Genomic DNA, 115,343 nt, shown 5'->3' on the forward strand with positions numbered 1-115,343 from the left:
TCGCGATATCAGCTTATCTGGGTCATTAACCTGCCCACTAGAATCGCCCACGACTGGCGGACGCCCATCAAGGTCGGCGTATCTGAGGCTTACTCCCAATTTATGGGCTTCGTTTACTTGCCAGTTTAATTTCGCAAGACCAGTCAGATTTTCTGATTTGGTACCATAAAGCGTGTCGCCGTTACCTTGCTTCATATCGCCTGAATCACTGTAACTGCCGGCCAGAATCCAGTCTACATCCTCTTTCTTCGCTGCTATTGCAGCAGAATTTGTCCATACATCGCCATTGTCTTGGTAGCCGAGTTTTACTCGTCCACCAAGCCCCTGATCTTCAATCAAATCATCAGCAGTCAGCGTATTTTGAATGACAACACCGCCAATCGCACCTGAACCATATAGCGAGCTTATCGGCCCCTTGACCACTTCTAAACTACCAAGTAGTGCTGGATCTAAAAAGTAGGTTGGACGATGTCCGTATTGAATATTTTGTCGCGTTCCATCAATTACTTGTAGAACTTTATTACCGCTTAAGCCGCGGATATTGATGGACTGGTTCCCAGCCACATTCGCTCCAACGGCAGTTAAGTTAGGTTCATACTTAATGGTTTCGGCAACAGAATTGGGTTGCATTTCTTCAAGCTGTTGACGATCTATGCCACTCAAAGAACGACTTTTATCTTGATTTGTTTTATCAGCTAAAGAAGCTGTAACAACCAATTCATCAAATGTCGTAGTGTCCTGAGCATGGACATTAGTTGCGCTGAGAGCAAGCACCACTGCTGATGCTACAAGGCTGAAGTTGGCTTTCATTATCCGTAATTTCTCATGTTAAGTTATAGTTCTCGCGCACATTATACAAATACAAATGATAATTACTATCACTTTCATTGAGTAAATATACTACCTATGGCGAGAAAGCTATGCGGATAACAAAATTGTTGATAGCGAAGCCAGAAACTAAAAAAGCCCCTATTAAGGAGCTTTTTGAGGTTCATTCAAAAAAGGAAAAGAGAAATTGGTATGAATAAACCGATTATTTTGCGCTTGCCATCTCTTTCTTAACCATTACAGCTGCTGCAACGATGAAAGCAATGATGAGACCTAGCTCCATTGTAAACCCCTAATGTAAAGTTGGAAAAACCGAAACGAAACTGCGGCTATTCTAACACCTTTACAAAACAATGATACCTATTAACGAGATTTTTACGTTTTTTATCGACTCAGATCAAAAGTCGCACTCTCAAGCGTGTTTTAAACAATTATCGCTATTCATGATGGGAGAAAATGCCACAAAAGAATATTCTGACTATTGGTTACTTCATAGTGACTTTTCCGCCAATAATCTTGAATGCTGGCGTGCCTCGAACTAATGTATCCCTCGCGAATTCGATACCACAACTCGGACAAAAACAGGGCTTATCCGTGTGATCTTCAACTATTCGCTCTTTAAAACATTTAACTAGAGCCCCCTTGCCTCCTTTTCGGTATTTAAACAGGTGAGACTTACATTTCGCACACAATACGTCTACGGTCTTAGAGGGCTGTTTTTTATTGGGTTTTGCCAAAATAACTACTCTTCTTTTTGTTCAAAAGTGAGATCAAAGGCTGGTTTTACCCATACTTTACTAAAGTCGAACCAGCCTAAAGCGTTACATTTAGCGTTTTGTAACGCCCCACACTGGTCTTTGCTGACTCCTAACCAACAATGAAACATTGGGATAAGTTGCATCTTTTCAGCCAGAGATTTCCCTAGCTCTTTCGCTGGAAAACTAGCATTTTCTGTTGCTTGCCACTGTTTTACTACTTTGGTCCAATATTCGAAATCTTTACTAATGCTTAAGGCTTCAATATCACTGTAATTGAGCAACCAACCTGCTAGCGCATCATCTCGATTGGTTGCAATTCCCATCGGTTTTATCCAAATATCCACCTCAGTGGTATCGTCAACTGTCAACTCATACTTAATCAGATTCACGCTCAATCCATCGTGCTTGAGTATCGCTTCAATACATTTCACTAACGTAGGAAACATTGGGTGCTGAGCGTGGTAAGCAATCGTAACGGTTCGGTAAGACGGTGGTGAGGTGTAACCCTGTTTTGTATGATGGTACCAGCCTGGCTTTAGCCCATGAGCAGGCAGAACACCTAGCTCAACGATTTTTTCCTGTGGCAGTTGCTGGAACAAGTTGAGTGTACTTAATCGATGGCAAAAATAACTCGCCCATTCATCACTCACCGCCAGCCCATTTTTACGATTGAGCAGTAACAGTGTGCATCCAGGATCAAGTTCGACTTCATCGCCATAGTTTGCAACGTCCGGCTTAATCGGCTTTGATAGACTTGGAAACACCATCGATGAATGCGCTTCGTCAATTACCCACACTTCCACTCTGTCAAGTAACGGTCTAAAGCCGAAATAGCCATCAAATGCTTGCAATACCAAGCGTTTATTATCATTTTGCACCACTTTATAAGGACCGGTTCCGATCGGAAACAGATCGAAATTGTCGGCCCTGCTCTCACTTGGTAGCATGATTTTCGCGCAGGACTCGGAGAGCAGCAGCGGCAGATGGTAATCGTTTTGTGTTAAGTGAATATCGATTATTTGGTGTGCAGGAGATTCTACACGTGAAAAATGGGAATAAAGATTTTTACTTTTTAGAGACGAAAGGCAATCAACAATGTTTTGCATGGTGAGTAGATCACCATTGTGAAAACGCACACTCGGTCGGATATAGAAACGCCAATGCGTTGGAGTGAGCATTTCCCATGTATGGGCAAGATCAGGTTTTAGCTGCTCAGACTCATCAATCTGAGTCAACCCACTGAAGATTTGTTGAGTAATATGAAGTTCGGAACGTCGCATTGGTACGCTTGGATTAAGCGTCGTCAATGGGCGGTAATAAGGGAGACGAACAACCTGTTGACCCTCTTGATGGACGATACCAAGATAACTCTCCACCACTTGGGCAAGTTTAGCACTATCATGATCTAGCACTTTTAGTGCTTGGCCAATTTTTCCCTCTTCCAAGTATCGTCGAGCAAGATTCTCACTAACATCGGCTCGGCTGCGCTTGAATATGAGTTGCGAAAGTTTTCCTCGTCCAGGGGCAGGATGCCACTCTAACCAGCCCTCTTCTTCCATTTTGTTGAGAACGATACGGGCATTTCGTCGGGTGCAGAATAAGATCTCTGTGATTTCTTCGAGCTGTACACCACAGTCTTGACCTTTGTAATGTTCAAACAGGGTTTCAAATTGGACTCTTAGTCTAGGGCTGCTCATAAAGAGGAAAACTCGTTATTGTTAATCTAACAACGAGTTTCCCCATTTAGTCGCAATGGATCAAGCGATAAATCAATTATTGTATCTCACAGCCTATTTGCTGAGACAGCTCGATTAATTGTTGTTCACTATCCAATTTAACCGACCACTTTGTCTCACTACCATTGGCTGAAATTACATTCGCACCTCTACCAATTAAAGTCACAGCATCGTTCTGTGCTTGCAAGCTCACCATGTGGACTCCGTCGAGCCTAATTACCACTTCAAATGCCGTAGCGATGATCTTACCGCCACTAAACGGGATCATCATTTGCTGGCACCTTCAGCATCAACCGATGTCTTACGCTTTGATTTTACCGCGATGGTGAGTCGGCTAGTACAGACCAGTCTTTCTCGTTCGTCGGTAATGTTAATCTGCCATACTTGAGTCGAAACGCCCAAATGAATGGGTTTCGCCGTTCCAATCACGTGCCCGCTTCGCATTGAACGTACATGGTTAGCATTGATATCTAAGCCAACACAATAACTTCCTTTTGGTACACAGAAATTTGCAGCAACAGACCCGAGAGTTTCCGCAAGAACAACCGATGCTCCTCCGTGCAGCATGCCTAAAGGTTGATGGGTAAAGGAACATACCGGCATAGTCGCAGAGATAAAATCATCACCAAAATCGGTGTAAATAATATTGAGGTGCTCTATCAAAGTGTTTTTTGATGTGTGGTTAAGAAGCTCTAAGTTGATCGGCTGTTTCCAAATACTCATGATTAAATCTACTTTTAACTATGGTTAACAAGGATTGTACCCTAATGTTATGATTTACCAATTGTAATATTGCGTTTGAAATGGAGAATTCGATGAGAACGTGGTTAAAAATTTCAACGATTGCTGCGGCATTGACCGCGATTGCCTGTACTTCATCTCCAACAGGACGCAATCAGTTATTGCTGTTTTCTGATCAGGATATGAGCTCATTGGGGGCGCAATCATTTGAACAAATGAAACAACAGCAAACCGTGAGTAAAGACCCTAAGATCAACGCCTATGTGCAGTGTGTAACCAACGCAATCACTCAGCATGTCCCCAAGCAACCGGGGTTTATGAGTTGGGATGTGGTGGTCTTTGATAGTGACCAAGTCAATGCCTTTGCTTTACCAGGGGGCAAAATCGGCGTTTACACTGGATTACTTAATGTCGCAGTTAATCAGGATCAATTGGCAACGGTTATCGGTCACGAAATTGCTCATGTATTGGCGGATCATAGCAATGAACGTCTATCCCAGTCGCAAATAGCCAATGCCGGCTTACAAATCACAAGCATCGCACTTGGTTCATCAGATTACGCACAATATCGACAAGCAACAATGGCCGCTCTGGGGCTAGGCGTTCAGTACGGAGTCCTGATGCCTTATGGTCGTACCCAAGAATCCGAAGCAGATTTGGTTGGTTTGGAATTGATGGCTAAATCTGGTTTTGATCCTAACCAGAGCATCGATCTATGGAAAAATATGGCCAAAGCATCAGGCGGTAGTCAACCACCTGAGCTTCTTTCTACTCACCCTTCACACAGTACGCGTATTCAAGATTTGACGGCCAAGATCAAGAGCTTGCCTAACTATTCAGTTGCTCGCGTTAACTGCTCATAACAATAAGGGAGCCATTGGCTCCCTTTTCTCAACTAAGTACCAAGAATGAGTAACGGTAGTTGAAGCAGTTGGTCACCCGTTGAAGCAAAGAACCAAATAATTCCAATCAAACTCGCCACTAACCCGACATACCAAACTGCGGATACAATCTGACCATAACGATCGAGCGGTAATAAGTGACTATGATGACGACCACGCCATTCAAATACGATCTCTAACATCCCCATGATGAGTAAAAAACCGAATAGCGTTAGACCAAGTGAGTAACTTAGTACCACTCCACCAGCGGCAGCCGCGGTACATAAAACAATTCCCGCAACGCTGTTCATCGAAAAGCTGATGCTTTTTAACACATGCCCGCCATCGAGAGGCAAAATCGGCAACAAGTTAAATAGATTTAGGAATGCATTGAACACCGCTAGACCCGCAAAGAACATTTCGCCTGTGATCAAATAAATCACTAACAGTACGACAGACAAAATCAACCCAAACATGGGGCCCATTATCGAGATAACGACATCCTGCCAACGCGTATTTATTTTCTCGTCACTCAGTGCCAAACCACCGAGAAATGGCACTAGATAGATACCTTTGGTTTTCATACCGAAGTATTTCATCGCTTTAACATGCCCATACTCATGAAAAACCAGGCAAGCAATCAAAGCGAGAGCAAATTGAAAAGAGAACAACCAGGAGTAAGCTGCAAGGCTAGCGGAGGCAAGCACAACCTTAATCAACTTGGCACTCTTGAGCGCTTTCATGCCTAGCGAGACTAATCCTATAAGGCTAAAGCGTCTTTCTTGCGGCGGTGGCGTATGCGGGACTTGTTGCTCTATGTCCTTGGTGTCGCGAGTGCCCTTAGCGATAACTTCCCCATTTGCACTGGCTTGGTATTCCAAAGTGAATGGTTGCCACACCAAGGTTGCATTCAAGCGGCATTCAAGCGTTTGTTCACCATTCATTAGTGTAAACATATGCTCCGTATCGCTTCCACGTTCAGAATCCGCATCGAGCTGAGAGACAAGCTGATTGTTCCAAAACAATTGTTGCCAGCCAGCCATAGAACCTTCAAGACGAAGGGGCTTGCCTAAGAAATCAATGGATAGTAATTCCAACGTCCGTGACCTATTAATTTGAAATAAAGACGCGCTTGATTATGCCTATTGAGACTATAGAGGTAAAGAAAATGCTAACAATGTGACATTGTCACACTGCGTAAGCTATTGACACGATGCATTTTGTTACTTGATTGATTACAAAAGTCAGCATTTGGCAATTTTATAGCGGGAAAACCTTTGCTATTTCCAATAGCCCTTTCATTTCGACGGATAAAGTGCATAATAGCCGCGTTATTAACACCTAATATATGTGAGTCCATTATGTCTTCTGAAGCTACTATGCTAGAACGCTGCCAATCTAAATGTGAACTATGTGCTGCTGATGCACCATTAACGGCATACGCTGTTCCACCGCACAGCCACGTGACAGTAGATTACGGCATCATGGTCTGTGACAAATGTCTGGGTGAAATCGATGAGCCAAAAGACATTAACCACTGGCGTTGTCTAAACGACAGCATGTGGAGCCAGGTACCAGCTGTTCAGGTAACGGCTTGGCGTCAACTAACTCGTTTGAACTCAGAAAGCTGGGCGCAAGACGCGCTAGACATGATGTACATGGAAGAAGATCAAATGAACTGGGCAATGACGGGTATGTCGGCTGATGACAAACCTCTTGATTGTAACGGCGTTGAGCTTAAAAAAGGTGACGACGTAACAGTTATCAAAGACCTGCCAGTTAAAGGCACTAACCAAGTCATCAAGCAAGGCACGGTTATCCGTGGCATCAGCATTGGCGATGATCCTAAGCTTGTTTCTGGTAAAGCGAACGGCGGCCAATCAATGTACGTTATCGCGGAATACTGCCGTAAGAAGTAATTCCCCCAAGTACGAAAAAAGCGTTCAAATGAACGCTTTTTTTATTTCTATGTACGGATAAAAAAATGCCAGCAACATGGCTGGCATTTCTTCTAATATTTCTATTAGCGATATAGACCGATATCTTTTTGCATATGACCAGACAAATCAGTCGCGTACTGCGCACTTGGTTCGCTGTTATCTGCAAATAGAATATCTAGTAAGTGTGCAATCAATCCTTTGAAAGAAACCGAGTAGGTTTTTTTATCCATAGAGATAGGTGCTTCGATAGTACCCATTTGCATTGCTTGTGCCATGATTGCCTCTCTATAAACTGCTTAATTCGTTTTGTTGCGCTAATGATAGGCAATATTTTTTCGAGCAAAAAATGACAATTTTTGGATATTCACATTAGATTTTCTAATAAAACAACTCTTTAACACCTTGCGTTTTACTTAATCCAGATTAAGTAAATAAAAATCCGAAAAACAACATTTTTGATGAATGCTTAGTCAACAATGGTGATATATCCCGTTTTGATATCACAAATATTTTACAATATTTCGCATTTCAAAACGGGACGTCACTCGAAAACCAATTAGTTTATTTATTGGTAGTTGCAATGACTTGTTCTGGATCATTTCTCTGTTTCATGATCGAAGCCACCACAGCTATCGTCATCGTAACCAACAATACGCACAACGAGACCGCTGTTGGTATTTCCCATGCAGAACCCACTAACATCATCTTAATGCCGATAAACACCATGATGAATGATAGTGCAGGCTTGAGATAGATAAACTTATCCATCATGCCTTGCAATACAAAGTAAAGCGAGCGTAAACCAAGTAGTGCAAATACGTTTGCGGCCAATACGAGGAAAGGCTCTTGCGTGACAGCGAAGATGGCTGGGATGGAATCGAGAGCAAACATAACATCCATAAAAGCGATAACCGCAATAACGATAAACATCGGCGTTGCAATGCGCTTGCCCTGCTCTACAACAGTCAAAGCGTTACCAGCAAACTGGTCACTTACTGGGACGAATTTGCGAATAATACGCTCTGGTAATGGGTTGATTTCCTCATCGCCTTTATCACGCGCCAATTGGATACCCGTCCAAATCAAGAATAGAGCAAATACATACAGTATCCAGTGATATTGAGCGAGCAATTGAGCCCCTACTGCGATCATAATTGCACGTAAGATTAACGCACCAATCACACCCCACAGAAGCGCACGTGGACGGAGATGCTCAGGGACCATGTATTGATGGAATATGATTGCAAATACAAACAGATTATCAACACTCAGAGACTTCTCTAACAAGTAACCGGTGATAAATGAGACGGTTGCTTTTTCCGGCGTATATAGACTGCTAGGCGCATAGAGATCCCAGAACAAGTAGATGGACGCAGCAAAAAGAAAAGCGAATGCAAACCAGAATATACTCCAGATTGCGGCTTTTTTGATGGTAATTTTCCCACCACGAGTTTGCCAGATATCAAGGGCAACCAGTGAAAGGGTCAGAATGCCGAAGCAGATGTAAGTAATAGGGGTCATGTGTCCTCCAAATGCGGAGGGATCAACAGAGTCATGAAATGTAACGATCCCAACCGCAAGCAAACAATTCACCTAACTTTTTGTGTTAAGTGCCATTTGATTACGTTGGTCTCGTCGAAATAATCCCGATGGAATCCATCAGAATTACTTATACTTACCGGAAAGATAGAATCTAACGAGATGACGATAAGTAAACCAGAGGCGACTACTCCCCAAACAAGGCGAATTCTATGCCTCAATGAGGCATTCGTCCATAGCTAAATTCAAAAAGGAGCAAATATATTTGCTCCTTTTGTTTGGTGTCCTGCGGTGTTCGTTGTGACGGTTAAACTCCACCCACAGGAATAAAGTAGACTAATGCAGACCATACGCTAATCCAGCTAATGACCACTGCAACGTCTATCCAATCTTTACTCCACATAATACCCCCTTGAGTATTATTGATACATAGCATGAACCCAAGGAGTAACTAGCAACCTTTGTGCCATTGAATAGAACTGATATCGGGTTGTCGACGATTGAGTGTTTGCGGCTTATCTTCCAGCAGCTGGATGAAGCAGTCGGCCATGGAGACTGAGGTTACAACACCTTCATCTTCCATGTTCAAAATCGCGTCGTAACCTTCTTTTCCTTTCATCGTATATGCCGATGAAGAGCCGTGATATATACGCTGGTGGTCAACGGGTTGCCAGTTGCCACTCGAATCTAAAATCATTAAATCCTGTATACGGCTACCCATTTCCTCATCAGACAGGTAAGTAAAGCGTAGATTATGTGTGTAAGGAAACGAGCCATCCCCTGTCCCTTCAACGCCGTTGTTTAGCGCGTTATTAATTGCCCCTTCTAAAATGAGCGGCAAGTATTGACCTTTAATTTTGTAGATACCGATCGGTACGGCAAATGGCAGCAGCTTACCTGCCACATCCGCTACGGATACGTTTCCTGCGTTAAGTGAGTTCCTCACTCCTCCGGCATTATGGAGCGCAAAATCTACTTCATACCCCATCTGAGTCATCTTGTAATGGAATGAGTGTGCCACTAAAGGGGCGAGTTGACTCGGACCTTGTTCATCTGGAACGCGGATGTGACGCAATTTTCTATCGGCTGTCGCAATGATCTTACCTTGTAAAGCCACCACCTGATTCCGATACTTCTCTTGCAACACTGTCTGGAGTGCAGGATCTTTTTTACACACAACAACATTTGGATGTGAGTTAATAAACTCGCGTGCTTGTTGATATGGTGTGTCGTCATGAGTTTCGCTCATGCTTGCATCAATAAACAGTCGTCGACCAAGTAGTAGCTCATTTTGACCGTTGAATGAGATCAGTTCACCATTGGCCGTAAACTCCAAATCGCAATGACCAAGGCTCAAAGCATGATAGCCCGCTTGCACTACGTAGGTTTGATTGACTTTTACGCCATACTCATCATCTTTAGTTAAACCTAAATCACTAAAATCACCCTGCAAGCGATGACTATGTCCGCCAACAATCACACTGATTCCATCGACGTGGTTGGCGAGATCTAAATCGGCTTCGTATCCCATATGACTGAGCAAGATAATCTTGTTGATGCCCGCGTGGTGCATCTCTGCTACCGTATTTTTTGCTGTTTCGATTGCGTTAATAAAGGGCGTGTCCCAGTCTGGATTTGAGATATCGGCCATCTTGTCGAGCGCTAAAGAAAAGATAGCAATTTTATCGTCACCAAGCGGTTTCTCTATCCAACCAGCGCTATGAGTGACGGCGTTATAGCTCACCACCTTCGGATTGATTGACAGTCTATGTGTCTTATTCTGGGATTCGTTACTTAGATCCCAGTTGCCAGCAAGCAGCGGGAAATTAATCTGAGTTGCAAACTGAGCGACTGGTTCATTGCCCATGTCTAATTCATGATTGCCTAACGCCATCGCATCAATATCTAAGCCATTAAGCATGGTGGCATTTGCTTCTCCTTTAAACAAAGAGAAGTACAAGGTCCCTTGGAAGCAATCTCCCGCATGAAGAAAAACAAATTCTTGGTCTTGAGATTGTGCCTCTTGACGCAACTGTTTTACTCGCGTGGCAATACGCGCAAAGCCTCCAGCACTAACATAGGGTGCTAAGGCGTGTCCATCGACATTGATAGATAGCTGAAGGGATGTAGGTTCAAAATAGGAATGTGTATCGTTGATGTGGGCTAGCCGCAGCCGTGTTGTTTTATTTTTTTTATCTGTCATATCTTTTCTCTCTTTTCCGCTACATCCTACCTTATCCAACATGACAGATTCATTATATTTCACATTTATTTTGAGAATGATATTTCATATACATCTGAATGTATGATGACGGTCATAGTTAAAAACCGAGTCGAAGATTGATGTTAGGTTAAGACTTTGTGACCTAAATGTCTGCTGTGTCAGCATTTTTCTATTATGCTTATCATAACAACAGTCATTGAGGTCACTCTATGAAGCTAGAGCGAATTGAGATTTCCGGGTTTCGTGGAATCAAACGTCTTTCAATCGCATTCGATGAACTCACCACCCTAATTGGTGAAAATACTTGGGGTAAATCATCACTCCTAGACGCGCTTTCTGTTTCACTCCCACCAGAGGGCACACCGTATAGTTTCGAAATGACAGACTTCCACGTCGATTATTCCATCGCCCATCCCCAGACTCAGCATCTGCAAATCGTACTAAGTCTGGTTTCTACTGACAAAAATGAAATTCACGCAGGTCGCTATCGTAAGATCAAACCCGTTTGGGTTGAGGACGAACAAGGCGTTAATCGAATTATCTATCGATTGAGTGCATCACGTGTGGCGTATGATATCGAGACTAAGTACAGTTTTCTCGATCTCGAAGGAAATCCATTGCCGTTGCATCACTCCGAAAAGCTGGCACAAGAACTGATGAGTCTCCATCCGGTTATTCGACTCAAGGATTCACGTCGTTTTGAACGCCCTATTCACAACGGCAACAGCGTCAGTTCCCGTGTAGAGAAACGGATAGACAATACTTGCCGCCGTTTAATGGCGATTCCCGGCCACGTCAACAAAGGTGAAATGCGTAGTAGCCTTAATTCTATGAATGCCTTAGTCGAACACTACTTTTCTTTTAAATCCAATTCTCGCAAAAATCTACGCAAACAGCGTGATGGTATTTTCTTTAATGCGCCTCAAGGTACCAAAAGTATTTCTCAGGTGGTTGAGGAAACAAAAGACAAACAGACTCGCTTGCTGTTTATGGGGCTGTTAAATGCTTATCTTCAAGCGAAAGGCCCAACGACACTAAGACGTTGCGCTCGTCCACTTTTGATCATTGAAGATCCAGAAGGCCGTTTGCACCCTACTCACCTCGCGCGCGCATGGGGGTTGCTACAACTTTTACCTATGCAAAAAATATTAACCACGAATAGTGGGGAGTTACTTGGTCAGGTTCCATTATCCAGCATTAGGCGCTTAGTTAGACAGTCGGATCGTACGATTACCACTTACTTATCTGAGCAAGGATTTGGCCGCGACGATTTGCGACGCATTGGATTCCATATTCGCTTCCATCGCTCAGGTGCGCTGTTTGCTCGGTGTTGGCTATTGGTTGAGGGCGAAACTGAGGTATGGCTATTTAACGAGTTGGCTAACCAGTGCGGTTACAACCTCGCTGCGGAAGGGGTGCAAATCATCGAGTTTGCTCAGTCAGGGCTAAAGTCATTAATCAAAGTCGCCAAAGCTTTTGGAATTGACTGGCATGTTGTAACAGATGGTGATGCCGCCGGTAAAAAGTATGCTGCGACCGTTAAAGCTCAGTTGGGTCATGACCAAGAGCGACACAGACTAACCGAACTACCGGATCGAGATATAGAACACTTCTTGTATAACAATGGATTCGAGCCATTTTTTAAAAATATGGTCAAGATTCCACTTGAGCACCCTATTCCCGCCAAAAAGGTTGTCACACGAGTGCTGAAAAAATACGCAAAACCGGATCTCGCGCTCGCCATCGTTTCCCATTGCGAAACCAAAGGCAACGAATGCATTCCAATCTTATTGCGCTGGACATTGAAACGTGTCGTCACAATGGCAAATGGCAACACATAAAAAAGCGGCATCTATAACTAGATGCCGCGTATCAAAAAATACTGATACAAATCAATCGGGGGTGTCCTGAACAGCTTCGGTATAGCAGTCAGGATGGTTATCTAAAGCTAAGGACGCGCTTGTAAACGGCCATTAGCCTGAGATTGGTTCGACTTCTGATAAAGCCACATACCGCTCGCTTTCATTAGGTAACCAAAAATGCCACCTAAAATCAGAGAAGGAATCACTAGCTTCCAGTTACCATCGGCTGCAAATGTTGCGCATGAGCCAATAAAGGTGCCAGGGATATAACCTAGCCAAGCTTGTTTCGCTTGCACACACATAACAAATGCAACAAGGGCTGTTATCACGTAGCCAAGGATTTCTAGTGAAGCGAATTGAGATGCGTAAATGATCACCATCGCCCAAAAAACGCCACTCATATTAGTTATCAAACTAACTGATAACCCTTTTAGTCCATCGTTTGGCGACGCAAAATAGCTAGTACACCCCAAGAAGCCCGCCCAAGAAAGCAGCCCTAGAGAGATAGCTACCCACCCCCAAAGTCCGGATAAAATGCCTGTTGTAAGTGAAATTGCGACTAGAGTGCTCATTACGCCTCGCTCGGTGTGCTTAACCACACATCAAAAGTTCAAGTAAGCATACTAGGCAATTTTACGGCGACAACACACAACATAGATCACACAATCAATAATGAAATTGCATTCCAAATCATCAAACTTGTGACGTAATCGATATTTCAACAGTTTTAGTTAATAAGCTTCATTGCCTTTGACTACAACACTGACGGCTTGCCTTTCATCATTCGCGCACCTTCTCGCTTAATGCACTCGACAAGCGGGTTTTCAATCATATCTGCGCGCCATATAAAAGAGAGAGTCCGCTCCATACTAAGTTCTGGAACATTCAGAGCGACAAGCTGACCACTTTCAATGAATCGCTCAACATCAAGATAGGGTAAACAAGTAAGATATTGTCCATTTTCAACCATACTGCGAAGCACTGGAACGTGTTCGTATTCGCGCCACACATCGAGATCTTGAATCAAATGGTGTATCGAACTGTCAAAAATCATTCGTGTCCCGCTGCCGTGCTCTCGCAATACCCAACGAGCTTGCTCAAGCTGCGCCAAGCTTACAGTTTCATGGCGTGCGAAAGGATGATGAGCAGCAGCAACCACCGTTAGATGATCCCGACACCAAACCTCCTGATGCAAGCGGCAGTCATCACAACGTCCTTCGATAATACCAAGGTCATATTTGTAGTCGAGTACGCCCTCGATAACACTGTCGGTGCTTTTGACGTTAAGTGAAATACGCATTTCAGGAAAAGAGTTATCAATAATACTGATAAGGTCAGGCACCAAATGTTCTGCTGGCGTTTGGCTTGCACCAAGCTTAACGTGGCCACTAAGCAAATGCTGTTCGTAGAAGCCCATTTCAATCTGTTGTGCATCTTGCAAGAGGCGTTTTGCTTTTGGGCGAAGCCACATTCCCCAATGAGTCAGAGCCATCTGCTTTCCTTGGCGTTCAAAGAGCGGACGGCCGAGCATCTTCTCCAATTGAGCCAAAGACATGCTTGTCGCAGACTGAGTTAATGCGAGTTTATCCGCAGCCAAACTGACACTGCCGGTATCGGCAACTGAATCAAATACTGCAAGCTGTTTTAATGAATATCGCATAGCGATCCAATCCTTTGCTATTGAGGGTGTTTTCTACACACATTACTACGATCAAATGTCAGATTGACCCGACATATACGCAAACCGTTTCATTTTACGCTCCTTCCACGCCATATCAATATTTTTGATGTGGTTTTTAAAAATTATCAATTTTACCTCTAGTGCTCCTCACCCTAATCTGGTTGGGCAGTGGTGAGTTACACGCTGCATACACACAGGAGGAGATTTATGCAGTACACGTTGAGGAGCGGTTATGTCATCAACTCAAGTCAATAATCAGTACTTTTCGCCCATCGAAATGATGGCAGAAGCTGAAAAATTTGCGTTAAGTAAAGCCAAAAAGAGCAGCGGCATGACGTTAAGCCTAGCGATTATGGCTGGCGCGTTTATCGGTCTGGCATTTCTGTTTTACATAACAGTGACAACAGGCAGTGCTGACAGTGGTTGGGGATTAAGCCGATTAGCAGGAGGCTTGGCCTTCAGTATGGGGCTCATTCTCATCGTCATATGTGGTGGAGAACTGTTTACCAGTTCGGTGTTATCAAGCATCTCTTGGGCCAATAAACAGATTAGCTTTACCAAGATGATCTCTATCTGGGGAAAGGTCTACTTCGGTAACTTTATTGGTGCAATGCTGCTGTTGATCATCGTCAGTGCAGCTGGCATGTATCAATTGGATCAAGGTCAGTGGGGATTGAATGCGCTCAATATCGCTCAGCATAAACTACACCACACCACCATCCAGGCATTCGCATTAGGTGTGTTATGTAACTTATTGGTTTGTCTCGCAATATGGTTAACGTTTAGTAGTGCAAACGCAATGACAAAGGCAGCAATGACAATTATGCCCGTTGCTATGTTCGTCTCAAGCGGCTTTGAGCACTGCGTTGCCAACATGTTTATGGTGCCACTGGGTATCGTTATCCAGAACTTTGCTCCCGATAGTTTTTGGCAGCAAGTCGGCGTATCAGCGACACACTATGCAGACCTAAACGTTAAGCAATTTGTCTTCGCCAACCTGATTCCAGTGACGCTTGGAAACATTGTTGGAGGAGCAGTTTTGGTGGGACTTGCGAACTGGGGAATTTATCGCAGACCACAGCTAAAAGCAGCCAATGTATCGGCCATTACAACAACTCAGTTAAATACGGTTAAGGAACTAACTATGAACAACAACCTAACGGCTAAAGACATTATGAATAGCGCGCCAGTAGTACTACGCGCAGACATGCCAACTCCAACAGCGATCGACACTCTTTTAGACAACCATCTTGCCAGTGCACCCGTTTGTGATATCGAAGGTCGTTTAGTTGGTTTCTTCTCTGCACATGATGTGATGGTTGACCTATGGTGTCAGGATTACATTCCGACGAGCGATCAAAAAGTGGTCGATTTAATGTCACGCGAAGTTATCGCTATCGACAGCAAAGACAAACTGGTTGATATCGCTGAATTCCTTTGTATCGACAAAGAACAGCTTTACCCAACAACGAGCATGGGAATGGCAACTCGCTTCACCACCCTCTCTTTAGAAGAGCGTGCGAAATCGATGAAAGTAAACCAACCACATGTACTACCTGTTCTTGAACAAGGCAAATTGGTCGGTGTGGTCTCTCGAGAAACTGTGCTTGCCGCACTGCGCCCAATTTACGGTGAGCGAGTGAGCATCGTTGAACAACGCCACCTAGAAACAGCGTAATAGAGAGAATAACAACACGTTGGCTAGAAGTTTTGGTCGGGAAATAAGTCGCTTGACCAAAAAAAGCCCCTTAGCTCATGCTAAGGGGCTTTTTTGTCGCTTCCGCTTGTGACGTTATTTCTTAACGCCTTCAACGTGCAGTTCCATGTCTACATAACTAGATGTACCCATGACTGCGATGTTGAAATCTGCAAGCTCAAGACGCGTTGTGCCGTAGAAGCCCGCACGCTCACTTCCCCAAGGATCTTGACCTGCACCAATGAACTCAGCATCAATTGTAATTGGCTTAGTCACACCGTGAAGATTCAGTTCACCATTTACAGCCAGTTTGCCGTCGCCTTTATCAACAACACTAGTACTGGTAAAGGTTGCTGTAGAGTACTTAGAAGCGTCAATAAAGTCTGAACTGCGAATATGCTTATCACGCTCTGCATGGTTCGAGTCTAAACTTGTCGTATCAACATTTACCATTACTTTTGATGCGGCTACGTTAGCAGGATCATAAGAAAACTCACCATCGAACTTGTTAAAACGACCTTTGATAAAACTGTAACCTAGGTGGCTTACTTTAAAGTTAACTGAAGCGTGTGCACCTTTGGTATCAATCATGTAATCCGCTGCGCTGGCACCTAAAGGCAATGCCATAACCATAGCCAGTCCTGTAGCAAAAATTGTTTTTTTCATTGTGAAGCTCCTATCATCTTACGTAGCGTATTGTCTTTATTAATAAAGTGGTGTTTTAAAGCTGCAATTGCATGAACAGCAGCAAGAATAATGAGTGCCCAAGCCGTGTAGAAATGAATCTGACCAGAGATATCTGCCTGATTTTCAAACAGAGCGCCAAGCGCCGGTACACTAAACCAGTTGAAAACGTCAATCGCCCGACCATCTTCCGTCGAAATCAAATATCCGGAGACAAACAGCACGATAAAAAGAACGTACATCGCCATATGAGCCAACTTAGCGCCAATGATTTCTAGCGCACTACCTTCTGGTCGTGGTGACGGCGTCACTAATTTCCAAATAAATCTAAAGATGGTTAACCCTGCTAGCAATAATCCAACTGATTTGTGCCAGTGTGGTGCGGTCTTATACCACTGACTGTAATACGATAGATCGACCATCCACAGTCCGACACCGAACATGGCGATAACCACAATCGCTGACAACCAATGGATTGCTCTTGCTACTGGGTTGTAATTTTTTACGTCTGATTTCATTCAACAGCCCTATACCTTAGCGTTACTTTTGTAGTCTTTAGCCTACATTTCCCGTCTTTCTTGCAACAGATTATTTACTATTCTTTACTTTCGCGACATCCATTGGTGTTGATGAAGTCGTTCAAAAAATTTGAAGGAACTTAATAGTCACTCATTTGCTCGGCCTGATAGATTTCATCGCCAATATCTAACATTCTTCTTTCCATTATCGCTTGTGCATCAGATAGGCCTTTGTTGTAAAAAGCTCCACCAAAATTCTTGGTAATAAACTCAAGCAGAAACTCACTATCGAACTGTCCGATTTCAATATCGAGTTCGTCTTCTAAGTAGTTCTGCAGCCGCTGCGCCATCGCCTGTTTTTGTTGTGATGTAAATTCAATCTTAGACATAAACCCCTAAAGCTCCTCAAGTTTTAACCGATTAAGTGTAACGAAACTTTATCGCAGCATGTTAGTCTAGTTGCGCTTAGTGCTTATTATGGAGAGATTGATCTTGTTATTGGATGTATTAGTACAGAGCGTCAACGAATTTCAGGCTGACTGTATGGCGTTATGCGAAAAGCACTACCCAACAATTCACAACAAGGGGATGAACGAGCATCATTTGGGCTTAGCCTTTGCGCGTCGTCTTTCACGCACGCTGAATGAGTTTGGTCATGACTACGACTATAAGTCTCTCGATACGGTAAACAACAGTGATCTTCCTCATCACTATCGTGTCAGCTCAGAATTAGGCACGGTGTGGATTTTGACTTCGCACCTTGTTAGCGCTGGGCCTTCATGTCGTAAGAAGCTGTTTAAAACCATAGCCCATTGGCAAGAAGAGTATGGATACGCCGTCCAACCGAACGATCTATTATTATTGCTTACTGACCACTGGATAACTCGTAGCAAACAGAGTCGAGAGTTACTGCATTGGTGGACAGGTCAATTACCAGACGAGATAGATGAATACCGTGTTCAGGGGATCACTCTGTATGAAAGCGAATCTCTACTGGCTCAATCACTAGAACAGCATTTTAGCCTCAGCCCTTATTTCGTAAAGTTTACCCATCCATTAAAGCGCGCTACGGATAAACAGCTGGTACGTAAATATATTCAGCTCTATTCAGTCATACAACTTAGTTAAACACCGTCATGTCATCGTAAGGTCACGTTGCCCACCAATACTACCCCCTCTTTGTCGAGATAAAGAGGTTGAAGTGAAAGCTCTTAAACGCTACCAGTACGAACGATACGCTATTTTATGTAATCTCGCCTATCGCCCTGCCATTAGGCAAACTCAATTTGGTTTTTCGCCAAGAGGACAAAGGGTTATCCACAATCGCTTTGGTCAGCCAATGATTCGTGTACTGTGGAATGAGCAGCACGAAGAAGTCATCGTTGTCATTAAAGGGTCTCACAATCCCTATGACTGGTTACTCAATCTCGCGATTTGGAAAAGATCGGCTCATAACCATACCCTTTTCCCCTACGCAATTCATGCTGGTTACTTCTATTTGCTCAATCAAGAGAGCCATCCGAACAAAAACAGCGACCATTTGGGAACCACAGTTATAGATAAACTGATCGACGTACTCTCCCCACTGATTGAACAAGGTAAACGGGTGACTTTTACGGGGCACTCATCAGGAGGAGCACTGGCTTGTGTTATGGCTGATTGTGTCGAGAGAATGCATCCACACAGTATCAAACGAGTAGTGACATTTGGCCAGCCAGCGATAGGTGGTGGTTCTTTTACCCGTCACTATTTACTCTCTCATAAAACCTATCGTATTTGCTGCGATCTCGATGTTGTCACTTTCTTACCCCCTATCCCGCTAGCCTACTGTCATGTGGGTAAGTTGCTCTGGCTCTACAATGGAAAAATTCACGAAAATACACCGACATTACATCGGCTTGTGCTATCGATCATTTCTTGGGTAATACGCCCTTTTACCTATCATTTGATGTCCAAATATATTCGCAATAAAGACTTTTTTGACGAGCGATAGCATCGACCGTTAATTGCCCCCTACAGTGTGGACAAAAACCCATCAAACCATGGTTGCCATTTAGCCACTAATGACAAAACATTCAGTTAATCTGTTTGCTAGCAAACGATTAATTAGCCAATAGTTGGATATGCCTTCAAAATTCGAGCCTTTAGTCCAAAGTTTGATTGACAGATTTACGGCCGTGTCAATATTATGTCGCAACGTTGAGAACACCCCATTGTGGTTAACTTTGTCGATTATCGAGGTCTATTGTAGGTATGATTCTGTCCACTAAGCAGCAATTTGTGGATTGCCTTTCCATCAATGAAAATTCGCAGTACGTCGGTACTTATAAAGACCTAAAACTCAATAGTGTGTTCCAACCGATTTTCGACCACCAAGATAAAGTTATCGGTGTTGAAGCTTTGGTAAGGATTCAACGTGAAGGTCATGGTTGCGTCCGCCCTGATCTCTTTTTCCATTCTGACCAAACTGACTTTGATGACAAGATCAACGTAGAGCGTTTGAGTCGAGTTATCCACATCCGAAACTTTGCGCGTTCAAAATACCGTCATCTCCAACTCTTCCTTAATGTCCTCCCGTCTGCCGGGGAATATCTCGCCATCGAAAGCATTGATTCTTGCTTACTGAATCAACGTCTCAGAGCACTTGAGTTAAGTAGCTCGCAAATTGTCATGGAAGTTATTGAACTCGTTGCATCGAGTGAAGAGAACCTGCGCCGAGCGATGGGCAAACTTGCTGAGAACAATTTCACAATCGCCGTAGATGACTATGGTATCAATGCCTCAAACCAAAAGCGGGTTGAGGCGTTAAGACCCGGAATAATAAAAATTGATCGCACTTTGATGCTATCGTACATGGACGGCGATAAGAACGGCTTGCTGTCTAGCATTAAGCTTGCAAAAAAACTCAATGCAAAAACGGTAATTGAGGGAATTGAGACCCAAGAGCAGCTTGATGCAATGCGTCAGTTAGAGATCGATATGTTCCAAGGGTATTTTCTCGCAATGCCGGCACCGCTAGAAGTTATCCATCAGCTCGCAACACACGACTTTGAGGCATTGAGTAAGCAAAATGTGACAAACGGCGATTTAAATAAGTTGTCCTAAAACTCTCTCTGAGATCAATACCTCTTCCCTATTTTGTATATGCTTCATCAATCATTGGCTGTAATTTTAACATCCAAGAAACCACATACACACAAAACATATCTCTAATTGAAAAAGCTTTATCGAATTATTGTTCCAGATCATTAGAACGGCAAATTGCCCTCGTGCCACAAGATAGAATTCTGTACATTCTTTGACATAGTTTGAAACAGTTTCTTTATATTTTTCATATCTTGAGGAGATTTCTATGCTGGAACTCTTGATTGGCCTCGTTGTGACGATCACCGTTGGCTATTTCATTGTCAAAGGCTACAAACCCGCTGGTGTCCTACTCACTGCCGGTGTTTTTCTGTTGATTGTTACGGGGATTATCGGCCACACCGTATTGCCTGCAAAGGTTACATCAACAGGGAACATGGTCACTGACGCACTAGAGTACGTCAAATACATGCTTCAGTACCGTGGTGGCGGTTTAGGTATGCAGATCATGCTGTTGTGTGGCTTTGCCGCTTATATGACCCATATTGGTGCTAACAATGTTGTAGTAAAACAGTTTTCAAAACCACTCTCTGTCATTAAGTCTCCATATGTACTGCTCGTCGCGGCCTATATTGTCGCATGTCTCATGTCATTAGCCGTGAGTTCTGCAACCGGTCTTGGTGTTCTATTGATGGCAACACTGTTCCCGATGATGACGGCGATGGGCATTTCTCGTCCAGCTGCGGTTGCTGTTTGTGCGTCCCCTGCTGCGATCATTCTTTCACCAACATCTGGAGATGTGGTCATTGCAGCTGAGAAGTCAGGATTAGATTTGGATGTATTCGCCGTCCAAACCGTACTTCCTGTCTCAATCTGTGCGATCATCGTAATGGCAGTAGCCGCTTTCTTTTGGAACAAATACCTCGATCAAAAGCAAAACTCTCCAATGGAGCGAGTCGACGTTTCTGAGATTGAAGTAAACGCGCCAGCGTTTTATGCCGTATTACCATTCTTACCGATTATTGGCGTGTTCCTGTTTAACGGTCGTACTATCCCAGGACTCAAACTAGATATCTACACCATTGTGGTACTTTCCATTTTCATCGGCGCTTTGGTTGATTATGTTGTTAAGCGTTTTGACGGACAAAAAACCCTTGAAGACCTAGAGTCTTGTTACCAAGGTATGGCTGACGCATTTAAAGGTGTTGTGATGCTATTGGTCGCAGCAGGTGTGTTTGCTCAAGGTCTTATGTCTGTCGGCGCAATTGATAATCTACTGCACTTAGCGGAAACAGCGGGCGCTGGTGGTGTTGCATTGATGCTGATCTTGACTGGTCTAACCGTTGCCGCGGCCATTGCGACGGGTTCAGGTAATGCGCCTTTCTACGCATTCGTAGAGCTTGCTCCTTCATTAGCCGCTAAAATGGGCCTTAACCCAGCGTTCCTAATTATCCCGATGCTACAAGCATCTAACTTAGGTCGTACTATTTCGCCAGTATCAGGTGTTATCGTGGCGACTTCAGGTATGGCAAACATCAGTCCATTCGAAGTCGTGAAACGTACTTCGGTTCCTGTACTGTGTGGTTTGGCAACGGTCATCATTGGTACGATGGTACTGGTACCAATGAACGCGTAATCCGCCGACTAGGCACTAAAAAGGGCGCTATTTAGCGCCCTTTTTGTTGTTATTCGCGACCGTTACTTATTGTCACCGTATCGTTCTAGGTATAACACGGTTGCTGCTGTGCGAGACGGAACCTTGAGTTTCTTAAGTAGGCTCTTCATGTGCACTTTCACCGTCGATTCAGAGATAAAAAGTGTGTCTGCAATCTGTTTGTTACGAAAGCCTTTTGCAACTTCTTTTAAGATTTGCAACTCACGATCTGTCAGTTCATCAAAGACGTCCGTGCTGTTCTCACGTTCGCTCAGATATTTGGCTACTTCTCGGCTGTATGCTTTGTTACCGCGTAACGATGAACGCAGTAGCTCGACCAGCTCGTCAGGTTCCGTATCTTTAAGTAGATAGCCGTCAGCACCTGCTTTGACGATCGCTTCGATATCAGCCGGGCTGTCTGATACTGTTAGGATAACAATGGCTGCATCGCAACCATCTGCACGAAGTGCTCCAAGCGTATCAAGTCCAGACATCCCCTTCATATTGAGGTCGAGTAACACGAGATCAGGTTTATGCTCATGGTTTTTGGCAACGGCATCAGCGCCATTGCTTGCTTCCGCTACCACATCAAAATCGTCTTCAAAGCTCAAGAGCTGCTGAATACCACGTCTCATCAGTGGATGATCATCCACTAGTAATACTCTACATTCGGTCAATGTTTGTTTCCTTAATCTTGGGATACTCTAATAGTACTTCACAACCTTTATTGGCACGACTGTTAACGACAAGATTTCCACTTAATCGAGACGCGCGCTCTTTCATAATGCTTAATCCGTAATGGTTGAGCTTTTCAATTGATTGATCAAAGCCTACACCATCATCACTGACCGAAACTAGGACGTGTGTATCGGTTTCATGACATTGAATACAAATGTGTTGTGCATTTGCGTGCTTTATAGCATTTATGGTTGCTTCTCTTATCAATTGAAGTAGATGTACTTGTTGATTTGCATCTAGTTCAATGGATGATAATTCGTTATTTAAACTGATTTCTGCATCAGTCTGCTCTGCCAACTGAGACGTCATTTCACTCAGTGCGTTTCCAAAACTGCCCTCTTTGATCGTTAATCTAAAGGTCGTCAAAAGTTCTCTTAGCTGGGTGTAAGCCGCCGATAACCCGGTATCAAGTTCAGCAAGAATTGGTGTCGTTTTATCAAGCTCTTTGCTATCCGGCAGTTTAGCAATTCCTCTTTTAAGCAAAGAGACTTGAATCTTGAGGTACGATAACGACTGCGCTAATGAGTCATGTAACTCTCGGGCAATCGTCGCACGCTCTTCCATCAGAAGCAGTTGCTCAGCCTGTCTTTGCGCCTGATTGTAATAAACTGCTCGCGAGAGTATTTGGACAAAGTTATCGATCAGAGCTTGGTCCGGACACGGCAATGATACTTTCCAATAAAGCGTCCCTAATTCCACGCCATCCAATGACAATGGTTGGCTCTGGCAATTCGAGTCGCATCCGGCACATTCGTCACCTTGTGTCAGTATCAGTGGGCGTTCACCCTCAGCAGTGATTTCCAATTTAACCGCCGCGATGCCTTCTAAGCTCGCAATGTGAGCTAAGATGGCTTCAAAGTTATCCTGACCAATCCTCGAAGCAGTGAGTTCCTGAGATGATTTATATAATACTTTCAGTGAGTTGTTGGCATGCTGAAGCTTTTGTGTTTTCTCGTTTACCGCTTTTTCAAGCCCTCGATACAACTTACCGAGCTCCGCGGTCATATTGTTGAAAGTACGGGTTAAGATTCCCATCTCATTGTCGCTCGAAACATTGAGCTCAACATCAAATGAACGCGATTGAATTTGTTCACTGGCATAAACCAATGCGTTTAAAGGCCTTACGATTTCACGTCGAGTGTAATGAACCACAAAGATGCCGACGATAAGAATCCCACCAAGACCTAATCCCCCAACCCATGCGAGCTTGATCAGTTTCTGCTCAGAGAAGTTTTGTAATTTGAACACAAAGGCATCGATTTGATTTACAAATCCAGCAACGAGGATCAAATAACGATCCCTATCATGACTCTTTAACACCTGCTTGAGTTCGTGCCAACGCACTATCAGGCGGTAGTAATCGTGGGTAATGTCGTCAGGTACCGTCCAGCCTTGCAGCGCCTTCATCGACGGCGCATAAACAGAACGTTCAAACATGGTAATGTGCGCTTCATAATCGACAGATTCAGACTGTATATCATGAGCAAGTCGATAGCTCTGCATACGCATCGATCCTGCGACGTTGACTGCCTCAGCATCATTCAGACTGGAAGCCAAAGTGATGATGGCAAAACTCGTTGTCGCTACCGAGAGTGCAAGGATAAGACCCATGGCTTTGGCAATGGTTCTCGTAACGGAGTTTTTCACACTTTTTAACACTGTCTCACCACTTGTTCAATCTATCGCCTATATTTGTTCTATCGAGTTTGTGCGACGCGCACAATATGTGATCAAAGCCGTCGGAATTTATTGATCTAAAACAAGAACCCCTGTTAATTAACCCCTAAGGGGTATTTATACAAATATGTCAAAAACTACAATTTGTATGAACTTAAATGACAGTTTATTAATGGCAATTGTGAACTATGCTTAGTTCAGAATAATTGTGATATTAAGGATTTCAGTGGTCGATCTAGCAAAGCGCAGCTTTTTTTCTCGGAACAAAATCGATGATACCGCAATCAGGCTCCCTTGGTTGGCAAATTCTGGTGTTTTTACAGATTTATGTACCCGTTGCGGAAAATGTGCCGAGAATTGCGAAACGAACATCATTGTAAAAGGTGACGGTGGTTTTCCAACTGTTGATTTTTCGATTGATGAATGCACATTTTGTTACCAGTGTGCCGAAGCGTGCCCTGAACCTTTATTTTTGCCTCAATCACAACAACCTTGGAATGCAAAAGCGTCAATCAGCGAAAGCTGTTTGGCGATTAATAATGTCGAATGCCGAAGCTGTGGCGATATGTGCGAAACCATGGCAATCAAATTCAAATTACAAATCGGCAAAGTCGCACAACCGAAAATAGAGTTTGATGAATGTAGCGGATGTGGCGCATGTGTCTCTGTATGCCCTACTTCGTCAATCAATGTGAGCAATTTAGTTTAAACGGAATCAATCAATGTCACTTAATGAAGTGCATATTTCTAGCTTAGTCGTCCACTGCTCTCCTGAACATCTTAACGAAGTTAAGCAACAGATTGAGCAAAACGATAATGCAGAGATTTATGGTGATAGCCCTGAAGGCAAAATAGTCGTGGTTTTAGAAACGGAAAACCAAGGCTTTATCACCGACACAATCGAAGCAATAAACAATTTACCGAATGTATTGAGCACTGCGTTGGTTTACCACCAAATTGAAAGCAGTCTCGATGACAACGAATTAAACGACAATAACACTGGAACTCAACATTCCCAAATCGAGGGTGAAGTATGAAGATGACAAGACGAGCGTTTGTGAAAGCAAACGCAGCAGCATCAGCAGCGGCAGTCGCAGGTATCACTCTACCAGCGTCTGCGACCAACCTGATCGCTAGCTCAGACCAAACAAAAATTACCTGGGACAAAGCGCCTTGTCGTTTCTGTGGTACTGGCTGTTCTGTTCTTGTAGGGACACAAAACGGCAAAGTAGTGGCTACCCAAGGTGACCCAGAAGCGCCTGTTAACAAGGGCCTAAACTGTATCAAAGGCTACTTCCTTTCAAAGATCATGTATGGTCAAGACCGTCTTACACAGCCTTTGCTACGTATGAAAAATGGCCAATATGACAAAGAGGGTGAATTCACTCCTGTCTCTTGGGATGTTGCATTTGACACCATGGCTGAGAAGTGGAAAGAAGCACTTAAAAAGCAAGGTCCTTCTGGCGTAGGTATGTTTGGTTCAGGCCAATGGACTGTTATGGAAGGTTACGCAGCCGCTAAAATGATGAAAGCTGGCTTCCGCTCTAACAACATCGACCCTAACGCTCGTCACTGTATGGCTTCTGCTGTAGGCGCATTCATGCGTACCTTCGGTATCGATGAACCAATGGGATGTTACGATGACTTTGAGAACGCGGACTCTTTCGTTCTTTGGGGTTCAAACATGGCAGAGATGCACCCAGTTCTTTGGACTCGTATCACTGACCGTCGTCTAAGTCACCCACACGTTAAAGTCAACGTACTATCAACCTACTACCACCGTTCATTCGAATTGGCTGACCAAGGTTACATCTTTGAACCTCAGTCTGACCTAGCAATTGCAAACTTCATTGCCAACTACATCATTCAAAATGACGCGGTAAACTGGGATTTTGTAAACAAACACACCAACTTTAAGCAAGCAGATACTGATATCGGTTACGGCCTACGTGACGATGACCCACTGCAAAAAGCAGCGGCGAATCCTAACTCCGGCAAGATGTCTGCGATTTCGTTTGAAGAGTACAAAAAGTCTGTCGCACCATACACAGTTGAAAAAGCGTCTGAAATGTCAGGCTTGTCTCAAGAACAACTGATTGAACTGGCTAAACAGTACGCGGATCCAAACACTAAAGTGATGTCTCTATGGACAATGGGTATGAACCAACATACTCGCGGTGTATGGATGAACAGCCTAATCTACAACATCCACCTATTGACAGGTAAGATTGCGACTCCGGGTAACAGCCCATTCTCACTAACAGGTCAGCCATCAGCATGTGGTACTGCGCGTGAAGTTGGTACATTTGCTCACCGTCTACCAGCAGATATGGTCGTAGCAAATCCGAAACACCGTAAGATCGCAGAAGGTATTTGGAACATTCCAGATGGCGTTATCCCACCTAAACCGGGTTACCACGCTGTACTGCAAGACCGTATGCTTAAAGATGGTAAGTTGAATGCTTACTGGGTTATGTGTAACAACAATATGCAAGCGGGCCCGAACATCAACGGCGAACGTCTTCCAGGTTACCGCAATCCAGAAAACTTTATCGTATGTTCTGATCCATACCCAACAGCAACAGCACAAGCAGCGGACCTTGTTCTACCTACAGCAATGTGGATCGAAAAAGAAGGCGCTTATGGTAACGCAGAACGTCGTACGCAAGCTTGGTACCAACAAGTTGGTACGGTTGGCGAAGCTAAATCTGACTTATGGCAGGTGATGGAGTTCTCTAAACGCTTCAAGATGGAAGAAGTTTGGACAGAAGAACAACTTGCTAAAGCACCTCAATACCGCGGTAAGACTATGTATGACATGTTGTTCGCCAACGGTGTTATCAACAAGTTCCCAATTGAAGAAGCACGTGAGCTAAATGATGATGCTCACCACTTCGGTTACTACGTACAAAAAGGTCTGTTCGAAGAGTATGCGGCATTTGGTCGCGGTCATGGTCATGACCTAGCACCTTATGATGTTTACCACCAAGTTCGTGGTCTACGTTGGCCTGTTGTAGATGGAAAAGAAACACTATGGCGTTACAAAGAAGGCTCAGATCCATATGCGAAAGCAGGTTCTGGCTGGGACTTCTACGGTAAGCCAGATGGTAAAGCACTGATTATTTCAGCGCCTTACGAAGCGCCACCAGAGTCGCCGGATGCTGAATACGACATGTGGCTATGTACTGGCCGTGTTCTAGAACACTGGCACACAGGTACTATGACACGTCGTGTACCAGAACTTTATAAAGCCGTTCCAGATGCAGTTTGTTACATGCACCCTGCTGATGCGAAGGCGCGTGGTGTCCGTCGCGGCGATGAAGTTCTGATTGCGAACAAACGTGGTGAAGTACGTGTACGTGTTGAAACTCGCGGCCGTAACCGTCCACCAGAAGGCTTGGTCTTTGTACCGTTCTTTGATGCACGCATTCTGATTAACAAACTGATCCTAGACGCGACTGATCCTCTGTCTAAACAGACTGACTTCAAGAAGTGTCCAGTCAAGATCACTAAGATTGCGTAAGTTTGCATGCCCTGACTGATTCGTCAGTCAGGGATAAGAATTTAGCCGATAGGCGGAGAATGAATAATGAAAAAATTCCTAATTGCACTGTTATCTGTTGGTGCTTTAATGAGTGGTGCGGCTGTAGCTGAGCTTGAGAATCCTGGTGGTATCGGTGGCTTAGAATCATTACGTGGCGTGAGTGAATTAGAAGCAACTCGCCCTGCTGATGAATTTAAAAAATATCCACGTGAACAAGTGCTCGACAGTAGCTTTGTTTATCAGCCACCGTTGATCCCTCATAACATTCGTAGCTATGAGGTATCTCTCAATGCGAACAAATGTCTCGCATGTCACAGCTGGAAGAATGCAAAAGAGATGGGCGCAACTAAGATCAGTGTAACGCACTACGTTAACCGCGAAGACGCAGTACTGGCTGACGTATCACCTCGCCGTTACTTCTGTCTTCAATGTCACGTTCCTCAAGCCAATGCAAAACCGCTTGTTGAAAATGAGTTCAAGAGTGTCGATGCGCTTAAATAAGCAGCACGTGAGTAAATAAGAGGTTATCTATGAAATTATTGAAAGCGTTTTGGAAGCGATTGGCAACCCCAAGTAAAGCTGCGGTAGGTGTAGTTCTATTTATGGGTTTCGCTGGTGGTCTTCTATTCTGGGGCGCATTTAACACGGGAATGGAGGCGACCAATACAGAAGAATTCTGTTCTGGCTGTCACGCTCCTATCGTTGCTGAGATTCAGGAAACCATTCACTATTCAAACCGTTCTGGTGTACGTGCAATCTGTTCTGATTGTCACGTTCCGCATGAATGGACTGATAAAATTGTCCGTAAAGTTCAGGCTTCAAAAGAGTTGTTCGCTCATTTCGTCACCAAAACGATCGACACACCTGAGAAGTTCCAAGAGCGTCGTGCTCACCTAGCTGAACGTGAATGGGCCCGTTTGAAGAAGAATGACTCACTGGAATGTCGTAACTGTCACGAGTTTGAATATATGGATTTCTCTGAGCAAGGTCAGCGTAGTGCAAAACAGCACTCTACTGCCCTAGCCTCTGGTGAGAAAACGTGTGTAGACTGTCACAAAGGTATTGCACACAAACTGCCTGACATGCACGGTGTTGAAGGCTGGCAATAAGGAGCACAGAAAATGAGTACTTTAGAATCCGTTATCTGGCATATCCTAGGCTATGGTGCCATGCCTTTTATCATTTTATCTGGCTTTGCGGTAGTCGCTGCAATCTCTCTATGGATACTATCGCTAGGTAAAGATAAAGAGGTGGAATAACGCTTCCCCTCTGCGCTGACACAATTTTGCCTATTTTGTATCAAGCGTAAAAAAACCACCGCATTTGCGGTGGTTTTTTTTGCTATTTATTTGGGTAACCCTGTGGATTGTTCGACTGCCATCGCCATGTGTCACTCGTCATCTCGTCAAGAGTTCGCTTCGCCTGCCAACCAAGCTCGTTGATGGCTTTACTTGGATCGGCCCAACACTCTGCAATATCACCGGGGCGACGCGCGACAATCTGGTAAGGCACATTTTTGCCAGATGCTAGTTCAAAAGCTTTTACCATTTCAAGCACACTGTAGCCGTTGCCAGTCCCCAAGTTATAGATATGTAGACCTGATTTTTGACCGACTTTTTCTAACGCGGCAACGTGACCATCTGATAGATCCATCACATGAATGTAGTCTCGAACACCCGTACCATCTTTAGTTGGATAATCATTGCCAAATACAGACAAGAATTCTCGACGACCAACAGCAACTTGAGAGACGAAAGGCATAAGATTGTTTGGGATGCCTTGCGGATCTTCACCGAGTTCGCCTGATGGATGAGAGCCAACAGGATTGAAGTAGCGCAAAAGCGTAATACTCCACTCAGGGTTTGCTTTTTGGAAATCGGATAAACACTCTTCAACCATCAATTTACTGCGACCATAAGGGTTCGTCGCACTGGTTGGAAAATCTTCAGTAATTGGCACACTCGCTGGATCGCCATACACGGTTGCAGAAGATGAAAAAACGAGTGTTTTAACGTTAGCCTCGCGCATCGCAGCAACCAAGACCAGACTACCATTGACGTTATTGTCATAGTATTCCAGCGGCATAGCGACCGACTCACCGACCGCTTTAAGCCCAGCGAAATGAATAACCGCCTGAATGTCATTGCTCTTTAGTACATCAACGAGCAGCGCTTTATCGCGGATGTCTCCCTCGATAAACATCGGTCGAACGCCCGTTACACCTTGGATACGATCCAGTACGGATGCTTTACTGTTGTACAAATTGTCAAAGATGACTGGCGTCATACCCGCTTCAATCATCTGTATACAGGTATGGCTGCCAATGTAACCCATGCCGCCGGTAACCAAAATATTCATATCACTAACCTTCTGAATTATTAAGGCAAATATTAACCAAAAGTTGGGGGGAAATACAGAATAGGGATACACTAAGTAGAACAATCAATCCTGATTGATGACAAATCGACCTTTTCCACTCGCCTTGGCTTGGTACATTGCCGTGTCCGCTGCTTTAAGCATTTCGTCCATACTCTCGTCGTAGTCCTCTACAAAGTGTACGCCAATACTAGCACCTACGTTCAAAACACGGCCTTTGTAAACAATGTCTTTATGGATCAATGCAATTAGACGCTCGGCCAAGACAGATATAGATTGCTTGGTCGTATTGTTGATTAACACCACAAATTCATCACCGGAAAGCCTTGCGACTAAGTCATTGGTTCTCACCTGTGACAAAAGGCGTTCTGATACCTGTTTTAGTACCTCATCCCCCGCGTCGTGGCCATAGGTGTCATTCACACCTTTGAATCCATCCAAATCGAGATAGAGTAACGCGAGGCCAGCTCTGTTTTCTTGTTCACTTTTGAGTACTTCCGTCAGTACCCGATAAAGCTTAGCGCGATTCGCTAGACCGGTAAGCGAATCATGGTGCGCCAGATGTTCTAGCCTTTCCATCTCTTTAAGGTTCGACAAATCCGTTAAGATATAGACATAGTCAAATGCGCTCTCATCGTCATTGTTTACGATACGCGAAACCTTTACGAACATAGGAACTTGATGTCCGTAGATGTGTTTTTCCCATACCTCACCTTGCCATTGCCCATAACTTATCACCGCCTCTTTGATTGTTGGCATAAGCGAGCGGAATTGCTGCCATTCGAAGATATCGTCGGTGTTTTTCCCCAATAATGACTCTTGAGGGTAGCCAAGCAACAATGTCAATGCAGGGTTGACCATAGTAATCACGTCATTTTCATCAGTGACGATCAACGCGTCCTGACTGTGTTCAAACACGCCCGCAGCGAGTCGCTGCCTCTGTAGCGCTAGTTCGACTTCCGTAACATCCTGAATCGCAAAAAGAAGCTGACCTAGCTTGGTCAGTTTGGCGCAACTGACTTGCAGTAACTGGCGCTGCTCAAACACATCCGTGACCCAAAACTGTTGGTCGATAAATTCATGCTGCTGTTTGAGTGCCTGCTTAATGCTCTCCGAGTTTCGCCCGCCAATAAAGTCGAGAATATTAGCACCTTTAAGAAACGCACTCGTACAGCGGAACACTTGGCAAGCTGAAGCATTAAAATGAATAATTTCACCGGTTGAATTGACCACCACAAGCGCATGTTTTACCGCCTCGACCACTTCGTTGGCGAACGATTTCTCTTCTTCCAACTTATCTAATGTGTATTCAACTTGTTGGTCTCTTTGCTTCAATCTATCCAGCATGGTGTTAAAGGCACGAACCAGCGCGCCAATTTCGTCATTCGCCGTCGGGTGTACATTTAGAGTATTTTGCTTTCTGTCGATAAACGAACGCATACCAACATTTAACTGATAGACTGGTTCGACAATGTATTTCTGCACTGTCATGTACAATACAACGCCGGCTAACACCATCAAGAGCAAGAACATCAGACTATTGAACAACGCGCTATCATAGAGTTCTTGGAAGGAGGATTTCGATATAATCACCCTCAGTTTGGCGATCACTTCTTGTTCTAGCTCGACAGGAACCAGCAAGAAAATATGATCTTTACCGATCGAATACCCTTGTCGATTGATCTCATTCCGTTGCCCTTCTGTTGGAACTGGTGCGACAGGACCTTCTCTCTCATACATAGCGAACAATTGGCCGTCAGGAGTGTAGAGTTTAACCCTAGCCACTTCTTTATCCGCAGAGAAAGCATCCAACACTTCCGTCGCGGCTAAACTGTCATCAAATAGAATAGCCGCTTGTAAGTTATACGCCACTCCTTTGGCCAGCACACTGACTCGGTTTATTAGATTATCTCTCTGTGTATCCACAGCGTGGTAAAACGCGTACCCCTGGGACAACAGGAAAACAAGTCCAGTAAACACGATAATCGGTATGATCAATTTACTTTTGAGTGACAGATTGGTGAGTGATTTCATCGTAGCTCTCCCTCAACATCTGAAACACGTAACAAATTTGAAGATATTCGATAGCTGCCAAGGTTGCCGAGGTTAACTTTGGGTTTTATTCGTCCAGCTTTAGTCGCCAATTCCACGGCGCCGCCGTAGTTAGTAAAACGCGTAACGTCACTGACAGTAACCGTGCTTTTGGGATAAGAGTTGAGCAGCGACAAACTGCTTCTTTGCGTTAAATAAACAAGATTGCAATTATCGCTAGTGATTCGAATAGGCTTATCTCGTACCATTTTTCCTTGGGTAATCTCGGAGAGTAAACTTCGGATGTTTTGACTGTCGGGAAGACAAATATTGATGCTATCCATCTGCTCCTCCGCTTCCCAATAGATAAAGCTCACGATGCGATAGAGGTAGACGGCCTTAATTTGATCTTCACTATATGTCGCTGCACAGGCTTGCTTACTACCCAGCAGTAATCCAATAACAATAAGCCACAACGAGCGAAAATGCCTAGTATTCATAACTCAGCCTCAACGCGACGAGTTCCTCACGCAAATAGAAACTGTTTATGTCTTCATAGAACCCCTGATTCTCAGCGAGGTTTTGTACCAATAATTCAACTAACGGCGCACTAGGGTTAGCTTGCCACGCCAACCTCACATCGAGCGCGAGGTAATTGTCCAAATGGGCATTACTCACGTAATTCACCTCTTGCCCTTTGAGCAAAAGATCAAACTGAATTTGTTGAGTGACCTGCCATAACATTTGCAAAGACGCCAAATGTTGAGAATCTATAGATAGGCTTCCTTCTGCACTTCCGTTACTGGTAGACGAAGGCTCCCAGTCATGATCTAGGGTGAGATAGCTATAACTACCATACAAGGACAGAGACTCGTTGATCATCCAACGAGTGGCAATTTCTACTCCATAAGAGTCGACAAGATAGCTATAAGTTAACTGGTAGATGTCAATTTGGTCATAACCCGGATAACGCCCTTGATATTCGACGCCAACAATATTGTCGTAATGGCTGTAAAACACTGACGCATCCAGCTCGACGTCCTCCGTCATAAAGCGATAGCCTATATCGTAGGTAATGACACTTTCTAGAGCTCGCTCTGGGGAAGGAAGGGTGAGTTGATAGAAGTATTCAAGATTACGGAAATCGCTTGAACAATCTCTTCCCGCAGGACAATACAAATGATTGGCAATGAAAATGGAGTTGGTGTCCATATAAGAAGGCGCAACGATACCCCGGCCTACTCCAGCCCATACGCTGCTAATGAAATCAATATCGTAAATGGCTCTTAATTGCGGAGAAAGTTCTAAGCTATCTCCCTGTTCAAAATACTCAGCTTTAACACCCACAACCGTTTTGAGCTTGTTAGTCCATTGCCCTTCATGCTGGATATAACTATTCACAATACTGTCGGCAGCAGAGTCGATATTGTACAAGCGTACATAGTAATCCACTGAGTTGAGATCATAGCCTGAGATTTGATGCATTAGATCGAGGGCAACGTAGCGATAACCACCGCCATAGATAACCTGCTGGCGAGGAGTCAGTTGCGTCGAGAAGTTGAACTCGGCGTCAAAAGTTGAATATTTTCCGGGGGCATCATAAGCAGAGTCTTCGTTTTGTTGAAGCCAAAACCGATAATTGCTTTCTGTGTTGTCTGAGAGAGTTTGGCGAGTATCGAGTTGTACGTAATAGGAATGACTAGCAATGGTTTCATTGGTATAGCTTGTCCCTGTGGCAAATCCATTGGCGTAGTCAATCGTGTACATATCTTGAATGACGCTACTTTTCTCTCCTCCTAGACGTAATATCCACTCATGAGGCCGCTCTACAACAATGCCTGCACTGTGCATGTTCCAGCGCGTATCTGGCGTGATGGGCTGGTAGACTTCAGACTTATGCTTATAGTAGGCACGAGCATATATGTTTGGTGATAGCGCTAAACCCTGACGTACTGAGAGATCATAACTGCCATACTTTTGATAACTGGAGGAGACTTGCCCGCCTAACGTTTCCGTCGCTGACTTCGTCACAATGTTGATCACACCGTTTTCGGCATTCCCGCCCCAAATACTACCAGCAGGCCCACGAAGCACTTCAATTCGGTCAATGTCTTCGATCGGATAATCAACATCCGCCCAATAGACACCACCATATATCGGACTATAAAGGCTACGTCCGTCTTGAAGCACCAACATTTTGTTAAATAGGCCGCTGTGAAAACCACGTGAAGATACGATCGGCTCCGCCGCGGAATAGTGACTAACTCTAAGCCCCGGAACGAGATTAAGAGCGTCAGCCAACGATCTCGCGCCACTTCGCTTAATCCGCTCTCCATCCAGTACATAGACCGCAGAAGGAATGTCAGCGAGGTCTTGAGAAAACTTCGACGCAGAATCGACAGTGACATGCAGTAGGGAAAGTTCTTCTAAACTCATAGATACCAGTTCATCGAGATCGCTTTCGCTATGAGCAACCGTCGACGCTGTGATGAGAACTATCGAGAATAGAGATCTTTTATACATTCAGGAACCTGACAATATTAGCAAATTATATTATTCCACTTATCAATATTTAATTACACAAATAACAAATTAGTTTTTTTAGTTTGTTGGCTAAAAAATGAAACCGATCACTGTTTAATTTAGTCAATTGAAACATGTTACTAGGTGATTTGATTAGGGAATTCTTTCATTGATGATAAAACGTTCGATCAGTCTCAACTGTGATATGGGTGAGAGCTTCGGTTCTTGGACAATGGGTAATGACCGCGCAGCCATGCCACACATTGACATGGCCAACATCGCATGCGGATTTCATGCCTCCGACCCTAAGATCATGAGTGATACCATTAAGCTTGCGATCAAACATAACGTTAAGGTCGGCGCGCATCCTAGCTACCCCGATCTGCAAGGGTTCGGCAGACGCAGTATTCCAATGCCCGCAGAAGAAATTACTGCAATGCTTATCTACCAAATTGGAGCGATTAAAGGGTTATGTGAGAGCCACAACTGCGAGCTCAGTTACGTAAAGCCCCACGGGGCACTGTATAACGACATGCAAAAAGATATGGTTATCTTTGAGGCCGTGGTTGATGCCGTCTCCAGCTTTAACTTACCTTTAATGACTCTAGCTATCACAGATAATCAACGGCTCCTCGACATCGCCGATCGATATGATGTGCCTCTATTATTTGAAGCTTTTTCTGATCGACGCTATCAAGCCAATGGACAACTTGCGCCCCGCAGTATGCCGAACGCCGTCATTAGCAGTGAAGACGATATTCTCAATCAAGTTCAACAAATTGTTCAATATGGGAAAGTACGGACGATAGACGGATTCTCTATCGCTCTCGATGCAGACACGATTTGCGTGCATGGTGATAACGAACAGGGAATCAAGATCATCGAGAAAATCAGATCGTTAATCCAACAAGAGAGGTCGGGCTAATGAACATTGAAACGTCCATCGATCCCGTTGCGGAATGTTCAATTTTAATCCGTTTTCACAGTGATCCTAACGACCACCTTTCTTGGGTCATTGGAGAAATCAGTCATTATCTTAGCAACCAACTTGGGGTCTGGGTGATGAATGTCACTCCCTCATTCGATTCAATCCTTATCGACTACCTACCTCATCGCATTTCCATTTTTGAGTTCGTCCCCTATTTGGAAAAACTCGTGACCGAAGCGTTGCATCACATGCCAGATTACCATCAGCCAGATATCTTAGAGCTGCCTATCTATTATGATGTTTCTGTGGGTCCAGACCTTGAACTCTATACAGACAAAGGAATGGCCATTGAGGATGTGATTTCACGCCACTGCGATACTGAGTACACGGTAGGTGCAATTGGATTTTCAGCAGGATTTGCCTTTCTGAGCCACGTTGACCCCGCTATTCAACTGCCACGAAAACGCACGCCTAGGGTATCTTTACCAAAGGGCAGCGTCGGTATCGCGAACAACCAAACCGCGATTTATCCAAGCGATAGCCCTGGAGGGTGGAACATCATAGGCAATTGTCCTATCGACCTTTACCATCCCAATAGCCATCCTGTCCTCCCTTTTACTATCGGTACACGTGTACGTTTCAAACGTATTGAATTAGATGAATTTATTGGTTTAGGCGGGCAAATAACTGAGGGATGGCAATGATAAACGAGAGCTACGTTGAAGTCATTAAACCGGGTCAACAGACTTTGATCCAGGACTTTGGGAGATTTGGCCTTGCGCATTTTGGCATAACACAAGGTGGACCTGTCGATGACTACGCCTATAGCTGGGCGAACCATTTACTGGGCAACACCGTCAATATGCCCACACTTGAAATAACCTTAGGTCAGGCAGAGTTTCTTATTCATTCAAGCTGTGAAATGGCCATCGCTGGTGGTGATCTTACTGCACGACTGGATGGGCAACCACTTGAAATCTGGTCAACGTTTACAGCGAGCAAAGGTCAACGTCTTACATTTGGACTACCTAAAAATGGCTTACGCAGTTACCTAGCGATTAAAGGCGGATTCATAGTTCCACCTCAGTTAGGCAGTGCCGCGACCGTTACACGAGATCAGCTGGGTGGATTAGCATCTGGCTGCCCACTATCACTTGGAGATGTACTCAAATTTGCGCCGCATGTCCCCCGTCGTCGACCAGTACAAATGACGTTCCGCTATAAACCGGATTACAACCTACCCATCGAACTGCGTTTAATCGAAGGTTATCAGGTAGGCGATTTTTCACGTGATGCTATTAATGGGTTGTACAATCTTGAATTTGATGTCAGCCAACTGATCAATCGCATGGGCTATCGACTCTCTGGTAATAAGATTGCAGCGCCGGAAAAAGAATATTTAAGTGAAGGAATTGCACTAGGCTCAGTTCAGATCCCGCCCAGTGGTGAACCCATAGTGCTTCTCAATGATAGGCAGACTATCGGCGGATATCCAAAAATCGGTTGTGTCGCAAGGATTGACTTGCCTCGTCTTGCTCAAGCAAAACCCGGACAAAAAGTTCGCTTTGTACGGGGGGATTTATTGGGTCTGCAGGATGTGTGGTGTCAATGGGCACGATTCTTCGGCTATTAGGGCCACGCGGCCCTAATCACTGCTATTGACCGTAATATTGAGCGAGTTGCTGTGGATATGTTCTCTGTTGCGCCAGTTCCTTCGCTTTGCTCTCAATCTCTGCCTCACTAAGAGCCAGCGTGACCGGATGAAGCTGTTCAATCGTCAGGTCTTGGTAATGAAACAGTTGCCACTGCTGGACGAGTTTTACCGCCGCTTCGTAGGCTGATGAACCTTTCACCACCTCTACCCGCGCATAATGCTTGCCTTCAAACGTCACATCAGCCGCACGCAATGTGTCATCCTTGCCGGGTATTTGCTGTGCACCAAACAATGGCGTACCGAACTCATGAGCCACGGAGTAATCAGGGATAAATCGCGCCATATGTTCTATTGCACGTCGACTTCGTTGAATAATAACGTCGTCATCCCAGCCTTTCTGTATTTTAGTTTTCAACCGCAGTGGTAAGCTTGGCTGTGATGAGTCGGCGCTTGAAGCAACCAAACCATCTTCAAACAATGTGATGTCTTTCGTCATCCCATGCAATTGAAAAATACCATCAGGATAAGGTGTAAGCTGTGCCATTCCGTTTGGTGTGCCACGTGGTCCGTGGAAAATCACTTCAGGCCAAAGTTCTTCGCATTGTGGCCAATGTGTCACATAGGCCGCCTTAAACTCGACGAGACGCTCACGTGGTTTCTGCGCCAAGTCATCGATTGAACCTGTCTCATAGCCACAAGCGTTGACCAAGTAATCTACCTGAAGAAACTCAATGTTCCCTTCTCTGTCTACGCATTCCACTGTCCAACCTTGGTCTGACTCTTCAACACCTATCACTTGAGTTTCTGCCTTAAGTTGGCAGTTAGGCATTTTTTCTAGAGCCAACGTCGCTGATGCAGCAATTCGAAAAACACTCCACCCATATTCTTGAACAGCAACAACCGGAAATTTTAAGACATCCAAATCAGCATGCTTGGCAAAAGGAATCAGCCATTCATCAATGGTAGTAGGATTTTGGGGTTGCTCTAAGCATGCTAAGGCTTCAATTTCATCACGACTATAAAACTTGTAATAGTCTGCTGGTTCACCAAGCACTTTGTTGGCTATGTCTTGCTTTACGAGTTGAGCATAGCAGTCTTGAATCGTAATAAGGCGCTCGTACAGCTCTTCAGGCGAGCCTCCATCACTGTATGGCACCGCGATTACCGTTGGACGTTTATTGACGGTTTGCGGATACAATCGAATGGTGTCGATGGATTGTTTCAGTAGCTCGATACATTGCTCAGTAGAGATCTCTCTGTACAAATTTCCACCAGCATGAAGATGGCATATCGGCGGACCACTGACCAGCCCAGATCCTTTCTCGATCAGGTGTACGTTTAGGCCCAACTCCGCCATGTGGACGGCGGCCGTTGCTCCTGCGATACCGCCGCCAATAATTGCGACGCTAGGGGTGCGAATTTGTTGCGATTCAGATTGCATTAATGTGGCTAATTCGTTCATTCTCAGGATATTTTACTGCCATTAACGAGTGAATAAAATCACAATTTTTGCATGGTGAATTAATGACATTTTGACGAAAAAAAAATGAAAAAAATGCTTGACTCAAAAATGGTGAAACCAGAAATAATTGCTTCTGTGAATAACAAATCGTTGACGGGCTTTTGCTATACAGGCTTGTGGCAAATTATAACTTATCTACAGGCCAAGTTATCCCAAACTTTATCCACCGTTTTTGTGGATAACTGAACAACTTGGCCGAATAGATTTAGCTAACTGCCTTATTTATAGGGGTTAGTAGGCCTTTTATTAGGCTGTTAACCACCAGCGCCAATGTGAAAAAAGTACCTAAAGGCAATGTAATCCACAGCACGAGATGTAGGTTGGGCTTAAGATCAAATCCGTACACCATCAGAGCCCCAACGACAGCTTCTGATCCTATTGATGCGATTAAGGCCGCAATCAAAGACATCAATCCATATTCAGCCCATATGGTTTGTTCTACACGCTTTTTACTCGCTCCTAGCGTGCGGTAGAGTTGAATTTCATCCTGTCGCTGGCCTAAACTCAACCGCAACAAGGTGAAAATTAACAATAAACCAGACAATACACCGATTGCTGCCAACAATGTTATCGACCAAACAATCTGTTCAAGCAGTTGCTGAATCTTAGCGCCCATCACGCGTATATCCATCAGACTGACTGTGGGGTATTGACGAGATAGACCATTGAGCAATTCGTTGTGGCTATCTTCAACCCGAAAACTCACTAAGTAAGTAGCGGGTATGTTGGCTAACACGTCTTTGGTAAAGATAAAGTAAAAGTTAGGCTTCATATCCCGCCATTCGACAGAACGGATCGAGTTAACTTTTGCCGTCACGGGTTGGCTATTAATGACAAAACCCAACTCATCGCCAATAGATAGATTAAGTTCATCGGCCACATCCTGTTCGACGGACACACCATTGGTTTCAGTCCATTGACCTGTGATCAATTCATTGTGTGCCGGTATGCCATCTGCAAACGTAAAGTTTATCTCTCTTCTTAACGCGTCACTGGACTCAGGGCCATTGGCCAGAGACTTAGCGTCAACCCCGTTAATGTCAAGCAAACGACCGCGAATGATTGGATAGTCTTGGGAACGCTCAATACCGTTATCATCAAGAACTTTCAAGTAGCCCTCTTTTTCATAAGGCGCGATGTTGAGGGCAAACGCGTTGGGGGCATCTTTGGGTATGGTTCTACTCCAATCGGATAGCAGATCGGTTCGTACTAGCCACATCGTTGACAGCAACATCAAAGAGAGTGCTAAAGCACCGAACTGAATTCCTGTCGCTGACATAGAACGATTTATTCTGCTCAACGCTAACTTGAGCGGTGGAGACAAAGGCATCTTAGCGAGTGATTTAGTAATCACCACACTCAGTAGTCCTAACACAATGAACAATACACCCATTCCTGCTAACACAATCCATACCAATAAATTGTCGTAGTACGCGACTAACATGGGGATTAACGGGAATAAAAGTAGCAGATATCTTTGCTTGCTTTGCTGAGAATGTTGCTCGGCCTGCATCACATTTACCGCACTGACGTTAATCAAATTGAGCAGCGGAATTCCTAACGCAGGAATGGCAATCAGAATACTGGTGGTTATTGCTATTATTGCTGGCTTGATTCCATAACTAGGCAGTGGATTAGGTAATAAATCGACCAACGGTATTCTCAGCAAAAACTCAAGCAGTATGCCTAAAGACGTGCCTAGTACAACAGCAGAAATAAGAAGAATGGATACCTGAGTCAGCAACCAGCGAGTTAACCAACGTTTGCTCGCCCCTAAACTCTTGAGCATTGCAATGGTTCTTTTCCTCGTTGCAACGTAGTGCTGGCAAGTTAACACCAAAGTCGTGGCTGCCATGATGATCACGATAGCCACCGTTAGGGAAAGGTATTGTTCCGTTCTCTGAAATACTTCATTGGTTCGACTAGCACTGTTTTGATCACGCCAACGGTCACTGGGTGTCAATGTGACGTTCGCTTTGAGCTGTTCAATCTCCGACTGCTTCCCGTCAATAAACAGGCTATAACGAACTCTACTGCCGATTTGCACCGCACCCGTTTTACTCAGATCGTCACTATGAATAAACGCAGACGGCATTTGTTGGAATGGGTTAAAACTCAGTCCGGGTTCTTCGACGATTCGCCCGCTGACGGTAAAATCTGCGTCACCAACTGTGACGGCGTCACCAATTTCAACTTGTAGCTGCGCGAATAGCCGCTCGTCTAGCCAAAGCTGCCCTGGTTCAACCCTTGAATATTCATGCTTGTCATCACTCAGTCGCATCTCTCCTTGTAACGGGTAGCGACTATCAACAGACTTCACCGTGATAAGTTTCATCGCATTGTCACTAAATGCCATGGTTGCAAAACGTGTCTGTTGTGAAGCAGTTAGACCACTTTGTTCTACAAGCTTTGTGAGCGTCGGAGGCAAGGGGTTTGAGGAGGTAAATACTGTATCTGCGGTCAAAGCTTGCTTACCCTGCTTGACCACCACTTGCTCCATTCTCTCTGCAAGCGCGGTGAGGGCAAATATACACGCGATGATCATCACCAAAGCAATTGAGACTGGCCATAATTGACCTTGTCTGATCTCGCTAATGCTCCAGCGTATCATCTGATTGTTAAATGCTCCGTGATTTGATTTTCCCATCACTAAGCCTCCAGCTTGCCTGCTTTCATGGTCAACACCCTATCGCAACGTTGCGCGAGTTTCTGATCATGCGTCACCAAAACCAGTGTCGTACCATGCTTTTTATTCAGTTCAAACAGTAGCTCAATGATCGTACTCGCCGTTTGTTCATCTAGATTACCCGTCGGCTCGTCGGCAAACAGTACTTTAGGCTGAATCATAAAGGCACGTGCCAACGCGACGCGCTGCTGCTCCCCACCCGATAACTGCGTTGGAGAGTGATGGATACGATTGCCAAGCCCTACAGACTCAAGTAACGTCGTCGCCCTTTGCTTATCTTCGCTTTCACCTTTCAGCAAACAAGGAAGAGTGACGTTGTCTAACGCGCTAAGACTGGGGATAAGTAAAAAGCTCTGAAACACAAAGCCAACCGATTCACTGCGAATAGCCGCCCTCGCTTCATCATCAAGCGTGTGTAACGATTGTCCTAGAAGGTTCACTTCACCACTGGTTGGGATGTCCAAACCTGCCAGTAATGTCATTAGTGTCGATTTGCCAGCACCAGATGTACCTACAATAGCGACGCTTTCTCCTTCCTTGATGTCGAGATTGACACCTTCAAGGATTGTTAATTGCTCTTGTTTAGTAGAGACTATCTTAGACAATGAGTGTGCTTTAATTACGGATGTTTGCATGTTTCGACTACTTTCCTTTGTACTTTTACTGACTTTTATTAATCCTGCGTATAGCAAAACCCTGATGATTCTCGGTGATAGCCTTAGCGCTGGCTACCAAATGCCGATCGAGCAAGCATGGCCATCTCTTCTTACGCAAGATCTCGCCAATAAGGATCAACATGTTACCGTAATCAATGCTAGCATTTCTGGTGACACTACGGGCAATGGTTTAGCACGTCTTCCTAAACTGTTAGAGCAGCACAAACCTGACTACGTCTTAATAGAACTTGGAGCCAATGATGGACTGCGCGGCTTTCCACCGGGTCTGATTGGAAACAACTTATCACAAATGGTGACGTTGATTAGGCAAACAAATGCCAAACCACTCATTATGCAAATCCACGTACTGCCAAACTATGGCAAGCGTTACACTGAAGCCTTTTCAGCCGTTTATCCTTCATTAGCCACAAAGCTCGATGTCCCCTTACTGCCCTTTTTCCTTGAAGGTGTGATTATCAAACCTGAGTGGATGATGGACGATGGCCTTCACCCTAAGCCGGAAGCGCAAGCTTGGATTTCAAGTTTTGTTGCCAATCAGTTAATTAATCACTTCTAGTTGCCCTAGCTCAATGAAGTTTACATAGCTTTACGTTAATTTGCTCCGAATACCCTCAGTAGGTGAAGGACAAAAAATGATTATAAAACCTGTAATAGATGGCGTTGTTGCTCGTAGCGCACATCCATTAGGATGTGAGCAAGCCGTGCTTAACCAAATTGAATATGTAAAGTCTTCACAACCCATTACCAACGGCCCCAAACGCGTATTAATCATCGGTGGTTCATCTGGCTTTGGCCTAGCCTCCCGAATTGCTCTAACATTCGGAGCTCAGGCAGACACCATTAGCGTATCGTTTGAAAAAGCACCTTCTGAAAAAGGTACAGGGTCTGCTGGTTTCTACAACGATTACTATTTTAAACGCCACGCAAAACGCGCGGGACGAATCGCTGTAAATATCCATGGCGATGCTTTTTCTAAACAGATAAAAGATGACGTCATTGAAGCAATCGAAACCTATTTTGAAGGGGAAGTTGACCTGATTATTTACAGCATTGCATCTGGCGTGAGACCAAAAGAACATCCAGGAGAGTTCTGGCGCTCTGCTATTAAACCGATTGGTCAACCTGTATCAGGGACTACACTGCTGCTTGAAAATGATCAGTGGTATAACTCAACGCTAGAAGCTGCGAGCGAAGAAGAGGCAGAAGCGACACGCAAGGTCATGGGTGGCGAAGACTGGGAAGCCTGGATCGATGCTCTCATCAATTCAGAGTCGCTTGCTCATGGGTGTAAAACGATCGCGTTTTCTTATATCGGCCCAGAACTGACTCACCCAATCTACCTTGATGGTACACTAGGCCGAGCGAAAATAGACCTGCATCAAACCAGCCATTCCTTGAATCTGAAAATGGCAAACTTTGATGGCGGCGCATACGCTACCGTCTGTAAAGCGTTGGTGACCAAAGCGAGTGTCTTTATACCGGGTCTAAGCCCATACATTATCGCTCTGTATAAAGTGATGAAAGAGAAAGGCACCCATGAGGGATGTATCGAGCAAATGCTACGTCTGTTTAGTAGTAAACTTTACGGCTCTGAGCGTGTCCCTGTTGATGGTGAAAGGCTAATTAGAATGGATGACTGGGAACTTGATGCAGACACACAATCACAAGTTACGCAGTTAATCAGTGAAATGGATTGCGGTAACTTCATGCAGTTAGGTGATTACTCTGGCTTCAAGCGAGAGTTCCTCAATTTAAACGGATTCGATTTGCAAGGTGTAGATTATTCCACCGATATCAATATTGATAAGTTTATAAAATGAAGTTATTGTTTTAAAACTACGTCTCATTAGTAAGACAAAGTATATTGATTGCCCCAAAGCTGAGCCTTGGGGCTTTTTTTTGTCTATTTCATCATGCATCCTTAACTCCTGTGCCATCCACCGTTTAATTATTAAACATTTCTTTACCCGTATGTGCATCGTAACGACTATCCTTAAAACAGAGAGCAAGGACTGCCCTTATAAAAACTTAACGACAGGGAGTTTGTATGTCTAAGTTAAATACAGACAACATGGTAATTCCTGATGAAATGAGCTCGGGATGGCAAGTTATCGTTAACCTTTTAGCTGAGATTATTTCCGTACCAGCTGCTTTAATCATGCGCGTACACAAAGAGCACATTGAAGTGTTTAGCGCTAACGATAACTACGCTCATCCCTATCACATTGGGGACAAAGAGGGTTTGGGCCAAGGTCTTTACTGTGAAACGGTGATCAACGAAAATCGGCTGCTCTTGGTGCCTAATGCATCCAAGGATAGCCATTGGCAAAATAATCCTGACATGAAATTCGGCATGTTAGCGTATTGCGGCTTACCCTTACGTTGGCCTAACGGTAAAATGTTCGGAACCATCTGCGCGCTCGATAATAGTGAAAACCCGTTTAATCAAACCTATCAACAATTGTTGATGTCATTTCGTGACTCCATTGAGGCACAGCTAAAAACCGTTTTTCAAAACTATCACCTACAGCAACTCAACAGTGAGTTGGAATCGCGCGTTCAAACTCGAACACAAGATCTGGTCGAACTCAACTTTTCTCTAAACCAAGAGATCGACAAGCGCCGCGCCGCTGAGCGTCAAGTTCGCTATCAGCAGCTGCATGATTTGGGGACAGGTTTTTTAAATCGTTCAGCACTCGAGTCAGAGGCAAGCCGTTTGATCCAAAATGTCTCAGACACTCAATTCCGAAAAGTCGGAGTACTGCATGTCGGCTTTACCAACGGACGACGTATTCAATCTAAGTATGGCTACTCAACTTGGGAACATATTCTTATTGAATTTCGTCAGCGACTTCATCAACACTCAGCATTGAATGTGATAACGGCACGTCCAAGTTCCACTGATTTAGTGTTTATTTTTGAAACCAACAGTTACGACAGCGATATATATCTGCTATGTCAGGAGTTGGTCGATGTCAGCCAGTCAAAGTTTACTGTCGAAGGGGAAAGCCTACACCTACATAGCTATATTGGTGTCGCCAGTTCAGACGAGAGCCAGTGTGCAAAAAGTCTACTTAAATACGCCTCTGAAGCGATGCAATCTTGTAAAGATTCCGGTCATAAGTTCAGTTTTTACTCTCAGGACATCTCCGATACACAGAAAAGCGTCAGCCAACTTGAAAGTTACCTGCTTCAGGCTGTTCGTAACGACGACCTGCTACTCTATTTCCAGCCTAAAGTGTCACCCGAAACCCATCGTTGGGTAGGAGCGGAAGCACTTCTTCGTTGGCGACACCCTATTCTCGGTGATATTTCCAATGAAACACTCATCCACTTAGCGGAACAAAACGGCCTCATCTTTGAGGTGGGTAGCTTTGTGCTTCGTTCTGCGATTCAAAAAGCCGCGGAATGGTCTGCCAAGGTAGATAACTTTCGCGTCAGTGTGAATGTTTCTGCGGTACAGTTGCAAAGTCCACAATTTGTCAATCAAATTGAAGATCTGCTCAATGCCTACGAACTACCTGCACGCTACTTAGAGCTTGAGATTACTGAAAGTGGTCTGATTGCGGATGAAGTCGTTGCACGTAACACGCTTCAGTCGCTGAACAAACTAGGAGTGACACTGTCACTGGATGATTTTGGTACGGGCTACGCATCATTCAATTACCTGAAAAAATTTCCGTTTGACGCGATTAAAATCGATAAAAGCTTTGTCCATCAGCTTGATGAAAGTGAAGAAGACAAAGAGATCGTTCGTTCGATTATCAGTATTGCACAGAAGCTGAGCTTACAAGTTACCGTTGAGGGGATAGAAAACGAACAGCACGAGGCGTTCATCATCACCGAAGGCTGTGATATCGGTCAGGGCTACCTCTATGGCAAACCGATGCCCTATGATGAATTTGAAAACAATCTTTACAATCAAATATCTTCGTCGATGAAATATAGTTACTCATCACAACCACACTAGTCCTTTACTCTCAGGCGAGCGATTCCTATAATCCTCGCCTTTCGTGTTCCCAACCGACGATATCAATATGGATCAGTTAACTGCAAAGCTAAAGAAAATTGAAAAACAGAACTACCGTGCGTACCAGCAAATCAAAGGCGATTACGACTTCGGTGACTACACATTCCATATTGAATACGTACAGGGTGACCCATACGCTTCAGCTTCACGTGTGCGTGCCGTTCGCCCTTGGTCATTAACAGGACTCGCTTGGCTACTCAAGAAATCTGCACACTACCAAATTGCAGCGCGCGATTTTATTGCTCGTAGTTTCGCACAACTTGCCAAACAAGACTCTTTACTTAGTATCAGTTTAACAGGACAAGCGGTACTCGACAGCACGGCGGTTCTATTCACTGATGAAGGCATAGAATTGCGTTTTCGCGTCAATCTGCCAGCAGAGGGACGCTCTGTGTTGGGGAAAAAAGCGGATAACCTTCTGACTTTTCATTTGCCTAAGTACATACGTCGAGCCACGCTTGAGCGTGAACTAGACTTAGAAGCCTTGAAACACCATTGTGAGATCGTTGAAGACCAGTACGCTTTGCGTAGCCAACTTGATAAATTAGGGCTTATCGCGTTTGTTGGGAACGGTTCGATTCTGCCTCGAGTTGCTGGCAACTGCGACTTACCAATGAAAGATGCCATCCCATTTGTTGCCCCGCACTCACTTGAGGTGACAATAGAGACCCCAAACCAAGGCGCGATCACAGGCCTAGGTATCAAGAAAGGCATTACTCTGATTGTTGGCGGTGGATTCCACGGTAAGTCGACTCTGCTAACAGCAATTGAACGCTCTATCTACAATCACATTCCTGGCGACGGTCGCGAAACAATTGTCACCAACGAAGGATCAATGAAGATCCGCGCTGAAGATGGTCGTTGCGTCCATAATCTCAATCTGTCTAACTACATTAACCACCTGCCAATGGGCAAAGATACTCGAGATTTCTCGACTCAGGATGCCTCTGGGTCAACGTCTCAAGCCGCATGGCTTCAAGAGTCTATTGAAGCGGGCGCCTGTGGTTTACTCATTGATGAAGACACCTCTGCGACCAACTTTATGATTCGTGATGAACGAATGCAGGCTTTGGTAAGTAAAGGCGATGAACCTATCACTCCGCTCGTTGATCGCATCGGTCAGCTAAGGGATGAAATGGATGTATCGACGATTATCGTTATGGGTGGTTCAGGTGATTATCTAGATGTAGCTGATACTGTTATTCAGATGCATGACTATCAACCTGTCGATGTGACCGCGAAAGCCAAACAAGTTGTTCTCCAGCATCCAACGGAACGTCACAACGAAAGCGAAGCGGTGTTAGAAACCTTTCCTCCACGAGCACTGAACTGTTCAGCGCTACAAAAGATCTTAGTTGATGGAAAATTTCGAGTCGCTGCCAAAGGCATCGATTCACTTCGCTTTGGCAAAGAGTTCACCGATTTGACTGCGCTCGAACAACTAGAGTCTAGCGCTGAAGTTAACGCCATTGGCTGGCTGTGGTTCCAACTTGCTCAGCGTCCTGGTTGGGTAAACAATCCTGCGAAAGAAATTAAGGAAATGCTGTATGGTGATTGGTCTGCGCTCATGCCAAACCAAGGCGATCTCGCGAAACCACGCCCGTTAGATGTGATGGCAGCGTTAAATAGAATGCGTAGCTCTCAATTTAAACCATCGAAATGATGTTTTAACTGTAACTGATGTATAAAGCGCCTTAACTGGCGCTTTTTAGATCATGAATCATGAGTTTTATACTGGAAACCGAACATCTTATTTTGCGAGATTTTACTCAAGAGGACATTCAGCACTACGTTAAGCAGTGCCAAGATCCTAAGTATCAACGTTTTTACAATGAACAAGATTGCTCACAAACCAAGAGTGAGCAACTGGTTAAGATGTTCATTACGCAAGCTGAACAAAAACCTCGCCAACAATTCCATTTGGCTATTACAGATAAGATGACCGGTAGCTACTTAGGCATTGCCGCTCTGCGCATCGAAGACGAACAACAAGCTTCCATCGGCTGTGGTTTGGTGCGCGGAACACAAGGAAAAGGAGCCAGTGAAGAAGCGATGAGAGCCCTATTGCAATACGGCTTTGACCAATTGTCTGTTCATCGAGCCTATGCGGAAACCATCTCTGAGAATCGAGCAGCAATCAGACTATGCTCACGACTTGGAATGCGGGTTGAAGCGACTCTGGTTGAAAATCGCTATTTTAAACAACGTTGGTGGAACACGACGATCCTTGCAATACTCAAAGAAGAATTTAACCGCTTATGAGAACGTTAATGGCGCAGTACGTTCCATGCTTCGCAGAGAATTCGAAAACGTTCACTGTCTCCTTTCTCACGATCTGGGTGCCATTTGAGTGCCAGTTTTCGCCAAGTTTTTCTAATTTCTGTTTGGCTCGCATCATGATGAAGTTCAAATAGACTCAGCGCCTTCGCTCTGTCCATATCTTTTCCATTGGTGCTTCCAACAGAATGACGGTAGCGCGTCCAGAACTCATTGAGTAAACGTTTCACTTCGCCCTCTTCCGCTTCATAGTTCTTCCAGTGGATGTAGTAATCACGCAGTGGGTCGTTTAGGTCGACTTCATGACCTGCGACTTGATGTGCAGGCATCAGAATAATATTCATTGCTTCAACTTGCAGCCATTTCTCCGGATAGAGCGTTTCCTGAAGTTGGTAGAGCGCATTCATGATAAGAAAGTTACGCTTAAAGAGATCTTTTTCTGGAGAAGGGTCTAGTACGGGAATAAAACCAAGATCGCCCAAATGAGAAGCCAAGGTGTGGACTTTCCAGCCACTCGGCTGTTTTCTAAGTACCTCTAACACCGGCCAAAGCAACGGGTTTTCCATATACTGCTGAAACTGGGCAGTGAGTTGTTGTTTATCGTACATAAGCCTTTCTCTTTTTTTATTCAATAAATGACATAATCACTTATTTGTCGAGTCTCGCTTGTTACATTTGTCGCCTGAGCCATAAAAAAAGAGCCAGCTTTGCTGACTCTTAATTGGAGAACTTATACAGACTAAATGACACCAAGCTCTCTTAGGCGTTCCATCAAGTAGCTATCTGCGGTATGGCGTTCAGATAAGACGACTTCTGGTTTCGGATGAAGGAACAGCGGTAAAGATATACGTGAATGTTCCTGACGTGAGCCATCAGGATTGATCACACGGTGTGTGGTCGATGGGAAGTATCCACCCGATGCTTCTTGCAGCATATCGCCAATGTTGATGATCAAGTTACCGAAATCACATGGTACATCGATCCATGAACCGTCTTTCGCTTTAACCTGAAGACCTGGCTCATTTGCCGCTGGCAACACAGTAAGTAAGTTAATATCTTCGTGGGCAGCGGCACGAATTGCACCCGGTTCTTCATCACCCGTCATTGGTGGGTAGTGAAGTACGCGTAGAAGCGTCTTATCACTGCCGTTAATCATTTCTGACAGTGCAATAGAGAATTTTTCTTGCACGTCTTGAGGAGCGTGCGCTTCAACCCAGCTTAGTAGCTCCGCGGCGAACGCGTTAGCACGCTGGTAGTAATCCATGATTTGCTCTTTTAGCTCTTCTGGAATCTGTCCCCATGGATAGATATGGAAGTACTCTTTGATGTCTTTGACAGTGTGACCTTTTGCCACTTCTGATACTGAAGGTGGGAAGTAACCATCTTGAGTCGCGACATTATAGGTAAACTCATTTTTGCGCTCAGACATAAAGAACTGATACCAGTTCTCATAGATCGACTCAACAAGTTCTTTAGGAATTGGGTGATTTTTCAATACACCAAAGCCCGTCTCACGCAGTGAGTTAACAAATTGCTCTGCAGCATCGTCAGCAAGATAATCAACAGTTTCCAGTTTCATGACTTTTACTTCTAATTGTTATTAATTTCGAGCAGAGATTCTAAGTGTGACATTTAGGTAAATCAAACATTGATGAAATGAAACAGAGAGTTTGACGTTTAAATGTGCTGTGAAATACGCTTTCAACACATTCCGTTATTTCCAACGGTTTGCTAAGCGTACAATTACAATTGAACGGCGTTTTATTATGTGCCAGTATGCTATAAAACTGCCTTTAAGGATGCTGGTATGCGATCTCATTTCCCTTTATTACTAAAGTGGCTCAGCGCTGCGTATATTGCTCTGTTTGTTTTTTCTGCTATTACCCCTTACTCTCGCGCGGTTTGGTTTGCAGAGATTATCCCCGCTTTTGCGATATTTGTCGGTATATGGGGGGTGTCTCGGCACTTCCAATTTTCATCAACAGCCTACCTATTAATGTTTGTTTGGTTGGCTCTGCACACTATAGGAGCCAAGTACTCTTTTGCTCTGGTGCCGTTCGACTGGTTCAATCAATTGCTTGATTCTACGAGAAATAATTTTGATCGCGTCGCGCATTTTTCGATAGGACTATACGCTTATCCAATAGCGGAGTACCTGATTCGTCGAAACAAAATGGCATTTGGTTTTGCGTTGTCCTTCGCTCTGTTTGCAATCATGTCGCTAGCCGCTGGGTACGAAATCATCGAGTGGTGGTATGCTGCCCTCGCTGGAGGAGACGAAGGTATCGCATTCTTAGGCTCTCAAGGGGATATTTGGGATGCTCAAAAAGATATGTTAATGGACACGCTCGGCGCACTTAGTGCATTAACATTGCTGACGGCTCAACAGCGTGTGTTCTCTTCTAACCAAGCCAAATAAGGGTTATAGCCCTCTACAAATGGAATTTGGACGATTTGCGGAACGTCATAATTGTGCAGTTTAACGATCGTCTGTTCCAACTCTGCATAGCATGCTTTTTTGGTCTTCATGATCATTAATATCTCATTGTCGGAGCAGACTTCCCCTTTCCAAACATAATGACTGTGGATTGGCATCGTTTGAATACACGCTGCCAATCCCTTATTCAACACAGAATTAATGATCAATTGCGCACTTTCATCACTATCTGTTGTTGTTAACGTAATGCAATACTGACCGCTCATTGCTGATTTCCTTATTTCTGTACGATGACTGGATAATCTTGCTCACAGAGTTCTTTGACGAAACAAGAACCTGAACCTGTATATGCTACCCAGACTTTCTTTTTCGCTCGAGTTAAGGCGACATAAAACAGACGTCGCTCTTCGGCATAAGGGAAGCTATCTTCAGACTGGGTCAAGGCTCCGTTAATATGCAGCGCTTTGACACGGGCAGGAAACTGTCCTTCATCGACACCAACAACAATAACAAAGTCCGCCTCTTTGCCTTTACTGGCATGACAAGTCATAAACTCAATTGAGAGTAATCCAAAGTTTCTCTGCCAATCACGCAATAGCTCAGGTTTGTGGTAATGGTTACGACCCAGTATCAATACACTCTGAATCGATTTCGCATTCCTGTTCAATTGATCGAGCACTTTTTCCACGTTCCCGGCAGGAATTAGCGTCACCGCTTTCGATTTTTGCTCTTTATGACTATTGAGCGCCTTAGGAATCTGGATTGGGTTTTGCTGCACAAATCGATTCGCCACTTCGCCGATCTTGTCATTAAAGCGATAAGTGGTATCAAGATGATGAATCGTTGAGTTTGGAAAGCGCTTCGCGAATCCAGTAGTAAGATCAACATCTGAACCTGCAAATTGATAAATGGATTGCCAGTCGTCGCCGACAGCAAACAGTATGCAGTTACTATGCTCTTCTTGTTGGCATAGCGCCTCAATCAGTGCTAAACGCTGAGGAGAAATATCCTGATACTCATCAATCATGATGTAACGCCACGGCGATCGAAACTTACCTTTGACGACATATTGGGTCGCTTTGGAGATCATAAGGTTAAAATCGATATGTCCCTGCTCTTTAAGCTGTTGATTCCAGGCTTGGTAGCATGGCCATACCAAAGATAACTCACTGTTTAAACGTGTGTATTCTGGGTGCTCAACCAATAACTGTTGAAGTTCTTTCTTTCCACACTCCATCGATGCGAGCTGGGACAACTGCTGTTCTAGCCACGCGATGAGTTTCGGATTCTCAACATGGCTTCCCAGTTCATCGTCACCAGCTAAGTATGCGATTGGCCACTTCGAGAGATGTTTTTGCCAACGTTTAAAGTTGGTTGGTGTCATCCAGTGTTTTTTGAGCCAATCAATACACCAGCTCTTACGTTGATTATCATCGATCGCCAACGGAGAAATCGTGACAGGTTCGCTCTCGATTTGATTGAGTATATGCAAGCCTAGTTGATGGAAAGTACTGACCTTGACACTTTCTGCACTTAGGCCAACTTTATCACTGAGGCGTTGGCTCATTTCATCAGCGGCATCACGCCCAAACGCGAGCAAGAGAATTTCTTCCGGACGAGCAATGTGACTTTGCAACAGATAGGCAACACGTGCTGTCAATACGCTGGTTTTACCTGAACCCGCCCCTGCAAGAACTAGGTTATTGTTATCGTTAAGCAAAACCGCACGCTTTTGACTTAGATTCAGTGGTGAGGACTCAATTTGCGAAAAGAGCACTTGCCAATTTTCTAGTTCATTCTCCATCCAAAGCTCATTACGTTGTTTTAGCTTCTGATCGGAATCACTAATCCAAGGCTCAATCTTGCCCATGCGCTCAGGCATTCTCAGTAATGCATCTTCAAGATTCATATTCATCTGAGCGAAATCCGCACTAACGGAATCCTGCCATTGTTTTACTGACGAATGGGTAAGAAAAGCAGGTTGACGATGAAACTGCTCAATGGCCTGTTCCCATTTGGGTAAGTGTATAAATAGCTGTTGGCACTGATTTTGGTGCCATTTTTGGTAACGTGCGACGGCAAGGCGCGCGAAGTCTCGGCACTTATCAAGCGGCAGCCCCTGGACTAGCCAAGCTTGCCTTTCGCCTTCATTACTATACGCGAAGAAAAGTAGCCCTCCCCAAAACAGCCCATTTTTGACTTGAACCTGGCCACTCCATACATTAAACGGAATGTGTTCTTCGCTGGTTTCTGAACTGAGGATCAACGCATCGGATTCTAATTCTACTTGATAGTATTCGCGTTGGATAAAAAACTGTGCAGTCTTGTTAGCGGTTAGCTGCATTTCGATGTAAGCCTTCTGATTCCATTGCAATCATCATAACTGAATTGATTTCTCTTTTGACAGATTTACGCTAAAAATAGTGAGTAACACCACTGGTTTTACTCTGGTACAGCGTTCGTTTTCGAACATCCAGAGTTAGTCAAGATCGACAATGGACAAAAGTTAGCCAAAGTATCTAGTATCTTTATTTGGATCAGCTCGTTACCATACAGATCTTGTTATTCTAAACGCACTTATGACCTACAGATTTCTGCAAGTGAATTTATTTAGTCAGCTACGCCACTATTGGGCAAATAAAACCATCAATTATAGCCTGCTCATTCTCGTCACTCTTCTTGGCGTGGTCGTGCCCGCCTGGTACTTGCAGCTCAATGAACAGATCATCCCATTGATACTGGGGGTGATTGCCGCAGCACTAGCCGAAAGTGACGATAGTTTCACCGGACGTCTCAAATCACAGAGTTTGACACTGGTTTGTTTTGCCGTCGCCGCGTTTTCCATAGAGTTGCTGTTTAACACACCGTGGTTGTTTGCCATTGGTTTATTTACCTCAACTTTTGGCTTTATTATGTTGGGCGCTATCGGCCCACGTTACGCCAGTATCGCGTTTGGCTCTTTACTGATTGCTATTTACGCCATGCTAGGTGCTCATCAAAGTACAAATATTTGGTTCCAGCCACTTATGTTGCTCTCAGGTGCGGCTTGGTACTATCTGATGTCTATGATTTGGCACGCACTATGGCCGCTTCAGCCCGTTCAACAAAATTTGGCCAATGTGTTTATTCAGCTCGCCAATTACCTTGACTCAAAAAGTCAGCTCTTTCATCCGGTATCAAATCTAACGCCACAACCGTATCGGTTAGAAGAAGCGCGTTTGAATGCCGCTACGGTCAATGCGCTTAACTCTTGCAAAGCGACTTTTTTAAGTCGTTCAAAGCGTGGTCACGTGGATGCAACTAGCGATAGATTTCTCAACATTTACTTCTTAGCTCAAGACATCCATGAGCGAATCAGTTCAACACACTACCGCTATCAAGAATTGGCTGTCCATTTTGAACGTTCTGACGTTTTATTTCGGTTTAAACATTTGTTAGAGACCCAAGCTAAATCATGTCGAGAAATTGCCAACGCAATACGTTTAGGGAAGGAATATCAACATGATAACCAATCCGTCATGGCACTTGATGAGTTGCAAAACTCCCTTAGCTATTTGCAGTCGCATCAAAACCCACAATGGCGTTCTTTACTCTCACAGCTTGGCTACCTATTTAACAACCTTGCCACGGTAGAGAAACAGCTTAGTAATGTGAACAACCCTGATGCGAACAGGCTTGAAGAAGATGTTCTTGATGACACAGAAGCACATACACTTAAAGCAATGTGGCAGCGGATCAGTGCCAATTTTACTAAGGACTCAATGCTATTTCGCCATGCGGTGCGGATGTCGATTTCATTGACTATTGGTTATGGCATCATTCAATTATTCGATATTGAACGGGGTTACTGGATTTTGTTAACTACCCTGTTCGTTTGTCAGCCAAACTACAGCGCAACACGACAAAAGCTTGTCGCAAGGGTATTAGGTACATTTGCAGGTCTATTCATTGGTGTACCGCTACTGACCTTTTTCCCTTCACAAGAAAGTCAGTTGGTCTTCGTAGTGATATCCGGCGTGGCATTCTTCGCATTTCGTCTGGCTAACTATGGCTACGCAACCGGCTTTATCACCGTGCTTGTCTTATTCTGCTTTAATCAGCTTGGCGAAGGATACGCGGTAGTATTGCCACGTCTTGCCGATACGTTAATTGGATGTGCTCTCGCCGTTGCTGCTGTGGCATTAATCTTACCCGACTGGCAATCGAAACGGCTGCATAAAGTGATGGCAGAGGCGATAGCGGCGAATAAAAATTATCTGGCGCAAATTATCGGCCAGTATCGGATTGGTAAAAAAGACAGTCTCAACTATCGCATTTCTCGCCGTCACGCACACAATCAAGATGCGACATTAACTACCGCTATCAGCACTATGTTAGCTGAGCCTGGTCGCTATCTTTCTGCGGTGGATGAGAGCTACCGCTTCTTAACTCTAAACCACGCCCTACTCAGCTATATCTCTGCATTAGGTGCTCATCGAACCCAAATTGCCGATGATCAAACGCATAAGCTGATCCTTGATGCTCACAGAGTCATTCACCAGCATTTGGAGGTGCTGTTCACCCAGCTTAATCAGCATTGTGATAACTGTGATACCAGCGATATCGATGACCCTGCCTTAGAACAACGCTTATCCGAATGGCGCGAAGAAGACGATGGTTCAGTGCGTATGGTTTTGCAACAGCTCCATCTCATCTACCGAATGTTGCCAGAGCTTCATTCACTCGCGAGTAAATTTGCAGTCCGTGTGGCACAACCTGCTCATTCTGCATAAAACCTTATCTTAGTGAAGAGCCCATGCTCTTCACTAATTCTTAACACTGCCTGACATTACTCGGACAAAATTTCGACACCGTCAAATAAAATACTATTCAATTCCTATTGTAAGGAGTGAGCGATGAAAGGAAACATCTCTTACCGATATGGATTAGAGCCTTATTTGATTGTCAGGTGCAACAATATGACCCCACAACAATTTGAATTAATGAGAGCCCAGCTAAAATCACTGACACCTCAGCAATTACGTACATTACGAGGTGAGATCAATAGCAAACTGGATTCGAGTGACGAGACCTTAGTTACTGACGAAGAACTGTCACTGATTTCGAGCCTTTTTTCTTAGCACAACTTGCTGAAATTTCAATCACCCCTTAAGCTTTAATTAAGCGGAGGTGTTTATGCCAGTATCTTCTGTACAATCCGGTTATCAAATCATTGATATGTCGTCGAAGATGGCCGAAGACGCTGCGCTTGAAATCCAACAAAACCAGCAATTACAATCCATCTCAAACAAAGACGGCTACGAGTTCAACAAAGTCGAATTCAAAGCACCTCCTTCTGATTTTGAACCTCTCACCAAACTCACTAGTGCCGAACGATACAGCAGAATAGGCACCAATGTATTGCAGCGTGACCAAGAGATGATTGGTACTCTGCTTGATATTCACGTCTGACGAAATGAAGTAAATTGTAGCAATACATTAAGCAAACATTGAGTTCCCGAGTCTATCGGGTAGAATGCAGACAAATTTTCCGTTTTAATTTGCAATGCCCAAACTGAATTTATCTCGACTAAAAGACCACCATTTCCTCCAGCCAGAGCAACATAACCTCACATTAGAACAAAAACTCAGCCCCCATTTTGAACGTCCTAAAACAAGACTGACACCCAGTCCTTATATTTCGGATAAAACGCTCGAAAAAAGATGGAGCAAACTCGCTAACCTTACTGATCAATCAGTGTTACTTGACGAGCAGACCGAAACTAATGCTGAGCTATACAATAAAAACATTGAGCACTTTATTGGTACCGTTAAAGTACCTGTGGGTATTGCTGGACCACTTCGTGTCAACGGCCTTTATGCGAATGACGATTTCCTGATCCCACTTGCGACCACGGAAGCTGCTTTAGTGGCGTCCTACAATAGAGGCGCTCAATTGATCACAGCTGCTGGTGGTGCAAGTGCAATGCTACTCAATGAAGGGGTCACTCGCACGCCTGTATTTTGTTTTGATTCACTTGCCAATGCCGGCCAGTTTGTCGCATGGGTTGTGACACAATACGATCAATTTAAACGCGTCGCGGAGTCCACGACCTCGCACGGTAAGCTTCACGATATCAATGTCAATATCGAAGCAAGCCAAGTCTATCTGGTTTTTGAATTTCATACTGGCGATGCTTCTGGCCAAAACATGGTCACGATTGCAACAAACGAAGTGTATCACTACATTTTGACCCACTCCCCAGTTCCGCCGACGGAAGCATTTTTGGATGGTAATCTCTCCGGAGACAAGAAGCCTAACGCCAATACGCTACGCCATGTTCGTGGTAAAAAGGTGACCGCCGAGGTTCATTTAGATAAAGCGTTGGTAGAAAAGTACCTTCATACTACCCCAGAAAAAATGGTGCGCTTCGGACAAGTCACCACCACTGGTGCAGCATTGAGTGGTGGGATTGGCGTCAATGCTCACTATGCAAATGCCCTCGCCGCACTCTACATTGCGTGCGGGCAAGACGCCGCGTGCGTCGCCGAATCGGCGATTGGCATTACTCGTATGGTACTCAATAAGGATGGAGGACTTCACGCTAGCGTTACGCTACCTAATCTGATGGTAGGTACTGTTGGCGGTGGTACTGGCTTACCAACACAGAAAGCATGCCTTGATATAATGGGGCTTTATGGCGCAGGGAAAGCAAAGTCCTTGGCGGAGGTCGCGGCCTGTCTTTGCTTAGCGGGAGAACTCTCGATTGTTGGCGCTTTTTGTGCCGATCATTTTTCTCGTGCGCACCAAAAACTGGCGCGATGAACAACTGGGCAGCGTTTTATCCGCTGCCCACGACTATTTCACTAGCGCGTAGTAGTTCTCTTTAAAGTGAATGAATGCTTTGTTTAGCGCGATTTCTTTAATCGGTTTAACTATCACGTAGTTTGCCCCCGCCGTTAGAAAGGCTTGCTTGGTTTCCTGCATGCCATCAGCCGTACATGCGTAAATAGGCACAGTGAGCTTTAAGTCATTACGAATGATTTCCGTCGCTTCGATGCCGCCAAGATTGGGGAGCTGATTGTCCATTAGGACCAAAGCCACACTTGGATCTGAACGCAAGAATTCTATTGCATGAACACCATCTTTAACCCATGAAACCGTCATTCCATATTTTTCACAAAACGCTTTCGCGATAAATGCGTTGGTGTTGTTGTCTTCCACCAGCAAAACATGCAGTGACTCAGGGAATAAGGTCGAGGGTTCTTCAGGAAGGGCGCTTTTCTCTACATTGATCAGCTCATTGCTACCGACTTTCAGCGGTATTTTAACGATGAACTTCGTCCCAACATCGACTTCACTCTCTAGCTGAATCTCTCCGTTCATAATGGTGACAAGACTTTGAACAATCGCCAAACCAAGGCCGCTGCCGCCATACTCACGCGTCGTGTTTGATTCTGCTTGTACAAAAGGTTCGAATATATGCGCTATCCGCAGTTGATCAATCCCGATCCCCGTATCCGATACCTCCAATTTGAGTAAACACCCAGAGTCCGTCTGCTCACACTCTAATTCGACTCGGACACTGCCGTGATGGGTAAACTTGACTGCGTTGCTAACCAGATTAAAAATAATCTGATTGAGACGCACCTGATCACTGTGCGCCCATCGGTCTTGAGGGATCTTATTTACAACGTCGAATGCGACATCTTTTTTATCCAGTAACGGCTTGAAGATTCTCTCCACCGTTGTTGTCAGCTCAGCCAAGCGGAAAGGCGCGCTTTCGATATGAAATTGCCCCTGCTCTATCTTTGAAAAATCGAGTATGTCGTTCAACACCGCCAATAGATGCTCACCACTGTTACACAGAACTTCGATGTGCTCTATGTCTCTTTGGTCAACCATTTTGTCTTTGAGTAACTGGGAGACACCAAGAATACCGTTGAGCGGTGTCCGCAACTCATGGCTCATTTTAGCTAGGAAGTCCGCCCTCATGCGCGCTGACTCTTCTGCTTCTTCACGTGCAGCTTGACTCTGCTTTTCTGCTTCAATGAAGCTGGTGATATCCTGACCTTGCGCCATGATCTGCGAGACGCTGTTGTCTCTCATAATGGGAGATAAGTTCCAACGAAAGGTTTTGTTGGCAATAGTTGTGTTGATGCCGGTCAGGGTTGCCCCTTGAGCACACATCATAATGTGCGGCTTTAAGCTGGAAATCAGTTGATCTTGGGCGCCGTGGGTACGAAAACACCTTTCAGCCGACGGGTTAAAGCGCTCTAACTCACCTTCAACGTTCCATAACGTCACTGGCGACAAAGAGAAGTTAAACAAATCAGCAAACTGCTTTTCTTGATCATTAAGTCGTTTAAATGAACGTTGAAATGACTGACCAATTTTATGAAACTCTTGAATTGAAGACCCTTCAAATTCGATAAGTTTTTGCTCCTGAATCGAAGCATCTGTATAGGTCATCAAAGAACGTAACTCTTTGGAGACTCTTTTACCGAGCCAGATTCGAGTGTAGATGGCAATACAGATGATCAATCCAGCCGTGATCGCCAACCAAACATAATAACTCCGGACGAAGTGGACAATGTGCTCGTTATCCTGAACCGTATAAATTGAGAGAAAAGTCGGCACGTTATTAATGGTGAGATCCGTTCTAGAAACAGTAAAACCGCTCGAATCAAGCTCGTCAGTCGATTGGGCTAACCATCGATTTTGTTCATCGTCGCCATCCTTATCACTCGCCGCAATCACCTCAGAACCTACCGCTAAAAGCACCTGATCCGCATTACTTCCTTGAGCGAGCGCGTTAACAATCGAGAAATTGTTGTTAAGAACAATACCAACGAAAAGATTCCCGACCACTTCCCCGGACTCTAAATCGACAATAGAGGAACGCCTTAACATAAGGTATCTCGTTCCCATAACTGAAGGGGTTTGTGAAATATGCCAGTCAAAGCCGGTCGTAATATCTTGTGTAATATGCAGCAACTGCTGCGGTGAAATTCCATAGAACTCAAAATTTGAGTCATCCCAAATCAGTTGGTCATGACTCATGATGTATCGGAAGTCAGGTGTGATATCTGGTGAAAGCTGATCCATACTGTTGAAGAAGAGATCGAGAGATTGAGCGTCTTTACTTACCAAACCTTCTAGCAAGACCGGATTTCGACCATAACTATCTTGTTGGATCTCAATTGACTTGACTCGAAAGTTAAAAATTTCCTGAACCAAGCTCTGCGTTTGCTGCTTAGTACGAGCAACTTCTTGCGATACAACATCTCGGTTAACTTGGTAGTTTTGCAAAACCATAACCACAATTAGTCCACCAATAACAAGAAAGATCGAATTGGTTAATAACGTAGCTAATCGGCTCTTACCAGCCTGTCCGAATAATCTTCCCATTATTGATCAGAATACCTAAATGCTCGCTGCTTGAGCTTCTCGATCTTGCTCGGACTATCATTGCTCGTCACAAGCTCAAAATCACCGGAATATGCATGTGGTACACTTCTTCCTTCGAGGTCCCACTTAATCGCTTCTGCCATCGCGATTCCGGTGTCATCATTCATACGCATTGCCGTCACTTGCAGTTGCCCGTTGGCAATGGCTTCCAATTCAGCGGTTCCCCCACCCCAACCATTTAGCATGACATCATTGCGGTTTAACTCTTTAAGTGCATCGGCGGCGCCCAAAGCGACATCTGTCGAGCATGCATAGATGAACTCTAGATCTTTATCCTTCTCTAACGCTGATTTCGCAGCAAGGTACCCAGACTCTCGTGTCGCCTTAGTATAGAAAGAAGAGGACAATTGGTAGCTGTCATGATGGCTCATCTCTTCGATGAAAGTATCTCCGCGCGCATCACTCACATAACCTTCCGAGAAATAGAGCACGGAATAACGACTCTCTTTCGGGATGACTGACTTGTAGTATTCTTGTATCACACGAGTCCCTTTTATATGGTCAAATCCCACATACATAAAGGGCTGTTGCTGATCCCAAGCTCTTACCGGCGTGGTAATGTTTTGTAGAATCAATTTTGTATCTGTTGAACTCAGCACATGCTCAATAAACTTTCTATGTCGTGTGGTATCCAGAGTAAAAATCAGGTAGTCGGATTTGTTTTGGATTGCTTCAAGCAGTGACAAGCTCTGCTGTCTGACATCGACATTTGGCCGAGTAAAGACTTGATTAATACTGTATCTGATGCCCAGCTTTTCTAAGCGCATTTCAAACGCTTTGATGTTTCGAATCCAGTAATCTGAAATCTGCTGTCCGGGATAAACCACAGAAATTGAAATTGGCTTTACTTGTTTGGCTGCGAGAGGCGTGGGATAACGGCGAACTTCTTCGCTCAATGCGTCCGTCAACTGTCGTTGCTGAGGATGTGCATCGAGATATTCATCGTATTGCCAATAGCCGTTGAGAACCTGCGTCGTGTGAGCCATTGAAGTTGCTGAATACAAAGCGAATAAAGAAAGAAGTTTATACTTACACATGCCATTTTCTCTTTTGACTAGCTAGCTGAGCATAATAATTTGAATCGTTTTATTTCAATTATAATTCATTATTATCAATGAAGCCGAGTTCAATTATTAGCCTTCAAGCCATTAATTTTACTCGGCTTTTTATTATGCCGTATAGTGTCTAGAACGTAAAAGACAAATTGCCCGACAGACCAAATTGGTTGTCTCCAGCATAGCTACCAGCAAAGTCGAGACTGACAAGATCTCCTGGACTGATACCAATCCCCGCGGTAAAGGAGTTATCCAAGGTATCTTGAATATCCATCTGGTAACCCGCGCGGAGCTGTGCCCAGCCAAATGCATTTCCTTCAACACCAAAACGTAAAAATTGGGTGTCGTCGTTAAGATCGGTGAAACGTTTCTGTTTGGTCAGATCCCAGTCTACCGTCGCAACAAAATAGTCCATGCTATAAGACCCTGAAACCGTCACCTGTGTATTAAGCTTATAAGTGCTGACACCACTAACATCTAGCGTATTGATCTCTTTAGAAAATAGGTCTTTCACCGCCACACCAAATCGGTACTGGTCATAAAACCAAACCCCACCTAAATCTAAGTTGAAATAGTTCTCGTTGGTTTCACTTTTGTCATAGTCGCTGATATCGAAACTCTCGACTGAAAGACTTTGCTTGTAGGTACGCAGTTGTTGATACTTTGGCGTGATACCCAAAGCAACATCCTGACCTTGGATGGTCATACGTTTCGCCAGAGCAACACCAAACTCAGTGTAACCAAAGGCAATCATATCGACGTTGGAGTTATTGTAACGCGCTTCTACCGCTGCTGGAGTATCACCACCATTGGCCGCAATTTCGGGTGTCGCAACAATCTCTGCGTAGCCGCGCGTAAAGATGTTAGCTGAAAGCGTGCTGATTGGAAGCGCGACGGCGATACCCACCCCCGCGCTAACCGCAAGCGGTTTATCATCCGCTAGCTGTGTAAGATAGCTATTTAACTGTGCTGATGTTGTCGCATCTGGACTACCCGATGCCTCAAACGCTTTAATCGTATCTTGAAGACTATCTATCGTATCTAATGATTCGTCAGTGTCTCTTACTGTCGCACCTATCGCGGGCACCAGTAAACCAAAGTCATCACTATCGCGGTAAACGGCGGCTAAAGCCGGGTTATAAAACGGTGCCAACACATAATCAGCACTGGTCACCCCTGCATTCCCCATACCATTGCCTCTGCCATCAGGAGAGACCGTCGCCGCTTGAGCGGTACAAGCCAAAATGATTGAGCCCACTGCCAAAGATAATTTACTTAATTGATTCATATCCATATCAACCTTTTTTATTAGTCATAAACAAGATTAATACATCTGGGGGATTTTGTAGGAATAACGAATGATTTATGTGTTATCAATACATCGTTCTATCACATATTCACCTGAAACAATTTGTTCTTTTTTCGCTTTAGATAGTTGCTTGATTCGGTATTCTATTTTCGACGCTTCGCTTCTCGAAGTGCCTATGTATTGGTGCCATTCTAGCTTGAGAGGACCTTTACCTTTAAGCGCTTTTGCTCCGGTTCCATTGCAATGTTGCCGAAACCTACGCTCAAGGTCGGTTGTGATACCACAATAAAGGGCATTGTTAGACATTCGGATTAAGTAAACATACCAATCCGAATGTAATTTTAGGGAGGGGGTGAGCAACGAGCTCATTAGGCAGAAAGCTGTTCAACCAGAGCCTTCAACTCTGCAACTTCTGATCTCAGTTCTTGAACTTCCAACTCTAGCTGGCTGAGTCGATCATTATTCACGGCGGGTGACTGAGCGGTTGCGGCTAATGACTCAACGTCAACTTCTCCACTAAATAGGTGCATATAGCGTGATTCACGCTTGCCTGCCTCACGCGGAAGCTTAACCACTAACGCCCCATCTTCGCGCGCAGCCATACTATCCAAAACGGCCTCAACCTCTTTAACATCAGAAAAGTCTGCAAGACGGTTAGTACGGGTTCTTATCTCACCTGGCGTCTGTGCACCGCGTAGAAGCATACAGCATACAATCCCTTTTTCCTGTTTGGTCAGTTTAAGGTCACCAAATTCTGTATTGCAAAAACGGTGTTGAAACTTACTCGCACGACTATTGAAGCCACTTTCATCACTGACTAAACGGCGTGCGATAAGGCCATCCACAGCTTGTTGAACTTCAACATCAGTCAGTGACATAACAGGCTCGCGATTGCTTTTCTGGTTACAAGCAGTCGTCAGGCTGTTCAACGTCAATGGGTAGTAGTCCGGTGTTGTGACCTCTTTTTCGATCAGACATCCGATCACACGGGCTTCTACTGGGGATAGCTCTATATTCATACCTTTTCCTTACTATGTTGTTGCAAACGCTCTTCTAGTGCTCAGCGAGGATAGGAACTTTTCTAATTTTTCCGTTCTCATCGATCATCACTATTTTACTTCGGTTCAGCTCGATCTCTGTCACCTCTTGCCGAGTGCGTTCATGCTTATATGCTTTGACTAGTCGACTAGCCCGTCCTGGCGATGGCTCTATTGTCTCACTAGGCATAATAATTTCGGACGTGCGCATTTATTACATCGTACCTTGCCACAGAATATGGAAATCATATATCGAACCACAGGCAGGCTCAATCGTCTGCCGATAGATTGGCGATAAAACCGTCAACACACTGTAATGATTGATCTTAGGACTGTTAACCCACTAGATGTTATGATTTAATCGTTGACAGTTTTTCAAAATATTAGGAAAGGGACCTATGAGTGGTGTATTTGAAATCGTAGCTCAAGCACGTCGAAAAAATAAGCTAAAACGCGAGCTTATTGATAACGAAAAGAAAGTTCGTGACAACCGTAAGCGTGTAGATCTTCTAGAAAACCTACTTGACTACATCAAGGCAGATATGAGCAACGAAGAAATCGTTGGTATCATTAAGAACATGAAAGCGGACTACGAAGATCGCGTTGATGACCATATCATCAAGAGCGCTGAAATCTCGAAAGAGCGTCGTGACATTAGCCGCCGTATCCGCGAACTGACTGAAGAAGACAAAGTCATTCAAGGGAAGAAAAAGTAGCCAGCGGCTACTCGCCAAATTAGCCAAGCCTGCACACCCTGTGCAGGCTTTTTCTTTGTAAGGTATTTCCCATTATCAGCCAACAATTTTGGTTATCACTTTTGCCGAAAATGCGTAAAACGTTTGCGTAATCGCTAACCTTCTCCGTTCCCTTTTTTGGGGCTTCCATCACACATTTAGCCCTGTTATATTTCATCTCAGTTAATCATTTAGACCATTCGAGGCACGGAGCTTCCTCACTTATCTCAAGAAGAGAAGAATTGGTACCGACAACGTTCGGCAAAAATTAAGAGGGTCAAATTATGGATATGGTTGAAATTTTAGGTTACGCAGCGTCTATCATGGTTGCTATTTCACTAACAATGAAAGACATCGTGCGCCTACGTGTCCTTAATTTCATCGGCTGTGCGCTGTTCACTGCATACGGTTTGATGATTGATGCATGGCCAGTAGTAGTAACAAACGGTTTCATTGCCTGCGTTAACGTCTACTTCCTAGCTAAGATGCAAAGCGAAAAAAAAAGCGACGCTGTTAAAAGCGCAGCCTAACCGACTGTAGAAAGATTTGAAAAAGCCCTTGATGTCTTATCATCAAGGGCTTTTTATTTACTTACGTTTCACCGCTCTAAGTGTCAATGATCATCAGCTTGCAATCAGCTCTCTACTCTCAATTTTATCCAAATACTTAGAACGGATTTCCATAAACTGATCCAAATTGGCAAGCAATACATCGACGCACATCGGATCAAACATCTGCCCTTTTTGAAACTTAATGTATTCAATGACTTCGCTAAGTTCCCACGCTGGCTTGTAAGCTCGTTTACTCAGAAGTGCATCAAACACATCCGCCAAAGTAACAATACGTGCTTCAAGCGGTATGCTGTCAGACCTCAACGCGTCAGGTAACCCCTTACCGTTAAAGCACTCATGGTGATGTCTGACGATGTTTTTGATGAATTGAATTTCAGCGTCAGAAACCGTCTTAGTTCCTGACAATTGAATCACTTCATCGATGATCTCTTCACCGTAGATAGTGTGATTATTCATGACCGCCCGCTCTTCCGGCGTGAAGCGTCTATCGCTGTAGAGAATATCGTCTGGAATCATATACTTCCCGATATCATGAAAAGGCGCGTAGAGACGAATACGGTGAATAAATTGGTGGCTAATTTCACTCAAGCTTTTTGATAAAAAGCGCGCAAGTAACTCACTATACATACCCATACGAGTTAAATGCTCTTTGGTTTCGGGATCTCTGGCATGACCCATTTTCAGCGCAATTTCCAGCGAAGCTTGAAAATGTCGCTGGCTCTCGAATAATTGTATAAATTGGTTTGCCACGACTTGAGCAAGGTAGGCAAAATCTCGTTCGACATCGCATCGGGTGAAGAAGCCCGTATCCTTGGCATTAACAAAGATAAAACCGATCGTTTTCCCTTGATACGAAATTGGGTAAGTGTAGCTGCTTCTATGACCTAAGCGGATCAATTCGCGAATACGATCAGTCTGAAGCATTTTACGTAAGTCACTGACTATCCTTACATTTGCAGTATAAGCAATGCTGGTTAAGGAGGAGTTATCACGAAGCTCATGCTGCTCAAAGTCATAACGACCCACATCGGCCATAGTGTCTTTAACATAGTAGTTTGAGACGCTGTTTTCACCCATTAGCGCAACGGAAAAACGGGACATTTGCGGATATGAATCGAGGACATGTTCATAGATGCTGTCAAGCTTGGGGATGAGGGAAAGATCTTGAGCAGCAATGTGATTTAAAAACGAATAGTTGAACATACAGCAACGTAGCCTTTATTTTTCTGATAATTTCTTGGAACAACATCTCATATTTGAGAGCCAACCTATCAGACATTTAACACTACGATAACCTTAAACTACGCAAAGTTAGAAATTCATCATAAAGTTTATGGTTATTACACCGTTACATTGCAAAATAGTTGATACAGAACAACATTCATCACCATCAAGCACGTAGAAAACGCGCTTCAAGTCATTGATAAATTAACAAGTTTAATCAGTTAGTTGAAACAATAAACAGCACTTCAACACGGCGATTACAGGCTTTACCTTCTTTAGTTCTGTTGCTGCATGCAGGCACATATTCACCATAGCCACGTGTGTAAATGGAGTCCATCGCGACCCTGTTGCTAACAAGCTGCTGTTTGACTGCATTTGCTCGCTTCATTGACAAGCTGTCATTAAAGCTTGGCGCGCCTGTGCTATCAGCATGCCCGTCAATAACAATGTCGATACTCGGTTGTGTTGCCAAGTAGCTTCCCATCATATCCAGCCAATATTTTGAATCAGAAGCCACTCGAGACGAGCCCGTATTGAATTTTATCGTGTCTTTGAGGCGTACCATGACATGATTACCCGGCAATATTTCGTAATCGATACCATTGCTGACAAGGAAGTTCTGTAAGTCACTATAGCTCTGAGTACGTTGTTGCCCCATTGGACCGCGAACTCCAGAAGTTGACATAACAGGCTGTGAGCCCCACTCAGGGTAGCGAACATCAAAATCCGACTTTGGCGCGCTGTCCAACAAGTTATCATCCCAAAATGCCATCTCGTCAGTCATGCTGCTACAGCCTGACACTAGGAGAATAAGGGGTAATATAATTTGCTTCATGAGTCCACCGTGAGTTCCGTTACGCTACATAATCTGTATCGGCAAAAATGAATAATCTTTAGTCCTTTTCAGACAATTTTTATCTCGATATTTACAATTATATAAACAGCTGAATTCAAGCACCGCATTATTCATCGTTAGAAATACTTTATTCACCCAATTCTGTCATCGAATGGTTTCGCTTCTCGATTTGAATCAGTAAAATCATCCTACTTTTAACTCACACAGATATCGCGCTGGTGTCACTCATCAAATTCGACACAGTCACGATTCGAGATATCATCATGAAAAAACTCGCAACCTTTGCTTTTATTGCTCTTTCTGCACTTCTAGTTGGCTGCAGCGAAAACTCTGGTCCCGTGGAAGGAAAGCAGTATGAACAACTTCCAGTCAACTTAGCGACGTTTCGTTTACCACCTGTTACCGAGGTATTTTCACTCAACTGCGGTCATTGCCGCCAGATGGAAAATGAGATGCCAACCATTGAGAAACTCACTGGTCAGTCGATTGGTAAAGTTCACGTAACGTTTAACGAAAGCGCGCAAATTGGTGCAATGATCTACTACGCGGCTGAAATGCAATTAGGCAAAAAGCCCGATCATGAGATGATGAACGAGATGTTTGCTGCAACTCAAATGGGAGACGGTGCAACACTTACAGATAAGAAGAACGCACTCGATCAAGTCTTCCATAGCCGTGGCTTAACCAGTCCTTATGACTTTGATGAACAGCAACAAAAACAATTGTTTGCTGCAATGCAAGTCGCTGACGACATCACAACCCAAGGTCAGATCAACGCCGTCCCTACTTTCATTGTTAATGGTAAATATCAGGTTATAACCAGCGGTCACCAAGATGTGGCAAGCATTGCTGAAACCATTAACTTCTTGCTTCAACAACCTTAATTCTACGGAAAGAAACTATGTCTAAAATTATCTTCCCAATCGTTGTTTTCATTCTTGCGGCATTTTTCATCTACCGCACTTGGACAAACCACAAAGCGAGTGAAGAAAACTTTGCTGCTGGACAAGCATTTCTCCTCGAGAACGCGAAGCGCGATAATATCATCACGACTGAAAGTGGGTTGCAATACGAGGTTTTGCATAAAGGTGAAGGCACTGAGCACCCAACAGTAACCAACACGGTAAAGGTTCATTACCATGGTACGCTTATCGATGGTACGGTGTTCGACAGCTCAGTTGACCGCGGTGAACCAATCAGCTTTAAATTGAATCAAGTGATCAAAGGCTGGCAGGAAGGTCTAACTTACATGACGGTGGGCGATAAATTCCGCTTATACATCCCTAGCCCACTTGCTTACGGCAAAAATGGCACTGGTCCTATCCCGCCTGCGGCGAGTCTGATTTTCGATGTCGAGCTGCTAGAAATTCAATAAAATCGTCAAAATACGAAAAGCCAACGGACATCCGTTGGCTTTTTGCTATCCGCACAAAATACGTCTGATAATGCAGGCAATTTAAGCGTAATTAACGAGATGACGCTGAATAAAGTCAACATCAGCAGAATAGAAGTCAGAGAGAGGCAATTCACTTGGCGATAACCAGTGAAAAGTCTGTTGGCGTTCGCTGCCCACAGCCGTCGGCTCATGCTCATCCGAGGCACTAAAAATGGCATAGTAAATACGTCCACCAAAATCATTTATGCCGCTGAAAGTTGCCGTGTGAGTCACACCATCAATCTTTGTCTCTTCGTAAAGTTCACGGGCCGCAGCGTCAGTGCCTGATTCATTTTTATTGACTGCACCACCTGGAAACTCGAAAACCATGCCTTTTGATGTTCTAAATCTTTCCTGAACCAACACTTTGCCATTTTTCATAACGATAGCCATAGACAAGTGCTTCATATGCCAACTCCTTTCCAATGTTTGTTTAATGCCTCGCTCTATCGTTCAGAGATGTTGTTCTTTTGAGGGTTCAATAGTAGCGAGCACACTGCCGACTTTTCGGCCAGATATTAACTCAATGTTAATTATGATGCTGATTCATTAAACAAAAACATGATCTAGAGAGACAAAAAAACCAGCACATAATCTTGGTGCTGGTCTTAATTTTGGTCAATTAGACAAATTATTTGTGCTTATCTTGAATGTATTTTTTGCTGACATCGACAACGGCGACATCTTTAAAAAAGCTACGTCCGAGTAATAGTGGGAACGTTAAGTGGGTGCGATCGGCCAGAGTAAATTCTGTTTTCTCTTTCAACTCGCCCACTTGAATCCATGCTTCCACAACCGCACGCTCGTGGCTACCATCGGCACTTGATTGGCGGATCTTAACCCAGCGTTGAACAGGCAGAGCAATTTCTTTGCTCTTAATACCTTCATGTTCGATCTTGAATTTGACCCAGTCTTTACCATCGCGCTCAAAAGGAACAATATCGATTGCACTGATAGAAGAGGTTGTCGCTCCAGTATCTACGCGCGCTTTGAAATTCGCATCTAAGCCCGGAACATAGACCCACTCTTCTTCGCCTAGCAGTAATTTACCATCAGAGGTTTTTTTCGGTTTTAATTCAACGACAGGTTCTTGAGGTTTTACGACTGGCGCAACTGGCTTTTCAATTTCTTGTTTTGGCTCTTCAATTTGCGGTTTTTCAACGTTGGGTTCTTCAATCTGTGGTTTTTGCTCGGGTTCTACAGGAGGTTGTCCCGTTGTCGAACAAGCGATTAAACCGCCACTTAGCATAAATGGAATTAGTGCTTTCCACGTATTATTCATTCGGTCACCTAATTTTGACAAACTGCAGTGCTAAAAGGGGCGAAAACTCGCCCCAAAACACTTATGAAACGTTCACTATCGCTTCGGCTACGTAAGGAATGTCCTTCTCAGTTAAACCTGCGATGTTGATACGACCATCGCCCACTCCATAAATTCCATATTGTTCACGGAGTTGCATCATTTGGTCTTGGCTAAAGCCTAGCACAGTAAACATGCCTTTGTGGCTCTCAATAAAATCGAATTGTGAAGTATTGTGGCTATTTCTCAATTCATGACACAAAGTCTGACGAAGGTTTAACAATCGTTGCTGCATTTCACTTAACTCTTGCTTCCAAACTGCGGTTAGCTCTTGATTTTGCAAGATAGTTTTGACTAATGCTGCACCGTGATCGGGTGGCATGGTATAAGTTGCACGAGCCAGAGTGAGAAGCTTACCTTTCGCATTACTCACATCTTCGACCGACTTACCAACCACGATTGCAGCACCGGTACGTTCACGGTAAAGACCGAAATTCTTCGAACATGATGTGGTAATCAGCATTTCTTCAACGTTGTTTGCCATGTGGCGAAGACCTTGTGCGTCTTGCTCTAGACCATCACCAAATCCTTGGTAGGCAATATCGACAAAGGGAATAAAGCCATTTTTCTGTGACAGTTCTGTAATCGCTTTCCATGCATCGAAATTGATGTCTGCACCTGTTGGGTTATGGCAACAACCATGAAGTAAAACCACATCTTCAGGACCCGCTTGTGCAAGATCATCCATCATACGAGCAACGTCAACTTGCTTAGTTTCAGGACTAAAATAGCTATAGTGCTTCACTTTCAGACCCGCCGCTTCCATGACTGGTCGGTGGTTGACATAGCTAGGATTAGAAATCCAAACCGTCGTATTTGGCTGTGCTACCCTCATCAGGTCACCCAACATACGTAGTGCACCGCTTGCACCCGGAGTCTGGATTGCAGCAACACGATCCATCGCTGAAGTGCCTTTAAGTAACAAGTCAATCATTGACTGGTTAAACTCTTCACACCCCGCCAAACCAACGTAAGATTTTGTTTTTTGTGTGGCGACAACAATGTCTTGTGCCTGAGAAATCGCTTTCATTACTGGCGTTTCACCAGCACTGTTTTTGTACACGCCAATGCCAAGATCAACTTTTTCGGCGCGTGGATCGTTGCGGTAAGCAACTGATAAAGAAAGAATAGGATCCAATGTAGGAGTCGGTAAATGAGAGAACATGAAAGTCACAACCCTTTGAAATTCAAGTAACGGCCTTCAAGTTAACATCTAATTTATAAATCTAGAAATAAAATTTCAGCGCTAAAGTGCAAAACAGGATAAAAACCCGAATCGATTAACATTTTTTTAACTTTCGGTCTTTTTGCAGCAAATTCTACTAGTCGATTTTAAAGCGATGAATAATCTGATTCGAACTTCCACGCCACTCAAGGTTTAGATCGCGTTTGTCCTGTTCAAACTTGCCATCAATCAGAGTATCAATATATTGGACCACTTCACGTTGCGCATCATCAAGCTCTGCCAATGTGTAACCCGTCCATACCCAGATATCTTTATCTGGACACTCCTCTCGTACTCGTTTAACCAGTTTGAGTATATGAGGTACATTGGCCGGATGAAGCGGATCTCCCCCCGACAACGATAACCCACGGCGTTTAATACGAGTATCGTTGAGATCAGCAATGATTTGATCTTCTGCCTGCTGAGTAAACAGGATGCCCGAATCCAAACGTTGAGTAGACTGATTGTAGCAACCGCGGCACTGATGCACACAGCCAGACACAAAGAGTGTACAACGTGTGCCTGGACCATTTACAACGTCTATGGGGTAATATTGGTGGTAATTCATACTTTACTCATTCAAACAAATTGAGCCCAATTTTGGGCTCAATGTGACTTGTTAGTGTTGCAATTCAACGACTCGATTTACAGGTGCTTGACGCGACGTTTAACTTCTTCTTGTTTACCGAAGTTAAACGGACGTGCATCTGGACTGCCTAGATAGCCGCACACACGACGTGTCACAGATACCTTAGTCGAGTCATGGTTTCCGCAGCTTGGGCAAGTAAAACCTTTACTGGTACAGTCGAACTCACCATTGTAGCCACACTCATAACACTCATCGATTGGCGTATTTGTTCCGTAATAAGGTACACGGCTGTAGCTGTAATCCCAGACGTTTTCTAACGCTTCAATATTGCGTTGCATGTTCGGGAATTCGCCATAGCAAATGAAACCACCACTCGAGATTTGTGGGTAAGGCATTTCAAAATCGATCTTGTCGTAAGGGTTAACCTTTTTCTCTACATCGAGGTGGAAACTATTGGTGTAATAACCTTTATCTGTCACACCTTTGATAACACCAAACTCTTTAGTATCAATACGACAGAAACGGCTACAAAGGTTCTCACTTGGTGTACCGTATAGGCTGTAGCCATAACCAGACTCATCTGCCCACTGATTCACTTTGTCTTTTAGATACTTGACGATATCCACCGCTTTCTGACGCAGTTCCGCATCGTCATAGACGTGTGTTTCATCACCAAACAACGCATTGATCGTTTCGTGAATACCGATGTAACCAAGAGAAATTGATGCACGGCCGTTTTTGAAGATGTTGGCAATAGGTTCGTCAGCTTTTAGTCGCACGCCACAAGCCCCTTCCATGTAAAGAATCGGTGCAACCCGTGCTTTGACATTTTCTAGACGTGAGATTCGAGTCTCTAGCGCACGACGTGCCAGATCCAGTCTCTCATCCAATAGCTTGTAGAACTGACGCTCATCACGGTTGGCAGCAATCGCAATTCGTGGCAAGTTAAGGCTTACCACGCCTAAGTTATTGCGCCCTTCATGGACTAACTCGCCATTCTCTTCGTAGGTACCCAAGAAACTACGACAACCCATAGGCGTCTTAAATGACCCCGTAATCTCGACCACTTTGTCGTAGTTAAGAATATCTGGATACATGCGTTTCGATGCGCACTCTAGAGCCAACTGCTTGATATCGTAGTTTGGATCTTCAGACTTGTGGTTTAACCCGTCTTTAATGCCAAACACTAGCTTTGGAAACACAGCCGTTTTACGATTTTTACCTAGACCCGCAATACGATTTTTCAAAATTGACTGCTGAATTAATCGTGATGCCCAACTTGTACCCAGACCGAAGCCGAAGGTAACAAATGGCGTTTGGCCGTTTGCTGTGTGGAGTGTGTTTACTTCATACTCTAGTGATTGGAACGCGTCGTAACACTCTTTCTCTGTACGAGCGGAGGCAAACGCTTCAGGATTAGGAATATCCCACTCTTTCGCGATCTCCAAATGCTTGTGATAACTCGTCATCACATAAGGTTCTAGCACTTCATCAATGCGGTTGATGGTTGTCCCACCATAGATATGGCTGGCGACCTGAGCAATGATCTGCGCCGTTACCGCAGTTGCAGTCGAAATGGATTTCGGTGTGTCTATCTCAGCATTACCCATTTTGAAACCGTGTGTCAGCATGCCTTGTAAATCAATGAGCATGCAGTTAAACATCGGGAAAAACGGTGCGTAATCTAAGTCATGGTAGTGAATATCGCCCATCTCATGAGCCTGAACAATATCACGTGGTAAAATGTGCGTTTTGGCATAATGCTTCGCAACAATACCAGCGAGTAGATCTCGCTGAGTTGGAATGACCTTACCGTCTTTATTAGCGTTTTCGTTGATTAGATCAACGTTACTCTCTTCAATAAGACCTTCAATTTCACGTGTCAACGTGCTCTGCTTCTCACGAGCAATATCACGATCATGACGATACTCGATGTATGAACGTGCCAAAGACTTATAAGGTCCTTGCATCAACTCGTTTTCTACTCGGGTCTGGATTTCGTGGATGTGGACTTCATCGTGATCTTTTAGCTGAAGCTCTACCGCTAACGCAACATTCAGTGCGTATAGTGCGATTTCTTGGTCTACGTGCTCGGCTGCTGATTCCACTGCAGCTTGAATGCGATCCCTGCTAAACGGAGCTCTTGAGCCATCACGCTTGATTACGATTGGTTTCACCTTTTCTCCTTACCCCAGCATACCCACAGACTTATCCACAAATACACTATATAGGGCGATTTCTTGTTCGACTGACACTATATATTGTGGCGTATTTAACGAGATGAGGGAGGCAAAAGTATTGATTTTGATCAACAAAAGGAGAGCCTCGCTCAAGATCAAATCGATCTTAGTGGTGTTGATCTCAGATGAGAATTAAATGATGAAAATTGCAAAAATGCTACTAAATCTACTTGCAATTTTATGACCTCTTATAGGATAAAGGCTGCAACTCTGTTCATGAATTAAATCCTATGATAGCCCCTAAAACGTGGTCAAATTTTGCGTCGCTCCTGTTGGTCTTTTCATTTCCTGCTGCGTCAGCACCACAGATGACGTTTTCAACGTGGAATTTCGAATGGCTAAGCAGCCAACCATCACCAGAGTTTTCTGCATCGCAGAGAAGCAGCGCAGACTTTCAGGTACTAAACCGGCACTTTCTCAACATCAATAGTGATGTCGTTGCGTTTCAGGAAGTGAACGATGCGCAAGTGCTGACCAAGGTCATTGGCACGAAATATCAAATGTTTTTTTCTGAGCGAAGTGAACGCAGCAACCAGCGTCACCAGTTCGATAGCATCAATCAATACACTGGCTTTGCGGTTAGAAAAGGAATTGAAGTGACTAACGCCAAAGACCTTCGTCTTGATAACGCTAACAACAGTAAACTGCGTTTCGCTAGTTACATCATCATTGACCCAACTAGCAATCAACCGCTTCATGCGCTTTCTGTTCATCTGAAAGCAGGATGTTCCGGTCGATTTAACAACAGCCAAGAGTGCCAAACACTCAAGGGACAAGGGCAAGCTCTCAATGACTGGATAAGGCTTCGTGAATCCAAACAAGAAGCCTATATCATTCTTGGGGATTTTAACCACAATATGGGTTATCAAAATGATTGGTTATGGAAAGGTATCTCAGATCAGACTCGCGCATCACTGGCATCAAAATCCAGTCGGGCGGATTGTAAAGTGAAATCACGTAACAACCCGAATAAGACTCACCAATTTCGCTCACTCATCGATCATATCATTGTCAGTGACACGCTAACCGCATCGACACCCAAACAAGATGTCTTTGCGATCAGCGATGTGATTAAGCATCAACTCAGCGACCATTGCCCTCTGAGCACTGAAATTCAATAGCTACAAATCACCGGGATTAAGTAGTACAACATCCCCTTCAACAAGCCCTTTTCGCACTCGGAAGTCATCCCCCAATTGGACAAGTCGAGTGTGAACAGTACCCTCTTCGACCACTTTAACGTAGTCCAATTGACCGACTTGATAGATAGCAGCAACTGGGACTTTAAGTACTTTTTCACTGCCGAGTTCAACAGATACTCGGGCAAAATTGCCTGGATAGAGTGTATGTTCGGTGTCGAAACCCAATCTGATTAGGTAGCTGCGCGACCCACTATCCGCCGCCGGCGCAATTTCATTGATGTTTGCATCGAGAACCAACTGGTAAGTTGGGATCTCAACCGCCAACGTCGCGCCTATCGACAAAGCGGGCATGACTGATTCGGCAACATCCGCTTCAACAATGAGTGAGTCTGGATTGTACATCGACAGCAACGCCATACCTGGTGTTGCTGTGTCACCTGAGTTAATCGGTTTGTGGGTAATAACACCATCAAAAGGTGCCGTAATTACGCTGAAACCAAACGTTGTTTCTGCTTCCGAAACCGCCGCTCGCGCCTGCTCCAAATTCGCTATCGCTGTCTTTAATGTACTCTCAGCCTGATCAAATTGCGCTTGCGGTACCAATTTTTTGTTCAGGAGCTCTTTGATTCGCGCATACTCTTTACGCGCTGCATTTAGCTGCGCTTGTGAAGATGACAAACTCTGCTCAGTCTGCCTGACTCGCGCATTAAGATCGTCACTTTCTAATCTCAGCAACACGTCTCCTTTACGGACTGGCTGACCCACTTCAACCAACACTTCGACGACCGTTGCCGTTAATCTCGCGGCTATCGTCGCTTTTTGATCCGCGACGACCGTTCCCGGAAACTGTCGCACTACACGCTCTTCGGTAGCAACCAGAGTGACAACTGTCTGTGTTTGAGTGACCGCATCACGTGCTTGCATTTGGGTCGAGACTTTAGGAGTAAACACGCCTGCCATGTAGAGGAAGACCAATGCAAGTCCGGCGAAGAGAACGGTTCCTAATAAAAGTTTACGATTGATCATTGTTCATCCTCCAATACAGGAAGTCCATGGCCCTGTTTATTCTGATAAGCGAGGTTATAGACCACTGGAATAACCAGTAGAGTAAATATGGTTGAAGCGGTAATACCAAAAATAATTGCCCATGCTAATCCATTGAATATTGGATCGAGAGTAATAACGATGTTACCCAGTAACGTAGTACCCGCGGTGAGTAATATCGGCCTCATCCTAACTGCGCCCGATTGAAGTAAAGCATTATTTAACGATTCGCCGCGAGCCAAGGATTGCTGGATGAACTCAATGAGAACAAGAGAGTTACGCACCACAATACCCGCCAATGCAATCATTCCGATCATCGCGGTTGCCGTAAATAGTGCTGGGTCTGGATAACCATTTATGTCACTCGACAAGCTATTTAATAGCCAGAATCCCGGCATGATACCAATCACGGTGAGCGGTATAGCAAGCATAATAATGCCAGAAACAGCAGGCAGCCCAGTCTGAATTAACATTACAACAAACACGCCTAGCAAAGCCGCACCATATGCGATTCCGAGGTCACGAAAAACATCAACCGTGATTTTCCATTCCCCTTCTCCGCTCCATACCACGTGGATATTATCGTCCAACTGCCAATTCTGTCCTGAACCGTTACTCAAGTAAGTACGATTGCTCCAGTCAGTAAATTCACGCTCACTGTGCCTATTTTGGTCGGCAATGACGTCAGCAACGATTTCACCAGGAACACGACCTACTGACTCTGCATAGACATACACAACAGGTTTGAGGTTCTTATGATAGATCGGACTATCCACAGCTCTTTTGACAAACTCGCCCAGCTCCGATAACTGAACTAACGGTTGCGGTGCATCACTGAACGTACCTTGACTTGCCACTTTCACTACCCCCGCTTGCCCACGAACATAGAGTTGCAACAGGCTGTCTAAAGAATCACGCTCTCCTCTCGGTAGACGAATTTCTATCGGCAGCGCCGCTACTTCCTGGGCACTGGCCAAATAACCGAGTACTTGCCCTTTATTGGCCGCGGTAATGGTGGCATTGATATCTTGGACTGAAATGCCTGAAAGCGCTGCTTTTTCCTGATCAACAATAAACTGCCAAGTCTCCAGTTGCTTCTGAACACTGGTGTCGACCTCTGATACAAAGGCTTCGCTTCTCAGTCTCTTTGCAACAATGTCTGCCTGCGCAATCAATTCTTGGTAGCTGGTCTGCTCATTGCCATACACTTCCGCTGTGATCGTCGCTATCACCGGAGGGCCTGGCGGCACTTCGACTAACTGTATATCTGCGTCTTGTTTTCGTGCAATGGACTCCAAATCCTCTCTGAGTCGCGTAACAATTTGGTGTGATTGCATTGAGCGGCTATGCTTGTCTACTAGTACCACTCTCAACTCACCTTGATACGGTTCACTACGCATAAAGTAATGACGAACCATGCCATTAAAGTCCATTGGAGACGCTAACCCCGCAAATCCCGAGACTGATTCGACTTCTGGTACTTGTAGCAAATAATCTGCGAATACGCGCAATGCATTTGAAGTGTCAGCAAAACTGGCGGACTCAGGCATGTTCAACACCAGCTGAAACTCATTCTTATTGTCATAAGGCAAAAGTTTAAGCGGAACGAGACGCAAAGCAGGTAAGGTTGCCGCCGCAAAAAACAACATCGCAACTAAGCCTAAGAACAGCCACGCCTTCTTACGACTCGCAAGCAGAGGCGTCAAAACTCTCGAGTAAAGTTTGTATAGCGCGGAATTTTCTATTTGGTAATGGTCTTGTTGTTTGGTCGCTTTAAGAAGTTTTTTGGCCAACCAAGGCGTAATAAAGAACGCGACGATAGTACTGAATATAACACTGATAGGAACATTGAATGCCAACGGTGCCATGTAAGGTCCCATCATTCCGGTAATAAAGAACATCGGAGTAAAGACAATCACAATCGCGACCGTGGACATTAAAAGTGCACTGCGAATCTCTACCATCGCCGCCACAATGGCCTTGGTACGAGACAAGTCTTTTCGTTTTAGAAAACGTTCAATATTATCAATACTCGCGATCGGGTCGTCGACAATCAAACCCAGCGCCAAAATCAGTGCAAACAGGGTAACGCGGTTGATCGAGTAGCCAAACAGCAAGTCCATTCCCAACGCCGCCCCGTAGCTAATAGGGATAGCAATACCCACCACAAGTGCACTACGCCAGTTAAGGAACAGACCGACAAATACCACCACGGTAACGATTGAAATTCCTAAGCTAGAGACCAGGTTAGACACCTTATCGTCAGCGGTCTGACCATAGTTCCTAATAATGTCGACCTTAACTTCGCTGGGAAATTGCTCGTCTTGAAGTAAGTCAAATCTATCAACTATTGATTGAGCCACATCGACCGCATTCGATCCTTTTTGCTTCGCGACAGAGATAAACACCGCTGGATACTCAGTTGCGGTTTCTGAAGAGATATACCAAGTGTCGGTTGCTGCTTCAGAAGCCCCATCAACAACAGAGGCAATATCGCGCAAGTAGACAGGTTTATTGTTGACGACTGCAATGACAAGATCCTGAATATCTTGCGCAGATTTAAACAGCTGACCGGATTCGAGTTGGAACTGCTGCCCTGCTATTTGCACCGCGCCAGCTTGGGATTTGGTATGACTTACGCTCAGTGCATAGTTCAAATCGCTCACTGTGACGCCAAAGTTTGCCATGGCAAGTGAATCAAGCTCGATGTGAATCTTTCTCGATTCACCACCAATAACTGCAACGCTGTTGGTCAAAGGCAGGGCTTTAATACCGAGAGTCGCTTGGTCAGCAATACGACGCAGTTGATAGCGGTCAACCTTGTCTGCATCAGTCGAATAGATCGCCGCAACGACGATAGGCACATCATCAATTTCAATGGGTTTGACTAACCAACGGCTTACCGACGGTGGAATACGATCTTGGTTTGAATAGAGCTTATTATACAGTTTGACTAGCGCCGCTTCACGTGGCTCACCGACGTAAAACCTGACGATGACCTGTGCTGCCCCCTCCATTGATGAAGAGTAAACATATTCAACACCATCAATCTGACTTAGGAGTTTTTCCAGTGGCTCAGTAACTTGATTTTCAACCTGCTGGGCGCTGAGTCCTGGTGCTGAAATCAATACATCCGCCATCGGAACAACAATTTGCGGATCTTCCTCTTTAGGCGTCAGCCATAATGCCGCAGCTCCAACTGCCAATAGCATAAAAATCAATATTGCTGGGAAGAAGCTATTCATTACAGAATGAATCACACCATCCTTGGTTGCCGCACGTTCCATGTCCCCTCCAATGGATCCTAGCTGGATCTCACAATACGTGGCTGGTTATTGCTCTTGCCGAATATGACTTTCGCCAGCAGCGAGCCAACGACCATAGCACAGAAGAAAATCACAATAGATAGATTTCCTAAACCGAGACTTGCAACCGCAGGACCTGGGCAGATACCTGCGATTCCCCAGCCAAGGCCAAACAGTGCCGAACCAGAAATCAATTTTGAATCAACGTTTTTTGCTTTAGGCAAACTATATTCACATCCAATAACAGATGCTTTACGAGGTTTGATCACTAGAAAATAGCACGGCATAAAAACAAGCAATGCTCCGCCCATCACAAATGCCAAACTTGGGTCCCATTGTCCTGCAACATCCAGAAAACCAATAACCTTTTGCGGTTCAATCATTCCCGACAGCGCCATACCAACGCCAAACAATAGACCGCTAATCAATGCAGATAAACGAAATAACAAAGTGTTCATCAAACCGCCTTTATTGGAAAACATGTAAACGGAAATACACGGTCACACCAGCAACCAACATAAAAACACAGGTGGCAATGATTGAACGCTTCGATAAGCGTCCAATGCCACAGATACCGTGCCCACTAGTACAGCCATTCGCCATACGTGTACCTAACCCCACTAATAAACCTGCAGAAATCAGTAGAGAGAGAGAAATACCTTCGGTTACTGGGACTTCAACACCAAGCAGGGCTACACTTAGTAGTCCACCTAGCACCATGCCGGTGAAAAACAGCAGACGCCATGAAAATTCACCGCTTCGTGGGCTGATCAAACCGTTTATCACACCACTAATTCCGGCCACTTTACCGTTAAAAAGCATCAACAGAGTCGCAGAGACTCCGAGCAACATTCCACCAAATAACGAGTGCCAAGGAACAACTTCTAACATCGAAATGATTACCTTCTTATTTACAAAAAACGCTATGTAAGCTCAGGATTAACGGTTCCACACGTGGATCCGCTAGTGAATAAAAAACCTGTTGTGAGGATTTGCGTGCCTGAATCAAGTCATGCTTACGCAATACAGTCAGGTGCTGAGAAAACGCAGATTGACTTAGAGCAGAACTTTGTTGCAACTGACCTACGCCCACCTCACCTTGAATCAATTGGCAAAGCACCATTAAACGCTCAGGATGCGCCATCACTTTAAGTAGATCAGCAGCCTGCGTTGCGTTGTCCTGCATGTCTTCGATGTTCATTGCTTGTGTCGCCATGATTTGCCTCTTTATTGATTACATCTCTAGATATTACGCAAATACACAAATTAGTCAATTCTAATTTAGCGATTATAAAATTAGACAAATTAACATTAGACTTTTCTAATTAAAGAATCTATATTGAACCTAATTCGATTTAATCGGTAACAAGGAAACTCGATTATGACAATGGAAAACGCGATTCGCGTACTAGCAGGAAGTATGGTTTTATTGTCGGTGCTACTTACTTTCACAGTCAGTAGCCACTTTGTATGGATAACCGTTTTTGTCGGCGTAAATTTGATTCAAAGTGCCTTTACTGGTATCTGCCCAGCGGTTTTCATTTTGAAAAAGTTTGGCTTTCGTTAACTGAGGTTTATTAATGACTAAGATTTTAATTGTCGGCGGTGTGGCTGGCGGCGCATCTGCGGCAGCTCGTGCTCGCCGATTAAGTGAAGAGGCCGAAATCATCATGTTTGAACGCGGCCCGTTTGTTTCATTTGCAAATTGCGGTCTTCCCTACCATATTGGCGGCGATATTAAAGAGCGCAGCAAGCTTCTATTGCAAACTCCAGAAAGCTTCTTAGCTCGATTTAACGTTGATGTTCGTGTTATGAACGAAGTCGTTTCTATCGACCGACACAACAAGCAGGTTACGGTTAAGAACCTACTGGATGGTAGTGAGTATATCGAAAGCTACGATTTCCTCTTGCTGAGCCCTGGTGCTGGCCCTGTGGTTCCGCCAATCCCAGGCATTGAGAACCCGCTGACCCACTCGCTGCGCAACATTCCAGACATGGATCGCATTATTCAAACCATCCAGATGAACAAGCCAGAGCACGCAACGGTTGTGGGTGGCGGATTCATCGGTCTAGAAATGATGGAAGCTTTCCACCAGTTGGGGATTAAAACCACGCTGATTGAAATGGCTGACCAAGTGATGACACCGGTTGATCGTGAAATGGCGGGCTTTGCTCATGCTGAAATTCGTCAAAAAGGCATCGATCTTAAACTAGGCGTAGCGCTTGAAGCGGTTGAGTATATACCAAACCAACATATTGCGAGCTTTAGTTCTGGCGAAGACACTGAGCACCAACATGTCGAAGGTGAGCTAAATCTTACGCTCAACAATGGCGAGTCGTTAACCACCGACATCTTAATTATGGCTATCGGTGTGCGCCCTGAAACTAAGTTGGCAAGAGAAGCAGGACTGCAAATTGGTGGTCTGGGTGGAATCTACACCAATGAAATGATGCAGACTAGCGATCCTAGCATCTACGCTGTCGGTGATGCAGTTGAAGAAAAAGACTTTGTTACAGGTGCACAAACTCTGGTTCCTCTTGCAGGGCCAGCTAACCGTCAAGGTCGTATGGCTGCCGACAACATGCTCGGACGCAATGAAACTTATCAAGGTACACAAGGCACGGCTATCTGTAAGATCTTTGACCTTGCCGTAGCTTCCACTGGGAAAAACGAGAAGCAGTTGAAGCGCGAAGGTGTCGACTATGAAAAAGTCTATGTGCATACCGCCAGCCATGCGAGTTACTACCCTGGCGCTGAGATTGTATCGTTCAAGATGTTGTTCGATCCAAAAACAGGCAAAATCTTCGGTGCTCAAGCGGTGGGTAAAGATGGTGTCGATAAACGAATTGATGTGATGGCGGTTGCCCAACGTGCGGGTATGACTGTTGAGCAACTTCAACACTTAGAACTCACTTACGCGCCACCATATGGCAGTGCCAAGGACGTGATCAACCAAGCGGCATTTGTTGCCAACAACATCATCAAAGGTGACGCTACACCGATTCATTTTGATGAGATGGATTCACTCACTGACGATCAAGTACTGCTTGACGTACGTAACCCTGGTGAGCTTGAAAACGTTGGCTTCATTAAGGATGCGATAAACATCCCTGTAGACCAATTGCGCCAGCGTATGCACGAGTTACCGAAAGACAAAGAGATTGTAATCTACTGCCAAGTTGGTTTACGCGGTAACGTCGCTTATCGTCAATTAGTCAACAATGGCTACAAGGCTCGCAACTTAATCGGCGGCTATAGAACTTACAAGTTCGCCCGAGCATAACGTGATTCTATAACAATAACTGCACTTCTATTTGGGAACCTTGGGTTCCCTTTTTTTATAGAATAACTTGCTGCCAATCACTACAACCTTTGTCTAGTTCTCATCTTGAATTGATTTAGATCATTTTTTATTCAATCAATTGAGGTTATTTTGACATTGCGTTAACAGGAAAGTAACAAGGAAGATGCCAATGGAACTGAAACAAGACCCACGCTGCTACACAGATGTTTGCGTTAATGGAAAATGGTTTCACCATGACCACTGCACAACAACCGCATATATGCTCAAAGGCGGCGCTTCGTGTTCAATAGAACTCGACAAAATGCCAGAAACCGAAAATGAACTTGTGGAACTTATTTCATCACAATTCTAATACTCAGAATCACTTTTTTATTCTCCCTTTCTTCTGAGTAACGAACAAAAATTCACGATATAAAAAAGGCAGGTATCCCCCTGCCTTTCTTATTTAATGCCATATTAAGCCGTTAATTTACTTGTTTTGTAGGTATTAACGCCAAACACAACAATTACAGCTAACACAAATGGCAATACGTAGACATTCATCGTCTGCCAACCTACGGATGCCTCTAACCACCCTGACATTAAGGCCGTGATCGTTACGCAGCTAAAGACAAAAAATTCGTTAAAGGCCTGAGCTTTGGACTTATTGTGACTTTGGTAAGATTGACTAAACAATCCGGTTGCCGCAATAAACATAAAGTTCCAGCCGACACCTAAAAGAACCAGAGCCAAGCTGAAGTGCCAAATCGACTGGCCATGTATATTGATGGCAATACATAGAATAAACAGTAAGCCGCCCGCCAATATCATTCTTCTGGCACCAAAGCGTTCAATCAGACGCCCCGTAAAGAATGCAGGAACGAACATCCCCAGAACATGCCATTCGATTACGCCCGCCGCTTTATTAAAATCGAAGCCGCACCCAATCATAGCGAGCGGTGTCGCCGTCATCAGTATATTCATGACCGCATATGCCACCATTGCAGCGAATACGGACACCATAAAGTTGGGCGCTCTGATGATCGTCGCTAATGAATCGACTTTGGCTACTTGCGTCGCTGACTGTGGCTTAGGGAACTGAATCGTTTGCAATAAGCACAGCGCACAGATATTAAGAACAATCAGTGCCATAAATGCCCCAACATAAAGCCCATCGGCGGACCATTGCTGAGAGTAAATGGCTAAGTTTGGTCCCAGCATGGCGGCCAAAACGCCACCAGCCATTGAGATCGATATCGCACGATGCCTTGCACTTTCATCACACACTTCAATGGCTGCAAATCGGTACAAGGTGCCAAAGCCGATGCCAATCCCCAGCAAGAAAGTACCTGCACAAAATAGATAGAAGGCCTGTATAGACAAAGCATATGTCGCTAAGCTTGCTCCGCTAATACCGATGATATTACCAATGCTAAACCCTTTTCTACGCCCCAGCTTGCCCATTATCAGTGAAGCCGGAATCGTCGCGCTCATCAAACCTAGAAATTGTACTGCGACAGGTAACGTAATCAGACTGCTATTGGGAGCCAGTGTTTTTCCTACCAATCCAATGACAGAAATCAAAAGGATATTGCCAGTCATTAATAGCGCTTGGCACAGCGATAAAAGCCAAACGTTACGATTCATCGCAGTGCCTCTTTTACCGCAGCCTCAACGTGAATCATTACGGTGTCGTACAAGGGCACTCGCGTATCTGCCTGTTCAACCAGCAAACCAATCTCAGTACAGCCAAGGATCACCCCTTGTGCTCCATCGGCATAGAGGTCGTCAATAATGGTGAGAAAATCATCCTTGGAACGTTGACTGATCTGCCCTTGACAGAGTTCATCGTATATCACGGTATGAACGAGTTGACGCTGAACGCCATTTGGAACCACAACTTCAATACCATACTTATCGGTTAGACGCTGCTTATAGAAGTCCTGCTCCATCGTAAATGCTGTGCCTAATAAGCCAATTTTTGTGATTCCCTGCTCTATTAACGTCTCACCAGTGGCATCCGCAATATGGAGAAGCGGGATGGAGATCGACTCTTCAACCTGCTGCGCCACTTTGTGCATGGTGTTGGTCGCGATAAGAACAAATTCTGCGCCCGCACGTTCTAAAGACTGCGCCGCCTGACAGAGAATATCAGCATTGGATTGCCAGTCCCCTGAGCGTTGCAGTGCTTCAACTTCAGCAAAGTCGACACTGTTGAGTACCACTTTCGCTGAATGCAAACCGCCTAACGCACTTTTTATACCTTGGTTAAGCTGTTTGTAATACGTCACTGTCGACTCCCAGCTCATTCCGCCAATAATACCGATGGTTTTCATTCCGTTCCCTCTCCTAACCAATTAAACCCACTAGAACAGATTGATGCAGAGAATACAAACAAAAAGCCTCTGGTGGTTAACCAGAGGCTTTAATCTTGCACTGAACAGACTAGTTATCCGAGGTTATCGGTAAGGTCTGTTTGACGTATTGTCCAGGCGCAACTTCAAGTGCAGGGAACTGTTCACTTCCTACCGTAAATGGCGCTACCTGTTCATCTGGATTGAACGACAACAGCCACTGGTGCCAATGCGTCCACCATGACCCTTCACTGTGAGAAGCGTTTGACAACCATTCATCGGCACTATCGTCGAGAGAATCGTTCGTCCAGTAACCATACTTCCCTTTGGCTGGATGGTTAACAATACCGGCAATATGCCCTGATTCACCAAGCACAAAGGTTTTGTTGCCGCCAACGTTGAGCGCACCACGATAGGTGCCCTGCCACAACGCGATGTGGTCTTCTTTGGTTGAAACGAAGTAACTTGGAATTTTGATTTTATTCAGGTCGATCCATACACCGCCAATTTTAACGCCTTTGTCCGCCACTAACTTATTATTGAGATATAGCTCTCTTAACATAAAGTTATGCGTATCCGCCGCTACGTTCGTGCTGTCACTGTTCCAATACAATAGATCAAAATCTACTGGGCTGTTCCCTTTGAGATAATTATCTACGTAGTAATTCCAGTACAGGCTGTTTTCACGCAACAGGCTGAAAGTGACACTCAAAGAGCGTCCATCCATATAACCTTTGGCGTTATTCTGCACTTCGATTGCATTGATGATGGTATCGTTAATGTACGCCCCCACCTCACCAGGCTGCGAGAAATCGAGCAAAGTAGTGAAGAAGGATGCACTCTTAATACGTTTCTTCATTCGCTTCGCGGCGTAGTAGGCAACGGTGCTTGCCAAAACCGTCCCGCCAATACAATAGCCTGCGGCGTTAATCTGTTCCTGACCGGTGATATCTTCAATGGCACTAACCGCTTTCACGACGCCTTCAGTGACATAGTCGCCAAACTCGACATGCTGCTGAGACTTCCCTGGGTTACGCCATGAGATCATAAATACCGCGTGTCCCTGTTCCAATAACCAGCGGACCATAGAGTTCTTTTCTCGCAGATCAAGGATGTAGTATTTATTGATAAAAGGCGGAACAATCAATAACGGGGTCGCGTTAACCGTTTCCGTCAACGGGCGGTACTGAATCAGTTCAAACAACTCATTGCGAAACACGATGTCACCTTGGGTGTTGGCAATATCCTCACCCAATCGGAAAGCATTATTGTTGGTCATACGAATCTTGAGAATATCCGCACTCGACTCAACATCTTCCTTCAATTGTTCCAAACCCGCTAATAAGTTCTCACCGTTTTGTTCTAGTGTGAGCTTAAGTAATTCTGGATTAGTCGCAATGTAATTGCTCGGCGACAGCGCATTGATGGCTTGTCTAGAAAAAAAGCTAATGCGCTCTTTGCTTTTCTCATCCAGTCCTTCAATGCTGTTGATTGTCTCAAGATAGGTTTTGCTAAACAGTAGATAAGACTGTTTGATGAAATTGAAAAAGATGTCTTTTTGCCACTCTTCGTTAGAGAAGCGCTTGTCACCTTTCTCTGCGCTGACGACGTCCTCAGTGTTGGCCGTAAGCGCGACATTTTGCCAAATCTGCAACTGCTGTTGCCACCACTCAGCCTGAATTTTAAGCAATGCCGCAGGTTGATTCGCCGCACTTTCAAATAACTTGGCGGTATCTTCGAGGTTAACCTCTTGCATTGCTTTATTGAGTGGGGAGTTTGCGGCTGCCCTGCTCAACTCTAGATCTTCCCACCACTTTTGATTGGTTTCTTGGAGCTTAACAAGGTAGTCCGAAAAGAAGTTTTGTAACATATAACGACTCCTAAGATCGGAAAATAGCCGCCTTTCGGCGGCAAAAAAGTCAGTGTTATGCAGGAGTCACTGTCTTAAGGTTTTCCGATGTCATTTGCTCAACATCGTCTTTGAACTCTTTAGCAATCGCCTGAAGCTTGTTGCTGTCATCCATCATCTGTTGAGAAAGTTTGGTTAGTGCCGCTAGCTGTTGACCACTGAAAGCGGTAAGTGATGTCGCATCTTTGATTTCACTTGCTGCTTTCATCTGAGCGAGACCCATATCGCTGTATGTGCGAATAGCGTTAAGCTGAAGCTCTGTGAGTACTTCAACATTCTTTGTCACTAGCTTGTTGAATTTTACGTATGGTTCCATTGTCTTTTCTGTTTGATCTGCAAACGTTTTGAAAAAATCTGTGTACATGGTTGGTACTCCTAAGTTAAGTCCATTTAATTGGGTTAGTTAATTGATTTGATAACAACAGCAGTACCCATACCGCCGCCAACACAAAGTGAAGCGACACCGTATTGATTTCCACTGCGATTAAGTTCATGAATGAGTGAAACTAGAATTCGGTTTCCAGAGGCCCCAAGTGGATGACCAAGTGCTATTGCACCGCCATTAACATTGGCTTTCTCAAGAATTGAGGAGACTGACACACCATGCTTTTCAGCCAGTTGGTGAATCACACCCAGTGCCTGAGCAGCAAATGCCTCATTGAGCTCATAGACACCAATATCATCTGTAGTCAGTTGCGCTTTTTGCAATGCGAGGCTGACAGCTTCAACAGGGCCTAGTCCCATGATTTCGGGTTCAAGTCCAGACTGAGCATAGCTCACGACTTCAGCGATTGGCGTAAGCCCGTGCTCCTTCACTGCCGATTCACTGGCTACGATGATGGCGCTAGCACCATCATTGATTCCTGACGCATTGCCCGCAGTAACGGTCCCTTCTTTATCAAACGCTGGACGCAGGTTTGACAAGCCAGTCAGGGTCACGTCAGGCTTTGGATATTCATCCGTATCGAACACAACGGTCTCACGACGTTTTTTAACATCAACCGAGACGATCTCTTGCTTAAACTTACCCGCCTCAATTGCAGACACCGCTTTTAACTGACTCGCCAACGCATATTCATCTTGCTGCTGACGGCTAATGCCCACCAATTTGGCCACGTTTTCAGCCGTAACACCCATATGGTATTGGTTATAAACATCCGTCAGTCCGTCGTTAATCAGTAGGTCAGTCAGATTCATGTTGCCCATTTTGTGTCCATCACGAATACTTGATGGCGCTGTGAATGGGATTTGAGACATCACTTCTACACCTGCTGCTACCACGATATTTGCATCACCAGCTTTGATGTGGCTTGCGGCATCCATCACCGTCTTCATACCACTGCCACACACCATGTTGAGTGAATAAGCAGGCACTTGATGCGGAATACCAGCGTAAATCGCAGCTTGTCGACCAACGCCCATACCTTGTCCGGCACTGACCACATTGCCCACAATGACTTCATCAATCGCGTCAACCTTAACGCCACTGTCAGCAATCGCTGCTTTGATGGCAATTGAAGCTAGATTTCCCGCAGAAATGTCTTTCAACGAGCCACCGAAAGCACCGATCGGTGTACGCTTCGCCGCTACAATAAATACTTTTTCCATCTGCTCGTCCCTTTAATTCATGTATAAGCCGCCATTTACAGAGAGTGTTTCCCCTGTAATGTAGGCTCCGGCATCACTGACCAAATAAGAGACGGATTGTGCAATTTCGTGCGGAGTTGCAAGACGTCGCATCGGGATCTGTTCTTTAATTGATTCGAGCACTTCTGGACGCATGTCTTCGACCATAGGAGTGCCGGTATAACCTGGTGCGACAACGTTAACCGTCACACCACTTCGAGCACCTTCTGCGGCAAGTGCTTTTGAAAAACCGATCATTCCGGCTTTGGCTGCAGAGTAATTAGTTTGACCAAACTGTCCTTTCAGACCGTTGACTGATGAGATGTTGATTACGCGACCATTTCCCTTTTCACACATCGCAGAAAATAGAGGCTGAGTAACATTGAAAACACTATTAAGGTTAGTTTCGATAACATCTCGCCACGCAGAAGGAGACATTTTTTTAAACAGACCATCTCGAGTGATCCCAGCATTATTGACGATCACGTCAATCGTGCCCTCTTCCTCAAGCAATTTAGCTAGTCGCTCAGCACATTGTTCGGTGTCTGTTACATCAAGCTCAAACAATCGAACTTGATCTTGGTTAAATCCTTTTTCATTAAACCATTCCAACGCACACTCATAATTACCGGTATAGTAAGTGGCGATGACTCGGTAGCCATCCTCGACAAGTTGTGAGGAAATAGCAGAACCAATTCCGCCTTTCGACCCAGTGATCAAAGCGATTTTCTTCATTAAGAGACTCCATTCTTTACAGAAATTAATAACCCAAACAAATATTGAAAAACTCTTGTCATATATTTGTCATTGCGACAAACATAGAATAAATAATCTAAGGCTTTTTGCTTGCCTCTTATTAAACTAAGCTAATACCTAATTATTACACTTCAAATATTTTTTCACTTTTTATGCATAAAGGTGAACAAAGTCTCATATGGAATGAAATGTTATATCCTTGTTAACGATCGCTATCTAATTGATTGGAATAGACTTTATTTAAATTCTCATTCTATCAATAACATCTATCTTGCTGTTTTTTCACGGTATATTAGGATTTTCACTTATTTCATTAGTCTTCATCACTTGTTTAATGACAATGATTATCACGCAGTATAATTTGAAAATGAGTAGTTAATTAGCAGACTATCAATATAGTCCTTAGTATTAACAATAAGAATAATAATTGAGATATAGATGACTCACTTAATGTAAGTTAATGATTAATTTAACAATCAAAAAGAACAATGTAGTCATACTTTAGTATAGTGAGGAATGATATTTTGTTTAATGATGTGATGATATTAATTTAATTCTATTCAATATCAATTTATGTCATTTATCGACTAAAGAAAGATAAAAAAGCCCGAAATTTCTTTCGGGCTGGCTTAAATCGAATCGAGGTTCAATCCATGAATTATCCGGCAGTGGATGGTTTGATTCGGTAAAGAATGGCAAACAAAACCGGTACGACAATAAGGGTCAGTACAGTCGCGAATCCAAGACCCGCCATAATTGTAATTGCCATTGAGCCAAAAAATGCGTCAAACACCAAAGGAATCATTCCGAGTATGGTGGTTAAAGCTGCCATGCTTACAGGTCTAACACGTGATATCGCGCTATCAAATACCGCTTGGTAAGGATCCTTACCTGACGAGAGCTCAATATTGATTTGATCCAACAATACGATACCGTTTTTCAAAATCATTCCGCTCAGACTAAGTAAACCAAGAAACGCCGTGAAACTAAAAGGCATATCCATGGCTAATAAGCCGATTGAAACACCGATGATAGATAGTGGAACGGTAAACCAGATCACCAGTGGTTTTCTCAATGAGTTGAACAACAACATTGTGATGATAAACATCAGCAAGTAACCCATAGGTAACGAGCCAAACAGAGCCTCTTGTGCGTCTTTTGATGATTCATACTCTCCCCCCCAAGTAATCTCATAGCCATCGGGTAACGAGATTGCCTCAACAGCAGGTCTCACTCGGTTGAATAAACTAGCAGGTGTTTCATGACCAAGCACATCATGGTCTGCCAGCACCGTTAGCGTGCGTTTTCTATCACGTCGTTGAATGAGTGGTTCTTGCCAGTCTAAGGTCACACCATCAATCACCTGCTCAACCGGAACGTAACTTTGCAGTGTTGGGCTCCAGATTTTCACATTGGCTAGTGATTCAAAATCAACACGTTCTTGCTCTGGTAGCCGTGCAATAATCGGCAGTCTATGTGTGCCATCACGCAATAAGCCGATTGGTGTTCCGCCAAACGCCATCTGTAAGGTTTCAGAGACCTCTTGCTTAGAGATACCAAGACGACGCGCCTTCGATTCATTGAACTGTGGAACTAACTCTTTAGTACGTTCACGCCAATCGTGACGCACATTACGTGCTCCCGGGTCTTGCAGTAATACATCTTCTACCTGAACAGCGATATCACGCAGTACTTGTGGATCAGGGCCAGTGATTCTCGCTTCAATCTTCGACGCTGGTGAAGGACCAAACTCCATCAGCTTAAATTGAAACGTCGGCTGATTGAATCGTGTCGATAAATGGGCATCTAGCTCCTCAAGCAGACCAAACATCGCCTCACGATCATGGGTACGCACCTGCAATTGTGAATAGGCTTCATAGCTCTTTTCTGGTTGATAGGTCAAAGCAAAACGTTGTAGTCCCTGCCCGGTCGTCGTTGAGACAAACTCAACGCTGTCATACTGACGAATGTAGCTTTCTACCTTTTTGGTTTCCTTGATGGTCTCTCGAATGTCGGTCCCTTCAGGCATCCACATATCGACGTAGAACATAGGTGTGTTAGACGGCGGGAAGAACTGCTGTTTCACCATGCCAAAACCCACTACCGCGGCCGCTAACAATGCAACCATGCTAATCACAGTAAGCCATCGGAAACGCAGTGCAAACCTCAAACTCGCACCAAACAGAACAAACAGAATACCTTTGTAAGGATCCGCATCTTGTTCATCCGAGTCACCCTCTTGCTCCTTTAGTAGCAAGTCTGCTAGGAATGGCGTGAGTGTCAGCGCGGTAATCCAGCTCAAGAACAATGAATAGCAAAGCACCCAAAACAACGAGCCCATAAATTCGCCCGTCGCGTCTTGCGACAATCCAATCGGTGCAAACGCTGTAATCGCTATAATGGTCGCGCCAAGTAGAGGCCACTGGGTCTGTTTGGTAATATCGATTGCTGCCTGTAATTTGCTCTTACCACGCTTTAAGCCAACCAAAATACCTTCAACCACGACGATGGCATTGTCCACCAGCATACCTAGCGCAATAATCAGCGCACCAAGCGATATACGGTGAAGCTCGACATCATTCTGCTTCATCAAGATGAACGTCCCCATCACGGTGAGCAGCAGTACCGCGCCAATGATCAGACCGCTACGTAACCCCATCGCAAACAGTAGTACGATAATAACAATCGCCACCGCTTGACCGAGACTGATCAAAAAGTCGTCAACCGACTTTTCAACTTCTGCTGATTGGTTGTAGAAATAGTTAATTTCTACACCTGCTGGGCGAATGCTTTCTAAGGCGGCTAGTTCCGTTTCGAGTTTTTTCCCCACCTCGACCACGTTGACACCAGCACCAAAAGAGATTGCAAGGTTAATTGCTGGTTTACCGTTAAAAGTCAGTACGTTAGAAGGTTTTTCTTGTATACCACGACTGATGGTCGCCACATCTTTAAGACGAATAAGATTACCGGTATCGCGGCCATGAATAATCAGCTCTTCAAGTGCTTGTTCCGAGTTCATTGTCCCGTTTGGTCTAATGGTTAGCGTCTGACCGTTCACCGTCACTTCACCGGCAGCCTGTACGCTGTTTTGTTGATTAAGCAGCCCAACGACGGTGTTCATATCGAGGTTGAGCGCCGCAAGACGTTCCAGTGATACCTCTACAAACAACTGTTCTTGTTGGTCGCCCGCAATGGCAACCTTGCCAACGCCTTTTACCAGTTCGAGCTCTCGACTGAGGTAATCTGCATATCGCTTCAGTTCGACATAATCGTATCCATCACCCGTCAACATGATCATGACTCCGTACACATCACCAAAGTCATCGATTATCTGAATAGAGTTGACACCACTAGGAAGCTCTGGACTCAAATCATTGATCTTGCGGCGCATTTCATCCCAAATCTGCGGCAACTCGTCTGGGCCATACTCCATTTCCATACTGACCATTATTTGTGACATACCCTGTGACGACGTCGAGGTAATCTTATCGATATAGGGTAATTTGCGTATCTCCTTTTCCAATGGATACGTCAGCTCTTCTTCAACTTCTTGAGAAGTCGCCCCAGGATAGGTTGAGATGATCATGGCATCTTTAATGGTAAACGCAGGATCTTCTAAGCGGCCCAAATCCTCAAATGACGTGTACCCACCGATGGCTAGAATAATTAGGAATAGCCAGCTAATAACTTTGTTCTTGATTGAATACTCAGCGATGCTCACAGCTCTGCTCCCTTAATTGGCATTCCTTCACGTAGCTTTCTTAGATTCGAGTTGATTAACACATCACCTTGCTCAATACCGTCTGATACCAAAGCGCCATTGCCGGTGATTTGGTCAATATTAATGGCGACACGATGGGCGCTACCTTCAACGAGCTTCCAAATGTAAAAATCTTGGCTCTCTCTACCTGAATCGATTGATGTCATTGGGATCTGGTATGCCTGATAACCCGTTAGCCCAGCTTTAGCTAGATCAACAGACACTTTAGCGCTGGTACCAGGCAAAACGTTGGGCTCGACCTGAGGCATACTCAACCATAATTCGTAAGTCTGGCTATTGGGATGCAGTTCACTGGTATGCTCTAGATACGTGACCTTGTAACTTGAGTCATGTCCTGCGTAAGTCACCGTAGGTTGGTATTTTTGAGCCTGAGCTTGAGGATCAAGTAACGCCAGCACCGAGTCAGAAACTTCGATTTTTACGTAAACCTGTGCGCTTTGGTACACCGACGCAACTTGTTCTCCTGGCGAAACATTTTCATGTCGTTTCTTATCTACCGATGACACAACCGCATCGAAAGGCGCTTTCAAACGCATATATTCCATACTCGCTTGTGCCGCACCCAAGTTCGCTTTCGCCAATTGGAAGTTTGCACTCAGTTCATCGAGTTCAGCGGCAGAGATCATCTTATTGATACGTAATTCCTGACCACGCTTAACCTGCTTAAACGCCAGTTCATAGCGCGCCTGCGCATCAGACAACTTTTGCCTTGGTATCATTGAGGACAGCGATTACCTGACCTTTACTCACCCTGTCCCCTTCTTTTACCAACATGGTCTGGATTTCTCCATCAAGTCGAAAAGCGAGTGGCGTAAGCTCTGCGGGCATGACTTGACCATTGAAGGTACGAAACTGACTCTCTGTGGCTTGAGCGACAGTGAATGTATCAACAACAAGTGGATTCAGTGGGCGATGTTCCGTGTCCGGCATACACGCGGTGAGTAAACTCAGAGATAAGCCAGCGGCAATCCAATTAATTCGATTCATCTTAAATGCCACCCTCTTTAGTCCATGCTTTTACTTGTTGACCTGAGACCAGATTCTCGACACCCGCCTGCACAATCAGATCGCCCTGCTGAAGACCCGCGATAACATTGCCGTTCACATCAAGCGTGACATCAACGGGAGTAATGACTTGCTGTTGAGGATCGAACTTGAAGAGTTGACCATGTTGGCCGCTCTTACTAATCCAAGCACTTGGTGAGATATCGACTTTAGCAAACCGTTTTTCATTCAGCAGGCGAACCTGTGCCGTCATTCCAGGTAATAAATTCAGGTTTTCTGGGCGTTCAAAAGTCAGGCTAGCCCTGTAACTATTGGTGTCTGAATCAGGCTGAGTAGAAATCTCTTTAAACCTTGCTGGAATCGATAGATGGGGATGGCTATCCATCACAACATTAAATGCAGAGTTTTCAATATGACCTAGTCCATATTGCTCTGCATAACTAACCGGAATAGCAAAAACCACATCCACAACACGATTATTGATCACATTCAAAATCGCTTGGTTGGCTGCGACCACCTGATGTTCTTTGCTAAAAATAAGTGAAACAACACCATCAAAAGGGGCAGTAATCTTAGTGTATTCTAAGTCTGTCTTGGCTTGGTCAAATGCCGCTTTCGCAGCCGTATACGCCACTTCACTTTGATCAAATTTGTCCACACTAATCAGGCTTTTTTCATGAAGTGCGACCGCCCGTTGATAGGCGGTTTTCGCCAGATCATACTCTGCATTCTTCGCATCGTATGCCAGTTGGTAGTCGGTAGGATCGAGCCACGCAAGAACCTGTCCTTTCTTCACGACACTGCCCATTCTGACGTCCACTACCTCAACCTCACCGCTGACTTGAAACGACATTGATGCACGATCAGTCGCATCAATATTAGCGATAAAGCGATCGTAACGACTGTTTTGTAGATCGGGGATCTCAACGAGTTTTACCGGAGTAACAATAGATTGGTTTATTTCAGAGTTAGCCTTGTTACAGCCAGTGACGGCAATAGCCATCGCAGCGATCGTGACCCATCTTGCAACAGGTATCATTCCTTTCATTGATATGCTCACTGTATGTTATCGAGTTTTATTACACGCATGTGCAGTATATAAAGATTGTGTGGCAGATCAATATTTATTTTCCACGTGTACAATAAAATTCAGAAATGTACTATGCTATTTATGCGCTTGATTGATGAAATCCCCACGCTTTTCTGGTAGAAAGAGAGCGTTTTTAGAAATTGACGGTAACTATGACTGAACGAAAGCAAGGCCGAAGAAGTGCCCAAGACGCAGAAAAAACCAAGTGTGAGATAATGCGTGTCGCTACAGACCTATTTTGCGAACTGGGTTACGAGCGAGTATCACTGAGAAATATTAGTGATAAGGCAGGTGTATCTCATAGTCTCATCCGTCACCATTTCGGCAGCAAAGAACAGATATGGTATTCGATTAGTGATGGGCTACATCGCTATATGGAAAGCTATATGCAAACCATCATTGGCAACATGCCCAGCGATGTAAGTTCAAACATTAAGTTGTACCTGTTCTCTGTGCGCTTGTTAGCGCATATGCTCGAATGCAAACAACCTATCCAGTTTATTGCTGACGCGGTTCGTCAAGAAGACGCGCTATTTGACTACTTTATTGATAGTTCAGGCGAAATAGAAAATCTCGTCAATCGTTTAGCTGAGCAATACAACCAAGAGCACCCGCAAAATCAGGTTAAAATCTGGGAAATCAAATGGCAGATGATTATGTTTGCACACAGTGCGGCGAGTTTGACGCCATTTATGAAAGAAACATGGTCCGACGAGACCAATGAACTGCAAGTCTGTCTGCTCAACCACTGGCAGATATTCAACCGAATGATGGCATGTCGCTTTGAAGTACCTCAAGAAATAGTACTCAATCCGCAAACTCTGTCTGAACTGGTTTACGAGCTTGAGTGCTCCGATACCAGCCAATGTACCGACGAAGATTTTACTGAAGAAGAGTAAACTGCGTCGATAGAAGGCACAACATAAGCCCTCATGCCAATATAGCTCAGAGGGCTTATGCGAATCAGTTTTTGGCTAAAACGAACATGTGGTAGCCAAACTCATCTGCCAGTTCAGTACACAGTTTAACTTCACGCTTAATGTCTTTTAGCGCCTGCGACTCTCCCATTTCCGCTTCCAACTCTGCGACTCGACGCTTCAACGGAGCATAGTAATTCAGCCATGCTTGTTCGCTTTGTGGGAAATGGTTGACCACCTTATAACCCGCCTTTTCAATTTGAACCAAGCGCGTCTCTATAGATTGAATGTCAGGATACTCTTGGCTCCAGAATTCCAATGCCTCATCACTAGGTTCAGCAGCACGCCAAACCATATCACTGATGACTAAGAACCCATGTTCAGAAAGCAAAGGTCGCCAAGATTTGAGAGCCTTTTCTACTCCCATAATGTATGCGCTACCTTCTGACCAAATAAGATCAAAGCTTAGGTCATCAAAAGGCAAGTCAGTCATACTTGCACATACTGTTTCGAGGCGATGACTGATCCCTTGCTGCGAAAAACGTTCGGTGAGTCGCGTTAAGGCTGATTGCTCATTGTCGACCGCTACAATTTCCGCAGTACAAGAGTCCGCTAATACCTGAGTAGCTAAGCCCTTGCCACAACCGACCTCCAAGATCCGCTCAGGTGCAGAGGTCACTAACGTAAATGCTTTGGCTGTATCGACTTCACTACCAGGCCCCCAACGCTCAAGCGTCTCGAAAACTTTCATAAAGTCTGCCATATATACATCGTGTTCGTTCATATCTTTTGATAACCATTTAAGTCGCAACGCTTCTTTCTCGCTGAAACCTTGCTTAATTAACCATTCCAAATGAGCATCTGGAGCCAGTTTGTCTAACCCCGTATGCCAGCTTTTGCTCTCTTCTTCTCCGAGCAGTGCTGCGAGAAGACGGCGCGATTTCTGCTTCTGCTCAATTTCTATATCAAGAGCTTCAAGTCGATTTCGTAACAATTGCCTGTCTACCTTGGCTTCAAGGCATACTTTGCACTCTTTTAGTGTCAGTCCCCCAGCCAACAATTGCTGGACCAAACGCACGCGTTGTAGCTCCCTATCACCATACACACGGTAACCGTTAGATAGGCGATGGCTAGAGATCAGTTTTTGCTTTTCGTAATAAAGCAAGGCTGTGCGCGACAATCCAACAAGTGCTGCTAACTCAGAAATTTTGTACACAAACGCTCTCCGCTCCTTCAATGGTCATGGAATATAAACTATAAAGTTATAGACAGGTCAATAAAGAATAACTCGTTAGCTTTACTTGCTGAGAGCCTCAAATTTACAGGCTGATATGAGATTTGTGGTTTGGAGGATAAAAAAAGACCCTGATTTGTATCTCAGGGTCTTTGATTTATTACTGAACTTTTAGTGTTGCTAGTTGTTGGTTAAGGTTCGCAACGACAGACTGCAATCGCTCGCTGACATGGTCCACTTCGCTTGCAAGGCTTAGCAAATTGTCAGCGGAACTGCCGATACCATTGAGTTTATTACTGATTTCCAGACTCACGGCGCTCTGCTCCTCAGCGGCCGTTGCCACCTGAGTCACATTTTCATTGATCGTATTGATACGTTCAGTAGCCATATTCAACTGTTCATTGCTCTTTTGACTACCTTCTACGCTCCTATTTACCCGTTGCTGGCTAAGTTCCATTTGTTTCACCGCATCGGTTACATCAATTTGTAAACGTTGGATGAGGTGATCAATTTCGACGGTAGAGTCTTGGGTACGCGCAGCAAGATTACGCACCTCATCCGCAACCACTGCAAAGCCTCTGCCCTGTTCTCCCGCCCTAGCGGCCTCAATCGCCGCATTGAGCGCCAACAAATTGGTTTGATCCGCAATTCCACGGATGGTTTCCAAAATACTATTGATGTTCTCACTCTGTTTGGACACCTGAACAATTTGCTGCGATGTTTTCTCCATGTCTTGAGCCAGTGCCATGATTTCCTGAACCGAGCTATCAACGATATCTCTGGTACTCTGAAGAAAATTAAAGGCTTCTTGCGCGTCATTAGAAACATTAGACGCCAACCCTGCCACTTCATTACTCGTTGCAGACATTTCTTCCACGGCCGCTGCCACGCTATCAATATCGCTCTTCTGAGTGTCCGTCGCATGGCGAGTTGACGCCGCTGTGTGGTTTAACTCTTGGGCATCTTGGGTCAGGCTATCTGACTGTTGCATGATGGCGAGGATCATCTGTTTCAGTTTGTTGGTAAATCCGTTAAAGCCACGCGCCATGTCTATTAGCTCTCGGTGTTGCTCAACATGAAGCGACTGAGTGAGATCACCATCCGCACTCGCTAATGAGTTGAATTTGTTAGCCATTTGAGTCATCGGATTAATAAAACTATTGACCATAAGTAGCATCACAAAGATGGCGAAAACCAACACAGCCAAGGCAGCAACGAGCATTGTGTTTAAACTGCTGGAGCCCGCTTTTTCTAACTGACCATCTAGCTGTATGTAGGATTTCATTGCAACTTGGTAGGGCTGACGAATAACAATCGTCCATTCCGTCTGGGCTTGTGGAATGGATACGGTGGCTGAAGCAATCAGGTAGTCACTATCTCGGCCACTGTTGAACATATCGAAAAATTTCGGGTCTGCTTCGGCGAGTGGTCGAGTTAGCTTATCTTCTACTTGTGTTGCTGCGACCAAACGATTCTGACTACTTAAAAGAACAACTTCAGAGCCTTCCACCGCGTTGGCAATATCCGTCACCACGCGTTGCAACTGTGGCAAGTTGATATCGACCCCAACCAGCCCGCGAAATTGCCCGCCCGCCATCACTGGAGCAGCAAGTGTCGTCATCAATACTTCGTTGCCTTCGCTGACCTCATACCAATAAGGTTCAATGATACATGGTCGTCCGCTATCTCGACTGCACAGGTACCATTCTGCTTCACGTTGGCCAAACTCATCCTTTTCAGAGAGGTATTTCTCTTGTGGATCTTCCGTGGAGTAGAACACTAACTCTCCATCCTCCACAACCCAATAGATTTCTAATGTACCGCTTGATGAGCTGTGGGTTTCATCACCAATGTATTCGCTATCTTGGCCATCGTATCCGTCGGGTTCAAATTGGCTATATACGGCATTCACATTGGGATTAGCGATCAGCATATCTTTGTTTAAAGACTTCACCTGTTGGCGTGAAAACGGTGTGCCACCCTGATGAATAGAGCTCGACTTGAAGCTCTCTGCCAATGTTAACGGAACAACAAACGCCTGATTCAGGTAACCACTGACTTGCTCTGCCGCTTCTTGTGCTCGAAGCTGTAGCTGAGCGTTAGCGCTCTGCTCAACCTGTTGCGAAACCAACTGTTTGGTTTGTTGCGATGTTTCCAACATAGAGTTGGTACTAATGTATGTTCCAATCGCTTGTGTGAATAACAAGATGGAGATGGTAACGAACAATAGCTTTGCTTTAAGAGATATCTGCTTCATATATTTCCCCCAGTAACATCTCCACTATAATGAATGAAATACCATAAAGCACAGTAATAATAAGAGACCAGTCTCTCAATTGATAAATATATGATTTACAGCCCAAAGAACTTAGCAACTTTGTAACCTTGCATGATCTAGCGTAGTTTATGTTGCCGTTTAAATCTGCCCCACAAAAAAAAGCGAGCTTACCGCTCACTTTGTTGCCTTAAGATAATTTCACTTGCTTATTGATCTAACTCGATAGGTTTCGCTGTTTTGGATCATCACTTAGATATTCAACAAACTCAATTTCAAAACCGGCCGGATCAATAAAATAGACGTTCTTCCGATACGGTTCATCAGCCCCCGGTTTCGCAATTGGAAATCCTGCAGAAGTCAGCCTTTCGATGACCGCATCGATATTGTTGGTTACATAGGCGAAGTGCGCTAATCCCACTTGATACCCTGATAAATCACGGTTCTCTCCTTCCCCATGATCACTCAATGCAATATATTGATATTCATCACCAAAGTGTAGCCAATTACGCGCCTTGCCATACCATTCTCCCTTCCCTTGATCACGAATAGACCAGTGAGGGAATGCCACTTGATAAAAACTCAACATTTCTGGGATGTTTTTTACCACCAAATTAACGTGTTCAAGCTGAATCATTGTGATCTCCTTTAAGCGAATTTTCCGTCAACAGAGATGATGCTAATTCCTCAACTTAACTTGAGGTAAAGCTTTTTTTTAAAATTATTCATCCACCTATAAAAGGTACGCAATATTTAGTGAAATAGCTTAGCAACCAACCTCATTTTAAATGAACCACTTTCGTGTTTATTGCTGTATGCTGGTCTGAAGCACGAGAATTACCGCATTAAAGCCTAGATTAGTAACTCTCTTGATTGCCAAACCTTCTCTAAATAATAGGGCTTAACATGGACTTAAAAAGCTTATTGGGCGTCATCTTGGTGGTTGTAATTTGGGGACTCAACTTTTCCGTCATCAAGTTTGGTCTCGAAGAAATACCTCCGATTCTTTTCTCAGGATTGCGGTTTCTCGTGGTCGCCATACCCGCCGTGTTCTTCGTGCCATTTCCGAAAACTCAGGTACAAAATGTAATTGGTGTTGGTCTGTTCTTGGGTGTGCTGAAATTTAGCTTTCTTTTTGTCGCGATGAAATCCGACGTATCCGCAGGTCTCTCATCACTACTGCTGCAAGCACAAGTGGTATTCACCATCTTACTCAGTGTTGTCCTATGGAAAGAGTCCCTTAATCGATATCAGATACTGGGCATGACTTTAGCGTGTGTTGGATTTAGTTTGTTTTTCTATACGGCTGGAGGCAATGCGACGGCCATCGGCATCACATTGATCTTATGTGCAGCCGGATTTTGGTCTATATCCAATATAATCATGAAACGGATGGGCCACGTCAATTTGGTCCATTTTATGGTATGGGTAAGCTTGATTCCACCTTTGCCACTTTTTGTTGTTTCTTGGTATGTAGAGACTAATAACCCATTGTCCGTGTTGCTTGCGACGACCGGACAATCATGGTTGTCGTTACTTTATGTTAGCTATATCTCGACGCTTGTCGCATTCGCGTTATGGGGATGGTTGCTCAAAAATCATCCTGCCGCTGTGGTGACTCCATTTGCGCTTCTTATACCCATAGTGGGTATTGTGGGCTCTAGTCTCCTCCTTGGTGAACGTTTTACAGAACTTGAGATTCTTGGCGGTATCCTTATTTTGGCGGGGCTGTCCGTTTCCGTGCTTGGGCTAAGAATATACACGTGGCTGGTGCGACGTCGCGATTGGGTCGAAGCAGAAAAGTAGCGTAAGAATGAGGCACTATCACTCAAAGTCACATTCCGTCAGCAATCAGGTTAAAGTCCTTGCTTCGCTGTGGTCACTTAGATAAATATGTATGTTTATTCAAAGTCTTGAAATGGATAACTATGGATCTTAATCTGCTTAAAACATTTGATGTGGTAATGAAAACACGCAGTGTCAATGACGCAGCAGAAAGCCTTGGAATCACTGCACCGGCCGTCAGTCATGCACTTAATCGGCTGCGCGAACAATACCAAGATCCATTATTCGTGCGTAAGGGACGTGGCATCGCGCCGACCAACTTTGCGATTGAACTACACGAAGAGATTCAAGAACCACTCACGTTTTTGATCAATGGTGCAAAATCTCGCCAACAGTTTAATGCTAACGCTAGTCAACGTACGTTTCGTATTTCGAGCCACAAAGACATCGACCTTATTCTCGTGCCACCGCTGATTTCCTACCGTGACCAGTTTGCGCCCAATGTTAAGCTATCTGCGGACGTTGAACATATGGACGAGAGCAACCGCCAAGATGATCTGCGTATGCGCAAAGTCGATATGATTATAACGACGACGCCATTGGACGAGCACGGTTATCACAACGAGTTTCTGTTTGACCTCCCACTCGTGGTCGTTTGCAACAACAATCACCCTCGCATTCAAGGGGCGTTAGACCATCAAGCGTTCTTTGCCGAGCGACACCTATTATGGGGAACTCAACGCCGTAACCAAGATATTCTCGATTCCTTGGTTCGTGAACCTCAACCCTCAAGAAACATCGTTTACAAAACTGATTCTATCTGTAACGCCGTCATGATGGCGGCTCAGACCGATTGGTTATGTGTCACCAGTCAATGGCATGCAGACTTACTCGCTCCCACTCATCAGTTGCAGGTATTTGCTCTTCCTTTCGATTTAGAACCATTGCCTGTTTACATGACTTGGCACCATTCACAGCAACAAGATACCGGCCACCAATGGCTAAAAGAGGCGTTGCTTCGTGTTACGGATCACTATCGGCAATAGATGTGGATTAAATAAAACTAAATCCACATTTAACCTTTAAACTATCGATTGGTAAATTCATACTGCCTATTATCTCTTCATCGACGAACGCTTCTCCGTTCGTACCTTAAGAGAGAGATGACTTATGAACTTTCAAAAATCCATTGTATCTTTAGCTATCGTTGCCACTCTTGCTCCTGCATTAAGTTTCGCTGCCCCTACCACAAGCGACCCCAAGCAAGCCTCAAAGTTTACAATTGAAAAAAATGAACAGCTTAAACAGTATTTGAACTTTGATAACCAAAGTGATTTTGAAGACGCATCACGTGGTTACATCGCGACCTGGCCTGAAAAAACCATCAAGGATTCAAATGGCAAAGTTATTTGGGACTTCACTAAATACGATTTTATCGAGCAAGATAAAAACACGGACACGATTAACCCATCATTACTGCGCCAAGCAAAACTCAATAACATAGATGGTCTATTTAAAGTTAAAGATGGTGTATATCAAGTTCGTGGTTTTGATCTTTCGGTGATGTCTTTCATCCGTGGTGATAAAGGATGGGTCGTGATCGATCCATTAATTTCACCAGAAACCGCAGCCGCAGGCCTAAAACTACTTCGTGACAAGGTTGAAGATTTGCCAGTAACCGGTGTTATTTTCACACACTCGCACGTAGACCATTTCGGCGGTATCTTAGGTGTCACTAGCCAAGAAGAGATAGATGCGGGCAAGGTTGATATCCTCGCTCCAGAAGGCTTTTTCTCTCACTCAATTGCAGAGAACTTGATGGCGGGTAATACCATGTCTCGCCGCGCTTCATATATGTATGGAAACTTGCTGGAAGCAAGCAGCAAAGGTCAAGTCGATGGTGGCTTAGGCAAAACCACTTCTTCAGGCGCACCTGGTATCGTCAAGCCAACACATATTGCCACTATCACTGGTCAACAAATGAAAGTGGATGGTGTTGAACTAGAAGTCGTCATGGCACAAGAGTCAGAAGCGCCTTCCGAGTTCATGTTCTACTTCCCGCAGTACAAAACCATGATGGCGGCAGAAGTCATGACACACACGATTCATAATATCTCAACGCTACGCGGCGCAAAGACTCGCGATGCTTCATCGTGGGCAGAATATATTGATCAAGCACTTGATACGTATGGCGATAAAGCAGACACGATGATTGCGTCACACCACTGGCCAACATTTGGTCAGGAAAAAATCCAAAATCAGTTGGAGAAAACACGTGATATGTACAAGTTTGTCCACGACCAAACTTTACGCCTTGCCAATAAAGGCTACACGCCTAACGAAATCTCTGCGTCGATCACATTGCCAGATTCACTAGGTAAAGAGTGGTATAACCGCGGCTACTACGGCACGGTATCTCACAATGCCCGCGCTACTTACGATTTCTATTTTGGTGCATGGTGGGACGGCAACCCAGCAAATCTAAATCCTTTGACACCAACTGAGCAAGGAACGAAGTACGTCGAAGCCATGGGGGGTGAAGATAAAGTGATCGACTTAGCGCAAACCGCTATCAAAAATGGCGAGTATCGTTGGGCGGTGACTCTACTGAATAATGTGACTTTCGCTAACCCAGAAAACATGGACGCTCGTTACCTTGAAGCAGACGCAATGGAACAGCTGGGTTATCAAGCCGAATCTGGACCATGGCGCAACTACTACCTCGGCGGTGCTAAAGAGCTGCGTCAAGGTATAAAACCGGTCGCGACGCCGAATACGGCCGCCATCGCGAAGAATATGCCATTTGATCAGTTCATGAAGTACCTAGGTGTAACGGTGAAACCTGCTGCTGCAACAGGGCTAGATATTAAAGTGAATATCGATGTGAAAGGTGATGGCAAATATTCGATGGATTTAAGCAACTCGGTACTTAAGTCCTACTCTGACAAGCAATTTAGTCAGCCAGATTTGACCATTTCAATGACCCGTCAGGCGTTTGAGAACATGATGACCAAACAATCAACGCTAAAACAGGAAATCAAAGCAGGCAACTTTAGCGTGTCAGATCAAGAAGAGTTTAATAAGCTTATGGGCGTATTTGACCAATTTGACATGTGGTTTGGGGTGGTCACGCCTTAATCTAAAAGCGACATAACATAATTAGTTGTTTACGTTAAAGCCCGTCTAGTCCACGGGCTTTTTTCACTTGTTCTGGCGGATCAGCGGTCATTATATCCAAGACAAGAGACGCTGATTAAAGCCACTTTTTCCACGACAGAAACGCTCCTAGTAACGCTGTACCACCAAAACAGATCGCCACAACAATCCAAAAGCCCATGCTATTTTCGACACCAGGCATCCCGCCGACATTGATCCCCATTAGTCCGGTAAAAAATCCCAGTGGCAAGAAAATAGCGGCAATCACCGTCAGGACATAGCTGCGATTGTTTAGCTGCTCAGAAATCCGACTGAGCAATTCCTCTTGCGCCATAGAAGCACGCTCTTTTATCGTATCGATATCTTCTACATAGCGAATTTGTCGGTCGGCGATACTACGCAACGCGAGCCGGTCAACATCACTCAGCCATTCCAGCTGTTCAACCGCAAGTCGGTTTAAAGCCTCTCTTTGCGGGGCAATATAACGTCGAATGCCGATACTTTGCTGTCTTAGACGAAGTAGCTGAGAACGAAGCTGCTTCGCATCACCATCTAATATGTTTTCCTCAACGCCTAACACGCTATCTTCTATGACGTTGATGGTATCGTTCATTCTCGCAACGATGCGGTCAGTCCATTCAATCAGCAACTCAGGGATGGTTGCAGGGCCTGCATTCTCATTAAGGTTGGCGACAATATCTTGTGTCGAAAGCAGCATTCTTTTTCTGCTACTGATTAAGATTTTGCCGTTCGTCCACAGCCTTACCGAGACCATATCTTCTGGATTGGAGCCAGGGTTGAGATTCACACCTCTCAGGATGAGCAAGAGGTTATTTACCCGAGTCAGCACATGCGGTCTGTTTTCACTGTTCAGCAAACCATCTACAGCTATCTCATTGAGTCCACTGCATCTTTTTATCCAGTCGTGCGCTTCTTGGTGACTGTAATCAAAATGCAGCCATAAGCCACTTTCTGATTCATCCCACTGATTGACTTCTTGCCATGACAATTTTCGACTACCGCCATTGCCATCAAGTAACAGCGCGTGAATTAAGCCTTCAGGTTCTTTGTCCGTCGTAACAAATCTCGACATTTTCCATTCCATTAATATCTATCATCGATAGCGAGTGAAACCACTAAGATTAACGCCATCTGTCGCGTTATTTACCGAAGTATATGTTTGCCTTGTACATCGATCCAACAGGAGATTTAACAAAACGCGAGAGTTGAGTCATTTGGCTAAGTTTAGTCTATTGTTTATTTGTTAATCGGGTAATTATGAAGGCGATCAAACAATGCAATTTAATCACAATACATTGTTATAACGACAAAAATAATTTGTTGTTAACTTTACCAAACTGCGAATATCTTTCGCATACCAATAACCCTACTTAATCGAGACGATTGCAATGTCTTTTCAAGAAATTCGACAAGGTAAAACGCACTTCTATGACAATGTCCATTTCTCACGTGGATTTTCTAAATCTGGAGACTTCACTCTGGCTGAAGATGAGCTACTCACGTTTTATGGAAAAACGTTACTCGGACTCGAAAGTGGTGAGTTAACTCCAGAGAATCAAGCTGAATCTGATTTCCTAGACGTTATTCAAGGAAAGAAAGAACCAACCACCAAGTTAGAGCGTACTTGGATGAAATACATAAAGCTTGCTCGTGGAAAAAAACGCTTCCATACATTAAACAGTAAACCAACAGTCTCTGATGATGACTATAACAACTATGACCTAGTAGAGGACGACTAATGCACATTTGTTTCCTTATGTACCCGTGGGAACGCGTGTGCCCAGAAACCGATACCACTCTTCGCCTTGTTCACGAATGCGCAGCACGCGGACATACCGTGGCGATCACAACGACCAGTGGACTGACTATTCGAGACAGCACTGTTTATGGTTTCTGCAACGTAATTAAGAAAGGTCAGAAGATCACGGACAAAATTCCGTCCTTCTACCGTCAAGTCGAGTTTTCCAAAGCGCGTCTGCCAATGGCCGGTTTTGACGTTATCTTTATGCGTGCCAATCCACCTTTGGACAACTTAGCGCTGAACTTTTTGGACTCGATTAAAGACGACACCTTGATCATCAATGACCTAGAAGGTCTGCGTCTAGCAAACAACAAACTGTACACCGCGAGTATGGGTGGCGCGGCTAGCGAATTCATTCCAGCCACTCACGTATCCAAAAATCGCGAATACCTACAGCGTGTTCTAGAAGAGAGCGACAGTGAAAAAATGATCCTCAAGCCACTTAACGGCTTTGGCGGTCATGGTGTTATCGTTATCGAAAAGAACGCCCGACAAAACTTCCGCTCTTTGCTCGACTTCTACATTGGTGAAGGCGATCAAAGCAACTATGTGATTCTTCAGGATTACATTGAAGGTGCCGAACTCGGTGACAAACGCATTTTAATGCTTAACGGTGAGCCAATAGGCGCAATGCGTCGTGTTCCAGCAAGTGGGGAGTTCCGCTCAAATGTACACGCAGGTGGTAAAGTGGTGAAGCACAGCATCACCAAAGAAGAAAAACGCCTCTGTGCCGCGATTGGTCCTAAACTGGTACGCGATGGTCTCTACTTCACAGGTCTGGATGTCATCGGTAATAAACTCGTTGAAGTTAACGTACTCAGCCCTGGCGGTATTATGCGCATCAACAAGTTAAATCGCGTACGTCTTCAGCGTCAGGTGATCGATTTTGTAGAAAACATTGTTAACTCAAAACACCTTCTGCAACAAAGAAAGAGCACCTTCCGCACAGCAGTTGAGAATGCTCACATTGAACCATAAGCAATACACTCTTAAAGAGATGCTCTCGCTGATCCAGCGAGGGCAACCTTTTTCAGGCGAACTTATTGATGCTGGATGCTTAGTCAAAATTGATGAGTATCTGCCAGTGGTTTGTACCGCGATTCACGCAGGCTCTCGTCTACGCGATGAACTGACCCACCGCTGCGTGCTCAATGAAACAGAACGTTTATTTGAGGAAGACCCTTTTACCGACGACATGATCGCGTCTCAGCCGATCACACTTGTTGGTCTAGATTCTCGCTTTGAGTACGATCTGAACCGTGCATTGACGTTAAGTACCTACTATAAGTCAGCGTGGAATCGTTTGGTGTGGAAGAAGCCGCTTAGTGATCGTCACCGTGCTGAAAGCCATCGCAAACACACGGCGTTTTACACTATCTATGAAGCCATCATTTCTAAGCTAGAATCGATGCACGATAGTGTTGTCGTGTTTGATATGCACTCTTACAACTACAAACGCCAGAAAAGTGATGCTCCGGTATTTAACATCGGAACCTCACAAATCGATATGGAGCGTTGGGGAACGGTCGTTCAACGTTTTTGTACTGAGCTCTCTAAAGTTACTTTGCCTAATTTGACCACCACCGCTGAAATTGACTCGGTATTTGAAGGTCGTGGGTATCTAATCTCACATACCAACGCACATTTTGACCGAACCTTGGTTCTTCCAACCGAAGTTAAAAAGGTCTTTATGGAAGAAGAGTCAGGGACACCTTTCCCCCTAGTACTTGAAGCTCTTCAGTCAGGTTTAAAGGAAGCGTTTAGCCAGACCAGTGCTTTTGTTCAGCGTAAGTTCAATAAAAAGCGTCGCACTAGCAAGGCAGACATGTTGAGTTCGAACATCGAACCTAACCTGCTAGCCCTCGACAAACAGTTGTATCAACTTGCGAGTAAAGTCGAAACACTGAAATATGTGAACCCGACGAACTTGCAAGCAGAGTTTAAACGTTTCGAAGCAGCGCCGAGTCGTTATAAGCCTAATTATCGCTATCGACAGTTGCCGATAAACGTCAACGAGTTTAAACAAAAACTCTACCGTTTGCCGATTGAGACCATTTCCGACCCGGATATGCGACATCTATACGGTGATATGGTGCAGAAGCTTAATGACAAAATGGACTTGCTGACGTCTGTTGGCAACGAAGCATTTTTGTATAACGCACTAAGATATCATGGTCGCCCAGACAATAAGGATTTGGATAACGCGCGCTTCCTGCTCTACGCAAAACTGCTCGAGGAAGACGTTAACGAGCATGTTGATTCGTCAGTCGCATTACAAAGACTCTCTCAGGCTGCCACTGAGATGGGAATGAGATGTAAGGTTACGGGTTCCAACACGCTTGCAGCGAAAGCGATGGTAACGGCAAACCCGCCTACTCTCTACGTAAATAGCAAAGCCAACTTTACCGATCGTGAGTTAGAGCGTTTAGCGCAGCATGAGCTGGGTGTGCATATGGCAACCAACTACAATGCGCGTATTCAACCGTTAAAAATCTTTCGCTTAGGGTTGCCCGGTTCGACGGTCTCGCAGGAAGGTTTGGCTATCTTGGCCGAATACAAGTCTGGTTACTTGTCTCATGAACGCCTTAATATGCTCGCTAAGCGCGTTCTCGCCGTGGATTCTATGCTAACAGAGCAGAACTTCTATCATACGTACAGCTATATTGTCGATGAGTTAAAACTCGATCGAGAGAGCGCGTTTTCATTAACGACTCGTGTTTATCGTGGTGGTGGTTTAACCAAAGATTATCTCTATCTGAAAGGCTTTTTACAGGCGTTACAAACCGAGAAATCTCGTCATATCGACAACTTGTATGTCGGCAAGTGTAGTTTCCGCTATCACGATTTGCTTGATGAGCTTATGAATCGCGGTTGGTTAAAGAAACCTATTTTCTTACCTACTGTCATCAATCAAGATGATAGCAATACCACGCTAGACTATCTGATTGAGTCTCTGGCGATCTAAGGTCATCGACAACCGACTATTTAACAGATAAAGCGAGCGTAATGCTCGCTTTTTGTTGCCTTCAAACCTGTCGTTACGAGCAGCGGACAAACATTCGTGCTCAGAAATAATTTGCGCGTTAAACGTCCGCTGTTCACTAACACTCAACGCACAGATGAGAGTTAAAACGACTTTAGAATCTCTGCGTGGTAGTTAGCAATATCCACCTCTACGCCAAACTCCTGCGCCCATTGTTCAAGCTCTCTTTGCGCCGACTCTAGGCTATTGATCGTTATGGTATTGTCATCCAACTGCCATAACTGACGTGAACCATCATAGCTGAACTGCAGTGCAAGCATTGCCTGTGGATTGCCCTCCTTTGCCGCAGCTTTCAGTGCTCTACTCTTGCGATAGATATGATTTAACGCCTGTTTAAGCTCCCACACATAAACGACTTCATGCATTTTGGGATGAGTTTTAAACTTGAGTAAAATAGTGACGACGAGTAACGCACTAACCACAACGCCAAGCAGATTCCAATGGAAGTGAGAGCCTGATTCGGCCGGAAAAAGATAAATTAATGTCTGTGATACAGCTAGGCTCGATAAGGCTAAAAAGGCGATGCATGAGACAATAACCACATTCAAACGTGAACGGTATAACTGCTTGTCGATTTGTTGTAGTTTCATCAATAGTCCATTGTGTTGAGTTTATTTACATGACGTCGAGAGACTTACGATTATACATTCTGAGGAGAATCAAATAAGCGATATTTTGTTGCAAATGGTGTGCTAATCCGTCATCTCTGGTAACAAACGACGTTCGGCACTTTATGAACAGAAAGTGCCGACCCAATTCGCCATCAACCACAGTCAGACAAGGTGAAGGCAGCCTGAGTGATATTCCAGACCATTGTCTATGTCTTTGCCAAGTAAGACAGGACCATCCAAGTCGACGATTTCAGCCCGCGTCGCAATGGGAAGCGCGGCTTTCATTGCCAATGATGTCCCCAACATACAACCGGTCATGATACTAAAACCGAGTTCTCTAGCCTGCTGCTCAAGTAACAAGGCTTCGGTCAAACCACCCGTTTTATCTAACTTAATATTGATCATTTCATAACGATCAACCAGATTGTCTAAGTCCACACGAGTATGGCAACTTTCATCAGCACACAAAGGGATAGGATGGGCAATCTGTGCCAATCGATCGTCATCGTCTGCAGGAAGGGGTTGCTCAATCATAGCGATGTTATAGGGAACTAGCTGTTCAAACAGTAACCCAAGATCAAGTGAGTGCCAGGCTTCATTTGCATCCAGAATCAAACGACACTCAGGTGCGACCTCTCTAATCGCCGCGACACGTTCGACGACACGTTCACTGTCTAGCTTCACTTTCAACAGTGATGCACCCTGATCGATGTACTCTTTCGCTTGCTTAGCCATTGTTCCCACATCCCCAATTGAGACCGTCATCGCTGTCTCGATCACGTCATTAACGGGGAAATATGGCGTCGGGAAACGCTGTCCTTCCAGTTGGCTAATAAGATCCCATAAGGCACAGTCGATGGCATTTCTTGCTGCCCCCGCGGGCCTAGTTTGTAATAGCACCTTAGCCATCTGTGGCGCTAACCCATTCAAGCTCTCTCGCCACCGCTCAATTTGTTCAATGACGGACTCTACACTCTCCTCGTATCTTGGATAAGGCGTACACTCACCTACCCCTTCAAGGCCTTGGTAACTGATGGTTACTCTCACCATGTGGCAATGCGTTCTGGCCCCTCTAGAAATAACAAATGGTGTGGCGAGCGCAACAGTGTAAGGTTCAGCATGTATCCTCATGAAATCACCCAGCGCTAAAAGCTTCTAATAATGTAGTGGGCAATAGACTCAATACCAAAGCGAATCGGATCGGTCACGGGTAAATTAAACTGCTCTTGCCAGTTGGCACAAAGTGCCCTCGCGTCATCTTCATCCAGAGCAGATGTGTTAAGGCTAATACCTGCCATTCTTGCGTTTGGATTGGTTAAGCGTGCGGCCGCTAGATTGGCTTCTATCGTTGCTGCAATCGAAGGCATTTGGCAGTGTGGCAAATGGCGAATGTGAGGACGATTAACCTCATGGCACAGCACTAACGCATCGGCTTGAGCGCCATGCAGCAACCCAAGGCTAACTCCAGCAAAGGATGGATTAAAGAGTGAACCTTGCCCTTCGATAATGTCCCACTCATGGTCATCAAACGCCGGACTGATCGCTTCTACCGCACCAGAAATAAAATCTGCCACCACAGCATCAATAGAGATGCCCGCTCCGGCAACTAAAATGCCGGTTTGGCCTGTGGCTTTAAAACGCGCGTCAACATCTTGCTCCTTCAGCGCTTTTTCTAACGCCAACGCTGTAAACATTTTTCCGACCGAGCAATCAGTCCCAACCGTGAGCAGGCGTTTTCCTTGGCGATCGATGGCATTACCTACGCTCAGAGGTGCGTCATAATGGCGTACATCGTGAAGTTTTGTTTTGCCCTCACGTTCGAGTTGTGCAAGTTGGGGAATATCTTTAAGCCTTGAGTGCATCCCAGAGGCAATATCAAACCCCATTTCAGCGGCTTCAACCAAGGTTTCTAACCAAGCTGGCGGAATAATGCCACCGGCGTTGGCTGTACCTATAACAAGAGATTTCGCACCAAGTTGTTTTGCTTGGTCTAAGGTTAGGTCGTCCAGTGATAAAGAGACGGTTTCAGGCGTTAACCTCAATTGCCCAATGCATAACTCCGGTCGCCAAAGAGCGATTCCTCGTGCAGTTTTAGCGGAAATAGGATCGGAAACATCACCGAGAAACAGTAAGTATGGTTGAGCGATAGACATGGCAAGTCCTTTGGTTGCTGAAGTATTGGCAACTAAAGTAAACGCTCAGAAATCCCTTTTCGAATACTGATTTGTCTGCTCCCTATAACCTTGAGTTATAGGCTCTGTTTTAACTGCTCAACAAACCACTTCGCGGCGATGCTCATTGGCGAATGTTCTGCATACAACAAGGATACGGATATCTCGATGGTAGGATTGAGCGACACGGAGTGAACACGATGCTGATACTGGCGTGCGGTCCATGGGTCAACGACAGCACAGCCTAAACCTTGTGCGACTAATTCAGCCGCGGCACTGTAATTTCGAACCGTGACTTGAGGGTGATACTCAGGGACCAGAGCGTGAATCGCTTGACTGAGCTGCAAGCCTAAAGGGTCACGGCTATAGAGCGCGATTAGAGGCATGCTTTCACCCAATAGATAATCGAGGCTTACGCTCTCCTGCTTGGGTTGTTGCAAAGGCATTATCGCAACCATTTCCGTAGTCAACAGAGTCTGTTGTATTAACGAAGCAGGCGTATCGTTGCCAAAGCAAACCGCCAAATCGAGTTGATGCTTGAGCAATGCATCACAAAGTTCATCTTGGTTTCCCGTCGACATCTCGATGCTGTAATCACTGCACTTGCAGATATCAGCAATAATTGGCGCCAACATCGCTGAAGAAAGAATCGGTGTCGCACCAATAGACAGGTGCTTGTCTCCGGCCTTAATCCGTTTAGTTAGGTTCCTGAACTGTCCCAGTTGCTGGTAAATCTTCTCTGCTTCAGGGAGCAACAGTTGTGCTTCACGGGTTGGCACTAAGCGTCCCTTAACTCGTTCAAACAAGGCGAATCCCTGCTGCTGTTCAGTATGCGCCAAAACCCGTGTCACGTTAGGCTGTGAGACGTGAAGTTGTTTGGCAGCCGCCGATATAGTGCCGCATTTCATTACGGCGTAGAAGATTTCAAGCTGTCTTAGATTCACTTTCTGCTCTGCTTATTATTACTATTTGGCCTGCTCCCCCTCCGTCAACATGGGCGAGTCAAACTCTGGAGAGACTGAGTTAAACATTTTGCGCCATCACTATGCCATGATACGCGCTATCTCGCACCAGAATCCGTTTCTCCTACACTAACGTGTATCTAATCGCCCGCGTTTATAACGTCAGTTTCCCAATCGACATTTTTTTCACATCACGCTTGAGACACTCATCACCAATAACTACCAAGAATTCCAAAACTCGAAATCAGGTTTATTGTTTATGATAAGTTCAAGAGCATTACCTTTCCGCCGTATAGAGATGAACATGACGACGCTTATTGTCTTGTGCGCACTCTACTTTGGCACAGTAATGAACTATCCCGTTCTAAAAACGATTTTCAATCTTAGCGCCAATGTTTCTAACCCTTTGTTTGCCTATACCGCGCCGGTATTGCTTACCTGTGCATTTATCATCATTTTTTCAATGTTCGCTTGGCCCTATTTTTTCAAACCATTCATGATGTTCGTCATACTCACCTCGGCTGGCGCTCTTTATGCCGAAGTCAACTTCCAGACACTGTTTGACTACACCATGATGGAGAGTGTGTTTGAAACAAACTCAACTGAGATCTCTTTCTACTTAAATATGACCACCGTGCTTTATTTGTTGGGCTTTGGCGTCTTCCCATGTCTCTTTTTGGCGTTGGTTCGTATTACTCCGCACCGTAATTGGAAGAGTGCGTTTGTCGCCAGAGTTGGCATTTTGCTAATTGCTGTTGTCGGTATCGGACTCATCGCAGAGACCTGTTATAAAGATTATGCATCGGTAGGAAGAAACAACCACTACCTAAGTAAGATGATCATTCCTGCTCATATTTTTAATGGCGCCAAGTACATCAACAGAACGTACTTTGAAACAAAGCTGGCGTATCAACCATTAGGTACAGATGCACAAGTAGAGGCAACACCTAATGGAAAACCAACGCTCATGGTGGTTGTGCTCGGAGAGACTGCCCGAGCGATGAACTTTGCTTACAATGGTTACAGTAGAAATACCAACCCCTACACGAAAGAAAAAGGACTGATCGCCTTTCAGGATGTGTCGTCATGCGGCACATATACCGCACTCTCTGTGCCTTGTATGTTCTCTAACATGACCCGAGACTCTTACAACAAACCTCGTGCGTCCGCGCAAGATAATGTCCTCAATGTTCTGCAACATGCAGGTGTAGATGTACTGTGGATCGATAATGATGGCGGCGACAAAGGGGTTGCAAAGAACCTAGCCTATACCGCTATCAATGCTTCTTTAAAGAACGAGGACTGCAACGGTTCGACCTGCTTTGACGTTGCCATGCTCAAAGATGCTCAGGACTTTATCGATAACGGTCTGCGCAACAAACTGCTGGTATTACATACGATTGGTAGCCACGGCCCGACATACTGGCAGCGATACCCAGATGCGCAAGCACCATTCCAACCCGCTTGTAACCGCAGCGATATCGAGAATTGTAATGACCAGCAAATTGTGAATGTCTATGACAACACCCTAGTCTATACAGATTACGTGCTCGCTCAGGTTATCGACGAGTTACAAAGCGTCTCTGACCAATACAACGTCATGATGACATACATTTCAGATCATGGTGAATCACTTGGCGAGAACGGGTTATATCTGCACGGTACGCCTTATGCTATTGCACCCAAAGAGCAGACTCATGTTCCATGGTTTATGTGGATGCCAGATCAATATGCCCAGCAAAAAGGGATAAACAAAACGTGTTTGGAGCGTAAAGCCAAAGATAGCATCCTGTCGCATGACAACTTTTTTCATAGCTTACTGGGCTTATATGGTGTTCGTTCCCAAGTCCATGATGCAGAACTGGATATTACCCAAACATGTCAAACAATTTCATAATGTTAGCCTAAGAGTGATTAAGATATGGAACAACAATTAGTCATCCGACGCACAGGTATCCTACGCATTATCTATACCCTTGTTCATAGCTATAATGGCTTCAAATGGTTATGTAAAAATGAAGCGGCATTCCAACAGGAACTCGCGCTATTTGTTCCCCT

The 115,343-nt window shown here is 44.7% G+C and carries 105 protein-coding genes and 1 pseudogene (2 of these 106 cut by a window edge); 44 read left to right on the forward strand and 62 right to left on the reverse strand.

Annotation, left to right across the window (positions count from 1 at the left end; translation table 11 throughout):
* From ACQEXP_RS07385 to ACQEXP_RS07405, 5 genes are all read right to left on the reverse strand, one after another.
* Positions 1-810, reverse strand: the 5' end (the start) of a protein-coding gene (locus ACQEXP_RS07385) for a TonB-dependent hemoglobin/transferrin/lactoferrin family receptor (RefSeq protein ID WP_426969126.1). 1,224 nt of this gene lie to the left of the window's left edge; only the first 810 of its 2,034 coding nucleotides appear in the window; it begins with the start codon at positions 808-810; its stop codon lies off the left edge, out of view.
* 503 nt (positions 811-1,313) lie between these two features.
* Complete coding sequence (locus ACQEXP_RS07390) at positions 1,314-1,565, reverse strand: hypothetical protein (RefSeq protein ID WP_426969128.1); 252 nt, start codon at positions 1,563-1,565, stop codon at positions 1,314-1,316.
* Positions 1,566-1,570: 5 nt separating this feature from the next.
* Positions 1,571-3,283, reverse strand: a complete 1,713-nt coding sequence (locus tag ACQEXP_RS07395) for an SgrR family transcriptional regulator (protein WP_426969130.1) — start codon at positions 3,281-3,283, stop codon at positions 1,571-1,573.
* 76 nt (positions 3,284-3,359) lie between these two features.
* Positions 3,360-3,593: a DUF3389 domain-containing protein gene (locus ACQEXP_RS07400; RefSeq protein WP_138971484.1), complete on the reverse strand. Its 234-nt coding sequence runs from the start codon at positions 3,591-3,593 to the stop codon at positions 3,360-3,362.
* Positions 3,590-4,045 (reverse strand): hotdog fold thioesterase, encoded by a 456-nt coding sequence (locus ACQEXP_RS07405; protein ID WP_426969132.1) that lies wholly within the window; start codon positions 4,043-4,045, stop codon positions 3,590-3,592. Before ACQEXP_RS07405 ends, ACQEXP_RS07400 begins: the two co-directional genes overlap by 4 nt.
* A 92-nt stretch (positions 4,046-4,137) precedes the next feature.
* Between ACQEXP_RS07405 and ACQEXP_RS07410 the strand changes: the two genes are divergently transcribed.
* Positions 4,138-4,926: a M48 family metallopeptidase gene (locus tag ACQEXP_RS07410; RefSeq protein WP_426969134.1), complete on the forward strand. Its 789-nt coding sequence runs from the start codon at positions 4,138-4,140 to the stop codon at positions 4,924-4,926.
* A gap of 32 nt (positions 4,927-4,958) precedes the next feature.
* On the opposite strand, the gene ACQEXP_RS07415 is transcribed toward ACQEXP_RS07410, so the two are convergent.
* The gene (locus tag ACQEXP_RS07415) at positions 4,959-6,041 is read right to left on the reverse strand and encodes a site-2 protease family protein (protein ID WP_426969136.1); all 1,083 of its coding nucleotides are present in this window, start codon (positions 6,039-6,041) and stop codon (positions 4,959-4,961) included.
* Positions 6,042-6,305: 264 nt separating this feature from the next.
* Here ACQEXP_RS07415 and ACQEXP_RS07420 point away from each other — a divergent pair, with 264 nt between their 5' ends.
* Complete coding sequence (locus ACQEXP_RS07420; protein ID WP_138973568.1) at positions 6,306-6,863, forward strand: PhnA domain-containing protein; 558 nt, start codon at positions 6,306-6,308, stop codon at positions 6,861-6,863.
* A gap of 104 nt (positions 6,864-6,967) precedes the next feature.
* On the opposite strand, the gene ACQEXP_RS07425 is transcribed toward ACQEXP_RS07420, so the two are convergent.
* The 3 genes from ACQEXP_RS07425 to ACQEXP_RS07435 form a co-directional block, all read right to left on the reverse strand.
* Complete coding sequence (locus ACQEXP_RS07425; protein WP_426969138.1) at positions 6,968-7,159, reverse strand: hypothetical protein; 192 nt, start codon at positions 7,157-7,159, stop codon at positions 6,968-6,970.
* A gap of 286 nt (positions 7,160-7,445) precedes the next feature.
* Positions 7,446-8,405, reverse strand: coding sequence for a TerC/Alx family metal homeostasis membrane protein (locus tag ACQEXP_RS07430; RefSeq protein WP_426969140.1), 960 nt, complete (start codon positions 8,403-8,405; stop codon positions 7,446-7,448).
* Between the two features lie 469 nt (positions 8,406-8,874).
* Entirely contained in the window at positions 8,875-10,626 is a 1,752-nt protein-coding gene (locus ACQEXP_RS07435; protein ID WP_426969142.1) for a bifunctional metallophosphatase/5'-nucleotidase, read from the reverse strand.
* A 230-nt stretch (positions 10,627-10,856) separates the two neighbouring features.
* Between ACQEXP_RS07435 and ACQEXP_RS07440 the strand changes: the two genes are divergently transcribed.
* Positions 10,857-12,488: an ATP-dependent endonuclease gene (locus ACQEXP_RS07440; protein ID WP_269374789.1), complete on the forward strand. Its 1,632-nt coding sequence runs from the start codon at positions 10,857-10,859 to the stop codon at positions 12,486-12,488.
* 107 nt (positions 12,489-12,595) lie between these two features.
* Here the strand turns inward: ACQEXP_RS07440 and ACQEXP_RS07445 are convergent, their stop codons facing one another.
* On the reverse strand, positions 12,596-13,081 hold the full coding sequence (locus ACQEXP_RS07445) for a DUF1097 domain-containing protein (protein ID WP_269374790.1): 486 nt from the start codon (positions 13,079-13,081) through the stop codon (positions 12,596-12,598).
* Positions 13,082-13,263: 182 nt separating this feature from the next.
* Entirely contained in the window at positions 13,264-14,169 is a 906-nt protein-coding gene (locus ACQEXP_RS07450) for a LysR substrate-binding domain-containing protein (RefSeq protein ID WP_426969144.1), read from the reverse strand.
* A gap of 253 nt (positions 14,170-14,422) precedes the next feature.
* Between ACQEXP_RS07450 and focA the strand changes: the two genes are divergently transcribed.
* Entirely contained in the window at positions 14,423-15,868 is a 1,446-nt protein-coding gene (focA, locus tag ACQEXP_RS07455; protein ID WP_426969146.1) for a formate transporter FocA, read from the forward strand.
* A gap of 114 nt (positions 15,869-15,982) precedes the next feature.
* On the opposite strand, the gene ACQEXP_RS07460 is transcribed toward focA, so the two are convergent.
* The 3 genes from ACQEXP_RS07460 to ACQEXP_RS07470 form a co-directional block, all read right to left on the reverse strand.
* Positions 15,983-16,552: a YceI family protein gene (locus ACQEXP_RS07460; protein WP_426969148.1), complete on the reverse strand. Its 570-nt coding sequence runs from the start codon at positions 16,550-16,552 to the stop codon at positions 15,983-15,985.
* Positions 16,549-17,088, reverse strand: coding sequence for a cytochrome b (locus tag ACQEXP_RS07465; RefSeq protein WP_426969150.1), 540 nt, complete (start codon positions 17,086-17,088; stop codon positions 16,549-16,551). The genes ACQEXP_RS07460 and ACQEXP_RS07465 overlap by 4 nt, the downstream gene beginning before the upstream one ends.
* A gap of 140 nt (positions 17,089-17,228) precedes the next feature.
* Positions 17,229-17,477 (reverse strand): DUF2164 domain-containing protein, encoded by a 249-nt coding sequence (locus ACQEXP_RS07470; RefSeq protein WP_426969152.1) that lies wholly within the window; start codon positions 17,475-17,477, stop codon positions 17,229-17,231.
* A 103-nt stretch (positions 17,478-17,580) separates the two neighbouring features.
* On the opposite strand from ACQEXP_RS07470, the gene ACQEXP_RS07475 reads away from it, so the two are divergent.
* From ACQEXP_RS07475 to dcuC, 4 genes are all read left to right on the forward strand, one after another.
* Complete coding sequence (locus tag ACQEXP_RS07475) at positions 17,581-18,216, forward strand: hypothetical protein (protein ID WP_269375431.1); 636 nt, start codon at positions 17,581-17,583, stop codon at positions 18,214-18,216.
* A 73-nt stretch (positions 18,217-18,289) separates the two neighbouring features.
* Positions 18,290-19,081 carry a lipase family protein gene (locus ACQEXP_RS07480; RefSeq protein WP_426969154.1) on the forward strand — a complete coding sequence of 264 codons (792 nt, stop codon included), beginning with the start codon at positions 18,290-18,292 and terminating at the stop codon, positions 19,079-19,081.
* A 260-nt stretch (positions 19,082-19,341) separates the two neighbouring features.
* A complete protein-coding gene (locus ACQEXP_RS07485) occupies positions 19,342-20,193 on the forward strand; it encodes an EAL domain-containing protein (RefSeq protein WP_426969156.1) in 852 nt (283 codons plus the stop codon).
* A gap of 247 nt (positions 20,194-20,440) precedes the next feature.
* The gene (gene dcuC, locus ACQEXP_RS07490; RefSeq protein WP_426969157.1) at positions 20,441-21,808 is read left to right on the forward strand and encodes an anaerobic C4-dicarboxylate transporter DcuC; all 1,368 of its coding nucleotides are present in this window, start codon (positions 20,441-20,443) and stop codon (positions 21,806-21,808) included.
* Between the two features lie 62 nt (positions 21,809-21,870).
* On the opposite strand, the gene ACQEXP_RS07495 is transcribed toward dcuC, so the two are convergent.
* Both ACQEXP_RS07495 and narQ read right to left on the reverse strand, forming a co-directional pair.
* Complete coding sequence (locus tag ACQEXP_RS07495; RefSeq protein WP_269374801.1) at positions 21,871-22,503, reverse strand: response regulator; 633 nt, start codon at positions 22,501-22,503, stop codon at positions 21,871-21,873.
* A complete protein-coding gene (gene narQ, locus ACQEXP_RS07500) occupies positions 22,490-24,223 on the reverse strand; it encodes a nitrate/nitrite two-component system sensor histidine kinase NarQ (protein WP_426969159.1) in 1,734 nt (577 codons plus the stop codon). Before narQ ends, ACQEXP_RS07495 begins: the two co-directional genes overlap by 14 nt.
* Positions 24,224-24,467: 244 nt before the next feature.
* Between narQ and napF the strand changes: the two genes are divergently transcribed.
* The 6 genes from napF to ACQEXP_RS07530 all read left to right on the forward strand — a co-directional run bounded on the left by napF (position 24,468) and on the right by ACQEXP_RS07530 (position 29,044).
* Complete coding sequence (gene napF, locus ACQEXP_RS07505; protein ID WP_269374804.1) at positions 24,468-24,950, forward strand: ferredoxin-type protein NapF; 483 nt, start codon at positions 24,468-24,470, stop codon at positions 24,948-24,950.
* Positions 24,951-24,963: 13 nt separating this feature from the next.
* Positions 24,964-25,278, forward strand: a complete 315-nt coding sequence (locus ACQEXP_RS07510) for a chaperone NapD (RefSeq protein ID WP_269374805.1) — start codon at positions 24,964-24,966, stop codon at positions 25,276-25,278.
* Positions 25,275-27,764, forward strand: coding sequence for a periplasmic nitrate reductase subunit alpha (gene napA / locus ACQEXP_RS07515; protein ID WP_426969162.1), 2,490 nt, complete (start codon positions 25,275-25,277; stop codon positions 27,762-27,764). Before ACQEXP_RS07510 ends, napA begins: the two co-directional genes overlap by 4 nt.
* 66 nt (positions 27,765-27,830) lie before the next feature.
* Positions 27,831-28,286, forward strand: coding sequence for a nitrate reductase cytochrome c-type subunit (locus ACQEXP_RS07520; protein WP_269374807.1), 456 nt, complete (start codon positions 27,831-27,833; stop codon positions 28,284-28,286).
* Positions 28,287-28,315: 29 nt separating this feature from the next.
* On the forward strand, positions 28,316-28,894 hold the full coding sequence (locus ACQEXP_RS07525) for a NapC/NirT family cytochrome c (protein ID WP_269374808.1): 579 nt from the start codon (positions 28,316-28,318) through the stop codon (positions 28,892-28,894).
* 12 nt (positions 28,895-28,906) lie between these two features.
* Entirely contained in the window at positions 28,907-29,044 is a 138-nt protein-coding gene (locus ACQEXP_RS07530) for a TIGR02808 family protein (protein WP_138971215.1), read from the forward strand.
* Between the two features lie 82 nt (positions 29,045-29,126).
* On the opposite strand, the gene galE is transcribed toward ACQEXP_RS07530, so the two are convergent.
* From galE to ACQEXP_RS07550, 4 genes are all read right to left on the reverse strand, one after another.
* Positions 29,127-30,143 carry a UDP-glucose 4-epimerase GalE gene (galE, locus tag ACQEXP_RS07535; RefSeq protein ID WP_426969164.1) on the reverse strand — a complete coding sequence of 339 codons (1,017 nt, stop codon included), beginning with the start codon at positions 30,141-30,143 and terminating at the stop codon, positions 29,127-29,129.
* A gap of 84 nt (positions 30,144-30,227) precedes the next feature.
* Complete coding sequence (locus ACQEXP_RS07540) at positions 30,228-32,195, reverse strand: diguanylate cyclase (protein ID WP_426969166.1); 1,968 nt, start codon at positions 32,193-32,195, stop codon at positions 30,228-30,230.
* Entirely contained in the window at positions 32,192-32,692 is a 501-nt protein-coding gene (locus tag ACQEXP_RS07545; RefSeq protein WP_426969167.1) for a YfiR family protein, read from the reverse strand. Before ACQEXP_RS07545 ends, ACQEXP_RS07540 begins: the two co-directional genes overlap by 4 nt.
* The gene (locus tag ACQEXP_RS07550; RefSeq protein WP_426969169.1) at positions 32,682-34,715 is read right to left on the reverse strand and encodes a TonB-dependent receptor plug domain-containing protein; all 2,034 of its coding nucleotides are present in this window, start codon (positions 34,713-34,715) and stop codon (positions 32,682-32,684) included. The genes ACQEXP_RS07545 and ACQEXP_RS07550 overlap by 11 nt, the downstream gene beginning before the upstream one ends.
* A 172-nt stretch (positions 34,716-34,887) precedes the next feature.
* Between ACQEXP_RS07550 and ACQEXP_RS07555 the strand changes: the two genes are divergently transcribed.
* From ACQEXP_RS07555 to ACQEXP_RS07565, 3 genes are read left to right on the forward strand one after another with little or no spacing between them, the layout of a single operon-like run.
* Positions 34,888-35,640: a 5-oxoprolinase subunit PxpA gene (locus tag ACQEXP_RS07555; RefSeq protein ID WP_426969171.1), complete on the forward strand. Its 753-nt coding sequence runs from the start codon at positions 34,888-34,890 to the stop codon at positions 35,638-35,640.
* On the forward strand, positions 35,640-36,347 hold the full coding sequence (locus tag ACQEXP_RS07560; RefSeq protein ID WP_426969173.1) for a 5-oxoprolinase subunit B family protein: 708 nt from the start codon (positions 35,640-35,642) through the stop codon (positions 36,345-36,347). Before ACQEXP_RS07555 ends, ACQEXP_RS07560 begins: the two co-directional genes overlap by 1 nt.
* Positions 36,344-37,276, forward strand: coding sequence for a biotin-dependent carboxyltransferase family protein (locus ACQEXP_RS07565; protein ID WP_426969175.1), 933 nt, complete (start codon positions 36,344-36,346; stop codon positions 37,274-37,276). The genes ACQEXP_RS07560 and ACQEXP_RS07565 overlap by 4 nt, the downstream gene beginning before the upstream one ends.
* 22 nt (positions 37,277-37,298) lie before the next feature.
* Here ACQEXP_RS07565 and ACQEXP_RS07570 read toward each other — a convergent pair whose 3' ends face one another.
* The 3 genes from ACQEXP_RS07570 to ACQEXP_RS07580 form a co-directional block, all read right to left on the reverse strand.
* Positions 37,299-38,738: an FAD-dependent oxidoreductase gene (locus ACQEXP_RS07570; RefSeq protein ID WP_426969478.1), complete on the reverse strand. Its 1,440-nt coding sequence runs from the start codon at positions 38,736-38,738 to the stop codon at positions 37,299-37,301.
* 286 nt (positions 38,739-39,024) lie between these two features.
* Positions 39,025-41,466: an ABC transporter permease gene (locus ACQEXP_RS07575; RefSeq protein WP_426969177.1), complete on the reverse strand. Its 2,442-nt coding sequence runs from the start codon at positions 41,464-41,466 to the stop codon at positions 39,025-39,027.
* A gap of 2 nt (positions 41,467-41,468) precedes the next feature.
* Complete coding sequence (locus tag ACQEXP_RS07580) at positions 41,469-42,140, reverse strand: ABC transporter ATP-binding protein (RefSeq protein ID WP_426969179.1); 672 nt, start codon at positions 42,138-42,140, stop codon at positions 41,469-41,471.
* Between ACQEXP_RS07580 and tesA the strand changes: the two genes are divergently transcribed.
* The 5 genes from tesA to ACQEXP_RS07605 all read left to right on the forward strand — a co-directional run bounded on the left by tesA (position 42,139) and on the right by ACQEXP_RS07605 (position 48,474).
* Entirely contained in the window at positions 42,139-42,738 is a 600-nt protein-coding gene (gene tesA / locus ACQEXP_RS07585) for a multifunctional acyl-CoA thioesterase I/protease I/lysophospholipase L1 (protein ID WP_426969181.1), read from the forward strand. The two genes, ACQEXP_RS07580 and tesA, sit on opposite strands and share 2 nt — an antisense overlap.
* 76 nt (positions 42,739-42,814) lie before the next feature.
* A complete protein-coding gene (gene fabV / locus ACQEXP_RS07590) occupies positions 42,815-44,002 on the forward strand; it encodes an enoyl-ACP reductase FabV (RefSeq protein WP_426969183.1) in 1,188 nt (395 codons plus the stop codon).
* 227 nt (positions 44,003-44,229) lie between these two features.
* A complete protein-coding gene (locus tag ACQEXP_RS07595; RefSeq protein WP_426969185.1) occupies positions 44,230-46,152 on the forward strand; it encodes a sensor domain-containing phosphodiesterase in 1,923 nt (640 codons plus the stop codon).
* A 67-nt stretch (positions 46,153-46,219) separates the two neighbouring features.
* On the forward strand, positions 46,220-47,875 hold the full coding sequence (locus ACQEXP_RS07600) for an ABC-ATPase domain-containing protein (RefSeq protein WP_426969187.1): 1,656 nt from the start codon (positions 46,220-46,222) through the stop codon (positions 47,873-47,875).
* A 59-nt stretch (positions 47,876-47,934) separates the two neighbouring features.
* Positions 47,935-48,474: a GNAT family N-acetyltransferase gene (locus ACQEXP_RS07605; RefSeq protein ID WP_426969189.1), complete on the forward strand. Its 540-nt coding sequence runs from the start codon at positions 47,935-47,937 to the stop codon at positions 48,472-48,474.
* A 5-nt stretch (positions 48,475-48,479) separates the two neighbouring features.
* On the opposite strand, the gene ACQEXP_RS07610 is transcribed toward ACQEXP_RS07605, so the two are convergent.
* Both ACQEXP_RS07610 and ACQEXP_RS07615 read right to left on the reverse strand, forming a co-directional pair.
* Positions 48,480-49,097, reverse strand: a complete 618-nt coding sequence (locus ACQEXP_RS07610; protein ID WP_426969191.1) for a DNA-J related domain-containing protein — start codon at positions 49,095-49,097, stop codon at positions 48,480-48,482.
* 131 nt (positions 49,098-49,228) lie between these two features.
* Positions 49,229-50,068, reverse strand: coding sequence for an isopenicillin N synthase family dioxygenase (locus tag ACQEXP_RS07615; protein ID WP_426969193.1), 840 nt, complete (start codon positions 50,066-50,068; stop codon positions 49,229-49,231).
* A 228-nt stretch (positions 50,069-50,296) separates the two neighbouring features.
* On the opposite strand from ACQEXP_RS07615, the gene ACQEXP_RS07620 reads away from it, so the two are divergent.
* A complete protein-coding gene (locus ACQEXP_RS07620) occupies positions 50,297-50,908 on the forward strand; it encodes a DUF2238 domain-containing protein (RefSeq protein WP_426969195.1) in 612 nt (203 codons plus the stop codon).
* Here ACQEXP_RS07620 and cutA read toward each other — a convergent pair.
* Together cutA and helD are read right to left on the reverse strand one after the other, a co-directional pair.
* On the reverse strand, positions 50,872-51,192 hold the full coding sequence (gene cutA / locus ACQEXP_RS07625) for a divalent-cation tolerance protein CutA (RefSeq protein ID WP_426969196.1): 321 nt from the start codon (positions 51,190-51,192) through the stop codon (positions 50,872-50,874). The two genes, ACQEXP_RS07620 and cutA, sit on opposite strands and share 37 nt — an antisense overlap.
* Positions 51,193-51,203: 11 nt before the next feature.
* Complete coding sequence (gene helD / locus ACQEXP_RS07630) at positions 51,204-53,270, reverse strand: DNA helicase IV (RefSeq protein WP_426969197.1); 2,067 nt, start codon at positions 53,268-53,270, stop codon at positions 51,204-51,206.
* A 256-nt stretch (positions 53,271-53,526) separates the two neighbouring features.
* Here helD and yccS point away from each other — a divergent pair, with 256 nt between their 5' ends.
* The 4 genes from yccS to ACQEXP_RS07650 all read left to right on the forward strand — a co-directional run bounded on the left by yccS (position 53,527) and on the right by ACQEXP_RS07650 (position 57,731).
* Positions 53,527-55,698 carry a YccS family putative transporter gene (yccS, locus tag ACQEXP_RS07635; RefSeq protein WP_269374828.1) on the forward strand — a complete coding sequence of 724 codons (2,172 nt, stop codon included), beginning with the start codon at positions 53,527-53,529 and terminating at the stop codon, positions 55,696-55,698.
* A 123-nt stretch (positions 55,699-55,821) separates the two neighbouring features.
* On the forward strand, positions 55,822-56,046 hold the full coding sequence (locus ACQEXP_RS07640; protein WP_269375467.1) for a hypothetical protein: 225 nt from the start codon (positions 55,822-55,824) through the stop codon (positions 56,044-56,046).
* Between the two features lie 55 nt (positions 56,047-56,101).
* Positions 56,102-56,377: a hypothetical protein gene (locus ACQEXP_RS07645; RefSeq protein ID WP_269374829.1), complete on the forward strand. Its 276-nt coding sequence runs from the start codon at positions 56,102-56,104 to the stop codon at positions 56,375-56,377.
* Positions 56,378-56,471: 94 nt separating this feature from the next.
* The gene (locus ACQEXP_RS07650; protein ID WP_426969200.1) at positions 56,472-57,731 is read left to right on the forward strand and encodes a hydroxymethylglutaryl-CoA reductase; all 1,260 of its coding nucleotides are present in this window, start codon (positions 56,472-56,474) and stop codon (positions 57,729-57,731) included.
* Positions 57,732-57,764: 33 nt separating this feature from the next.
* On the opposite strand, the gene luxQ is transcribed toward ACQEXP_RS07650, so the two are convergent.
* From luxQ to ACQEXP_RS07680, 6 genes are all read right to left on the reverse strand, one after another.
* A complete protein-coding gene (gene luxQ / locus ACQEXP_RS07655) occupies positions 57,765-60,317 on the reverse strand; it encodes a quorum-sensing autoinducer 2 sensor kinase/phosphatase LuxQ (RefSeq protein ID WP_426969201.1) in 2,553 nt (850 codons plus the stop codon).
* Complete coding sequence (locus ACQEXP_RS07660; RefSeq protein ID WP_426969203.1) at positions 60,317-61,414, reverse strand: autoinducer 2-binding periplasmic protein LuxP; 1,098 nt, start codon at positions 61,412-61,414, stop codon at positions 60,317-60,319. The genes luxQ and ACQEXP_RS07660 overlap by 1 nt, the downstream gene beginning before the upstream one ends.
* 148 nt (positions 61,415-61,562) lie before the next feature.
* Complete coding sequence (gene traF, locus ACQEXP_RS07665; protein WP_426969205.1) at positions 61,563-62,720, reverse strand: conjugal transfer protein TraF; 1,158 nt, start codon at positions 62,718-62,720, stop codon at positions 61,563-61,565.
* 75 nt (positions 62,721-62,795) lie between these two features.
* Positions 62,796-63,110 (reverse strand): GIY-YIG nuclease family protein, encoded by a 315-nt coding sequence (locus ACQEXP_RS07670; RefSeq protein WP_269374834.1) that lies wholly within the window; start codon positions 63,108-63,110, stop codon positions 62,796-62,798.
* Positions 63,110-63,760 (reverse strand): YceH family protein, encoded by a 651-nt coding sequence (locus tag ACQEXP_RS07675; RefSeq protein ID WP_426969207.1) that lies wholly within the window; start codon positions 63,758-63,760, stop codon positions 63,110-63,112. The genes ACQEXP_RS07670 and ACQEXP_RS07675 overlap by 1 nt, the downstream gene beginning before the upstream one ends.
* 34 nt (positions 63,761-63,794) lie before the next feature.
* A complete protein-coding gene (locus ACQEXP_RS07680) occupies positions 63,795-63,989 on the reverse strand; it encodes a hypothetical protein (RefSeq protein ID WP_138970981.1) in 195 nt (64 codons plus the stop codon).
* Between the two features lie 187 nt (positions 63,990-64,176).
* Here ACQEXP_RS07680 and ACQEXP_RS07685 point away from each other — a divergent pair, with 187 nt between their 5' ends.
* Positions 64,177-64,494: a DUF496 family protein gene (locus tag ACQEXP_RS07685; RefSeq protein WP_006878100.1), complete on the forward strand. Its 318-nt coding sequence runs from the start codon at positions 64,177-64,179 to the stop codon at positions 64,492-64,494.
* Between the two features lie 302 nt (positions 64,495-64,796).
* Positions 64,797-65,042 (forward strand): YgjV family protein, encoded by a 246-nt coding sequence (locus ACQEXP_RS07690; protein ID WP_138970979.1) that lies wholly within the window; start codon positions 64,797-64,799, stop codon positions 65,040-65,042.
* 93 nt (positions 65,043-65,135) lie between these two features.
* Here the strand turns inward: ACQEXP_RS07690 and ACQEXP_RS07695 are convergent, their stop codons facing one another.
* On the reverse strand, positions 65,136-66,287 hold the full coding sequence (locus ACQEXP_RS07695) for an HD domain-containing phosphohydrolase (protein ID WP_426969209.1): 1,152 nt from the start codon (positions 66,285-66,287) through the stop codon (positions 65,136-65,138).
* 238 nt (positions 66,288-66,525) lie between these two features.
* Positions 66,526-67,143: an OmpA family protein gene (locus ACQEXP_RS07700; protein ID WP_269374839.1), complete on the reverse strand. Its 618-nt coding sequence runs from the start codon at positions 67,141-67,143 to the stop codon at positions 66,526-66,528.
* A gap of 284 nt (positions 67,144-67,427) precedes the next feature.
* Between ACQEXP_RS07700 and ACQEXP_RS07705 the strand changes: the two genes are divergently transcribed.
* Both ACQEXP_RS07705 and ACQEXP_RS07710 read left to right on the forward strand, forming a co-directional pair.
* Positions 67,428-68,048 carry a thiol:disulfide interchange protein DsbA/DsbL gene (locus ACQEXP_RS07705; protein WP_426969211.1) on the forward strand — a complete coding sequence of 207 codons (621 nt, stop codon included), beginning with the start codon at positions 67,428-67,430 and terminating at the stop codon, positions 68,046-68,048.
* Positions 68,049-68,065: 17 nt separating this feature from the next.
* Positions 68,066-68,539, forward strand: a complete 474-nt coding sequence (locus ACQEXP_RS07710; RefSeq protein WP_426969212.1) for an FKBP-type peptidyl-prolyl cis-trans isomerase — start codon at positions 68,066-68,068, stop codon at positions 68,537-68,539.
* A gap of 81 nt (positions 68,540-68,620) precedes the next feature.
* Here ACQEXP_RS07710 and ACQEXP_RS07715 read toward each other — a convergent pair whose 3' ends face one another.
* The 5 genes from ACQEXP_RS07715 to nrdD form a co-directional block, all read right to left on the reverse strand.
* Positions 68,621-69,007, reverse strand: coding sequence for an NUDIX hydrolase (locus tag ACQEXP_RS07715; RefSeq protein WP_269374842.1), 387 nt, complete (start codon positions 69,005-69,007; stop codon positions 68,621-68,623).
* Positions 69,008-69,230: 223 nt separating this feature from the next.
* Positions 69,231-69,881 carry an ATP-dependent zinc protease family protein gene (locus ACQEXP_RS07720; protein ID WP_269374843.1) on the reverse strand — a complete coding sequence of 217 codons (651 nt, stop codon included), beginning with the start codon at positions 69,879-69,881 and terminating at the stop codon, positions 69,231-69,233.
* Between the two features lie 61 nt (positions 69,882-69,942).
* Positions 69,943-71,124, reverse strand: a complete 1,182-nt coding sequence (locus ACQEXP_RS07725; RefSeq protein ID WP_269374844.1) for an amino acid aminotransferase — start codon at positions 71,122-71,124, stop codon at positions 69,943-69,945.
* A gap of 157 nt (positions 71,125-71,281) precedes the next feature.
* Positions 71,282-71,752, reverse strand: coding sequence for an anaerobic ribonucleoside-triphosphate reductase-activating protein (gene nrdG, locus ACQEXP_RS07730; protein ID WP_426969214.1), 471 nt, complete (start codon positions 71,750-71,752; stop codon positions 71,282-71,284).
* A gap of 77 nt (positions 71,753-71,829) precedes the next feature.
* The gene (nrdD, locus tag ACQEXP_RS07735; protein WP_426969216.1) at positions 71,830-73,950 is read right to left on the reverse strand and encodes an anaerobic ribonucleoside-triphosphate reductase; all 2,121 of its coding nucleotides are present in this window, start codon (positions 73,948-73,950) and stop codon (positions 71,830-71,832) included.
* A gap of 371 nt (positions 73,951-74,321) precedes the next feature.
* Between nrdD and ACQEXP_RS07740 the strand changes: the two genes are divergently transcribed.
* On the forward strand, positions 74,322-75,134 hold the full coding sequence (locus ACQEXP_RS07740) for an endonuclease/exonuclease/phosphatase family protein (protein WP_426969218.1): 813 nt from the start codon (positions 74,322-74,324) through the stop codon (positions 75,132-75,134).
* Here the strand turns inward: ACQEXP_RS07740 and ACQEXP_RS07745 are convergent, their stop codons facing one another.
* The 5 genes from ACQEXP_RS07745 to ACQEXP_RS07765 are packed head-to-tail and all read right to left on the reverse strand — an operon-like array spanning position 75,135 to position 80,720.
* Entirely contained in the window at positions 75,135-76,181 is a 1,047-nt protein-coding gene (locus ACQEXP_RS07745) for an efflux RND transporter periplasmic adaptor subunit (RefSeq protein ID WP_426969220.1), read from the reverse strand. It lies immediately after the preceding gene.
* The gene (locus ACQEXP_RS07750) at positions 76,178-79,486 is read right to left on the reverse strand and encodes an efflux RND transporter permease subunit (protein WP_426969222.1); all 3,309 of its coding nucleotides are present in this window, start codon (positions 79,484-79,486) and stop codon (positions 76,178-76,180) included. Before ACQEXP_RS07750 ends, ACQEXP_RS07745 begins: the two co-directional genes overlap by 4 nt.
* Positions 79,487-79,503: 17 nt before the next feature.
* Positions 79,504-79,962, reverse strand: a complete 459-nt coding sequence (locus ACQEXP_RS07755) for a YeeE/YedE family protein (RefSeq protein ID WP_269374850.1) — start codon at positions 79,960-79,962, stop codon at positions 79,504-79,506.
* Positions 79,963-79,972: 10 nt separating this feature from the next.
* Entirely contained in the window at positions 79,973-80,395 is a 423-nt protein-coding gene (locus tag ACQEXP_RS07760; protein WP_269374851.1) for a YeeE/YedE family protein, read from the reverse strand.
* A 16-nt stretch (positions 80,396-80,411) separates the two neighbouring features.
* Positions 80,412-80,720, reverse strand: coding sequence for a metalloregulator ArsR/SmtB family transcription factor (locus ACQEXP_RS07765; protein WP_426969225.1), 309 nt, complete (start codon positions 80,718-80,720; stop codon positions 80,412-80,414).
* A 165-nt stretch (positions 80,721-80,885) separates the two neighbouring features.
* Here ACQEXP_RS07765 and ACQEXP_RS07770 point away from each other — a divergent pair, with 165 nt between their 5' ends.
* From ACQEXP_RS07770 to ACQEXP_RS07780, 3 genes are all read left to right on the forward strand, one after another.
* On the forward strand, positions 80,886-81,071 hold the full coding sequence (locus ACQEXP_RS07770) for a YgaP family membrane protein (RefSeq protein ID WP_426969226.1): 186 nt from the start codon (positions 80,886-80,888) through the stop codon (positions 81,069-81,071).
* 13 nt (positions 81,072-81,084) lie between these two features.
* Entirely contained in the window at positions 81,085-82,788 is a 1,704-nt protein-coding gene (locus ACQEXP_RS07775; RefSeq protein ID WP_426969228.1) for an FAD-dependent oxidoreductase, read from the forward strand.
* A gap of 190 nt (positions 82,789-82,978) precedes the next feature.
* The gene (locus ACQEXP_RS07780; RefSeq protein ID WP_269374855.1) at positions 82,979-83,161 is read left to right on the forward strand and encodes a hypothetical protein; all 183 of its coding nucleotides are present in this window, start codon (positions 82,979-82,981) and stop codon (positions 83,159-83,161) included.
* Between the two features lie 104 nt (positions 83,162-83,265).
* Here ACQEXP_RS07780 and ACQEXP_RS07785 read toward each other — a convergent pair whose 3' ends face one another.
* The 9 genes and pseudogenes from ACQEXP_RS07785 to ACQEXP_RS07825 form a co-directional block, all read right to left on the reverse strand.
* Entirely contained in the window at positions 83,266-84,435 is a 1,170-nt protein-coding gene (locus tag ACQEXP_RS07785; protein ID WP_426969230.1) for an MFS transporter, read from the reverse strand.
* Complete coding sequence (locus tag ACQEXP_RS07790) at positions 84,432-85,124, reverse strand: aspartate/glutamate racemase family protein (protein ID WP_426969232.1); 693 nt, start codon at positions 85,122-85,124, stop codon at positions 84,432-84,434. Before ACQEXP_RS07790 ends, ACQEXP_RS07785 begins: the two co-directional genes overlap by 4 nt.
* A gap of 109 nt (positions 85,125-85,233) precedes the next feature.
* A complete protein-coding gene (phaC, locus tag ACQEXP_RS07795; protein ID WP_426969234.1) occupies positions 85,234-87,012 on the reverse strand; it encodes a class I poly(R)-hydroxyalkanoic acid synthase in 1,779 nt (592 codons plus the stop codon).
* Positions 87,013-87,067: 55 nt separating this feature from the next.
* Positions 87,068-87,415: a phasin family protein gene (locus tag ACQEXP_RS07800; protein WP_138970951.1), complete on the reverse strand. Its 348-nt coding sequence runs from the start codon at positions 87,413-87,415 to the stop codon at positions 87,068-87,070.
* Between the two features lie 35 nt (positions 87,416-87,450).
* Complete coding sequence (locus tag ACQEXP_RS07805; protein ID WP_426969236.1) at positions 87,451-88,659, reverse strand: acetyl-CoA C-acetyltransferase; 1,209 nt, start codon at positions 88,657-88,659, stop codon at positions 87,451-87,453.
* A gap of 12 nt (positions 88,660-88,671) precedes the next feature.
* A complete protein-coding gene (locus tag ACQEXP_RS07810) occupies positions 88,672-89,412 on the reverse strand; it encodes an SDR family oxidoreductase (RefSeq protein WP_138970949.1) in 741 nt (246 codons plus the stop codon).
* 679 nt (positions 89,413-90,091) lie between these two features.
* On the reverse strand, positions 90,092-93,154 hold the full coding sequence (locus tag ACQEXP_RS07815; protein ID WP_426969238.1) for an efflux RND transporter permease subunit: 3,063 nt from the start codon (positions 93,152-93,154) through the stop codon (positions 90,092-90,094).
* Positions 93,151-94,201 (reverse strand): annotated as a pseudogene (locus ACQEXP_RS07820) (efflux RND transporter periplasmic adaptor subunit). Before ACQEXP_RS07820 ends, ACQEXP_RS07815 begins: the two are co-directional and overlap by 4 nt.
* A 1-nt stretch (position 94,202) precedes the next feature.
* Entirely contained in the window at positions 94,203-95,267 is a 1,065-nt protein-coding gene (locus tag ACQEXP_RS07825) for an efflux RND transporter periplasmic adaptor subunit (protein ID WP_426969240.1), read from the reverse strand.
* 194 nt (positions 95,268-95,461) lie between these two features.
* Here ACQEXP_RS07825 and ACQEXP_RS07830 point away from each other — a divergent pair, with 194 nt between their 5' ends.
* Positions 95,462-96,208 (forward strand): TetR/AcrR family transcriptional regulator, encoded by a 747-nt coding sequence (locus ACQEXP_RS07830; RefSeq protein ID WP_426969242.1) that lies wholly within the window; start codon positions 95,462-95,464, stop codon positions 96,206-96,208.
* 64 nt (positions 96,209-96,272) lie between these two features.
* Here the strand turns inward: ACQEXP_RS07830 and ACQEXP_RS07835 are convergent, their stop codons facing one another.
* The 3 genes from ACQEXP_RS07835 to ACQEXP_RS07845 form a co-directional block, all read right to left on the reverse strand.
* A complete protein-coding gene (locus tag ACQEXP_RS07835; RefSeq protein ID WP_426969244.1) occupies positions 96,273-97,442 on the reverse strand; it encodes a MerR family transcriptional regulator in 1,170 nt (389 codons plus the stop codon).
* Positions 97,443-97,620: 178 nt separating this feature from the next.
* Complete coding sequence (locus ACQEXP_RS07840; RefSeq protein ID WP_426969246.1) at positions 97,621-99,717, reverse strand: methyl-accepting chemotaxis protein; 2,097 nt, start codon at positions 99,715-99,717, stop codon at positions 97,621-97,623.
* 235 nt (positions 99,718-99,952) lie between these two features.
* Positions 99,953-100,372: a VOC family protein gene (locus ACQEXP_RS07845; RefSeq protein WP_269374866.1), complete on the reverse strand. Its 420-nt coding sequence runs from the start codon at positions 100,370-100,372 to the stop codon at positions 99,953-99,955.
* Positions 100,373-100,641: 269 nt separating this feature from the next.
* On the opposite strand from ACQEXP_RS07845, the gene ACQEXP_RS07850 reads away from it, so the two are divergent.
* From ACQEXP_RS07850 to ACQEXP_RS07860, 3 genes are all read left to right on the forward strand, one after another.
* Entirely contained in the window at positions 100,642-101,541 is a 900-nt protein-coding gene (locus ACQEXP_RS07850; RefSeq protein WP_426969247.1) for an EamA family transporter, read from the forward strand.
* A 122-nt stretch (positions 101,542-101,663) separates the two neighbouring features.
* Positions 101,664-102,566: a LysR family transcriptional regulator gene (locus ACQEXP_RS07855; protein WP_426969248.1), complete on the forward strand. Its 903-nt coding sequence runs from the start codon at positions 101,664-101,666 to the stop codon at positions 102,564-102,566.
* 124 nt (positions 102,567-102,690) lie between these two features.
* Complete coding sequence (locus ACQEXP_RS07860) at positions 102,691-104,658, forward strand: alkyl/aryl-sulfatase (protein ID WP_426969250.1); 1,968 nt, start codon at positions 102,691-102,693, stop codon at positions 104,656-104,658.
* A 115-nt stretch (positions 104,659-104,773) separates the two neighbouring features.
* Here ACQEXP_RS07860 and ACQEXP_RS07865 read toward each other — a convergent pair whose 3' ends face one another.
* The gene (locus ACQEXP_RS07865; RefSeq protein ID WP_269374870.1) at positions 104,774-105,769 is read right to left on the reverse strand and encodes a zinc transporter ZntB; all 996 of its coding nucleotides are present in this window, start codon (positions 105,767-105,769) and stop codon (positions 104,774-104,776) included.
* 316 nt (positions 105,770-106,085) lie between these two features.
* Here ACQEXP_RS07865 and maoP point away from each other — a divergent pair, with 316 nt between their 5' ends.
* The 3 genes from maoP to ACQEXP_RS07880 are packed head-to-tail and all read left to right on the forward strand — an operon-like array spanning position 106,086 to position 109,463.
* Positions 106,086-106,436: a DUF413 domain-containing protein gene (gene maoP / locus ACQEXP_RS07870; RefSeq protein WP_426969252.1), complete on the forward strand. Its 351-nt coding sequence runs from the start codon at positions 106,086-106,088 to the stop codon at positions 106,434-106,436.
* Complete coding sequence (gshB, locus tag ACQEXP_RS07875) at positions 106,436-107,476, forward strand: glutathione synthase (protein ID WP_269374872.1); 1,041 nt, start codon at positions 106,436-106,438, stop codon at positions 107,474-107,476. Before maoP ends, gshB begins: the two co-directional genes overlap by 1 nt.
* The gene (locus ACQEXP_RS07880) at positions 107,457-109,463 is read left to right on the forward strand and encodes a flavohemoglobin expression-modulating QEGLA motif protein (RefSeq protein WP_426969254.1); all 2,007 of its coding nucleotides are present in this window, start codon (positions 107,457-107,459) and stop codon (positions 109,461-109,463) included. Before gshB ends, ACQEXP_RS07880 begins: the two co-directional genes overlap by 20 nt.
* 161 nt (positions 109,464-109,624) lie before the next feature.
* Here ACQEXP_RS07880 and ACQEXP_RS07885 read toward each other — a convergent pair whose 3' ends face one another.
* The 4 genes from ACQEXP_RS07885 to ACQEXP_RS07900 form a co-directional block, all read right to left on the reverse strand.
* Positions 109,625-110,131: a DUF3087 domain-containing protein gene (locus ACQEXP_RS07885; RefSeq protein WP_426969256.1), complete on the reverse strand. Its 507-nt coding sequence runs from the start codon at positions 110,129-110,131 to the stop codon at positions 109,625-109,627.
* Positions 110,132-110,314: 183 nt separating this feature from the next.
* Complete coding sequence (dgcA, locus tag ACQEXP_RS07890; RefSeq protein WP_426969258.1) at positions 110,315-111,283, reverse strand: N-acetyl-D-Glu racemase DgcA; 969 nt, start codon at positions 111,281-111,283, stop codon at positions 110,315-110,317.
* Between the two features lie 14 nt (positions 111,284-111,297).
* Positions 111,298-112,305: an N-acetyltransferase DgcN gene (dgcN, locus tag ACQEXP_RS07895; RefSeq protein ID WP_426969260.1), complete on the reverse strand. Its 1,008-nt coding sequence runs from the start codon at positions 112,303-112,305 to the stop codon at positions 111,298-111,300.
* 95 nt (positions 112,306-112,400) lie between these two features.
* Positions 112,401-113,267, reverse strand: a complete 867-nt coding sequence (locus ACQEXP_RS07900; protein WP_426969262.1) for a LysR family transcriptional regulator — start codon at positions 113,265-113,267, stop codon at positions 112,401-112,403.
* 322 nt (positions 113,268-113,589) lie between these two features.
* On the opposite strand from ACQEXP_RS07900, the gene ACQEXP_RS07905 reads away from it, so the two are divergent.
* Both ACQEXP_RS07905 and ACQEXP_RS07910 read left to right on the forward strand, forming a co-directional pair.
* Positions 113,590-115,182: a phosphoethanolamine transferase gene (locus ACQEXP_RS07905; protein WP_426969480.1), complete on the forward strand. Its 1,593-nt coding sequence runs from the start codon at positions 113,590-113,592 to the stop codon at positions 115,180-115,182.
* 24 nt (positions 115,183-115,206) lie between these two features.
* Positions 115,207-115,343, forward strand: the 5' end (the start) of a protein-coding gene (locus ACQEXP_RS07910; RefSeq protein WP_426969264.1) for a diacylglycerol kinase. 238 nt of this gene lie beyond the right edge of the window; the window shows 137 of its 375 coding nt (coding positions 1-137); the start codon lies at positions 115,207-115,209; its stop codon lies off the right edge, out of view.

It is taken from the genome of Vibrio sp. TRT 1302 (assembly GCF_050113875.1).
Classification (GTDB): Bacteria; Pseudomonadota; Gammaproteobacteria; order Enterobacterales; family Vibrionaceae; genus Vibrio.

Bases quoted from the DNA above. Each gene is read 5' to 3' on its own strand.
- ACQEXP_RS07690 (WP_138970979.1), top strand. From the start codon at position 64,797: ATGGATATGGTTGAAATTTTAGGTTACGCAGCGTCTATCATGGTTGCT.
- dgcN (WP_426969260.1), bottom strand. From the start codon at position 112,305: ATGTCTATCGCTCAACCATACTTACTGTTTCTCGGTGATGTTTCCGAT.
- ACQEXP_RS07805 (WP_426969236.1), bottom strand. From the start codon at position 88,659: ATGGAAAAAGTATTTATTGTAGCGGCGAAGCGTACACCGATCGGTGCT.
- galE (WP_426969164.1), bottom strand. From the start codon at position 30,143: ATGAATATTTTGGTTACCGGCGGCATGGGTTACATTGGCAGCCATACC.
- fabV (WP_426969183.1), top strand. From the start codon at position 42,815: ATGATTATAAAACCTGTAATAGATGGCGTTGTTGCTCGTAGCGCACAT.
- ACQEXP_RS07440 (WP_269374789.1), top strand. From the start codon at position 10,857: ATGAAGCTAGAGCGAATTGAGATTTCCGGGTTTCGTGGAATCAAACGT.
- ACQEXP_RS07700 (WP_269374839.1), bottom strand. From the start codon at position 67,143: ATGAAGCAAATTATATTACCCCTTATTCTCCTAGTGTCAGGCTGTAGC.
- ACQEXP_RS07595 (WP_426969185.1), top strand. From the start codon at position 44,230: ATGTCTAAGTTAAATACAGACAACATGGTAATTCCTGATGAAATGAGC.
- ACQEXP_RS07865 (WP_269374870.1), bottom strand. From the start codon at position 105,769: ATGTCGAGATTTGTTACGACGGACAAAGAACCTGAAGGCTTAATTCAC.
- ACQEXP_RS07810 (WP_138970949.1), bottom strand. From the start codon at position 89,412: ATGAAGAAAATCGCTTTGATCACTGGGTCGAAAGGCGGAATTGGTTCT.
- ACQEXP_RS07575 (WP_426969177.1), bottom strand. From the start codon at position 41,466: ATGGGAAAATCAAATCACGGAGCATTTAACAATCAGATGATACGCTGG.
- ACQEXP_RS07405 (WP_426969132.1), bottom strand. From the start codon at position 4,045: ATGAGTATTTGGAAACAGCCGATCAACTTAGAGCTTCTTAACCACACA.
- ACQEXP_RS07435 (WP_426969142.1), bottom strand. From the start codon at position 10,626: ATGACAGATAAAAAAAATAAAACAACACGGCTGCGGCTAGCCCACATC.
- ACQEXP_RS07800 (WP_138970951.1), bottom strand. From the start codon at position 87,415: ATGTACACAGATTTTTTCAAAACGTTTGCAGATCAAACAGAAAAGACA.
- ACQEXP_RS07620 (WP_426969195.1), top strand. From the start codon at position 50,297: ATGCGATCTCATTTCCCTTTATTACTAAAGTGGCTCAGCGCTGCGTAT.
- ACQEXP_RS07465 (WP_426969150.1), bottom strand. From the start codon at position 17,088: ATGAAATCAGACGTAAAAAATTACAACCCAGTAGCAAGAGCAATCCAT.
- ACQEXP_RS07605 (WP_426969189.1), top strand. From the start codon at position 47,935: ATGAGTTTTATACTGGAAACCGAACATCTTATTTTGCGAGATTTTACT.
- ACQEXP_RS07680 (WP_138970981.1), bottom strand. From the start codon at position 63,989: ATGCGCACGTCCGAAATTATTATGCCTAGTGAGACAATAGAGCCATCG.
- ACQEXP_RS07510 (WP_269374805.1), top strand. From the start codon at position 24,964: ATGTCACTTAATGAAGTGCATATTTCTAGCTTAGTCGTCCACTGCTCT.
- cutA (WP_426969196.1), bottom strand. From the start codon at position 51,192: ATGAGCGGTCAGTATTGCATTACGTTAACAACAACAGATAGTGATGAA.
- ACQEXP_RS07615 (WP_426969193.1), bottom strand. From the start codon at position 50,068: ATGAAACTGGAAACTGTTGATTATCTTGCTGACGATGCTGCAGAGCAA.
- ACQEXP_RS07780 (WP_269374855.1), top strand. From the start codon at position 82,979: ATGGAACTGAAACAAGACCCACGCTGCTACACAGATGTTTGCGTTAAT.
- focA (WP_426969146.1), top strand. From the start codon at position 14,423: ATGTCATCAACTCAAGTCAATAATCAGTACTTTTCGCCCATCGAAATG.
- ACQEXP_RS07645 (WP_269374829.1), top strand. From the start codon at position 56,102: ATGCCAGTATCTTCTGTACAATCCGGTTATCAAATCATTGATATGTCG.
- ACQEXP_RS07650 (WP_426969200.1), top strand. From the start codon at position 56,472: ATGCCCAAACTGAATTTATCTCGACTAAAAGACCACCATTTCCTCCAG.
- ACQEXP_RS07755 (WP_269374850.1), bottom strand. From the start codon at position 79,962: ATGAACACTTTGTTATTTCGTTTATCTGCATTGATTAGCGGTCTATTG.
- maoP (WP_426969252.1), top strand. From the start codon at position 106,086: ATGTCTTTTCAAGAAATTCGACAAGGTAAAACGCACTTCTATGACAAT.
- ACQEXP_RS07450 (WP_426969144.1), bottom strand. From the start codon at position 14,169: ATGCGATATTCATTAAAACAGCTTGCAGTATTTGATTCAGTTGCCGAT.
- phaC (WP_426969234.1), bottom strand. From the start codon at position 87,012: ATGTTACAAAACTTCTTTTCGGACTACCTTGTTAAGCTCCAAGAAACC.
- ACQEXP_RS07670 (WP_269374834.1), bottom strand. From the start codon at position 63,110: ATGAGCTCGTTGCTCACCCCCTCCCTAAAATTACATTCGGATTGGTAT.
- ACQEXP_RS07720 (WP_269374843.1), bottom strand. From the start codon at position 69,881: ATGAATAATACGTGGAAAGCACTAATTCCATTTATGCTAAGTGGCGGT.
- ACQEXP_RS07885 (WP_426969256.1), bottom strand. From the start codon at position 110,131: ATGAAACTACAACAAATCGACAAGCAGTTATACCGTTCACGTTTGAAT.
- ACQEXP_RS07545 (WP_426969167.1), bottom strand. From the start codon at position 32,692: ATGAATACTAGGCATTTTCGCTCGTTGTGGCTTATTGTTATTGGATTA.
- dcuC (WP_426969157.1), top strand. From the start codon at position 20,441: ATGCTGGAACTCTTGATTGGCCTCGTTGTGACGATCACCGTTGGCTAT.
- dgcA (WP_426969258.1), bottom strand. From the start codon at position 111,283: ATGAGGATACATGCTGAACCTTACACTGTTGCGCTCGCCACACCATTT.
- ACQEXP_RS07430 (WP_426969140.1), bottom strand. From the start codon at position 8,405: ATGACCCCTATTACTTACATCTGCTTCGGCATTCTGACCCTTTCACTG.
- gshB (WP_269374872.1), top strand. From the start codon at position 106,436: ATGCACATTTGTTTCCTTATGTACCCGTGGGAACGCGTGTGCCCAGAA.
- ACQEXP_RS07715 (WP_269374842.1), bottom strand. From the start codon at position 69,007: ATGAAGCACTTGTCTATGGCTATCGTTATGAAAAATGGCAAAGTGTTG.
- ACQEXP_RS07520 (WP_269374807.1), top strand. From the start codon at position 27,831: ATGAAAAAATTCCTAATTGCACTGTTATCTGTTGGTGCTTTAATGAGT.
- ACQEXP_RS07765 (WP_426969225.1), bottom strand. From the start codon at position 80,720: ATGGCGACACAAGCAATGAACATCGAAGACATGCAGGACAACGCAACG.
- ACQEXP_RS07830 (WP_426969242.1), top strand. From the start codon at position 95,462: ATGACTGAACGAAAGCAAGGCCGAAGAAGTGCCCAAGACGCAGAAAAA.
- ACQEXP_RS07395 (WP_426969130.1), bottom strand. From the start codon at position 3,283: ATGAGCAGCCCTAGACTAAGAGTCCAATTTGAAACCCTGTTTGAACAT.
- ACQEXP_RS07565 (WP_426969175.1), top strand. From the start codon at position 36,344: ATGATAAACGAGAGCTACGTTGAAGTCATTAAACCGGGTCAACAGACT.
- ACQEXP_RS07580 (WP_426969179.1), bottom strand. From the start codon at position 42,140: ATGCAAACATCCGTAATTAAAGCACACTCATTGTCTAAGATAGTCTCT.
- ACQEXP_RS07790 (WP_426969232.1), bottom strand. From the start codon at position 85,124: ATGAAAACCATCGGTATTATTGGCGGAATGAGCTGGGAGTCGACAGTG.
- ACQEXP_RS07905 (WP_426969480.1), top strand. From the start codon at position 113,590: ATGACGACGCTTATTGTCTTGTGCGCACTCTACTTTGGCACAGTAATG.
- ACQEXP_RS07675 (WP_426969207.1), bottom strand. From the start codon at position 63,760: ATGAATATAGAGCTATCCCCAGTAGAAGCCCGTGTGATCGGATGTCTG.
- ACQEXP_RS07640 (WP_269375467.1), top strand. From the start codon at position 55,822: ATGAAAGGAAACATCTCTTACCGATATGGATTAGAGCCTTATTTGATT.
- ACQEXP_RS07725 (WP_269374844.1), bottom strand. From the start codon at position 71,124: ATGTTCTCTCATTTACCGACTCCTACATTGGATCCTATTCTTTCTTTA.
- ACQEXP_RS07770 (WP_426969226.1), top strand. From the start codon at position 80,886: ATGACAATGGAAAACGCGATTCGCGTACTAGCAGGAAGTATGGTTTTA.
- ACQEXP_RS07525 (WP_269374808.1), top strand. From the start codon at position 28,316: ATGAAATTATTGAAAGCGTTTTGGAAGCGATTGGCAACCCCAAGTAAA.
- traF (WP_426969205.1), bottom strand. From the start codon at position 62,720: ATGAATCAATTAAGTAAATTATCTTTGGCAGTGGGCTCAATCATTTTG.
- ACQEXP_RS07660 (WP_426969203.1), bottom strand. From the start codon at position 61,414: ATGTGTAAGTATAAACTTCTTTCTTTATTCGCTTTGTATTCAGCAACT.
- ACQEXP_RS07705 (WP_426969211.1), top strand. From the start codon at position 67,428: ATGAAAAAACTCGCAACCTTTGCTTTTATTGCTCTTTCTGCACTTCTA.
- ACQEXP_RS07600 (WP_426969187.1), top strand. From the start codon at position 46,220: ATGGATCAGTTAACTGCAAAGCTAAAGAAAATTGAAAAACAGAACTAC.
- ACQEXP_RS07570 (WP_426969478.1), bottom strand. From the start codon at position 38,738: ATGCAATCTGAATCGCAACAAATTCGCACCCCTAGCGTCGCAATTATT.
- ACQEXP_RS07420 (WP_138973568.1), top strand. From the start codon at position 6,306: ATGTCTTCTGAAGCTACTATGCTAGAACGCTGCCAATCTAAATGTGAA.
- ACQEXP_RS07685 (WP_006878100.1), top strand. From the start codon at position 64,177: ATGAGTGGTGTATTTGAAATCGTAGCTCAAGCACGTCGAAAAAATAAG.
- ACQEXP_RS07855 (WP_426969248.1), top strand. From the start codon at position 101,664: ATGGATCTTAATCTGCTTAAAACATTTGATGTGGTAATGAAAACACGC.
- ACQEXP_RS07750 (WP_426969222.1), bottom strand. From the start codon at position 79,486: ATGGAACGTGCGGCAACCAAGGATGGTGTGATTCATTCTGTAATGAAT.
- ACQEXP_RS07550 (WP_426969169.1), bottom strand. From the start codon at position 34,715: ATGTATAAAAGATCTCTATTCTCGATAGTTCTCATCACAGCGTCGACG.
- napA (WP_426969162.1), top strand. From the start codon at position 25,275: ATGAAGATGACAAGACGAGCGTTTGTGAAAGCAAACGCAGCAGCATCA.
- ACQEXP_RS07710 (WP_426969212.1), top strand. From the start codon at position 68,066: ATGTCTAAAATTATCTTCCCAATCGTTGTTTTCATTCTTGCGGCATTT.
- ACQEXP_RS07745 (WP_426969220.1), bottom strand. From the start codon at position 76,181: ATGATCAATCGTAAACTTTTATTAGGAACCGTTCTCTTCGCCGGACTT.
- ACQEXP_RS07840 (WP_426969246.1), bottom strand. From the start codon at position 99,717: ATGAAGCAGATATCTCTTAAAGCAAAGCTATTGTTCGTTACCATCTCC.
- ACQEXP_RS07425 (WP_426969138.1), bottom strand. From the start codon at position 7,159: ATGGCACAAGCAATGCAAATGGGTACTATCGAAGCACCTATCTCTATG.
- luxQ (WP_426969201.1), bottom strand. From the start codon at position 60,317: ATGGGAAGATTATTCGGACAGGCTGGTAAGAGCCGATTAGCTACGTTA.
- ACQEXP_RS07845 (WP_269374866.1), bottom strand. From the start codon at position 100,372: ATGATTCAGCTTGAACACGTTAATTTGGTGGTAAAAAACATCCCAGAA.
- ACQEXP_RS07775 (WP_426969228.1), top strand. From the start codon at position 81,085: ATGACTAAGATTTTAATTGTCGGCGGTGTGGCTGGCGGCGCATCTGCG.
- ACQEXP_RS07400 (WP_138971484.1), bottom strand. From the start codon at position 3,593: ATGATGATCCCGTTTAGTGGCGGTAAGATCATCGCTACGGCATTTGAA.
- ACQEXP_RS07850 (WP_426969247.1), top strand. From the start codon at position 100,642: ATGGACTTAAAAAGCTTATTGGGCGTCATCTTGGTGGTTGTAATTTGG.
- ACQEXP_RS07825 (WP_426969240.1), bottom strand. From the start codon at position 95,267: ATGAAAGGAATGATACCTGTTGCAAGATGGGTCACGATCGCTGCGATG.
- nrdG (WP_426969214.1), bottom strand. From the start codon at position 71,752: ATGAATTACCACCAATATTACCCCATAGACGTTGTAAATGGTCCAGGC.
- ACQEXP_RS07860 (WP_426969250.1), top strand. From the start codon at position 102,691: ATGAACTTTCAAAAATCCATTGTATCTTTAGCTATCGTTGCCACTCTT.
- ACQEXP_RS07445 (WP_269374790.1), bottom strand. From the start codon at position 13,081: ATGAGCACTCTAGTCGCAATTTCACTTACAACAGGCATTTTATCCGGA.
- tesA (WP_426969181.1), top strand. From the start codon at position 42,139: ATGTTTCGACTACTTTCCTTTGTACTTTTACTGACTTTTATTAATCCT.
- ACQEXP_RS07610 (WP_426969191.1), bottom strand. From the start codon at position 49,097: ATGTACGATAAACAACAACTCACTGCCCAGTTTCAGCAGTATATGGAA.
- ACQEXP_RS07785 (WP_426969230.1), bottom strand. From the start codon at position 84,435: ATGAATCGTAACGTTTGGCTTTTATCGCTGTGCCAAGCGCTATTAATG.
- ACQEXP_RS07560 (WP_426969173.1), top strand. From the start codon at position 35,640: ATGAACATTGAAACGTCCATCGATCCCGTTGCGGAATGTTCAATTTTA.
- ACQEXP_RS07485 (WP_426969156.1), top strand. From the start codon at position 19,342: ATGATTCTGTCCACTAAGCAGCAATTTGTGGATTGCCTTTCCATCAAT.
- ACQEXP_RS07530 (WP_138971215.1), top strand. From the start codon at position 28,907: ATGAGTACTTTAGAATCCGTTATCTGGCATATCCTAGGCTATGGTGCC.
- ACQEXP_RS07740 (WP_426969218.1), top strand. From the start codon at position 74,322: ATGACGTTTTCAACGTGGAATTTCGAATGGCTAAGCAGCCAACCATCA.
- ACQEXP_RS07695 (WP_426969209.1), bottom strand. From the start codon at position 66,287: ATGTTCAACTATTCGTTTTTAAATCACATTGCTGCTCAAGATCTTTCC.
- ACQEXP_RS07470 (WP_426969152.1), bottom strand. From the start codon at position 17,477: ATGTCTAAGATTGAATTTACATCACAACAAAAACAGGCGATGGCGCAG.
- ACQEXP_RS07540 (WP_426969166.1), bottom strand. From the start codon at position 32,195: ATGAAATCACTCACCAATCTGTCACTCAAAAGTAAATTGATCATACCG.
- ACQEXP_RS07555 (WP_426969171.1), top strand. From the start codon at position 34,888: ATGATAAAACGTTCGATCAGTCTCAACTGTGATATGGGTGAGAGCTTC.
- ACQEXP_RS07460 (WP_426969148.1), bottom strand. From the start codon at position 16,552: ATGAAAAAAACAATTTTTGCTACAGGACTGGCTATGGTTATGGCATTG.
- ACQEXP_RS07880 (WP_426969254.1), top strand. From the start codon at position 107,457: ATGCTCACATTGAACCATAAGCAATACACTCTTAAAGAGATGCTCTCG.
- helD (WP_426969197.1), bottom strand. From the start codon at position 53,270: ATGCAGCTAACCGCTAACAAGACTGCACAGTTTTTTATCCAACGCGAA.
- ACQEXP_RS07760 (WP_269374851.1), bottom strand. From the start codon at position 80,395: ATGTTAGAAGTTGTTCCTTGGCACTCGTTATTTGGTGGAATGTTGCTC.
- ACQEXP_RS07410 (WP_426969134.1), top strand. From the start codon at position 4,138: ATGAGAACGTGGTTAAAAATTTCAACGATTGCTGCGGCATTGACCGCG.